Raw genomic sequence first — 115,343 nt, 5'->3', positions numbered from 1 at the left:
ACTTTTTGGTCGTTAGTCGGCTCGGTGAATTGAGTACCGTAACGATAACCAATAAAAGTATCGCTCCAGGTAGCGGCTTGTGCCAGTGATGCTGATGCGCTCAGGGCAATAGCAGAACTTAGCGCCATCATTTTGACGGAACGCAGTTTCATGTCTTCTCCTAGTTTGTCGACGTGGGCTCGTCTTATAGTTTTATTTGCAACTTTAGGGTTGCTGTTATCGCTGTAGCGGTGCCCAACACTACAGCTTTATAAGGAGTCTGCAAGTCAAACACCTTATAAAGCGCTGTGGTGAATCCTGTCGGCCAAGCAGTAGCCGGGTCGACAGGATGCTACCTTTAATGCTGTGAAGTAGCCAATTGCCCGCGCTTGCCCTCTAACTCATCAGTGGCGTTGGCCTGGGAGGTAGTATTTGCGGCGGTGGGTTTCGTTTTGGCCGCATAGCTCATTCCGTTAAAGAACAGGTTAAGCGCTATGGATGAGACCGCTGCCAACAGGATTCCGCTGTGTAGCAAAGGTGCCAGTGCTTCAGGCATCTGATGAAATAACTGTTCAGCCACCAAGGGGATCATGCCAAAACCCAGGCTGATGGCAACGATGTACGGGTTAGAGCGGTTTGAGTGCAGGTCGGCTGACAATAAAATCTTAATGCCGGTGGCCGCAACCATACCGAACATAACGATCCCGGCACCTCCTAGAACGTATAAAGGAATCGAGGCGACCACGAATGCCATTTTTGGGAACAGGCCCAAAGCAATCAAAAACAGACCGCCCATCACGCACACCCAGCGGCTGCGTACACCCGTCACGCTGACTAGCCCCACGTTTTGTGAGAATGAGCTATGTGGAAAGGTGTTTAAGATGCCTCCTACCAGAGTACCCAGGCCGTCGGTGCGCAATCCACGAACCAGATCTTTACGTGACGGTGGGCGTTCGCAGATTTCGCCCAGGGCAATAAACATGCCTAATGATTCGACCATGATGACAATCATGATGAGCGATATCACTGCTGCAGCCCCGAAGTTAAAGGTAGGCAGGCCGAAGTGAAAGGGAGTTACTACCGCCACCCAGGATGCTTCGCTGATACCCTCGAAACTGATACGTCCCATTACCAGCGAAATCAGGAATCCCGCTGCCAGACCGATCAGGACCGCTACGTTCGACAAGAAGCCACGTGCATATTTGGTAATAAGTAAAATAATGACAAGCACGGTTAAGGCAATGCCCAGGTTTTCCATTGATCCATAGGCGGGATTGACTATCATCTGACCAGCTTCGTCCGGGATCATGGGTTTACCACCACCTACCCAACCTAAACCGACACGCATCAAGGTGATACCGATCACAGTGATGATAGTGCCGGTGACTACAGGGGAAACAGACCCATGAGCCGACTGAAAACTGGCGAAATCAGGATGCTGAACAGTCCGGCAAGAATACATGCCCCGAAAATGCCGGTTAATCCAAGTTCAGGGTTGCTGCCAATGGCGATCATGGGGGTTACAGCGGCAAACGACACGCCCATCATGACAGGCAGGCGGATTCCAAAAATACCTACGCCCCACGCCTGGATTAGAGTAATTAATCCACAGCACAGCAAATCAGCGTTAATAAGAATTGTGATTTGTTCTTTTGTCAGGCCAAGCGCATCACCAATAATGAGGGGAACTGCTACGGCGCCTGCATACATCACCATTACATGCTGCAAGCCCAGGGTGGACAAGCGGCCTATAGGCAAAACTTCATCGACTCCACCGCAAGGTGGCGTTGAACTTGCCGTTGTTGCTTCTGACATCATGAGTCTCCTTAGTAATACGGTGCCGATTCTCAGACAAGTTACCTAACTGATCTCAGTCCGTAGCGCCACTGCGGTATTTGGCAGCGTACGGGCATTAAGGTATCGGATGGGCTTTATTACTGAAAGCGCCTAAGCATGGATAAGTGACATAAGAAAATGCGTATAGCCCAGTGGCGGCAAACGCGTCACAGCTTGAAGTCACGCCATTCGGCGGCTGCGCTGTCATAGCATTGTTATGTGCTTAACGGTGTTTGGCGTTCTTAAAGGAGTCTTGGGTAATAACCTAGTAGTATTCGATTCTTCTGTATGTTAGGTGGCTTAGATAAAAATGCCCCCGTCATCACTTGAGTGATAGCGGGGGCAAGGCCGAGAGGGCCGTGTTCTGGAGCTGACTTGCTATTTATCAGACCACAGCACGCCTGCAGTGGCCCAGTCTTCGCGTTTAACATCAACGAAAACGATGTCAACGGCATCGGGTTTACAGCCCAGCACGCGACAGGATTCAGCGGTAAGAGCGTGTGCCAGTTCACGTTTCTTTTCTACAGTACGGCCTTCAAATAACTTCACAGTAATGGATGGCATAGAGATTCCTTGAGTTTGAAACGCCTAAGAGGCGAAATCTGGTTCTTCACGCAAGAGTTTGCGCAGCAAAGCTGACCATTCTAATTCGCCATCAGGCGTAGGGCCAGGTGCCAGCCGTGGTTGAGTAGCACTCAGGACTTCTTCGGCAGGCAGAACCAACTCACGTGAGGCCGCCATGGCCACAAGCTGGGTTCTGCACGATTTATCAAGATCGAACATTATGACGTAGGCCTCTGCCACTGTGCGTCCGCAGACCAGCGACCCGTGGTTGCGCAGTATCATGGCCGAGCTTTTGCCTAGGGATTTAAGCAAGCCTTCTTGTTCAGCCGCACTGAAGGCAACGCCCTCATAATCGTGATAGGCAATATTATTCCAGAACCGTATGGCATGTTGCGACATGGGCAGCAGACCTTCTGCTAAGGCCGACACGGAAATCACGGCATCATTGTGCAAGTGCATCACACAGTGCGCATCGCTACGGGCGTTATGGACTGCGCCGTGTATAGCAAAGCCAGTAGGGTTGCCCCGACGCCCGGTACCGTCAATGACGGCTCCGCGGGTGTTCACCAGTAACAGGTTGGAAGCCGTGATTTCTTCAAAGCTCAGCCCATAGGGGTTCATCAAATAAGCGTCGTCACGACCAGGGACTCGCACTGAAATGTGAGTGTATATTTGATCGTCCCAGCCGTGTCTGACGGCAAGGCGATAGCAGGCGGCGAGATCAACCCGGGCTTGCCACTCCTCCTGACTCACCTCTGAAGGGCGGGCGGCATAAAGCGTGCTGCCTGGGTCCAGGCGTGGATCAGTGGGATGGCTCATGCTGTGGCTTGCTCCAGCTCGGCGATAATGGCTTTTTGGCTCAGGTTGATGACGTCACAGTTGTCGCCCGGACCTTTACGGTCAATGACAATAAAATCTACAACTTGTTCCAGTCCAAGCAGGGGATGATGCCATACTCCAGGAGCATAATTTACACCCTGATCACCCCGGGCCAGGAACAGTCGAAGGTCGGTGGCTTCAGGGGTATTTCCGGCAAGCGCTACAACGACAAGATAGGGGCGGCCGGACATGGGAATAAAGGCCTGGCTGGCTTTAGGGTGACGTTCCATCATGGAGACTTCAAATGGCAGGTCACGGGGCTGGCCACGAAAGATAGAGACAATGGCTTTGCCATCCGTCCCCGGTTCAATATTGGCAAGATCGTGGTAACGCTCGGTATTGCCTTCGTTGATGGAGAAATGATGGGCTTCGTCCGAAGCTTCGATTACGTCGCCAAAGGGCGCAAAGGCTTCGCGAGTCAAGTTTTCAAGTTTTAGTGTGATGGTCATCTACTTATCCTTTGTAATTATGAATCAGGAGCTTGAAAGTAGCTCGTGGCTTAAGGTGTTATGGGCACGCACAATGCCAGGCAGATCGCTTTGTTTAAATCGGCCCTCTTGAATCACGATTTTTCCGTTAATGATACTGTATGCCACCGAAGCGCTTGCGCAAAACAGAGTGGCGGCAATGGGGTCATGCAGGGCGCCTGCATAATTAAGCTGGTTTAAATCAAAAGCAATCAGGTCAGCCGCGTAATTTGGACTAAGTTGGCCTATATCGTTGCGATTCAATACGTCTGCTCCCCCACGAGTAGCTACCCATAAGGCTTCGCGTGCCGAAAACTGGCGAGGATCCTGATGGGCGACGCGTTGCAGCAACATGGCTTGCCTGGCTTCATTGAGCATATTGCTGCCATCGTTCGATGCGCTGCCGTCTACGCCCAGTCCAACCGGAACCTGGTGATCCATCATCTTACGGATGGGAGCAATTCCCGATCCCAGACGCATGTTTGAGCAAGGGCAGTGAGCTACCCCGGTTTTGGTGCGTGAAAACAGCTGAATGCCGGCATCGTCTAAATGTACGCAGTGGGCGTGCCATACATCGGGCCCTGTCCAACCGAGCTCTTCTACGTATTCAGCAGGTGTGCGGTTGAATTTTTCGCGTGAGTAGGCGATGTCGTTCTGGTTTTCTGCCAAATGGGTATGCAAGGAAACCTTCAGGCTGCGGGCAAGCTTGGCACTTTCCCTCATTAGGTCTTGTGAAACCGAAAATGGAGAGCAGGGCGCCAGGGCAATTCGTAACATCGAAGCATGGCTGGCGTCGTGGTGTTGCTCGACCAGACGCTGCATGTCGCGCAAAATATGATCTTCATTTTCGACCAGTGAGTCAGGGGGCAGGCCGCCCTTGCTTTCGCCTACACTCATCGCGCCCCGGCTGGCATGGAAACGCATGCCCATTTCCTGGGCGGCCTCTATGGTGTGCTCAAGCGTGCACCCATTCGGAAACAGGTAAAGGTGATCCGAACTGGTTGTGCATCCGCTTTGCAGAAGTTCCGCCATGGCTGTGCGCGTGGATGCGTACAGCATATCAGGGGTGATGCGCTCCCAGATGGGGTAGAGCGTTTTTAGCCAGCCGAACAGTTCAGCATTCTGTGCTTTTGGAACTGCGCGGGTCAGGGTCTGATACATGTGGTGATGCGTATTGATCAGCCCGGGCAGCACCACGTGGTTGCTGAGGTCTATGACCTGATCGACTGCTATGTGGGCGGCACCTTCATTGCTTCCTACATAGTCAATAACCTTTCCGTTGATAACGATGGCCGCGTCGTTCAGTTCGTCGCGGTTATCGTTCATCGTAGCTAAGGTGTGGATGTTTTTAAGTAAAATTTTTGCCATGGCGAGTCCTCGTGCAGAACAAGCCGATGCCTGAGCAAGTTGGGGTATCAGTCATCGGCTGTAGAGTGTAAAAAACCAATGGACTGATACGCGTACCGGCGTTTGAGAAAGGGGTAGCTACGTAGCGAACACCCTTTCTCTAGTATTGCAATGGCCAAACTTTTTGACCATAGGAGAAATCATATGCCGCTTATTCAGCGTCCTTCTGTGCGGGAGCTTCAATGGTGACTTCACCGACGCCATTAAAGTAAACGTTCAATATCACCGCCGACACAGAAGCCAGCAAAATGCCACTGTGCAAGATAGGCTCAAAGGCAGAAGGCAATTGACTGAAAAAGTCCGGGGCCACGGTAGGAATCAAGGCCATGCCTAAACTAATCGCCACAATAAAGGTGTTATGGCGCTGACGCTCGTAATCCACCTGAGACAAGATTTTAATCCCAGTGGCCAGTACCATCCCGAACATTACAATACCAGCGCCACCAAGCACAAAAGTCGGAATCGAGGCGACCAGCAGCGACATTTTTGGCACCAAGCCCAGGACAAGCAGGATCACGCCCGCCATGACACCGACCCAGCGGCTACGTACACCTGTTACGCCGACCAGCCCTACATTCTGCGAAAAAGAGGTGTGTGGAAAGGTATTGAATAAACCACCAATGACGGTGCCAAGCGCATCAACATTCAGGCCTTTTTCAAGCGTTTTCCTGCCCACAGGACGACCAACAATTTCACCCAGAGCCAGGAACATGCCCATGGATTCAATAAAGGTGATGAGCATCACGATTGTAAGGGTCAGAATGGACCAAAGCTCGAACTTTGGGGGCCAAAGTGGAAGGGCAGGATTAACGCAAACCAGGCCGCCTCGTTCATGCCGCTCAGACTGACTTCCCCCATGAATATGGCAATGATAAAGCCAAAGCCCATGCCCAGAAGCACGGCAATGTTGGCAATAAAGCCTTTAATGTAGCGAGTGATCAACAGAATGAAGATCAGCACGATCAACGAGGTCAGCAGGTACTTGGGTGAGCCATAGTTCGGATTGCCTACACCTCCAGCGGCCCAGTTAATGCCCACGCCGATAATAGAGAGACCAATAGAAGTAATGACGATGCCGGTAACGATAGGCGGGAAAAACCGCATGATTTTTCCGATCAGGGGGACGAGCAGCAATGATATGGCCCCGGCGGCGATAGTGGCGCCAAAGATGCCTTGCAGCCCCAGTTCGGGGTTCATCCCTATGCTGACCATTGGGCCCACAGCTGTGAAGGTAACCGCCATGACGACCGGAAGCCGTATTCCAAAACGGCCAAAGCCGAGACACTGAATGAGTGTGACAACGCCGCAGCAAAACAGGTCAGCACTGATCAAAAAAGCAACCGTGGCTTTGTCAAGGCTTAAGGCGCCGCCGATAATCAGTGGCACGGCAACAGCACCAGCGTACATAACGAGCACGTGCTGTAAGCCTAGGGTGAAAAGCTGGCCCATCGGGGGTCGGGCATCTACTGGATGCAGCTGCGTGGACGCAGACCTTGCTTGCATATTGTCTCCCTTCTTTCTGAGGAAAATTGAATTATGAATTTCCGGCCTATTCTGGCAAACGGTTTTTTGTCTGGCATGCGCTGGTGCGGATAACAACCTCTAGCAGGAGTCTGTCCCGACGCGTGGTAATCCAGAGGCCAGCTCGCAAGAGACGGCCGGTTTACGGGTGTATGACGATGGAGCCGCCCCGCGAGAGAGCAGTAGCGGCAGGCTTGCCTGAGCCACCGCTGGAGAGAGTGCCGGAAGTATCGAAATGTCGGATGGTTCAGGCGCCGAATTGTGCATCAAGACGAAAACGGGCAATTTTGCCGATTTCATGCAGGCAGGTATGAAATTCAACTTCTGCGTCGTTCTTTAATCGTGCGTCAACGGTGTCCATGATTTGGTGGCGAGTCAAGCCTTTCACCGCAATCACAAAGGGAAAGCCGAATTTTTTAAGATAGCTGGCATTAAGACTGCGCAGGCGTATTAGCTCGTCGGCGGTACATTGGTCCAGACCTGCACCTTTTTGCTCGCCGGTGGATTCTTTTGTTAAGGTACCGGCAGCAGCTTCTTTACCCGCAAGTTCAGGGTGAGCACAGATCAGGTCAAGCTGCTCTTGGTGACTGGCTTGTTCAACCGCTGCCACCATGGCAGTGTGTAAGGTCTCAACAGAATCAAAGGGACGGTTTGCCCATGCGCGCTCTGCAACCCATGGTGAGTGTTCGAAAATGCCGTCCATGCTGGCAACGAACTGTTCTTGAGACTGCTGGGACAATGCGGCAATTGCGGTCTCCGGGTTCAGTGATTGTGTCATGATGATCGTATTCCGGTTTGATTTGTGAAGGTTTTTTAATCGATGACTGCGCTGCATTTCTCTACGCTTTAGACGAAAGACAACGCCGGCCCGCCGTAATTAGGGCGGTGTGGCTCATGCAGATTCTTAGCTGTTATCGCTTGATAGGTAGCCAGTTTAAGTATTCTGATCATAAATAAAATAGAATTAGCCTTATAACTGATATATGCCATAGCGTATTACGCGTATTACCCGGATTTTTAATAACTCAGCAGCATCTATGGCTTTTTGGAGGACGACGGATGGCGGCAAGACGTGGAGATAATCCGCTAGATACTTATTTGTTGAGGGTGTTCTGCTTGTTAGTGAGCGAACGCAGCGTGTCGCGCACGGCTTTTAAAATGAATCAATCGCAGCCGGCGATCAGTGCTGCCTTGCGGCGGCTGCGCGATATTATCGGTGACCCATTACTGGTCCGTGAGAAAGGCGGAATGGTGCCTACCGAACGGGCTATTGCACTATTGGCGCATGCCAAGGGGGCGTTGGCTGAGATTGATTGCATGGTCAATACCCAGGAAAATTTCGACCCTTTGGTCAGTCGTAGTGAATTTAATATTGGTTCACCTGACTATCTGGCTCCTGTATTCGTGGGTAGCATGGTCGAGCGATTACGGCGTGAAGCGCCGGAGGCAACCCTGAATTTGCATTCTCTGGATGCAAGTTTTGATTTCGAGCGGTCACTCGCCGAGGGTGAACTGGATCTTGTCATTGGAAATTGGCCTGAACCGCCTGATCGTATGCACTTGTCGATTTTGCTCGAAGATCAAATTGTGTGTCTGGTCTCGGCTAATCATCCTTTAGTGCGCAAGGGGGAAATTAATGTCGACGACTATGTCAAAGCCCGTCATGTGGTGCCCATGCCTTATTCGTTGAATCAACGGGGTGTGATTGATATGGCTTTGGCCGGGTTGCGCATACGCCGGGAAGAGACCGTTTCGGTGCAGTCATTTGCGTTGGCACCGTATTTGTTACAGAACACAGATTTGATTTTTACCACTGCCCGCCATTTTGCCGAGTATTACGCCAAGCTTTTGCCTTTAGCTATTCTTGAGGCACCCGTTGAGTTTCCGCCTATGCGTTTCTATCAGTTATGGCACGAGCGAAACCGCCATTCGCCCAGTCACAGATGGCTGCGACGGCTGCTCAGCGAGTGTGGCGCGGCATTAACACCCGTTCAGCCTGAGGCCGATACGCTGTCTAGATAAACATAGTTGCATTAACGTGGCCGGCCTTCTCTATACTTGAAGCATTCCTGTTTGCAATAACGATACGGCCTTCTGTGAAGACAGTGGCTTTTTGTTGCATGTGTATCGGGGTTATAGTCCAGCTTGTTACATGTTAGTCCGATAATAACTACTGCTTCACCGTTAAAGAGTATTTAGTGCAATCGCCTCAAATGTGGGACCCTCTCACGCTACTTTCCATCTGTGCAGTCGCCTTTTTTGTAGGCGGCTTAATTGTTGTGTCCGAACGCTGGCATGGCAAGCTTACTGGCGACAGCGACATGTCCAAACCCCAGGCCACTCATTTACGGCCTACGCCGAGGGTGGGGGCTGGCAATTCTGGCCGGTACCTTGGCAGGGCTGCTGGTTTTAGGGCCCAGCAATATGACCTTAACCTGGCTGTGGCCGGTGCTCTTCGTGGCGGCGCTTCCGGTTTTTGTTGCTGGCCTGGTTGAAGATATTACTAAAGATGTGGGTTCAATGAAGCGCCTTCTTGCTGCCTTTGCATCGGCTGCCATCGCCTGGTGGCTACTGGGCGGGGTGTCGAGGGTGGGGGTTGAATGGGCCGACTGGATTCTCGCTTATTGGCCTATCTCGCTATTATTTACCATGATTGCTGTTGGTGGCTGTACTCACGCCCTGAATATCATTGATGGCATCAATGGTCTTGCGGGAATGATAGCCACGTTAATGGCGATTTCACTGGCCTTGGTGGCGTGGCAGGTTCAGGATTATCCTATTTTTCTTATCGCAGCAGCCTTGGCCTCCGCCACGTTGGGCTTTCTTGCATGGAATTTCCCTTTTGGCAGGGTGTTCCTTGGCGATGGGGGAGCCTATTTTCTGGGCTTTATGCTGGCAGAACTGGCCGTACAACTGGTTGTGCGTAATCCCAGCGTATCGCCTTTTTATGCTTTGGCGGTACTGTTTTATCCGGTTTTCGAAACGATGTTTTCGATCTGGCGGCGTAAATTCAAGCGTGGGGTCCCCGTTGATCAACCCGACGCCTTGCATTTGCATCAGCTGATTTTCAGAAGAATGGTGCGGGTCAGCGTCGTAGCATCGGGCAAACGTTATGTGCCGCCTATGTCAAATGCAATGGCCTCGCCTTATTTATGGGGTCTCGCGTTAGTGGGGCTTATTCCAGCCACCATTTGGTGGGACAATGCTTGGGTTCTGTGTGCAAGCCTGGTGGTCTTCGGCCTGTGCTACGTGTGGTTATACACACGCTTGGTTCGCTGGCGTCGCCCTGCTTGGCTGTTATTGCCGTCGGTACGGCGCGCTCGCCGCAAACGGTAATTTTTTTATTTCTCATCCTCGTCGATGCAAGGGAGACTTACGTTGCAAGTTAAAGATATTAAACTCGCGGTTATTGGGTTAGGTTATGTAGGCCTGCCTTTGGCAGTCGAGTTTGGAAAAAACGCTCTGTAATCGGTTTCGATATTAACAGTCGCCGTATCAGTGAACTTAATCAGGGCGAGGACCACACTCTTGAGGTCGAGCCTGAAGAGCTCAAGCAGGCTGTGCACCTTCGTTATACCCACGATTCGGCAGCACTGGCGGAGGCAAACGTGTTTATTGTGACGGTGCCCACGCCTATTGACGAATATAAGCAGCCTGATCTGACTCCTCTGATCCGTGCCAGCGAGACCATCGCCAAAGTGCTCAAGCGCGGCGATGTGGTTATTTACGAATCCACGGTGTATCCGGGCGCTACCGAGGAAGACTGTGTTCCTGTGCTCGAGCAGGTTTCCGGCCTGCGCTATAACGAAGACTTCTTTGCCGGATATAGCCCAGAGCGCATTAATCCTGGCGATAAGACGCATCGCTTGCCCAATATCCGTAAAGTGACGTCTGGTTCGACTCCTGAGATCGCCGACTTGGTGACTGATCTCTACAACGAAATCATTACGGCTGGCACGCATAAAGCCGCTTCTATTCGTGTCGCGGAAGCGGCCAAAGTTATTGAAAACACTCAGCGCGACGTGAATATTGCCCTGATTAACGAGCTGACCCTTATTTTCAATAAACTGGGTATTGATACTTTAGATGTGCTCGAAGCAGCCGGTACCAAGTGGAATTTCCTGCCTTTCCGTCCGGGTCTGGTCGGGGGACACTGCATTGGGGTCGATCCTTATTACCTTACGCATAAGGCGCAGTCTATTGGCTATCATCCTGAAATCATTCTTGCCGGCCGTCGCTTAAACGACTCGATGGGGGGTATGTTGCCTCTCAGCTCGTCAAGTCCATGACTAAAAGCCGCATTCAGGTTCAGGGCGCCAAAGTGCTGGTAATGGGCCTGACCTTTAAAGAAAACTGTCCCGACCTGCGTAATACCCGCATCGTGGATATTATCAGCGAGCTTGCAGAGTACGACGTAAACGTTGATGTCTACGATCCCTGGGTTGATGCAGACGAGGCCAAGCGCGAATACGGCGTCGAGGTCATTACAGAGCTCAAGGAAAACACCTATGACGCTATGGTGCTGGCGGTTGCCCACCAGCAGTTCGCCGATATGGGGGCCGAAGATATCCGTAAGCTTGGAAAAGCGCAGCACGTGCTCTATGACTTGAAATATGTATTTTCACGTGACGAGTCTGATCTACGGCTATAAAGCAAAGGCTAACCATGAGTAACGCATTTAACCAGGCCCTGACGCAGCTTCGTAGCGACCCAAAGACGTGGTTGATTACGGGTTGCGCAGGCTTCATTGGCTCTAATTTACTTGAGGCGTTGCTGAGCAACGGCCAGAGGGTTGTGGGCCTGGACAACTTTGCAACGGGTCATCAGCATAATCTTGACGAGGTATCCAGGCTGGTTGGCCCAGAGAACTGGGCAAATTTTCGCTTTATCGAAGGTGATATTCGGGATCTCGCCATCTGCCAGCAAGCTTGCACTGATGTAAATTACGTCCTGCATCAGGCGGCACTGGGTTCGGTGCCCCGTTCATTGAACGACCCCTTGACCACTAACGACGTGAACATCAGCGGCGCCTTGAATATGATGGTCGCTGCCCGCGATGCGAAAGTCAGCGGGTACGTGTATGCGGCCTCAAGTTCTACTTATGGCGACCATCCGGGACTGCCTAAGGTCGAAGACCTGATTGGTAAGCCTTTGTCGCCTTATGCAGTCACTAAATACGTCAACGAGCTATATGCCGATGTCTTTAAGCGGGCATACGATTTCAATAGTGTAGGTTTGCGCTACTTTAATGTGTTTGGGCGACGTCAGGATCCAAATGGTGCTTATGCCGCCGTAATTCCCAAGTGGATTTCAACGATGGTTGCGGGAGAGCCGGTCACCATTAACGGCGATGGCGAAACCAGCCGCGACTTTTGTTATATCGACAACGTAATCCAGGCTAATATTTTGGCCGCATTGGCTCAGGGTGAGGCTGCTGCCCAGGTATATAACGTCGCGGTCAATGCGCGTACCAGCTTGAACCAGCTTTTTGATTACCTGCAAGCCGAACTTAAGGTTTGCGGTGTCAATTACGATGTGGCGCCGGTACATGGCGACTTTAGGGCAGGTGACGTACGTCACTCTCAGGCCGATGTCTCCAAGGCGCAGACGTTGCTGGGCTATCAGGCCAACTATACTATCCAGCAGGGCCTGGCCGAAGCCATGCCTTGGTATTTGCGATTTCTGGCTTGAATCTGAAAAGTCTGACTAAGCGCCTGGGGTCGGTACATTCCGATCACCAACGCATTGCCAGAGGGGCGATGCGCGTGGCTTTTTCTTGCTGTTGGGCAAGGCGGCGGGGGCATTTAAAGAGATGGCCGTCGCCTATCGCTACGGCATTAGCGATGTTGTGGATGCCTATCAGTTTACGATGGTAATGGCTAATTGGCTGCCCGTTACTTTGGTAGGTGTGCTGTCCGTGGTGCTGATCCCGGTATTGGTTCAGACCCGCTATCAAGATGCTGCTTCACGACATCGTTTTCTCAATGAGCTCGTAGGAGCGACCCTGATGCTGGGCGCGGCTCTGGTTGTGCTTATTTGGGTATGCTGGCCATGGGTCGTTCGAGTCATGGGGGCCGGTTTAAGTCCCGAGGCTCAGTCCATGAGTGTGCAGTTGATCGCTGCCTTTGCCCCGGCTGCCTTGCTGACCTTGCTAACGGGTATTAGTGCAGCTCGCCTGCGCGCTCACGAACGCCATATCAATACGCTGCTCGATAGCGTGCCTGCCTTTTCTATATTGATCTGGGTGCTGCTCGCTGCTCCGGACGCACAGGCAGGTCCGCTGCTCTGGGGAACACTGGTAGGATACCTGGTGCAATGCGTCTGGCTCTACATTTTGGCCCAGCGGGCAGATCAGGCGGTGGTGATCCCCAAGCCAGGCTTTCAGTCAGAGCAATGGCCCGGTCTATTGACCGCCGCCAGTATTATGCTCATTGGGCAGGTTGCCATGAGCTTTGTGGGACCAATCGATCAGTACTCGGCTGCGAATCTGGGCGGGAATGCCAACTCTACCTTAGGCTACGCCAGCCGGTTTATATCCTTGATGCTTGGGGTTGGTGCAGCCTCTGTAGGCCGGGCTGCCTTGCCGGTGCTTGCCGATGTCAACAGCCGGGGAGACCGTCACCGAGCGCGTGAAATAGCCTTGCGCTGGTCGCTCATGATGATCGGCATAGGCCTGATCATTTCGCTGGTGGCCTTATGGCTGGCTCCCTGGGGCGTCTCCTTGCTGTACGAGCGCGGGGCTTTTGGGTCAGCAGATACTGCGCGTGTGGCCAGTGCCTTGCGATGGGGATTATTCCAGCTGCCATTTTATTTCGGTGTTCTGATTCTCGTTCAGCTATTGGCGAGTCAGCGCCGATATCGCTTGATGGCGACGATTGCCGTATTAAATTTTGCAGTAAAAGCAGGGATGAACGTATGGCTGGCGCCCAAAATGGGTGTGCAGGGGATTATGCTTGCCACTAGCCTGATGTATGCCTCCTCATTTATTTGTTATTTTTTAGCGGCGCTGCGTAGCCCGCCAGCGCTGGAAGAGGCTTCTGCCAACTCCGGTGCCGAAAACCATAAACACTAACCATGCATATTATGATTGTGATCCACTCCCTTGCAGGGGGTGGTGCAGAACGAGTAGCTGTTGATCTGGCGGCTTATTGGTTGAAGCTGGGCCATCGTGTTTCCCTGGTGACTCAAAAAACCAGTGATACTGACGCTTATCAGCCGCCTGCCGGCGTACACCGCTTTGAATTGGCCACGGCTGGCGACTCGGGGGCGGCTGGCGTGGCGCTATTGCCAATCTTCGCCGTGTGTATAGGTTGCGTCGTGTGTTTAAACGGCAAAAGCCAGACTGTATCCTGGGCATGATGACAACGGCGTCTATATTAAGCGTCGTGGCAGCAAAGAATCTAAACTGTAAAGTCATTGTTTCTGAGCACACGCATCCTCCTGCACAAAGGCTTCCCCCATTTGGGTTAAATTACGCAGATGGGCCTATCCGCGTGCGGATGCTGTGGTCGCCCTGACATCAGGAACAGCTACCTGGTTAAGTGCCCATGTGCCGGGCTCCAGGCCAACCGTTATTCCTAATTCTGTCAGGTGGCCGCTGACAGCTGGCGAGCCGCGGATTGCCCCCCAGTTCGTGAAGGGCGTCTGCGCTTGCTGGCTGTGGGACGCCTTCATCCGGTCAAGGGTTTTGATATTTTGATTCAGGCCTTCGCGTTGCTCGCGAAATACTTTCCGGCGTGGGATTTAACCATTGTGGGGGAAGGCCCAGAGCGAGCGTCTCTGCAAGCGCAAATAGATGAACTGTCCTTGGGTTCGCAAATCGAGCTGGTGGGGCGTGTTGGAAATATTCGTGACTGGTACGAAGCCTCTGATCTTTATGTGCTGAGTTCTCGTACTGAGGGCTTATCCAACACCTTGCTTGAAGCCATGGCGTGTGGCTTGCCAGTGGTGGCATTCGACTGCGAAACCGGTCCCCGCGAGATCGTAAGAACCGGAATTGACGGTGTGCTGGTGTCTCCTGCCGAAGACCCGGAGGCCCTGGCTGCCCATCTTTCTGACCTGATGGCGCACCCGTCAAAGCGGAGTGCCCTCGCTAAACGGGCAATTGATGTGCGTGACCGCTTTTCTGCGACTCGCATCATGGCGCAATGGGAGCAGTTGTTACATAAGCCAGGATCGCCTTCTAAACGCTGATGCACTTAACTGACCAGAGGTCGTAGCATATGAAAATAGTCTTTTTCGTAGGCTCCATGAATGCCGGAGGTGCCGAGCGAGTGGCGGCAACGCTGGCCAACGCCTGGGCCGAGCGGGGTGAAGAAGTGGTGCTCGTGCCTACTCATTTGGCTTCGGCTTCCAGTTTCTATCCTATTGATGAGCAGGTAAGGGTGCGCTGGCTGCATACAGTGCTGCCGGCCTTGCCATGGCCCAAGCCTCTGCGCAAGTGGCTGGCGATACGGCAGATGGTCAGGAAAGAGCAGCCCGATGTAGTGGTTTCGTTTTTGACGAATGTGAATGTCATGGTTTTAATTGCGCTTCGAGGGATTGAGATCCCTATTGTTGTGTGTGAGCGTACGAATCCTATGTATAGCAAAAGCGCAGGTCGGGTCTTGCGATGGCTGCGCAGCAAGACCTATGGCTGGGCCGCAAAGGTGGCCTTGCAAACTGAGGACAGCGCCAAGGGCTTTGCTCTTCAGGAGCCGTCATTGGGGCCATTGGCGGTATTAGCCAATCCTTTGCCAGGTCAGTTGCTGCAAGTCGAGCGTACAGTGTCGGTAGAGCACGAGACTGAGCCACGGGTTGTTGCAATGGGCAGGCTGGTTCCGGCCAAGGGGTTCAGTGAACTGATATCTGCTTTTGCCGAGGTCGCCTTAACGCGGCTGCAGTGGCAGCTATATATTTATGGTGAAGGTCCGTTGCGGGCTGAACTTGAGAAGAAAGCCGAGCTGGTAGGCTTAAAAGACCGTATCCATCTGGTAGGACGTACCGAAGAGCCTTGGCGAGAACTCAACCAGGCCCAATTATTTGTGCTCAGCTCTCATTACGAGGGGTTTCCAAACGCCTTGCTTGAAGCCATGGCGTTGGGCCTGGCTTGTGTGGCCGTGGATTGTCCTAGCGGGCCGGCTGAAATCACGCAGCAAGGACGGGATGCAAAGCTTATCCCTCCCCGTGATCCTGTGGCGATGACGAATGCGCTGGCCGAGCTGATGGACGATGCGCGCTTGCGTGGGGCCATGGGGCAGCGGGCAGCCTTGTCAGTACGATCGCGCTATGCGGTACCTGCCGTTTTAGCTCAGTGGGACCATGTATTCAAAGAAGTGGGTGTGGAGTCATCGTCACCCTTGCAGGAGCCATAATGCACGAGAATGACTTACCACCATTAACGGTTGTACATATTATTTCCGGCTTAGGGCAGGGCGGTGCCGAAACGGTGTTGTACCGACTGGTGACGGCGCCGACTCAGCATAATAGAAATATTGTTATTTCATTGGGTGATGCTGACGTGTTCGGGCCTAAGCTTGAGCTTGCCGGTGTGCCCTTGCACTGCTTGAAGATGAAAGGCCCTTTGGCTTTTGTGAGCGGTTTGTTCAGGCTTAGACGCCTGCTCAAGCAGCTTAGTCCGGATGTAGTGCAAACATGGATGTATCACTCTGATTTGGTCGGAGGGATCATGGCTCGCCTCGCTGGTGTGAAAAATGTGGTGTGGTGCATCAGAAATTCTGGCGAAAATTTGCACCGCAGCAGTTTAAAGTCTCGAGTAGTGGCGTGGACTTGTGCCCGATTATCGCGCTGGGTTCCAAGAAAAATTGTCTCTTGTGCTGAAAACGCAGCGCGCCGGCATAAGCAATGGGGTTATGACGCCAGTAAATTCAAGGTCATACCCAATGGTTACGACTTTAGTCACTGGCATGCGGATGCAGAGATAAGAGCCAGCGTACGCGAAGAACTCGGAGTCTCTGAACACACCATGCTGATCGGCGCTATCGCCCGGTGGAATCCCTTAAAGGACCACACCAACCTACTCGGAGCCTTGGCTCAGGTTGTTAAACGCTACCCCGAGGTGCAATGCGTATTGGTAGGGCAGGGGCTCGATCACACGAATACGGCGCTCATGGAGATAATCGAGCGCTTCGGCCTGGGCCGAAACGTGATTTTGCTGGGCCGTCGCGATGACGTGCCACGCATCATGACGGCACTTGATGTGCATGTGCTGTCGAGCAATGCCGAGGGCTTTCCTAATGTGGTCTGTGAAGCCATGGCCACCGAGGTGGCTTGTGTTGTGACCGACGTGGGTGACGCGGCCCTGATTGTCGGAGAGCAAGGGGTTGTGGTTCCTCCGCGTAATGCGGGAGCGTTAGCGCAAGGCGTGTTGTCGGTTCTTGACGAGCTGCATGGCCCGGCTGACGTCGAACGTAGGCGTAAAGGGCGTGAGCGGGTGGTGCGCCTGTTTAGCTTATCGTCAATGGTGTCTAACTACGAACGCTTTTGGCGTTTTGAAGAAAAAGCCGATGTAGTGCCTATTGCGGCGCTCTCGAGTCGGGACAGGCGCCTGATGATAGTGGTCAACAATCCGGCCTTCTTCTTATCGCATCGAGTCGGTATTGCGCTTGAGGCCAAGCAGCAGGGCTATGAGGTGCATGTGGCAACCATGGCGGGCGAGACTGTCAGGCAAATTCGGGATCTGGGGCTGATACATCATGTCATACCCATGACACGCAGCGGAAAAAATCCTGCACAAGAGCTTAAGACCTTGTGGGCGCTTTACCGGTTATTCAAAGCGGTATCGCCTTCTATAGTCCATGCCGTCACCATCAAGCCGGTGCTTTATGGCGGGATTGCGGCCCGCCTGGCAAAAGTGCCGGGCTTTCTGGCGGCGATATCTGGTCTGGGGTATATCTTTACCAGCGAAAATTCGGGGTTTATGCGCACTGCGGCGATACGCTTATATCGTTTGGCCCTGGGCCATAAGAACAGCCGCGTCATTTTTCAGAACACCAGCGATCGTGATGTACTGATTGCCGCCAAAGTTGTCAGGCCGGATCAAGCTGTTGTGATTCGGGGGTCGGGGGTAGTCCTGGAGCAATTCTCTGGGGAAATACCGCGCCTGCGCCACCGGTCGTAGCGCTGATGGTGTCCAGGTTGCTGGTCGACAAAGGGGTGCGTGAGTTTGTGCAGGCCGCCCGCTTAAGTTCGGGGCACCTGAGCGGTATTGTGTGGCGTATTGCAGGTAGCCCGGATCCGGGTAACCCTGCAAGCATCAGTACTGAGCAAATTCAAAGCTGGCATGATCAGGGCTTCGTCGAGTGGCTGGGTGAGGTTGACGATGTGGCTGGTTTGTACGCGCAGTCTCATATCGCCGTATTGCCTTCGTATCGTGAGGGGCTGCCTAAGTCTTTAGTCGAGGCAGCAGCGGCAGGTGTGGCTGTAGTTACTACCGATGTGCCGGGTTGCCGCGATGCCATTGATCCCAATCGTTCTGGCTTGCTCGTGCCGGCTAAAGACGCCACCGCCTTGGCTGAGGCGGTGCAGCGGCTCGCTGATGATCAGACACTGCGGGCTGAGTTCGGTGCTGCAGGCCGGCTATTGGCCGAACAGGCCTTTGATATTAAAAAAATTGTCCGGCAACACATTGAACTCTATGAGCTGTTAGCCCGCCAGGCCTGATTTAAAAAGGAAGGGCCATCTCAGGTCTTAACTGATGGATGGCGTCGCGGAACTCACTTTGAATACGATGTAAGGCCGCTTCGGTTTGTGCTTCAAAACGAAGCACTACAACCGGCGTGGTGTTTGATGCGCGCGCCAGTCCGAAGCCATCCTCGTATTCGGCCCGAATGCCGTCTATAGTAATTCGGCTGCTTGCCGTGGCGAATGCGTCCAGTTTTTGAAGCTGAGCGACAAACGCATGGGGTTCGCCTTCGTTCATCTCTAGCTTAAGTTCGGGTGTAGACAGGTCCTGGGGCAAGGCGTCCAATATTGACGAAGGGTCAGAGTGCCTTGAGAGTATCTCGAGCAAGCGCACCCCTGTATATAAGCCGTCATCAAAGCCATACCAGCGTTCTTTGAAAAAATATGACCGCTCATTTCGCCGGCCAGCGGGGCTCCGGTCTCGGCCAGCTTGGCCTTGATCAATGAGTGGCCAGTTTGCCACATCAGGGGTACGCCTCCGGCCTTTCTTACTTCAAGTCCTACATGGCGGCTGCATTTCACATCGTAGATGATGGTGGCACCGGGATCACGTTCAAGCACGTCTTGCGCATATAGCACCAGTTGCCGGTCTGGCCAGATAATATTACCCGTGCGTGTCACGACACCCAGGCGGTCAGCATCGCCGTCGAAAGCGAGGCCTAATTCGCAATCGCTTGTCTGCACATGCGCGATTAAGTCCGCCAGGTTGGCCGGAACCGCAGGGTCGGGGTGATGATTGGGGAAGTCGCCATCGACATCACCAAACAGCATGTCGACATCGCAGCCCAGCTGTGTGTAAAGCTCGTTGGCCAGCACGGCACCTGCGCCATTACCACAGTCGATGGCAATTTTCATGGGGCGCGCCAGGTGGATGCTTTCGCAGATTTCCTGAATGTATTGCGGTACTAGCTCTTGCTTTTGACATTTGCCCGGCGTAGCTACTGCGGTGAGGCTGCCTTGCATGGTTTTCTTGATGTGCTGGATGTCGTCGCCATGCAAGGTTTTGCCGTCGATCATCATTTTGAAACCGTTGTATTGTGGCGGGTTGTGGCTACCCGTAATGGCTACGCCTGTTCCGGTTTTTAATATATTTGCAGCGTAATAAACCAGTGGTGTAGGAACCAGCCCCAGGTCAATGCTGTTAACACCCACGCTGTTGATGCCTTCGTGCATGGACTTGGCCAGCTGTGGGCTGCTGTGTCTGCCATCGTAACCCACCACTACCGTTTCAATGCCTAATCGGGCAGACTCTATCCCTATGGCTTGGCCCAGGGAGTAAGAAAAACGAGGGTTAAGCTGTTCAGGCACGATACCGCGTATGTCGTACGCTTTAAACACGGCCTCGGGCAAAGTCGGGGTTGGCATAGCAGAAAATTCCTTATAAGGTGGAATGTTAAGCTCTCCATTATCGCCTATAGGCGTATGCTTAAGCTAAAGTTCGCATGCAGGCGACAGGTTAATTTTGTTTTTAAGGGTTCTTATGGTGGAAGTTGCTGACTTGGTTGAAATTATTGGTGCAGAGAATGTATTGACAGGTCAGGCGATGGAGCCCTATCTGACTGATTGGCGTGGGCGATACCAAGGCTCGGCTCGGGCGGTTGTGCGTCCGGCGGATACCCAGGAAGTCGCCCGGGTGGTGCAATGGTGCAGCGCGAACAGTGTGTCCATTGTGCCGCAAGGGGGAAATACAGGCTTATGTGGCGGTGCCACCCCAGACCAGTCTGGAAACAGCATCGTTCTGTCGCTGGCACGGCTTAATCGAATTCGCACTATTGATACCGATAACGACACCATGGTCGTCGAAGCCGGTTGTATCCTGCAGTCTATTCAAGAGGCGGCCAGCAAGGCCGACCGCCTGTTTCCCTTAAGTCTTGCCGCAGAGGGCAGTTGCACGATAGGCGGTAACCTGGCCACCAACGCAGGGGGGACACAGGTGCTGCGCTACGGAAACACTCGCGATTTATGCCTGGGTATAGAAGTGGTTTGTGCCGATGGCCAAATATGGCATGGGCTGAGGGGTTTGCGCAAAGATAACACGGGCTACGATTTGCGGAATCTGTTTATTGGAAGCGAAGGCTCCCTGGGTATTATTACGGCTGCTACCCTCAAGCTCTACCCCCTGCCTGTTGCCCAATGCACGGCTCTGCTGGCGCTTAGCTCCATGGAGGATGCCGTTGGCGTGCTGTCTATGGCGCGTAAGGGGTTCGGTGCTGCGCTTACTGGTTTCGAGGTAATTGCCCGAAACTGTCTTGAAGGCGTGGTAAGTTGCTACCCAGAGCAGCGCCTTCCTTTTGAAGGTGAAAGCGCGGAGCTGCCTTGGTTTGCCTTGCTGGAGCTCTCAGATAGCGAAAGTGAATCTCATGCACGTGAGCGTTTCGAAACGGTTTTGGGCGAGGCAATCGAGCAGGGGCTGGTTGCAGATGCGGTCATCGCCGAGAGCGTGGCTCAAAGCTTTGCGTTGTGGCATTTGCGTGAAAGTATCCCCCTGGCTGAAAAAGCCTTTGGCAAAAGCATCAAGCATGATGTGTCTATACCGGTATCGCTTATTCCCGAGTTCGTGGCCACTACCAACACATTGCTGCAAGCCAGGTTTTCTGGCATTGAGCACGTGATTTTTGGACATCTGGGTGATGGAAACCTGCACTACAACGTAGCGCGTGGCAGTGCGTTCGACGAAGACGAGCTTTTGGCCCGGCAAGATGAAATCTACAGGCTGGTACATGACAGTGTGCATCGCTTTCAGGGGTCAATCAGTGCTGAGCACGGGGTTGGACAGCTAAAACGGGATCTGTTGATTGATTACAAGGACCCCGTTGAGCTTTCTCTGATGCACAGCATCAAGCATGCCCTGGACCCTCAAAACTTGTTTAACCCAGGAAAAGTTCTCAACGTCTAAGTCGGCATAACAGTGGCTCTACACTTACCAAAGCCGATGCGAGGGTAGTGGTCTTTTTGGCAGCTTGCCTTGAAGATCACTTCATCTCCATCCTCAAGAAAGCGTCGTTCTTCGCCCCACGGCAAGTGTAGTGCCTGATTTCCACCCTTCGTCATTTCCAGCAATGACCCCTCCTGTCCGCTTTCGGGACCAGATAGCGTGCCGGTTCCCAGCAAATCGCCCGCCCGCAAATTGCAGCCGTTAATCGTGTGATGGGAAATCAGCTGAGCAATATTCCAGTAGGCATCTTTAAAATTGGAGCTGGCCAGGTAGGCAGGCTCCAGCCCCCGGGCGCGAGATTGCTCAGTGCTTAACCAGACCTCCAGTTTGATATCCAGGGCGCTGGCCGTTTCACTGCTGAGATAAGGAAGGGGCTGAGGATCGGAAGGCGAGCGCTCGTATGGAATTCGAAACGGCAGCAAGGCTTCATAGCTGATCACCCAGGGCGAGATGGTAGAAGCAAAATTCTTTGCCAGGAAAGGGCCTAGAGGCTGATACTCCCAGGCTTGTATATCGCGCGCTGACCAATCATTAAGTAAACATAGACCAAATATATGACTCTCGGCATCTTCAATGGGAATGCGTCTGCCTTGTGGGTTGCCATTACCAATAAAGATGCCAAGTTCGAGCTCATAGTCGAGGCGTTCGCAGGGGCCGACTCTGGGTTCCGCCCCCTCAGCCTCCGGGCGCATTTGTCCCATTGGCCGTGTGAAGCTGTGCCCGCTTACATTGATGCTTGAGGCACGACCATGATAGCCAATAGGAACCCATTTGTAGTTGGGCAGCAGAGGGTTGTCCGGGCGAAATTGCTTTCCTACTGCGCTGGCATGGTGCAAGGAAATATAAAAGTCGGTGTAATCGCCGATCTGGGCAGGCAGTCCGTATATGGCGTCAGACTGTGGCAGTAATAATTGCTGCAGCAGCTCTTTACGGCTGGAGCCCCGGGCCAGGGACTGTGACAACTCTGATCGCAAGGCGCTCCATAAGCTCGTATTCAAAGCCATCAGGGCATTCAGATTGTTGTATTTGCAGGCACTGAGCGCCTGAGCCGCTTCGCCTTTGAATGGCGCCAGCGAGGCCAGGGCTCTCAGATCCAGAATCTGGTCTCCAATCCCCACCCCTACACGAAAGTCATGGGCGGCATCTTTAGACGCAAACACGGCATAAGGAAGGTTTTGTATAGGAAAATCGGTATCGGGCTGGTTGGCACTGACTACCCAGCTTTTAAGGGCGGGATCATGCGTAGCATTTAACTGATTCATCACATCACCTAGAGGTCATTAACGAAGTTTTTCTGCAAACCAGACCAGGCATCGTCGTAGTGTCTTTGCAAGGAGTCGGATTGCATGGCCAAACTGGTAGGACGGATAGCGCGGCGACTTTCAAACATAAAAGCCATGGTGCTACGTACGTAGTCAACCTGGCTTAAGTCGGCATTGCTGGCTTTGCTGAAGGTGGCCGAATCAGGACCATGGGGGCTCATGGGGTTATGCAGACTAGAGCCACCAGGGATAAAGCCGTCTGCCTTGGCGTCATAAAGGCCATGGATCAATCCCATGAACTCGCCTGCTACATTTCGGTGGAACCAGGGAGGTCTGAATGTGTTTTCCATTGCCAGGACGCGAGGTGGAAAAATAGCAAAGTCTATATTGGCTGCCCCAGTGATCTCAGAAGGAGCAGTCAGCACGGTAAAAATGCAAGGGTCTGGATGATCATAGCTAATCGAGCCAATGGCGTTAAAGTTTCGCAGATCATATTTGTAGGGGGCATGCGTACCATGCCAGGCCACCACGTCCAGTGGGGAATGACCCAGGGTGGTGGTCCAGAAGCCTCCGGTAAATTTTGCAATCAGTTCGTGCGTTTCTTCTTTTTCTTCAAACCAGGCCACAGGGGTCTTGAAGTCGCGCGCATTGGCCAGCCCATTTGAGCCTATGGGGCCTAACTCGGGCAGGCGCAACGAACGTCCATAGTTTTCGAGCAGGTATCCCCGGGCTCCTGAGTCCATCAGCTCGACTTTAAAGCGTATGCCCCTGGGCATGACGATGATTTCCTGTGGTTCTACTTCCAGGATTCCAAGTTCTGTGAGAAAACGCAGACGGCCCTCCTGCGGGACGATCAGCATTTCCGCATCAGCGTTATAGAAGACACGCCGGTCCATGGAAACATTTGCCGCGTAGAGATTGATACTGATGCCGCTGTGATCATCGCAATGCCCGTTGCCCGCCCAGGTTTGCATGCCTTGAATAAAATCGATGCTGGCGAATTCAGGAATAGGCAAAGGGTTCCATCTAAAGCGGTTCGGCGACACAGGTCCCCGGCCGAACTCATGAGTCCAGAGTGGAGCGACGTTGGATGGAGTAAAGGCGGGCTGAAGCGCTGCGGGACGAATTCTGTATAACCAGCTGCGTTTGTTTTCGTCGCGGCTCAGGGTAAAAGCGGTGCCCGACAGCTGTTCGGCATAGAGGCCGTAAGGACATTTTTGGGGTGAGTTCCGGGCTTGGGGCAATGCTCCGGCCAAGGCTTCGGTAGAGAAGCTGTTGCCGAATCCTGATTGATAGGTCAAAGCCGTCATGATTTACCTCGTCAGCTCAGGGGGTGACTGGAGATGCTTCAGGGTGACGTTGCGTGCAGCCACGACGGCTTGCCGGAACACAGAGCAATCGCCAATATGATTGCTTAACAATAATACGAGGGCTGCGTTGAGAGCATGGCTCTGTTCCGTACTGAGATCGCGATGCGCATCAATCAATAACTCATAAAAGTCGTCAGGATGCTCAAAGCGTGATTGAGTATCTAGCATAGCCATGATGTGTCTCTCAATGTAGGTAAGCGCATGCGCGGTCTAAGGCATCAGCAACTTTTTTGGCATCAAATGTACGCCAGCGAGCGCAAAGGTGGTGATCCGGACGAAGTAAATAACAACTGTCCGCTGTAGCATCAAAACGATCTTTAAAGTGGCCTTTATAGTCACCATACACGTCAGGATTGCTGTCGTCGCTACTGATAATCACTACCTGTAAAGGGCAGTTAATACTATTCACCAAAGCGGCATGATAATGAGTGGGGTGTGAGGGTTCGTAGATCAGCAGGCTGAAATCATTGCCCAGGGTGCTGAGCAGCCAGGTGTCTTGTTGTGCGTGGAGCAAGGGGGCGTCGACCGCACAGCCGCCTAGCTGAAGCTCGCCCTTAAAGACATCGCTGTCAGGGGTGTTGAGTGGACTTTCTGCATAGGTCGAAGGATTGGATAGGCGCCCGCTATTAACCAGAGCCCGGGCAAAAGAATGCTCTTTCGCCAACTCCAGTACGAGGTTTCTGAACAGCAAGCTGATTTCACTTTTAGGCGTGATGAAATCAGTGGATCTCGTGGAGTGGCGCAGGTTCTCATCGGCAGCCAAGCTGCGTTCATCGTGATAGGTGTCCAGCAGGGCGTCAGAGGCCTGTCCGCGTAACACCTTATCTAGTTTCCACGCCAGATTGTCGGCGTCCTGTATCCCGCTGTTTGCTCCCCTGGCACCGAAAGGTGAAACCCGATGCGCAGCATCACCAGCGAAAAATACAGCCTTGTCGCGAAATTTTTCCATGCGCTCGCAAGCAAAGGTATAGACGCTGGCCCATTCTATTTCGAACTCGATATCATTGCCTAGCAAAGCCTGGACCCTGGTGCGAACCTTGTCGGCTTTTACTTCTTCTTTAGGGTCAGCGTCCCATCCCAGCTGAAAATCAATGCGCCACACATTGTCAGGCTGGCTGTGCAAGAGTACGGACTGCTGCGGATGAAATGGCGGGTCAAACCAAAACCAGCGTTCACACGGAAAGGAGGCGGCCATTCGAACGTCGGCAATAAGGAACCTGTCTTTAAAGGTTTGCCCTTTGCTTTCATGGCCTCGAATCTGCCTTAAGGTGGAGCGTGAGCCGTCGCACGCTACGACCCAGTCCGCGTAAAGGCGATAGGAGTCCTCGGGTGTATGCACCTGCAGTTCCACCGTTCCATCGTCCAGGTCTTCGGCATGTGTCACCTTATGCAAAAAACGCAATTCAATATTGGGGTGGGCCTGGGCTGCTTCGTAGAGGAATCCCTCGCAGTAATACTGCTGCAAATTAATAAAAGCCGGTCGCCGGTGGTCCGGAGCAGGAAGTAAGTCGAAGCTCCATACCTCCTCGTTTCTATAGAAGACCTTGCCCCGATTCCACGAGATACCTTTGTCGACCATTCGCTGTCCTACGCCCAGTCGATCCCAAATATCCAGTGTGCGTTTGGCAAAGCAGATGGCTCGGGAGCCGGTGGATAAGGCATTGTCATCGTCTAAAAGAAGGACTTTCTGACCACGCTGGCCCAGATCCAGGGCAAGGCTAAGGCCCACGGGCCCAGCCCCGACAACCACGACAGGGTGACGGACAGTTTGTGCTGGTACATCGCTCGTGGCGATGGTCAGGTGCTGATAGTCTATTTCTCGCATGACGGCCTCCGGCAGATACGAGTCGTAGCTTAGGAGTTCTCCAGGGCTTTCCACATATCTATATCCCGCTGAGCTGTCCAGACAATGGGGTCAGCAATGCCTTTGGCTTCGTCGTAGGCGCGCGCAACATCGAAAGGCATGCAATGATCAAATATGACCCAGTCGCTGTAGCGAGGTTTCATGAAGGCGTAGGCTTCCTTATAGATATCGCGTAGCTCTTTTCCGTCCGCTACACCCTGATTGACACAGGCATAGAGGTCCGTCAGGAAAGCCCGGGTTCCAGCCAAGGCTTTTTTAACCTCAGCGGCATTCTTCAGGGCAGGGCCCCGCCCTGGAACCATTTGCTCAGCTTCAAATTCGGCCAGGTTATCCAGTGTCTGGGGCCACTCCTTAAAGTAGCAGTCGCCCGCATAAGGCGTTGATTGATACTCGACCAGATCACCAGCAAACAGTATTTTTTGTTCAGGCAGCCAGGCAATTGTGTCGCCCTTCGTATGTCCGCGGCCAACCTGCATCAGATGCACTTCCAAATTGCCAAGGTCTACAGTCATGTAGCCATCGAAGGTTATGGTGGGCCAGGTCAAGCCATCCGGAACCGACTCTACTGCTTGAAATAAACGCGGAAAGCGGCCAATTTCACTGGCTTTGTCTTCTTCTCCGCGCTCGACAATCAAGTCATAGGTGTCTCGGCTTGCGATAATTTCCTGTGCCCCGTAGGCCGAGGCACCTAATACACGGACAGCGTGGTAATGAGACAGCAAAATATAATTAATGGGCTTGTCGCTGACTTCTCGTATGCGGCGGATCACATCTTGAGCCATTACCGGTGTTGCCTGGGTATCAATAACCATCACCGCATTCTCGCCAATGATTACACCGGTATTGGGATCCCCTTCGGCGGTATAGGCATAGGCATTGTCAGAGAGCTTTTCAAACGAAACCACTTTGTCTTCCATATCGCCATGCGAGGCAAACTGCTTGCTCATGGTGAACTCCTGGGGGTGGGATTAACAAGGGTGATGTTTATAAGGTTAGTTTAAGGTGAACTCATTAAATATAGGTGAATCCCTTAGGCCTGAAAAAATCCTGCTTCCGATGGAGCAGGGCAGGCTTCAGCTGTCAGCTTGAGGGACGCAGGGAGAATTTAAGGTGTGCTTAGCGTCTCTGACAAGCCGAGCAAAAGTAGGTGGCCCTTTGGCTCTGCACAATGCGCTTGATGGAGCGTCCGCATTTGGGGCAGGGAAGCCCCAGCTTGTCATAGACCCGGGCGTGAAGCTCAAAGTAGGCTCCGGGCTCGCCGGTAGCATTCACATAGTCGCGCAGTGTGCTGCCTCCGGAATCCAGCGCTTCTTGCAAGGTGAGCACGATATGCTGGTGAAGTCGCTTAACACGTGCAAATGAAAGCGAACTGGCGGGGGCTTCCGGATGAATGCCTGCCCGAAACAGGGCTTCAGAGGCATAAATGTTTCCTACTCCGACGACAATGTCGCCGCCCATCAGGGTGGGCTTAACGGCCAGCTTGCGCTTTTGCAGTCCTTCGTAAAGGTGTTGTGGTGTAAAAGCCTCGCTGAATGGCTCAACCCCAAGGCGTGAAAGCAATGGATGATCGAGCAACTCCCCACTGCTTGCAGAGTGCCAAAGCACCGACCCAAAACGGCGAGGGTCATGTAATAAAAAACGAGCCTCTTCAAACACCCATTCTGCATGGTCGTGTTTGATGCGTGGGGCATCAAGGGGAACGCGTCTTAGCGACCCTGACATTCCGAGGTGTATTAATTGCGTACCATGTGCAAAGCGAAGAAGCAAGTATTTGCCTCGTCGCTCGCAAGCCAGTACGGTTTGTTTATTAATAAGTTCGGGTAAATCGGCGGGGATGGGCCAACGCATTCGAGATTCGTGTACGATAAATTCTTTCAGCGTCTGGCCATTCATTACCGTAGCAATTCCGCGACGTGTCGTTTCAACTTCTGGTAGTTCTGGCATAGTGGGGTGATAACATCAATGAATCATGCGGTCTTATATTGCCATCTGACGCTTAATCTTACGCGCCGTTGCGCCGGTTTTCTTGGATGAATCTTTACTCCTTATTGTTTAGCACGTTATTAATAGCGCCGCTTTATTCCGGTTTGACACTGGCCGCCGCAGAACGACTTCCCGCTGAGCAGCCCGTAGAGCGTATTCATTTGCGCAGTGGTGAGCTACCCGAGGTAAGTTTAAGCGCCGATATCCTCTATCGTATATTGGTCGCTGAGGTCGCCGTGCAGCAGGGCGATTACGAAGCAGCAAGCCAAACGTTCCTGAGCTTGTCGCGCGACACTCTGGATCCGCGTTTTGCGCAGCGGGCTTTTCAGTTCTCAATGGCTGATCGTAACTTATCTCGCGGCTTGCGTGCGGCTAAAGAGTGGTCGGTGCTGGCGCCCAACGATCCTGAAGCTAAAGCAACAGCTCTTGCTCTTGAGGCTTCTACCGGAAATACGGCGGGCTTGGCGCAGGCGCTGTATCAGCGCATTGAAAGTGCGCGCGATAAAGAGCAAGCCGTGGTTCAGGCTCTGGGCATTGTCAGTAAAATGGTAGATCCACGCCTGGCCTTTGATGTGCTGGACCAGGCCATGCCTGAAGATGTCCGTACGCTGGCGATTTCGCATTTGGCGCTTGCCGATGCGGCATGGGCAGCACAACGTTCCGAGCGTGCCCTGCTTGAAGCCAGGCAAGCCTTGCTGCGTGCACCCGGATCCGAGGCGGCTGCCCAACGGGTGCTTGAGTATGGCTTGCAAGTTAATGCCGACGAAGCCCTGAATGAGGCACAAGAGTTTGCACGCCAGTATCCCGAGTCGCGTAATTTGCACTTGCTGCTTATTAACCGGCTCGTTGACAACAAGCGGTATAACGATGCGTTGGCTGTTGTACGTTCAATGCAAAGGCGAAATCCTGAAGACTTTGATCTGCTCTACACTGAAGCTGAAATCAATACCCGCGCTGAACGCTTCACTGAAGCCAAGGCCTTGCTCGTTGAGTTCATTAGTGTGCAAAGCCAGCGGCGCCGAAGTGTACGGGACCAGGCCAGTAATGCGCTGGCTAATATTTCTGATGCCCGTTTGGCTCTCGTTCAAATAGCGGAGCAGCAAAACGATTACGCTGAAGCCATTCAGCAACTTAATCTTATTGAAGAGCCTTCTTTGCGTTTTCAGGCTACGGTGCATCGTGCTGTATTAGAGGCTCGCGCGGGCGACATGCGTCGAGCACAACGTACGCTGGACATGATAGGTACGCAAGATAAGCAAGAGCAGGCCGTCGTGGCTCTTACACGCGCCACTGTCTACAGGCAGGCGGGGCGTACAGACAGCGCTGTCGAAGTGTTGGAGCGGGCTGACCGGGAACTTCCTGATACGCCTGAGCTAAAGTACGACCTGGCAATGCTCTATGAGCGTCAGGGACGTATTGATGACTTTGAGCGTCTCATGAAACAGGTGATCGATCTTCAGCCTGCTGACGCCAATGCCTATAATGCGCTGGGCTACACTTATGCAGACCAGAACCGCAAGCTTGATGAAGCACAAGACCTGTTAGAGCAGGCTCTTGAGCTTGAGCCCGACAACCCGTACATCCTCGATAGCGTGGGCTGGTACTTATATCGCGTTGGCGATAACCAGGCGGCGCTGGAATACCTGAAACGTTCGTACGAGCAACTTCCGGAAGCGGATGTTGCTGCGCATCTGGGCGAGGTGTTCTGGAGCAAAGGCCTAAAAGACGAGGCTTTGCGAATTTGGTCCGAGGCTTTCTCGCTGGATCCCGACAACTCCACTTTGCTTGAAACGCTCAAGCGTTTCGATGTGCAGCTACCATGAGCTTTATGCGTTATTTTTTCGTTAGCCCCTTTCAGTGGCTGAAAAAAGTCAGTGTGATTGTTTTTGCTGTGATTTTGTCAGCATGCTCCACAACTCCTACTATGCAGGGCACGGGTGCTGGCTCTGACGGTATCGATTTCTTCCGTAATGGACGTTTTGCGGTCAGCGTTCAATACCCTTATGGGCAGCGTGACGCTGTACAAGGAGGTTTCTCCTGGGCCGAGCACGATAATCAGCTAAGGCTCGACCTGCGTAATCCAATGGGCAGTGTGCTGGCCAGGGTAGAAGTCAATCAAAGCGGGGCAAGCCTGTATCGTACCGACGGCAGTGCCGAACATGCACCAGGTCCAGATGCTTTGGTAGAGCAGGTTTTGGGCACACCCATACCGGTATCCAAGTTGCGTCACTGGTTGCGAGGAGCGTCGGCAAGCACGGCGCTTGATGTCGAGCTTGAGACATCCAGGCCGGTGAGCTTCTCCGAAGATGGCTGGCGTGTACGTCTGCAGCGTTACGATGAGCACGGGCCGCGTTTATTGCAAATGAATCGTAATGATGCCGACGGTGATATCAGCGTTCGGCTGGTCATTGATAATTAAAGTCATATGTCAGTACGGCTATACGATGTTCCCGCTCCGGCTAAATTGAATTTATTTTTACATGTGGTTGGCAGACGAGCGGATGGTTATCATTTGCTGCAAACTGTCTTTCGTTTTATAGACTTGCAAGATAGCCTGAGCTTTGAGCGTCGATCTGACGGTAAAATAGTACGCGAGCACGAAAGTCTGGCAGGCCTGGCACCAGCTGATGATCTCATCGTAAAGGCCGCCGCGTTACTGCAACGGGCTACTGGTACGTCCTACGGCGCTCAGCTTGAGTGTATAAAGCGCATTCCTGCAGGTGGCGGGCTAGGGGCGGCTCCAGCGATGCGGCCAGCACGCTTATCGCCTTGAATCGTTTATGGAAAACCGGTTTGAGCCGGATAGAGCTGATGCGTCTGGCCATACAGCTTGGCGCCGATGTGCCGGTTTTTGTCTTCGGCCAAAATGCCTTTGCAGACGGAGTCGGCGACCAATTGCAGGCGATCAGCCTTCCTCAAACCTATTACAATGTTCTGCAGCCTAATGCTTTTGTGCCTACCGCAGATATTTTTAATGCCGAAGGCTTGACAAGAAATACGCCATTAATCATAATGACCGACTTTGCTGATTGGCAAACAGCTCGCGCTAAGCTAGCTTGTAGGCAAAAAAATAACGTGCTAGAATCACTGCCGTTGTTTGGTAATAATGACCTTGAGGCTATTGCTTGCGAAAAGCACAAGCCAATAGCAAATGTAATTACTGGCTTGCATGATTTAAAATTGCATGCTAGAATGACTGGCTCAGGTTCTTGTGTTTTTGTAGAGCATTGCAATTACGACATGGCCGCTAGACAACGTGAGCAAATTAGCGGTAAAATGCTGCACCATGCACATAATGTGCAGCAGTTGGTTGTAGGGCACTGGTTGGTATCAGGCCTTAACGATCACCCGTTACGTTCTTGGTTGAACTGAATTTTGGGGAATAGCCAAGCTGGTTAAGGCACCGGATTTTGATTCCGGCATGCGAAGGTTCGACTCCTTCTTCCCCAGCCACTTTCCAGACCTAACCGGTCTGCGGTAATGTAAAGCTGTTGAGTCGTACCCTGTAGGGCTGCGGTCAACAGCTTTGCTTTTTCACTGCATTATCTACATCCGCACTCCTCATGGCACACGACCGCTTCATGATTTTCACAGGCACAGCTAACCCACGTTTGGCTGTCGATGTCGTCAATCACCTAGATATGTCCCTGGGAAAAATGACGGTAGGCCGCTTCTCCGACGGAGAAGCCATGGTCGAAATCAACGAAAACGTTCGCGGTCGCGATGTCTTTGTACTCCAGCCCACATGCGCACCCACCAACGATAACCTGATGGAAGTCATGGTTATGGTTGATGCCTTGCGCCGTGCCTCAGCTGGACGCATCACTGCTGCAATCCCTTATTTTGGTTATGCTCGTCAAGATCGTCGTCCGCGTTCTGCGCGCGTGTCGATCTCAGCAAAAGTCGTCGCCAATATGCTGCAAGTTGCAGGTGTAGACCGCGTCATGACAATGGACTTGCACGCTGACCAGATCCAGGGCTTTTTCGATATTCCTGTTGATAATATTTACGCCTCACCTATTTTGCTCGGTGATATCTGGCGCTGTAACTACGAAGACCTCGTGGTTGTATCTCCTGATATCGGCGGCGTGGTGCGAGCCCGGGCCCTGGCGAAGCAGCTAGAGGCTGATCTGGCCATTATCGATAAGCGCCGTCCTCGTGCCAATGTTTCAGAAGTCATGAATATTATTGGCGACGTTAATGGCCGCACCTGCATCATCATGGATGACATGGTCGATACAGCAGGAACTCTCTGCAAAGCAGCTGAAGCTCTTAAAGAGCGCGGTGCGGGTGCAGTTTATGCGTATTGCACGCATCCTGTGTTGTCAGGCGAGGCTATTGAACGCATTTCAAATTCACAGCTTAACGAACTTGTAGTCACGGACACGATTCCGCTGTCGGCAGAGGCACGCGAATGCAGTAAGATTCGTCAGTTGTCCTGTGCGGCATTGCTGGGTGAAACCATGTTGCGCATTTCAAATGCCGAATCGGTCAGTTCGTTATTCGTAGATTAAGTTTTTAGGCTTACTGGTCGCGGTAAGCCTTAGTTGTATGCAAGCCAGCTTGCATATGTAAACCGGCCATTGAGCCAATTTGGAGTTAATCTCATGAAATTCTCAGCCTCCACGCGTAGCGTACAGGGTTCGGGTGCGAGCCGCCGCCTGCGTCGCGCTGGTCAGGTACCTGCCATTGTTTACGGTGGCACAGCCGAACCACAAAACATCGCCTTAGATCACAATCAGATCTATCACGATTTGCGTAAAGATGTATTTCACGCTTCTATTCTGACAATGGAACTCGACGGCAAGCCTGTACAGGTTTTGCTGCGTTCAGTGCAGTGGCATCCTTACAAGCAGCAAGTGCTGCACGTTGATTTCCAGCGTGTATCTGCTAAAGAAGCCATCACTACACGTGTACCATTGGCATTTATTAACGGTGACGAATCACCAGCCGTTAAGCTGCATAGCCAGGTTATCAGTCAGGTATTGGTTGAGCTCGAAATCACATGTTTGCCAGCCGACCTGCCAACTTCCATCGAAGTCGATTTGGGCCAAATGGAACCCGGTACAACGATCTCACTATCGTCCATCAAACTGCCTGAGGGTGTTGAGTACGCCGGTACAAGCACAGATGCCGATCCAGTTCTGGCTGCCGCATTGGCAACAGGTGGTGGTCAGGCCGCTGCTGACGAAGATGACGAAGGCGCAACTGGCGAAGAAAACGCTAGCGAGTAATAACTGCATAGTGTCGTTATTCGGCGCGTAGGTTTTACGCTAGCCTTGCTTCCTGACCCCTGCCGGCCTACGCTGGCAGGGGTTTGTTTTTGAATGGCGTATTTCGCCAAAGGATGTTTTGGGTGTATGTCCGATCCTGTACGCTTAATCATAGGCCTGGGGAATCCCGGTCCCGAGTATCAGTTAACCCGGCATAACGCGGGTTTTTGGTTAGCAGACCAGATTGCCGAGCAGCTGAATGCAGGCTTCACCCTTGAGAAAAACTTTTCAGCCTGGGTGGCCAAGGGGCGTTTTGATGGCGAGGCCGTGATTATTGCAAAGCCCACTACCTACATGAATCGTTCTGGTCAGGCTGCAGGCGCCTTGGCGCGTTTTTACAAGTTCGAACCCAAGCAGGTTTTAGTGTTGCACGACGAACTCGATTTGCTGCCGGGCCAGGCCAAGATTAAGTTTGGCGGCGGCCATGCGGGTCATAATGGATTGCGCGACATCCATCAGGTTTTTGGCAGCGCTGATTACTGGCGTTTGAGGCTGGGTATTGGCCATCCGCGTACGCTGGGTTTGGCTCAGCAAGTGGCTGCCTTTGTGTTAAATGCGCCTCGTAAACAAGAACTTGATGATATTACTCAGGTGCTGGAGCGTTGCTATCACGTTTTGCCCTATCTTCTGCGTGGCGATATGGAGGCGGTAGCCCGAGAGCTCCATGGTAACAATCGTGCGTAAAGCAGAGCCTGTACCTTCAAGATTTCGTGACGAGCTTCACGATTTTTTCAGATTCTTGCGGGCTCCTACCCTGAGCCGCCATCCTGTTCAGCGTGGCTCCGGCAACTCAACGTACGTCGATTGGTTCGGCGGCCTGACGACTTCCCGAATTATCCTGTGGGCCCTGTTCTTGTGGGGCATTAATCTTCTGGTGTTTGGTCCGCTGGCAGCCATGGCTGCAGGGGCGGGCGGGGCGCAGCATCGTCTGAATCTGGATAATATTCCGTGGCTACAAGCCTTGATTTGGGCGCCTATAGTAGAAGAGTTAGTATTCAGATTCGGATTGCGCCGGCCCGCTTTATTTCTGTGGCTGGCCCCTGTTGCTGCCGTGTGCATGATAAGCGGACCAGTCTGGTACAGCGCTGCCCTGGTAGTCGTGATTTTGTTTTTATTGATACAGCCGGGCTTCCAGACAACTGAGCCTTTCTCCAGACTCAAGGCCAGGCGCGTTAATGAAATGCCTCAAGGTCTCATAGCTCGCTACATACCAATGATGCTGGGTAAACTGTTTATTGATTTTTCAGTATTAAAAAGTTATAGGCAGCACTTTATTTGGGTGCTGTATGCTTCTACCTTAGCGTTTGCAGCACTTCATTTATATAATTTTCATTTTACTGAAATGCCATTGTGGCTGATGCCGCTACTGGTGCTTCCACAGTTTTGCACGGGCCTGGTTCTGGCCTGGATACGGGTTCGAAGGGGCATTGGTGCAGCGATGTTTTTACATGCGGTTTTCAATGGTGGTCCCTTGTTGCTTGTGTGGCTTATTATTCGATCTGTGCCCGACATAACGATGTAAGCCGGCCTCATCTGGTTTCCCCTGTCGTTGATAATGGGGCCAAGGCTACAATAACGTTTTTTTAATCTCATTGTTTTCAGGAAAGTCATGTCCCTTCAATGCGGCATTGTTGGTCTGCCCAACGTTGGTAAATCCACCTTGTTTAACGCGCTGACCAAGGCCGGAATCGCAGCAGAAAACTACCCTTTCTGCACGATTGAGCCAAACGTTGGCGTGGTCGAAGTACCCGATGAGCGACTGGATCGCTTATCAGAAATTGTTAAGCCCGAGCGTGTGGTGCCGGCAGTGGTCGAGTTCGTGGATATCGCAGGCCTGGTGGCTGGCGCTTCGGAAGGCGAAGGGCTGGGTAACCAGTTTCTGGCAAATATACGTGAAACCCATGCCATCGTTCACGTCGTGCGTTGCTTCGAAGACGATAATGTAGTGCACGTGGCGGGCAAGGTTGATCCACTCTCTGATATCGAGGTCATTCATACCGAACTTGCTCTGGCAGATTTGGCTAGTGCCGAACGCGCCTTGCAGCGCAATGGCCGTACAGCTCGTTCGGGTGACAAAGATGCGCTGCGCTTAAGCAAAGCACTTGAGCGCATTATTGCTGCCCTTGATGAAGGCACGCCGGTGCGAGCCCTTAGCTTTGACGAAACTGAACTTGAAGATATTCAACAGTTCCACTTCATTACCGCTAAACCGGCCATGTATGTTGCCAACGTTAAAGAAGATGGTTTTGAGAATAATCCCTATCTTGACCAGGTAACTGAGTACGCCAATAAAGAAGGGTCTCCGGTTGTGGCCGTCTGTGCAGCAGTAGAAGCAGAAATCGCTCAGCTTGATGACGAAGACAAAGCAGTATTCCTGGAAGATATGGGTATGCAAGAGCCGGGCTTGAACAGGGTGATTCGCGCTGGCTATAAGCTACTGGGTTTGCAAACCTACTTCACCGCCGGGGTTAAGGAAGTGAGGGCCTGGACGGTACGAGTAGGTGCCACAGCGCCTCAGGCTGCCGGCGTTATTCACACCGACTTCGAGCGTGGCTTTATTCGCGCGCAAACCATTGCTTTCGGCGACTTTATTGAGTTCAAGGGTGAGCAGGGCGCAAAAGAAGCTGGAAAAATGCGTGCTGAAGGTAAAGAATATGTGGTTAAGGATGGTGATGTGTTGAACTTTTTGTTTAATGTATAACCGCTTCAAGACTGTCTGTTCACGAGACTAAGGAATTCATTATGTTTGATCACATTGCGGCTTACGGCGGCGATCCCATATTCCGTTTGGGCGAAGCTTTTCACGCCGACCCCCGAGACAAAAAAGTTAATCTGACTGTCGGCCTGTATTATGACGACGCCGGAAAAATCCCTTTGCTCAACACCATAGAAGTGGCTGAGAAAGCGTGGGCAGATCAGCGTAAGCCGCGTCCTTATCTTCCTATCGAGGGTTTGGCCGCTTACCGGGCAGCGGTGCAGAAGCTGGTGTTCGGCGCAGACTCTGCGGCCTTGGCCGAAGGTCGCGTAGCGACGATCCAGACCTTGGGCGGAACGGGGGCCTTAAAGGTAGGAGGCGACTTTTTGCATGCGGCCTATCCGGATGCGGAAATGTGGATCAGCGACCCTGCGTGGGATAATCACCATGCAATCTTTCAAGGGGCTGGTGTGCCTACACACTCGTATCGCTATTACGATACACAGACCCAGGGTCTGGATTTTGACGGCATGCTTGAGGACATCAGCCAGCTGGCACCTCATAGCATTGTACTTTTGCATCCCTGCTGCCATAACCCTACAGGCGTTGACCTAAGCCCCGAGCAGTGGTTGAAACTGATCCCTGTGCTAGCTGAAAAACAGCTGATCGCTTTTGTAGATATGGCTTATCAGGGTTTTGGAAAAGGCCTGGACGAAGATGCTTTTGCCATCCGCGCCATGGTTGAGGCGGGCCTCACCTTTTTTGTCGCCAACTCCTTTTCTAAAAACTTTTCTTATTACGCAGAACGCTGTGGTGCGCTGTCGGTGGTGTGCAGCACACCGGACGAGGCCAGCCGTGTTCTGGGGCAGTTAAAAGCCGTAGTGCGCCGAATTTATTCGAATCCGCCTTTACATGGTGGCGAAGCTGTTTCAGGTGTGTTAAATAGCCCGTCTCTGTTCACAGAGTGGGTAGCCGAGGTCACCAGCATGCGAGAGCGTATCGCAGCCATGAGGCAGGCTGCTCATCAGAAGCTACGTGTCAAAGCGCCTGATTACGACTCCAGCTATTTTGTGAAGCAGCAAGGCATGTTCTGCTATACCGGCTTGTCACAAGCCCAGTTGCAGCGGCTACGAGATGAGTTTGGTGTGTATATTATTGATTCTGGCCGTATTAGCGTGCCGGGACTTAATACAGAAAATATTGATTATTTTGTAGAGGCGATGGCCGCGGTGGTGACCTCTTCGGTAGCTGAGTCAGCGTAACTGCACGATACAGTCATAGCCATCTATGGCTGCTGAGCAAATATAGAAGATCAAGTGTCGCACTCGGAGATGCGACACTTTTTTATGTATTATCGGATGTAGATCCAATTAAAAATTAAAACAGTGCGCCTGGCGTAAGGAGCTGACAAATGCGTGGTTTAGTAATGATGGTAGTGGCGGCGTGTCTATTGCCGTCTGCGGTTTTGGCCAAACCTATCAAGGTAGGTATTGCCAACGATATTTCGGGGCCTTTTTCGGCCATAGGCGCAGAAACACGAGATGGTTTTAATTTGGCCATCAAGCAGCTGGATGGCAAGTTAGGCGGGTTCCCGGCCGAGTTTTTACAAAGCGATATGGGCGGTAATCCGGATCAGGCCCGTCAATTAGTGAATCGTTATATTCAACGAGAAAAAATCGACTTTTTTACGGGCCCCGTAGGGTCTAATGTGGCGTTGGCGGTTGGCCCCACCTTGTTTAACGCCAAAGTTCCATTTGTTTCCAGTAATCCAGGTCCAAGTCAGTTTGCGGGCAAGCAATGCAATGCCTACTGGTTCGGAGCAGCCTATCAAAACGACGCGTTCCACGAAGCAGCGGGCAAGATGGCCGCCAGTCGAGGCTACAAAAACATGGTCGTGCTGGCCCCGGACTACCCGGGCGGTAAAGATGGCCTCGCCGGTTTTAAACGTGGTTATGGTGAATCCGTCACCCAAGAGATCTATACCCGCCTGGGGCAGATCGATTATGGTGCAGAGCTTGCCCAGGTGCGCGCTGCCAAGCCTGATGCCGTTTATATTTTCTTGCCCAGTACCATGGGCATTAACTTCATCAAGCAATACGTAGCTGCGGGGTTGTCGCCTGATGTCCCCCTGATTGGTCCGGGTTTCTCGGGCGATGAAGATATTATTCAGGCAGTGGGTGAGCCCATGCTTGGTATGTACAACACAGCACAGTGGGCTCAAGATCTTGATAACCCTGCCAACAAAGCGTTTGTAGAAGCGTTCAGGGAAGAATACAAGGGACGGTACCCATCGGTCTATGCAGCACAGGCTTATGACGTGATTCTGGCTTTAGATGCTGCTGTGCAGCAGGTTGATGGCAACGTTGAAGATAAAGAAGCTGTCTTGAAAGCGTTGAAGGCTGCAGATTACGATTCCGTACGGGGTGACTACGTATATGGTGTCAACAACTATCCCATTCAATCCTATTACTTGCGGGTGGTAGATAAAGATGCAGAGGGCCGATTGATTAACCGTCTGGTAGAGCAGGTTTTTGATCAATACCAAGACGTGTACGTTGACGAGTGCAAGCTCTAATTATTGTTTATAAACGCCAGCACACGTTATGACCTCGATCCTGGTTTTCGAACAACTGCTTAACGGCTTGCAGTTTGGCTTAATGCTGTTCTTAATCGCTGCAGGGCTCACCCTGGTATTCGGCATTATGGACATCATGAACTTGGCCCATGGTTCGCTTTATATGGCCGGAGCGTATGTTGCTGCCGAAACCATGCAGCGTACGGGCTCATTTTTATTCGCAATTCTCGTGGCAGTGGTGGTAACAGCAATAGTAGCCATTGTGCTCGAACTGCTTGTCATGCGTCGCTTGGTGCTTCGTGACCACTTGGCTCAGGTGCTGGGTAGCTACGCAATTATTCTCATTGCTAATGACGCGGTAAAAATGATCTGGGGTTCGGCGCCACAAATGCTGAATATGCCCGCGGCGCTTTCGGGCCCTGTGCGGCTGCTTCCCGACTTGCTTTATTCATCCTACAGGTTAATGATGATTGGGGTCGGCTTGGCTATTGCGCTGGGACTTTATTACTTTGTCAGCCGCACCCGGGCGGGGAGCCTCGTCAGGGCTGGGGCCTCGAATCGTCAAATGGCAACCCTCATGGGGGTGCGCGTTCCTCTTCTGTTCTTGGGCGTCTTTACCATGGGAGCAGTGCTGGCGGCTGTGGCGGGCGCTCTGATGGGGCCTATCAGCGCTGTACAAATAGGCATGGGCGAAGAAATCCTGATCCTTGTGCTGGTATGCATTGTTATTGGCGGCATTGGCTCCGTACGGGGAGCCTTTGTGGGTGCGCTGATTGTAGGTATGGTCGATACCGCCGGGCGGGCATTCTTGCCTTCGCTGTTACGCCAGGTTCTGCCGCTGGACATGGCGGCAAGCGTGGGGCCCCCTTGGCTGCCATATCCATTTACGTGCTGATGGCTGTGGTGCTGGTCTTTAAACCTGCTGGCTTGTTTCCCGCAAGAGGCTGATGATGCAACGTTATTTTTGGCCTCTGATGCTGGGTCTTTTGCTTTGTGTCTTCCCTTTTGTAGCGGAAGCCTTGGGTTTGGGCTTTTATATTTCTTTTGTTCGACGTATTCTTATTTTTGCCTTGGCAGCCACCAGCTTAAGCTTGATTCTAGGCTTTGGAGGAATGGTGGCCCTGGGCCACGCTGCATTCTTGGGGCTGGGGGCCTATACGGTGGTGATTATGGCCGAGTTCGGCTATAGCAGCGCTTTTGTGGTCTGGCCTGCAGCAATGATGGCTGCGGCGGTTTTTGCTGCCATTACGGGAGCCATTTCGTTGCGGACCCGAGGCGTGTATTTCATTATGATTACTCTCGCCTTCGCCCAGATGGCCTACTACGTCTTCATTTCATTGCGTCAGTTTGGCGGTGAAGACGGAATGAGCCTCTATCAGCTGTCGTCCCTGGGCGGCGTTGATTTGTATAGCGATGTCAGTTTCTATTACGTGGTTCTGGCTATTTTTGTGGCTTTTTTCCTTGTGTTCAGCTTGGTTATATCGTCTCGTTTTGGCGTGGCCTTGCAAGGGATTCGGGAGAACGAAACGCGGATGTCCGCCCTGGGTTACCCGGTTTACCAGATCAAATTAATCGCTTATGTACTGAGCGGCACTGCCCTGGGTCTGGCGGGAGCCTTGCTGGCTAACCACAATCAGTTTGTATCACCGTCACTCCTGCATTGGACGCAGTCTGCCAATTTGCTCATTATGGTGCTGGTGGGAGGGTTGGGCATGCGATGGGCGGGATTTCTCGGCGCATCCTTAATGCTGATACTCGAAGAGTTCTTGCGCATGTGGACTGATTTCTGGCATCTGCCTTTAGGCGTACTCCTGCTGTGCGTGGTTTTTTCGCTCCCAGGGGGTTAGCGGCGCTCCGTTGGGGCGGCAGCAAGGCTCGACGTACGGAGTCTGTCAATGTCTGAGCTTGCGTTATCATTGCAGGGGCTGCATAAACGGTTTGGTGCTTTGCATGCTACCAATGAGGTGTCGCTTGAATTGCTAAAGGGCGAGATTCATGCACTTATTGGACCAAATGGGGCGGGTAAATCCACCCTGATCCATCTGGTGTCCGGCGCGCTCAAGCCCGACAAAGGCCGCATTCAATTATTGGGCAAGGACATCAGCAATGCGCCGGTGCATCAACGAGTTCGAGCAGGCTTAACACGTTCGTTTCAAATCACCAGCATTTTTAATCAGCTGAGTGTTCGACAGAATTTGTTGTTGGCCACACAGGGAGCCGAGGCGAGATACTTTTCTTTTTTCGAAAAGCGCGATGCGAGTGTGCACTTGAATCAATGCGCGCTGGCTCTGGCGACTCGTTGTGGCATTGCACACGATTTGCTGGATCATCAGGCGGGTAATTTGCCCCATGGTGAACAGCGTAAACTTGAGTTTGCGCTGACTTTGGCAGCCGCCCCCAGCGTGGTTTTGCTTGACGAGCCTATGGCGGGTATGGGGCCGGACGAAAGCAAGAAGCTGGCTGCTTTGGTAGCCAGTCTGCGCGGCGAGTTGACAGTGCTATTGGTCGAGCATGATATGCAAGCGGTATTCAGTTTGGCTGACCGCATTACCGTACTGGTGGCTGGCAAGGTGCTGGCAAGCGGGACGCCAGAGCAAATACGGAAAAACCCGCAGGTTCAGCAGGCCTACTTGGGATCGGAGCTTGATGACGACCATGCTTAACATAAGCCGATTGTATGCCGGCTACGATGCCAGCAGTGTGCTTTTTGATGTTGATTTAGAACTGCAGACCGGGCAGGTACTTAGTTTGCTTGGCCGGAATGGCATGGGTAAAAGTACACTGATACGGTGTGTGCTGGGCTTGATCAGCCCCAGGCAAGGATCTATTTATATAGATGGCGTCTGCACCAACGGTTGGCAACCTGATCGTATCGCACGTGCAGGAGTATCGATTGTGCCCGAAGGGCGTCAATGCTTTCCTAACTTAACCGTGCACGAGCACCTGTCAGCATTCTCTGCAAATCGTAACCCAGCTTCGACACAGCTTTGGAATGCCGAACGGGTATATCACATGTTTCCGCGTTTGGCTGAACGTAAAAACAATCTGGGGAACCAGCTATCCGGTGGTGAGCAGCAGATGCTGGCCATTGGGAGAGCATTGGTCACTAATCCTAAGCTTTTGATTCTGGATGAGGCCACAGAGGGTCTGGCTCCTAAAATTCGAGACGAGATCTGGGCGTGTTTGTCCAGACTGAAGCACGAGGGGCAGACTGTGCTGGTGGTAGACAAGTATGTGAATCGCCTGATGCAAATTGCTGATCATCATGTAGTGATTGAAAAAGGCAGATGTGTCTGGGAAGGTGATTCTGATGCTTTATCGAAGGCAAGCGCGGTTTGGGAGCGCTATTTAGGCATCTAAAAATCTCTCTGTACGGCTTTGTTGTTTTAAGCCAATGATAATTCGGAATGTATCGTTGAGTGACTGAAGTTTGAGTTATCTCAACGCAGCGACGCTTGAAGATGATTAAAGTAAAGATGACCTCAGCAACGTTATCGCCGCTTCACAGCGCAGCGTTACTGGCTGGTGTCATTGCGTACCCATCACTTCAAGGAAGTCATTATGAACCCGATAAAAGTCTCATTATTTGCGGTGGCTATTAGTCTGGGCTTTTCGGGCGTTGCGCATGCGCAGAGAACCGAACCCGTACAACCCGTTCCTTATGCCAAGATTACCGAACCTGCCAAGGTAGATCTAGGTAAAAAATTGTTTTTCGAGCCCCGTCTTTCGAAATCTGGCTTTATTTCCTGTAATTCCTGTCACAACATGAGCCGTGGTGGTTCTGACAACATTGCCACCTCGATCGGAGACCGCTGGCAGCAGGGGCCGATAAACTCTCCTACTGTATTGAACTCCAGCCTGAATCTGACTCAATTCTGGGACGGACGAGCCAGCACATTGCAGGAACAAGCGGGTGGCCCTATAGAGAACCCTATGGAAATGGGGTTTACGCACGAACTGGCACTCGATGTGCTGCTGTCTATACCGGGGTACGTAAGCGAATTTAAAGAAGTTTACGGAGATAAAGAAATCACTATCGATGAAGTCACCGATGCTATCGCTGCCTTTGAAGAAACCTTGGTCACTCCCGACTCACCTTTTGACCTTTGGCTAAAAGGCGATGACGATGCACTCAGCGAGCAGGCACTTGCAGGCTACCAGCTATTTAAAGGCAGTGGCTGTGTGGCCTGTCATAATGGGGTCAATCTGGGTGGTAGCTCATTTCAGAAAATGGGCCTCATAGAACCCTATCAAACCACTAACCCTGCCGAAGGCCGCGCAGCGGTAACGGGTGTGGATGCAGATCGCTTCAGCTTTAAAGTGCCAACCCTGCGTAACGTAGAAATGACCTACCCCTATTTTCACGACGGTGCGGTCGATACTTTGACCGAAGCGGTAGACATCATGGGACGTTTGCAGCTCGGCCGTCACTTCACTGAAGACGAGAACGCCAATATTGTTGAATTTTTAAAGTCATTAACAGGAAAACAGCCGGAAATTGTACTGCCGATACTGCCTCCGTCGCATGATAGTACACCCCGCCCCATCCCTTTTGACTCCTAATCTTCAAGGCCTGGCGTATTCGTAGCGCTGCTTGTTGTATACATGGGCTCTATTGAGCCCATTTTTGTTTTTGCTATTGCAGCATCACAGACTAGGGTTTACGATTAAATAGTACCGATTAGATACTGTATGATTTTTGGAAACCACATGAAGCGTATTGTCCTGTTTGAAAACATCCACCCTAGCGCTCGCGAAGTATTCGAGGCAGCAGGTTTCACCGATATCGTTACCCATAAGTCTGCCCTGACCGGAGAAGCTCTTGTAGCAGCCATGGAAGGTGCAAGTGCTGTTGGCATACGTTCTCGAACGCAGTTTGATCAAGCTGTACTATCGGCGGCGTCATCGGTGAAAGTGGTAGGGTGTTTTTGTATAGGCACAAATCAGGTTGATCTGAACTTTGCGGCAGAGACCGGTGTGCCGGTATTTAACGCTCCCTTTTCCAATACCCGTTCGGTGGCCGAGCTGGTGCTGGGCGAGGCCATTTTGCTGCTGCGTCGAATTCCTGAAAAAAATGCCCGGGTCCACCAGGGTTTCTGGGACAAGTCTGCCGAGGGCGCTTACGAAATCCGGGGTAAAACTCTGGGCATCGTGGGTTACGGAAATATCGGCTCCCAGGTTGGTACGCTTGCTGAAGCATTAGGCATGCGGGTGTTATTCCATGATGTCGAATCCAAGCTGCCCTTAAGTAACGCCAAGTCTTGTCCATCACTCAAGCGTCTGCTTGAACAGTCCGACGTGGTGACGCTGCACGTACCAGGTGGTGCAACGACCGAAGACATCATGAACAGCACGACGCTGGCGCAGATGAAGCCCGGCGCGGTCCTGATCAATGCTTCCCGAGGCTCAGTCGTTGACATTGACGCCTTGCACGAGTCGCTCAGTTCCGGGCATTTGGCAGGTGCCGCCCTGGATGTGTTCCCGTCTGAACCCAAAGGGGTCAACGAGCCGTTGGCAAGTCCTCTGATTGGTATGACGAATGTACTACTGACCCCGCATATTGGTGGAAGTACACAAGAATCACAAGAGAATATTGGCCGTGAAGTGGCCGAGAAGCTGGTGCTGTTTTTGCGCAGCGGTGCGACTAAAGGGGCCGTCAATTTCCCCGAGGTGCCTTATTTGCAACCATCCGGCGAGACACGTATTTTGCATGTACATAAAAACGTGCCTGGCACGATGGCGGCATTAAGCAATATCATTGCTGAAAGTGGCCTGAATATCGTGGGCCAACAGCTTCAAACACGCGGTCAGTTTGGTTACGCCATCACGGATGTTGATGGCGAGGTCAGCGGGGTGCTGCTCGATAAATTGCGTAATCACCCCGGCACGGTGCGTTGCGATCGCGTTTAATATTCGGATTGAAACAACACCCTGGCGGTAGCAGGTGTTACCAGATCGGCCAGGGTATATTGTCGTAAGTGCTGAATAAAAGACTGCATGGCCCCGTGCAAGACACCTTTAAGTCTGCACGAGCCATCCAGCATGCACGTGCTGGCATTCCCCATGCATTCCACCAGCTGGAAATCAGCCTCGCAGTCCAAGATTACCGAAGCTATGCAGATCTTATTGGCGGCTTTTGCCAGCTTCATGCCGCCGTTTTTTCCACGTACCGTCAAGATCCAGCCATGTTGGGCCAGGCCATTGGTCAGTTTCATAAGATGGGTACGAGATATTGCGTAATGCTCTGCCACTTCGCTGATTGTGCATAGACGCTCGGGATTACTGGCGAGATACATCAGTAGGCGCAGGGCATAGTCACTGCTTAAATTTAGACGCATTGCATATCGCTTTTAATTGAGAGTGCCGGAGGGACGGGGGCTGAGCAGTCTAAAACTGAAGTGAAAAATATAAATACCCAGACTGAGTATCCAGAACAGAGTAGACAGATGCATGAGGCTGACCGAAAACGATGAAGGCCATAAGGCAGAGACCCGTAGGGCTGCACAAAGAATCATGCTGTAAAAGCTTAAACGTAGCCACGGGCTGGCGGCCAGCGCTAAGCCTAAATGTCCCTGGGACGTGCGTACCAACATGCCAATAATCAAAATTCCGAAACCAGCCACGCCAATGGTGTGTATGGGAATGGCTAGACGCAGCTGCAGGCCAAGGACATCCTGGCAAAAGTACAGACCTGAGCTGAACAGGCCCATACCTATGCAGGCATAACCAATGTGGAGAACCCAAAGTAGGCTTTCTTGCCACATGGCGGCTCTATACCAGCGACTGAGCTGGTAGAAGACAATCAAGGCGGCTGCGCTTAACGCCACGCCTGTAAGCCATGTAAGTCGAATGCTCAGTCCGGTGACTGCCACAGCGCCAAGTACCAATAAGACGCGCTGTAAGGGGGCCAGCAAGGGCACGGTGGGGTCTGATAGCCCGCGTCCGGTGAAAAACGGAATGACGCGACTGCCAATTAGAAGGCTGATCAAGGCCATGACTACCCAGGCGATGTTAAAGCTCTGCCACATCAGCTTGGTATTAAAGGTGGAAGCACTGTATAGGTAGACAAACTGTGAAGCTGCCAGAAAACACAGCAGGAATGGCATCACAAGGTTGCGCCAGTTTTTGCTGAGCACTACGCTGCGTCCAATGGCAACGGCGGCGAACAAAAAGAAAAGGCTATCAAGTGCAGCTGCCGAGAGAAGGGCGGATGTACCGCCAACCAGCAACAATACCCGGCCGCCTATCCATATTAAGCACAATAGGGCCAGCGGACGTCCGTACAGGGGATTAATACCTGTCCAGGTGGCGCTTGCCGTTAATAAGAAGCCCACTGCAATGGTACATACAAAGCCCCACAACATTTCATGAGCATGCCAATACATTCCGGCGAGCGGCGGTTTGACGAGCTCCGGGGCAAATACCCATAAACTAACGCTGACAATGGCCCACAGAGAGGCGAGCAAGTAGAGGGGCCTGAACCCCATCGACAGGCTGGCTTGAAGCTGAAGGGTGCTCAGAGAGACTTTAGTTGGTGCCATGGTGTAACTCAAGTGGTGTAACGCTGGGGTTATTAGTAATTTGATGCCCCATCCATAGGCTGCGAGCAATACGCTGCGCATAGGATCGCGCTTGGGCCGCTAGCACCTGGTTGGGGTGCCTTGCCGTTGTTTGATCAAATAGGCTTAGCCATGTTTCAAACAAATCGGCGCTAAGCTCAGGTATGCGGCCGTGCTTTATCATTGGCGATCCGGTATAGCGTGCTGTTTTTAACAGCAACGATGACCAAAAATCAACCATGGTATTCAGATGCGTATCCCAATCGTTGATATGGGCGTTAAACACTGGTCCCAATTTTTCGTGTTGACGTACTTGTGCATAGAAGTCGTGTACTAAACGATGGATATCGGCTTCACTGTGCTCAGAGATAATCATAGAAATTCCTTAACCCGTCCAATGGTGTGTCGATTTTCTTAAACATATATTTAATATGTATCTTATTGTCCGACATTGAGATGGATCAGGCAATGCCTTTTTTAGCTGTCATCAGGGAGCCTTGCCACCACCTTCATCAAGCTTCAGCATTCGTTTTTCCGTAGTGCAGCAAACCGTAGAAGCGAAAACCCTGCTAGCAAATAAATTGAATTTATCAGCTTCAGTTTATGGGGGTTTCTTGAAGTGCTTTTGTTGTCTTGTAATGAAAAGCGGGAGGATGATGCATAGTACTTGGTGCCTTTGGGCATAGGGTAAGAGAAAATAAATTTAATCGAACCATCTTCGTTGTGTATCGTTAGCGTTCCCTCGAGAACCAGCATATAGCAATGCCCAAAATTCAAAACTAAGCGACGAGAGACAGAATTGAAATAGTCTCCGGGCTCTTCTTCCTTGGTAAGCTTCCATAATCCGTCTTCTTTTAAAAGATGAAATTTGTGCATCTTAATCTCTTTGTATAGTAATTTTATAATAGAAATCTTGATTGCTGAAAATGGATGTGTAAATATAAATAAAATTCTTTTATAAAATTATCGAAATTAAAATTAATTAATAAAATTAGATAATATAAAAGAATTTTATTTTTATATGGTTTTTATTAGATAAATGTTTTAGTTGGTGGGGTTTTAATAAAAATAATATGGAAGGATCGAGGAGAGCTTATGCTAGTTCTAAAGAAAACAAATTGCAATAGGCTGTTTGTCTTTATATTTATTATTGTTTAAGGAAGGTTTTTTCTGCGAACTCTTGATTATTCTAGGATCGTTGGTTTTACAACTATATGATTATTAATGTGTTTTTGTTTCAAAACTATACCGATTGTTTTCGATAGAATTCAGCCGTTTTAAGTTAAATAAAAGATGAAGCAGAAAGCTGACTAGTGGCTGAATGAAGTTAGGTGTCTCGATCTAATGTAATTAAAAGTAATAAATATAATAATGGTTACGGAGCTTTGGTTTTTTAATTAATAGAAATAATTTTCAAGAGCATCGATTACATTCTGTAAATCATAAAAATATACAGAATTAAAGGTTTTTAATATTAAAAGACGTTTGATTCGTCTCTTATCGCTTCAAGTAGTCAGCGTCTTCGAGGAAGTTGCCATAATTAAAATCCCGTAGAAAGATTTCATGAACTTAATTTCTAACAGTATTGGCGTTGCGATTCTTTCTGCTGCAGCAAATAATGAACCATAACAAAATCGTCTCCGCCTAATAAAGGCAATTCTGCCGGGGGACGGTAGTCTGCCAAGAAAGCAACAAGAAAACACATCTAAGGCGACAAAATTCCGACTGTATAAACTGGAGCAGAAGCATGCAAAGAATTGCTATGGTCAGTGAGCACGCGTCCCCGCTAGCGGCCTTGGGCGGAGTGGACAGTGGAGGACAAAACCTTTATGTAGCCAATGTTGCGCGCGAACTGGCGCGTCTGGGGCACCATATTGATATTTTTACCAGGCTGGATAGTCCCACACTGCCACCTCAGATGGATTGGCATGAAAATGTGCGTATTATCCATGTTCCTGCAGGACCGGCTCTTCGCTTGCCCAAAGAGAGCCTGCTACCTTATATGGAGCAGTTTGGCGATTACATGCAAAAGTACGTAGGTGAGCACGCGATTCAATATGACGTGATTCACGCTAACTTCTTTATGTCCGCGTTGGCAGCAATGCCTTTGGCCCAACAGTCAAATACGCCTCTTGCAGTCACTTTCCATGCACTTGGAAAGGTTCGACGTATTCATCAGTCTCATCACGACCGTTTCTCTGATCGCCGCTTCTCTATCGAAGAGGATATTGTTCGTAATGCCGATTGCATCATTGCAGAGTGTCCCCAAGATAGACAGGATTTAATAGAGCTTTATGACGCTGACCCCGAGCGTATAAAGATGGTTCCGTGTGGCTACGATCCCTCTGAGCTAACACCCATTGAGCAACGGTTAGCACGTACGCATCTTGGATGGGATCAAGAGGGGTTTTATATTCTCCAGCTTGGACGGATGGTTCCCCGCAAAGGCATCGACAATGTCATAAAGGCGGTAGCGAGGCTACGTCGAATACACAAGATTGACGCTCGATTATGTGTTGTTGGCGGAAGTTTATCGAACTCCGGCTTTGGTGACATGGACGAGTATGTCCGCCTTCGCTCGATTGCTTGTGAAGAAAACATTGAAGAGTTTGTGGATTTTACTGGAAGCCAGGCACGTAACAGGCTCAGCAGCTATTACAGTGCCAGCGATGTTTTTGTTACTACGCCATGGTATGAGCCATTCGGTATTACGCCTCTGGAAGCCATGGCATGTGGGCGTCCAGTGATAGGTTCTGATACCGGCGGCATTAAGTACACCGTCGAGCATGAAAAGACTGGCTTCCTTGTTCCGCCAAAGAATTCTGCCGCTCTGGAAGAAAAGCTAGCGATTCTTGCAAAGAACCCTTCTCTTTCCAAAAAATGGGGCAGGCCGGAGCAGTCCGTGCTCGTCGAATGTTTACATGGGAGCAAGTTAGCCTGGAGCTGGCTGAGATATTCCAAAATCTGGACTACCTGAATGCGTCGCCGTATGCGCCTTCACCCTCCATGAATCTATCGTTAATTTCTTGAGTTCATAGCGGTAATTTTATAGGAACGACAATGGACGCTTACGATTATGAGAGTCTTTCGGGCCGTGTGATTCTGGTAACCGGCGGAGGTCGTGGCCTTGGTGCTGCGATTTGCGAGGCCTTGGCCAGAGAGGGCGCACAGGTAGCCGTTGCAGATATTAATGAGGTTTCTGCTACCCAGGCCGCTGATGAAATCAGATCTGGTGGAGGCACTGCAGAGGCATACAGGATGGATGTAGCCGATGAGCAATCCATAATCAAGACTTTCGATAGCATTGCAAATCGATTCGGACACGTGGATGCCATTATCAATAATGCGGGTATTGATGTGACCGTCGGCATTAGAGAAATGGAAGTATCAGATTGGCATCGGGTAATCGCCACCAATCTTAGCGGACCGTTTTTGGTCTCCAAGTACGCCTTGCCGCATTTACGCCCAGGTGGACATATTATTAATGTGGCCTCTACGGCATCCCGCCGGGCGTGGCCAAACGCGAGTGCTTACCATGCCAGTAAATGGGGGCTTCTAGGGATGACTCACGCCCTTCATTCGGAACTAAGAGGCGAGGGAATCAAAGTGTCCGCCGTTATCGCAGGCGGCATGCGAACTCCATTTTTAATGGATCGATTTCCTGACCTTGACGTGCAGTTATTGCAAGATCCCAAAAACGTTGCCCGGGCAATAAGCTTTGTTTTGAAGCAGCCACCCGAAACCGTAATACCTGAAATTATGGTTCTGCCCATGAAGGAAGCATCATGGCCTTAACGCCTGCTATTTTCCTGGATAAAGACGGAACGGTATTACAGGATATTCCGTATAACGTTAATCCGCAAAGAATGATATTTGCGCCTGGTGCCCAAGAAGGCCTCGCGATGCTTGCGCGGTTGTCCCTGCCGCTTTTTATCATCACCAATCAGCCCGGCATTGCGCTAGGAAAGTTTTGCTTTGACGAGATGCATGAAATGCAGCAAAAGTTAAAGCAGATGTTTGAAGAGGCCGGCGCCACACTTGAAGGCTTTTATTTCTGTCCTCATCACCCTTGCGGTTCATTAGAACAGTTTGCGTTCGAGTGCAAATGCCGTAAGCCTGAACCCGGCTTACTGCACGAGGCCGCTGGGCAACACCATATTGATCTAAGCCGTTCATGGTTTGTCGGAGATATTCTGAATGATATCGAGGCCGGTCGACGTGCCGGATGCCAAACGATACTTATCGATAATGGCAACGAGACAGAATGGATATTAAACGATCAGCGTACTCCTCATTACCGCGTGACAGATCTGGCCGAGGCTAGCCGCCTGCTGTTGGCTATGTGTTTTCATCTTGACGGAGTCCATCAATGAAAGCGATAGCCGGCTGGGAGCGCGCCAAAAAATACTCTGCATCCGGTTGGACAACATGGGCGATGTGCTCATGAGCACTCCTGCGATGATGGCATTGAAAACAGCAGGAATCGCCAGGCGCCTTACGCTCTTAGCCTCTCCATCCGGAGCGGTTCTCGCGCCATTTCTCCCATTCATCGAAAAGACCCTGACCTACGATGCGCCATGGGTCAAAAATGACACAAACGATCCAGACGCTGACAAAGACATCATCAATACTTTGCGTGAGGAAAAGTTTGATGCCGCTGTTATTTTCACGGTGTATAGCCAGAGTCCTTTACCTGCTGCCCTGATGTGTCGGATGGCAGGCATCCCGCTGACGCTTGCTCATTGCCGTGAAAATCCATACTTGCTGCTATCGCAATGGGTAGCGGATCCAGAGCCTGAACTGCTTGGGCGACATGAAACGCAACGTCAACTGGATCTGGTTGAACACATCAACGCTGTTTCGCCCGATCCCAGACTGATTTTTGTGACAAGAAACATTGACCGTATCCGGCTACACGAAAAGCTGGATGCCAGAAAAATACGAAAAAATGGCAACTGGATAATTGCCCACTGTGGCGCCACGGCACCGTCTCGACGTTATCCGGTGGCGCATTATGTTAAAGCCCTGCAGCAGCTCGGTGCACAGGCCGGGCAAGTGTTTTTAACGGGTAGTGATGCCGAGCGGGCGCTGACGCAGCAGGTAATGAAAGAGTGTGGAACCAAGGTTCCTATCTTTGATCTGGCCGGAACACTGTCCTTAGGCGAGTTTGCCTGTCTGATTGAGGACGCTTCGCTGCTGCTCTCCAATAACACCGGACCTGTCCATATAGCTGCAGCCTTGGGCACTCCGGTTGTGGACCTTTACGCCTTGACGAATCCTCAGCATACCCCCTGGATGGTTCCGCACCGGGTTCTGTTTCATGACGTTCCGTGCAAATACTGTTATCGCAGCGTATGCCCCCAAAGACATCACAATTGCCTCCGTCTGGTTCCGCCAGAAAGGGTGTGCGAGGCGGTGACTGATTTGCTGGCCGAGACCAGGCAAGGCTTCAGTGCGCAAGCTGTAGTCTGAATTAAACGAAAAGCAAGGAGTTCGAATGTTAACTTTAGGTATTAATGCGACATTCCACGATTGCTCTGCCTCAATTGTGCGCGATGGCATAGTATTGGCTGCCGTGGAAGAAGAGCGCTTCACACGAGTCAAGCACGGTAAGCGTCCGGTTCCTTTCTCCACATGGCAACTTCCTTATTACGCCATTGATTACTGTCTGGAAAAAGCAGGCTGCGATCTGGCTGCTGTAGACCATATCGGATATGGGTTTGACCCCGCCTTAATTACGGATGAGATCGCACCCCAGGGCCGTATTGAGCTGCCTCTTGAGCCTTCATCTGAATGGGACGGGCCTGGCTCCCCGTGGGATGGCCTTTTCCTTTCTTATATTCTGAACGCACCGCGCCAGCTTATAGATGGCGTGCCTCTGCATTTGCAGCAGCGTTTTCGGTCTGATACCTTGCAGCATGTTCTGGATCGGTGGCAATTTCTTGAGCATCATCTATGCCATGAAGCCAGTGCTTTTTTGGCGTCGCCCTTTGAGGAGACGGCTGTTCTCACAATGGATGGCCGTGGTGAGCGCACGACGACAAGTTATGGGCACTATGCTGACGGCAATTACAAACGTTTAAAACAAATACTCCTTCCCCATTCACTGGGCTTGCTCTACGAAGAAGTGACGAGTTATCTGGGGTTCCTGCATTCCTCTGACGAGTATAAGGTTATGGCGCTCGCATCCTATGGTGAGTCCGCCTATCTAGATGAGTTCCGCGAGATTCTGAAATACGATGGGGAAGGGGGATACACGCTGCGGCCATGCGAGCTGGAAAGCAGGTTTGGACCAGCCAGAGTGCGTGGGGATACGTTTCTAGCCAAACATAAAAATATTGCACATTCGCTGCAAAAAGTTCTTGAAGAGACTGTGCTGAACATGGCCAATTGGCTCTACCAGCAGACAGGAACTAAGAACCTTTGCATGGCTGGCGGTGTTGCGCTTAATTGCGTATTGAACTCCCATCTGGCCGTACACGGTCCTTTTGAGAATGTATGGGTACAGCCTGCGGCAGGCGATGCGGGTACGGCGTTGGGCGCGGCGTTACTGATGAATACCCGGTTGAGTGGAAAAAATCGCCAACGGTGGGTGATGAATCACGCGTATCTTGGTCCAGAGTATGGTGATGACGAAATAGGCCGGTTTCTTGTGCGCTCTGGTGTCAAGCACCGGAAGCTTTCCAACGTTGCCCAGACTGCCGCCGAATGGCTTGCGGATGAGAAGGTCATCGGCTGGTTCCAGGGACCAATGGAGTTTGGTCCCCGGGCACTGGGTGCGCGCTCAATCCTGGCATCGCCGCGGCTAAGTGCCATGCAAGGACGCCTCAATGAGCTCAAGGACCGCGAGGATTTCAGGCCTGTAGCGCCAGTTGTTCTTGCAGAGCGGGCGCATGAATGGTTCGATAGCCGCGGGAAAGGACAAATTGAGGCACCTTTCATGTTGTTTGTTTTCGATGTGCTGCCAAGTAAAGCGGATCTTATCCCGGCTGTTCGGCATACGGACGGTACGGCTCGAGTGCAGACGGTCAGGGCGGGGCAGAATCCTTTATTACACGAGTTGCTGTCTGAGTTTGAGAAAAAGACAGATGTGCCCGTACTGGTGAATACCTCGTTTAACACTCGTGGTGAGCCCGTGGTATGCAGTCCACGAGACGCCCTTGAATCATTCTGGACTTCCCCGCTTGATGCGCTGTTCATAGGGGGCTATCTCGTAGAGAAAACATCATGAATACCGATGCTCGCCTGCAGCTAAGCGTGATTGTGCCCACGTATCGTCGGCCGGATCTGCTGGAGCGATGTCTTCAGGCTCTCCAGCGTCAGACGCTATTAGCTGTGCATTACGAAGTTATTGTTTGTGATGATGGACCTAGCGAAGGAGCACAGGCTGCGGTATGTAATGCCATGACTGCGATGCCCCACGGGCCCATGATCCATTATGTTGAAATCACTGATACGCAGGGCCCCGCAGCCGCCAGAAACCGGGGATGGCAATATTCGCAATCACCTATCGTAGCATTTACTGATGATGATACTGTGCCCGATCCGGGCTGGCTTGAAGCGGGCCTTAACGCCATGGCAGACGGAGCAGATGTGGTTACAGGGCAGATATCGATGCCTTTGCCCGAGAAGCCTTCAGACCTGGAACTGGATGCTGCTGGGCTGGTAAGGGCAGAGTTCGTCACTGCCAACTGTTTTATACGTCGCGATATTCTGCAGGAAGTAGGAGGGTTTGACGAACGTTTCGGAATGGCCTGGCGCGAGGACTCTGACTTGCATTTTACCCTGCTCAAGGCAGGCTATTCGATCGTAAAGGAGCCGGCTGCCCTGGTCGTTCATCCATTAAGACAGATGCCGTTTGCCGCCGGTATTGGCATGCAAAAGAAAGTGCTTTTTGATGTGCTTTTATATGGCAAGCACCCACGGCTTTATCGGGAAAGAATTAGACGAGGCCCTCCATGGCTATATCTTTTTATTTCTTTTCTGATGCTTCTAACCGTATTCACTTGGTTGTTTGGGTTTGACGGCCTCGCACTAACATCACTTTCCCTCTGGGTACTGCTAACGCTGTACTTCTTCCTGCGGCGCCTCAGGCATAGTGCCCTGACAGCACGCAACGTGACTGAATTATTGCTGACATCCATCGTGATTCCTCCCCTGTCCATTTTTTGGCGGATAGTCGGTGTCAGCCGCTATGGAGCAAGGTTCCCATGAAATACACTGCTATCGATTGGAACGCCTCGATAAAGAGCGTAGCTGTCTTCAGGGCCTTGAACCTTGGAGACATGCTATGCGCGATGCCTGCGCTACGTGCTTTGCGCAGACGTCTGCCGGAGGCGCGTATTTCACTCATAGGGCTTAAAAGCGCCATACCTGTAGTACAGCGATTTCCTGATTATCTGGATGAGCTGATTGAGTTTCCAGGAGATGCCGCATTTCCGGAGCAGGCTGTTCAAAAAAATGAACTGTCCGATTTTTATCGCAATATGCGGGATCGTTCTTTCGACTTGGCTTTGCAAGTGCATGGAAGCGGACAACGATCTAATGAGATTGTAAAAACAATGGCACCAGTGCAATGGGCAGGCTTTGTTCCTGATCACAGCCAGCAAGTAAAAGGCCAGCTTCTGGCGTGGCCGGATCATCTGCATGAAGTTCATCGCTATCTGGCTCTGCTGCGGTATATAGGTCTTGATGCGTATGACGATACGCTGGAGTTTCCGGTTAGTTCCTCCGATAAAGTTCTGGCCGATGATATTGCCTCGCAAATGGGGCTGCGGCTGGATAAAACGGTGTTTATCCACCCGGGCGCCAGGCTGGCGTCCCGGCGCTGGCCGCTCGAACGATTCGCCAAAGTTGCAAGAGCCATTGCCGATAGGGGCTGGCAAACCGCGATTACGGGAAGCCCAAGCGAAATAGAGATGGCACTACAGCTAAGGGCGAGCTCGGGGCATGCCTTAGTGAATCTTTGTGGGGCTACCTCCTTAGGTAGCCTGGCTAGTTTGCTGCAGCGCGGAAAACTACTGGTCTGTAATGATACCGGGATTTCGCATGTGGCGGCTGGCGTGCGTTTGCACAGTGTAGTGATTGCCTCAGGCAGCGATGTGCTTAGGTGGGCTCCCCTGGATTCCAGCCGGCATACTGTTTTATATGCACCTACCGGATGTCGGCCATGTGCCTACGAGGAATGTCCCATTGGCCATCCTTGCGCTCTCGGGGTAGAAGTCAGACATGTTATGGCTGAAGTGAATAGACACCTGAGTGAGGAGGCAGTGCAATGACTACCCTGCGCATTCTTAGCTGGCACGTCCATGGAAATTACCTCTACTCTTTAGCTCAGCTGCCTCATGAGTTCGTTATTCCGGTTTTCGCCGATAACCGTCCCGGTTACTCCGCTCTTGGCCATAAAATTCCTTGGGGACGTAATATTCGTATGGTTCCCGCCGAGCAGCTTTGTCGGGAAGAATTTGATTGCGTCATATATCAGTCCAGAGACACATACGAGAATGACCGTCTGCAGTTGCTGAGCGCCGTTCAGCAGAAGCTGCCCAGCGTTTATATTGAGCATAACCCTCCAGAGCCTCATCCCACCGATACGCTTCATTTTTTCCGGCATGAACACGGCGTGCTCGTCCATGTGACTGAGTACAACGCATTAATGTGGGACTCCGGCAGCATGCCGGTGGCGGTGATTGAGCACGGGATACCCGAAGCTCCCGGTATTCACTATAGCGGTGAGCTAGAGCGGGGAATTGTGGTGATCAATAATCTTTCCAGCCGAGGCAGGCGAGTGGGCGCGGATATTTATGAGTGGGCTCAGCGATCAATGCCGATTGATCTGATAGGAATGGACTCCGAAAGCATAAAAGGGGGCGCGGTGAAGTCGACAATATGGACGTGCCCGCCTATGTAGCGCGTTACCGGTTCTTTTTTACACCCATCAGGTATGCAAGCCTGGGACTATCTCTTGTCGAGGCCATGATGGCCGGTGTTCCGGTGGTAGGAATTGCGGCAACCGAATTGCCGAATGTTATTCAGAATGGCGTCAATGGCTATGTCGATAATCGTCCATCAAAGCTGCTTGAGGTCTGTAACACACTTCTGAGGGACGCAGATCTGGCCCGGCAATGGGGGCAGGCTGCGCAACGTACCGCCCGTGAACGTTTTAATATTACGCGTTTTGTGAGCGACTGGGAGCGTCTACTCTTTGACTTAACAAGGATGAACCATGTCTGACATTACTACCGAAGCCGAGGTGATTCTTGTGACCGGAGGAGCGGGTTTTTTGGGCGCTCATTTGTGCAGAAAACTATTGACTCAAGGGCATCAGGTGATTTGCGTTGATAGCTTTCTGACAGGGTCCGAAGAAAACCTGGATTCGCTGCAGGCACACCCAAACTTCAGCGTGATAGAACACGATATTATCAACCCCTTACCCAATAATCTTTATCCCACGCAAATCTATAATCTTGCCTGCGCCGCCTCGCCACGTCGCTACCAGGCTGACCCCATACACACAATAAGAACATGCGTTCAAGGTGTGTTTAATTTGCTAGAACTGGCTGTGGAGCAGAATGCACGCATCCTGCAGGCCTCAACCAGTGAAGTCTATGGCGGCCCCAAAGAACATCCTCAGCATGAAAGCTATCACGGAAATGTAAATCCCGTGGGCATTCGCTCCTGCTACGACGAAGGTAAGCGTTGCGCTGAAACCCTGATGTCGGATTATGCAAGAACGCGTGACGTTAAGGCCAAGATTGCCCGTATTTTCAATACCTATGGACCAGGCATGGCACCGGATGACGGTCGTGTGGTCTCAACCTTTATTTGCCAGGCTCTGCAGGGAAAGGCGCTGACAGTTTATGGAGATGGCAGCCAGACTCGATCATTATGTTACGTAGACGACATGATCGAGGGATTGATTCTTCTGATGAACAGTGTTGAAACCTTCAGAGGGCCCGTCAACCTGGGCAATACAGAAGAAATTTCGATATTGGATATCGCACGCCGTGTTTGCGGGCTTGCCCGACAAAAGACGAATGTCGAGTTCAGGCCTTTACCTGCCGATGATCCCGGGCTGCGCTGCCCGGACATTACTCTTGCGCGACACCATTTGCACTGGAAACCGAAGGTGCTGTTTGACGATGGATTAAAGAAAACCTACGAGCATTTTTCGCAAAGAATGGAAAAGGGAACGCTGGCCAGTTCGCCAATGTAATCCGATAGCCCCGGCTGTCCGTAAAAATTAGAGGCTTTATTATGAACGTAGTCGTCATTGGATCAGGCTATGTGGGCCTGGTTACAGGGTGCTGCCTTGCAGAGGCGGGAAATACAGTTGTCTGCGTGGATCATGACGCCCAGAAAGTCGCTGCACTTTCCGCTTATCGTGTGCCTTTTCACGAACCCCAGTTGGCAGGCATTCTTGAAGCTCAACTGAAGACGGGCCGGCTTACATTTGAACGTTCGATAAAAGAAGCCATGACAAAGGCCGACGTGGTGTTTCTCGCCGTAGGTACGCCGTCAAACACTGACGGTAGCGCCAATCTTGACAATCTTCTGGGCTGCGCGAATGAGTTGGCGAAGACGATCTGCGGTGATTGCATTATCGTCATAAAATCAACGGTTCCTGTCGGAACTGGAGATCGTATTGAGCAAATATTTAATAAATCCGGTCATCTGCGCGCTGCTCAATTTAAGATAGGTGTTGTGTCAAACCCTGAGTTTCTGGCAGAAGGGCGGGCAGTACAGGATTTTCGTCATCCAGATCGCATTGTCATTGGTTCCAATGATTCCTATTCATTCTCCATATTGGCCCGGCTATATGCTCCCTTCGATAGTGATGGACTACGATTAGTCCTTATGGATAGACGTAGTGCCGAATTCGCAAAATATGCCTGCAATTCGATGCTTGCGGCACGAATTTCAATGATTAATGAGCTGTCCATCCTGGCAGGGGCGTTGGGGGCTGATATTTCATCCATCTGTCAGGTTCTGAAGGGCGATCCCCGCATCGGCGGCAGTTATCTACATCCAGGAATAGGGTATGGCGGTTCGTGCCTGCCTAAGGATCTAAGCGCTCTTATCGATTTAGCGCAAAATGTGGGTGAGCCTGCCTATATGCTGCGCAGTATACAAATGGTAAATACGTGCCAGAAGCAACGGCTTTTACAAGCTGTTCGTAACCATTTTAACGGTCACCTGAGCGCTAAAAATATTGCTATATGGGGCCTGTCCTTCAAGCCAGACACAGATGATGTGCGTGCGGCACCGAGTCTGTCGCTTATCCGAAGCCTTCTTGATGAAGGGGCAGTTGTAAAAGCCTATGATCCTGTAGCCCAGTCCTCGGCACAAGTAGAGCTCGGCCGGCTTGAAGTGGAGTTTGGGGAATCGGCTCTGGCTGTTTGCGAGGAGGCTGATGCACTGGTAGTGATGACCGAATGGGAAGAGTTCAAAGCTCCCGACTGGAATGCGCTCGCGCAAACGATGCGCGGGAAAATAGTATTCGATGCACGCGCGCTATACACAACTGCTACATTACAACAGTATGGCCTGCAGCATTACAGGCTTGGGCAGATTAAACTGCCTAAAGGCCGCATTGATGATGGCTTGAGTTCTGTGGGGGAAGTCAGTGAGGTATCGGCAAAAACCGAAAAAATGCAGCGTTGCAATCGGGATAAACAGTTTGCCTTTCCCGGACTTTTCATCGGTATTAATGATGTTGCTGCTGCCATACTTGTTTGAACAGCTTGCAGGTATCATCACTTAGAACTCGACGTTTAGAAAGTATTTTTGCTGCTCCCAAGAGTGCCTCGTTACGGACATGTCGGCGTAAATTGCGGTCAGGGATTTGTTTCAACAACAGCTCGCTCTGCTGCCACGCCAGGCCCCAGGGCAATCGTAGCCAGAATGTCCATATTGCATTACGGACAATTAGCCTTTGGCGTAAATCATTATTACGCACTTGCGATGGCCAATGGTGCAGCACTAGTGCTGGTGCGTAGGCAATGCGTCCTCCAGCTTCGATGATATCCATAGCAAGCAATGTTTCTTCCCCCCGATAAAAAATGCTTTCCAGTACCCACCAGCCTCTTTATAGGCACGCGTGCGCATCACGTTGGCGCCAGCCATAAAACCAATCAACATAGGCCCCACCCCGACCACGGACTCCAAGGGACTATTTTGCATTGCCATGCAGGTGGAATCTAACTCCTGACGAGGCCCTACTACGATACGGGCATTCAAAACAGAGACATCGGGATGCGTGTCAAGAAGGCTGGCTGCAGTGCTTAGTGCCCCAGACGCCCACCAGGTATCATCGTCGCAAAAAGCAACATACGGTGTTTTTACCAGCTTAACACCCAGGTTACGGCCGGCAGCGCCCAAGTTTTGCGCTGTCTGGACCAGCGTTGCCTGTGGAAATCTGGCTTTTATCTGCTGGGCTGTATGGTCTGTGCTGCCATTATCTACCACGATAATCGGTGGATCTTCAGGCAGTGCCTGCAAATGCATGAGCGTACGGCACACTTCCTCACAGCGGTTGTGTGTCAGCACGACCACCGTGATTTTCGCACTTACTGCGCTATGTTCATTCGTCATTGCATCTCCGGTTTACTGTGTAGACGCCAATATTTCTCTTGTTGTTGCAGAATAGGCAGCCCATCTTTATAGCCTAGCCCCCGGAACTGACTTTGATAGGCATCCACTGCCTTAGCCTTATACATGGCCGGAAGCTCCACTGGAAACGGTTCTACTGCCCAGCCTCGTCCGATGAGTTCTGAAAGCCGCCGACGTGCCCGTTGTGGTTCATTCCTGTACGGAATGTCTTCGTACAGGAACCAATGAATAGCAGGAAAACGATTGCGGATCGTCATAAATACTTCTGACACATAGATGTGATCTTCATGGAACAGGCCTAGCGGAAAAAAACGGCAGACGGTTTTAAGCGTTCGATGTTCGCGGTGACTGTATCGGCGAACAGTCCGGTAGCCTCTCTGGGCTCTTTTATATACTGGCTATCCAAAAAGCCGAGATCAATGCCATTGAGGCGTAAGGCGGATAATGCGTGCTCATTTTCAATCAGCCGGGCTTGCATCGCTTCACCTGCACTGGAGAAACCGCAGCGCTGATCCCAATCGGTCAGCACGTCTTTGTCTTGGGGAAGGCCTGTGTAGACAGTCATCACGGTACACGAAGGAAGAATGGACAGTAAGCTGCCGCAACTGAATACGGCATCATCGTAATGAGGCGACACGACAAGAGCAGATGTCACTTCTGAAAGCTGAAGATAGTTCCTATCCAAAGATGATCGAGACGGCAACATGGTTTTCAGCCTTTTAAGTCGTCGGGCAGCGTGTCAATGGCTGCGCGCATTAGATGGTGGTTTGCTTTCCTATCAATTTACCTAGGATGGGCTTTGGCTCCGTGTCAGATTTTATAAGATCTGTTTTTTTAAGTTTGTTTCCTGATGAGCACCCTTAATATTATTATCACTTGGTATTTTATAAAAATTAAATACCTTGTTTTAAAATAGGTGACAAAAGGTCGCTCTCTTCAGTTTCATAAGCATCGTTAAACGGTCTTTCGATACAAGTGATTTCAAACTGTAGAGACTGCCCCCGCATTCTATGAAATTATAGTCAAGTGAATCATTGGACGCAGCTCTTCACTGCCCTATATACGTTGATTTATTTTCGTTTCGCATACCGTGCTTAGAGCATGGTCAACATTCCTACGGGTGATGAGTGAGGCCAGAAAATGAGACCCCCTTGAATTTTGTCCTGCTGGCATTAGCGTTAATCTCGCTGTTTTTTCTCTTTGTGTTTGTGGAAATTGATTTTTCCAGCAAAACCAGTCTGCTGATTGCGGCGGGCACATTTACGGCAGCGGTTATTTCTCTTTATATAGCCAATAGTAATTGGGAAAGGGAGAGTAGAAGAGAAAGAGTTACCGAAGAGAAAAAAGAATATTATTTTTAAGCTTATGCGAAGTTACAATGAATCATTATAAGGAAGCAGTGTGGAGTTTAAATAAGGTTAAAGAGTACAGTGTGAAATTACAAAAGTCGAGTGTTGTTAAAGAGCAAAATAAATCTGATCTTCAGCTTGAATTGTGTGATTTGATTTATCGCGAAGTTGAATTTAATAAAATAAAGTTTGATTATGTTAATTTTAACCTTATTATAAAAAACCTTGACTCTTTGATCTACCTTAGAAATGAAGCAACCCCGATACTTGTTAATTTAATTACTTTTGTAGAGGTGATTTACCAACAGCTTGATCTTATTTTAAGTTCTTCAAATAAAAGAGAAAGTGTTGAAGTATGCAAGCAGTGTGACTATTTAATGAAAGTGTTAAATGAAGTCGATAAAGAAATAAAAAATTTTCAAGAACTGAGTAAATAGAAATTATTACAACTTTTTAATCGAAATAACAACCGCCCTAGCGATCATCAGGGGGCGTATTACTACCATCACCCAAGGCACGCTGCATGAACACGACATCCAGCCATTGTTTGAATTTATATCCTGTGGCTGTTTGGGTGCCAACATACTGGAAGCCAAGGCTACGATGCAAAGCAACTGAACTTTGGTTGGCGTGGCCCGAGATGACAGCGATCATCTGGCGCCAAGGGCCTTTTTCACAGCGCAGTATCAGTTCGCTGAGCAAGGCTTTACCTGTACCTTTGCCCGTGCAGTCGGCACGCAGATAAATTGTGTTTTCGACGGTAAAGCGATACGCTGCCCTGGGCCGATATGGGCCGGCATAGCAATAGCCGATAATTTGCTTATCAAGAATGGCTACCAGCCAAGGCAAGCCCTGTGATGTAATAGACGTGTAGCGACGTTGCAGCTCTTGCTCTGAAGGGGCCAGCTCTTCAAATGAAGCGGTACCGTGAAGCACATGAAAAGCGTATATTTCCTGTATGGCTTTCAGATCTTTTTTGGTAGCATCACGAATAGTTATCTTGTTGCTATAGTCAGCATTGCCGATCGCAGATACAGATTGCATGTTGTGTGCCATATTATTTTCCTTAGCTTGCTAGCTAAGTATATCGAGTCGGAGCAAACCATGACATTGGAATACCATAATTTAAACGATAATTTTGCCGTCGCCCCACAAATTAATCTTGAGGACGTACAGACGGCAGCCAATGTAGGCTTTAAAAGCATTATTATTAATCGTCCCGATTTTGAAGGCGGGGCAGAGCAGCCTACATCGGCAGACGTCATCGCGGCTGCCAAATCGGCAGGTCTGGACATCGCGTACCAACCAGTGATCAGTGGACAGATCAGCGCAGAAGATGTGCAAGAGTTTGCAGCGTTAATTACGCGTTTGCCTAAGCCCATACTTGCTTATTGCCGCTCAGGCTCTCGTTGCGCTAATCTGTATCATGAGGCAACCGCAGACTGAGGGCTTTCGGTCAAATGCAATTTAGCATTTGCTTGACGCGATATCATCGAGTTACTTAGCCCAACGGCTTTAACCCAGGGGAAACGCCATGTTCAAAAAAATACTCATTCCAACCGACGGTTCGGCACTATCGGCTCAGGCAGCAAACAAAGGTGTCAGCTTCGCTAAACAAATCGGGGCTGAAGTTGTGGCTCTGCATGTTACCCAGCCTTTTGCCGCAACGGTAGGCTTTGATGGAATGGCAGCCGCCTATGCCATTACCGACGAAGACTACGAGAAAACCGCTGCCGAGCAAGCTAATAAATACTTGAGGGCAGTGCTGGATCGCGCTGAAACGGCTGGTGTCTCGGCCACTTCACGTTCGGTGTCCAACTTTAATGTGGCCGACGGGGTGGTTAAAGCCGCTGAAGAAGAAGGCTGCGATATGATTTTTATCGGTTCACACGGCCGTACCGGCTTGTCCCGTTTACTATTGGGCAGCGTCACCATCAAAGTGTTGAACATGGCGCGTTGCGCTGTATTGGTCTATCGCGTGAAAGAAAGCGATTAATCTTTCACAAGGCATCGCCATCAGGGCCAGCCAGCGCATGTTAAATTAACATTTCGCTGGGCTGCTGCTTTGCCACTGATCTTCCTTGTGCCGGATAGCAGCGAAACTTCTAGGCAAGGCAGCGGCGGCGCAGCTCTGTTGTGCAGCGTCATCAGCTTCAGGACGGTCTAAGCTGTTCGCGATGCTGTTTCACTGCATCCAGTACGATTTCCGACAGGGCGCCATCTGAGCTTTGGCCATCCGGGTGCTGGTCAAGAAACTCGTATAACGATCGGCGCATGCGTGGATCCCAGAACAGACGAATGTGATTTGCTATGCCATTCACTCCTTCTTCACGATTGGGCTGGGATTCGAAAAACTGGCCAATACGATTGACCATGGGAATCAGGCTTTTAATATTCATAGTCAGAAACGTTAAATTAAGTTGTAGATAGTCGGTGGGGATGGCTATAGGCGCTAAATTGATGCGCGCGGCCAAATCCGACCAATAGAAGATTTAACTCAGTGGCCAGGTTGATCGCAAATGAGGTAGGGGCAGATACGGCAACAAGGGTAGGAACTTTTGCCGCCGCTGTTTTCTGCACCATTTCGAAACTGGCCCTGCTGGAGACAACGATCATCTGTTCCTGAGCGTGCTGAAGTCCGTCAGTACGCATAAGGTGCCCGATGAGCTTATCCAGGGCATTATGGCGGCCTACATCTTCTCGAACTACCTTGATGGTGCCATCAGCTTGAGCTAAACCTGCAGCATGCGTAGCACCGGTCTGCTGATGCAGCGGTTGCAATCCGCGTAGCTGTTCAAGAGCTATGAAGACAGCGTCCGCACGAGCCTGTGCTGTGGGCGTAGCCACAGGGGGCAGGTCACGGCGTACTTCCTCCAGACTCTCCAGGCCGCATAGACCACATCCGGTGCGGCCTGCCAACTGCCGACGCCGTTGCTTAAGACGTTGCAGGCAAGCGCTGGCAATTTCGATATCCACAATGTGTCCTTGTTCGCTTTCGTGAACCTGAACATCGTAAATGTCGCTGGCGTCCCGTACGATGCCTTCAGTAAAAGCAAAGCCCACCGCCAGATCCTCAAGGTCTTGCGGTGTCGCCAGCAATACAGCGTGGCTAATGCCATTGAATTGCAATGCAATGGGGGCTTCGACTGCAATCAGGTCTAGCTCAGCTACCCCCGTTTTCAGAGGTTCATGCCGCCAGACCTCGCGCTTCGCAAGCCCCCGCATTGTGTTTCCATAGCGGGAGGGACTGTACTTATTGCCATTGCTCTTACCCTACCTCAGATTAGTCCTGTTCACTTAGCTCTGGTTTCTGATGATCTTCTGTTGCATGGGCTACTGCTACCTCCGGCTGGGGCGTAGCAGCCACCACGGCTGAATCAGTAGCGTACTCCAGATGGCGATCGTTGAGCAGGCCTTGCTGCACCTCGTTGAAACGTGACCACTTGGACTGCCATTCAGAGTGACTCTGAGTCACTTTACTGACCTGGACTGCAGTCACTTTGTATTCGGGGCAGTTCGTCGCCCAATCAGAGCTGTCGGTTGTAATGACGTTGGCCCCCGATTCGGGGAAATGGAAAGTGGTGTAGACCACCCCCGGCTGCATAGACGTCGTTACCGTCGCGCGAAGAACCGTTTCGCCCGCACGGCTCTTGATAGAGACAAAGTCGCCGGTACGAATACCCCGATCTTCAGCATCTTGCGGATGCAGCTCAAGCAAGTCTTCCTTGTGCCAGGCCACGTTATCGGTACGACGTGTTTGTGCTCCTACGTTGTATTGAGTCAGGATACGTCCCGTTGTCAGCAGTAAGGGAAAGCGGCGCGTACTGCGCTCGTCGCTCGGAATGTACTGTGTCAGGATAAAGTTGCCTTTGCCGCGTACGAACTCGTCAATGTGCATGGTCGGGGTACCTTCAGGCGCATCGTCATTACAAGGCCATTGTACGCTGCCGCCCAGTTCGTCCATGCGATCGAAGGAGACGCCGCTGAATGTCGGCGTCAGACGAGCAATTTCATCCATGATCTCTTTAGGATGCGTGTAATTCATGGGATAGCCCAAGGCGTTGGAGAGCGCGCAGGTGATTTCCCAGTCAGCCATGCCGCTTTGGGGCTCCATGACTTTACGTACGCGAGATATACGTCGCTCGGCGTTGGTGAAAGTACCGTCTTTCTCTAAAAATGATGATCCTGGCAAGAAGACGTGTGCATATTTGGCGGTTTCGTTCAGGAACAAGTCTTGAACAATAATGCACTCCATTGATGAAAGAGCCGCTGTGACGTGTTGAGTGTCGGGATCGGACTGAACAATATCTTCGCCCTGGCAATACAGCCCCATAAAGGTGCCGCTCATAGCCGCATCGAACATATTTGGAATACGCAGGCCGGGTTCTGATTGAATGGTTACACCCCATTCAGCTTCAAACTGGGCTCGAACCGCATTATTAGAGACGTGGCGGTAGCCAGGAAGCTCGTGGGGAAAGGAGCCCATGTCGCAAGAACCCTGCACGTTATTTTGTCCGCGCAGGGGGTTCACTCCGACGCCTTCGCGACCCAGGTTGCCTGTCGCCATGGCAAGGTTGGCAATGGCCATGACAGTGGTTGAACCCTGACTGTGCTCGGTCACGCCCAAGCCATAGTAAATAGCTCCGTTGCCGCCTAAGGCATACAAACGAGCTGCGCCGCGTACGTCAGCGGCAGATACTCCGGTGATGGTCTCGGTGGCTTCCGGAGAGTGTTCAGGCTGGCTGACAAAGTTACGCCATTCGTCGAAGGCCTTAAGGTCGCAGCGCTCGCGTACGTATTCTTCGTCGACCAGCCCTTCGGTAACGATCACGTGGGCCAAAGCGGTGAGAAGCGCAGTGTTTGTACCTGGCAGCAGTGGCAGATGGAAGTCGGCCTTGACGTGTGGCGAGCTGACAAGGTCTGTTGCACGCGGGTCGATAACGATTAGCTTTGCGCCTTCGCGTATGCGACGTTTGAGTCGTGAGGCAAAGACGGGGTGAGCGTCACTGGGGTTGGCACCGATGACCACAGCAACGTCGGTATGCATGACGGAGTCAAAGGTTTGCGTGCCCGCGGATTCGCCTAGTGTCTGCTTCAGCCCATAGCCTGTAGGCGAATGGCAAACACGGGCGCAGGTATCGACGTTGTTGGTACCAAAGGCCGCTCGCACCAGTTTTTGTACCAGATAGGTTTCTTCATTGGTACAGCGTGAAGAAGTGATACCACCAATCGAGTCCTGTCCATACTTGGCCTGAATGCGCTTCATTTCAGAAGCTGCATATGACAGGGCTTCATCCCACGATACTTCTTTCCAGGGATCCTGAATGCTGGAACGAATCATGGGCTTAAGAATTCGATCCTCGTGGGTCGCATAGCCAAAGGCGAAACGGCCTTTTACACAAGAGTGGCCGCGGTTTGCCTTGCCGTCTTTCCAGGGCACCATGCGCACGACCTGCTCGCCTTTCATTTCGGCTTTGAAACCGCAGCCAACACCACAGTAGGCGCACGTAGTAATGACGGCGTGTTCAGGCTGGCCCATATCGATAACGGATTTTTCCATTAACGATGAAGTGGGGCAGGCCTGTACACAGGCTCCGCAGGAAACGCAATCGCTATCTAGGAAGCTGTTACTCTGGCCGGCAGCGATTCTGGAATCAAAGCCGCGCCCTTCAACTGTTAGTGCGAACGTGCCTTGAACTTCTTCACAGGCGCGTACGCATCGACTGCAGACAATGCACAGCGAAGGGTCATAGGTGAAGTAGGGGTTGCTTTCGTCTTTCTCGCTATTGCAGTGGTTTGCGCCATCGAAACCATAGCGAACATTCCGTAAGCCCACTACACCCACAGTGTCTTGCAGTTCGCAATTGCCGTTGGCAGGGCAGGTCAGGCAGTCGAGCGGATGATCAGAAATGTAGAGTTCAACAACATTCTTACGCAAGGTGTTGAGGCGTGCATTTTCAGTGGTCACCACCATGCCTGCCTCTGCAGGGGTGGTGCACGATGCCGGTTGGCCCCGCCGGCCTTCAATCTCTACCAGACAGACACGGCAGGAGCCGAAAGACTCAAGGGAGTCGGTGGCACAAAGCTTAGGAATATTAATGCCCGCTAACGCAGCAGCACGCATAACGGAGGTGCCCTCGGGCACGGTTATGCTATGGCCGTCGATAGTAAGCTCGATGGTGTTGGTGCTTAGCGAGGGAAGGGTACCGAAATCACGGTCGCGTATGGCTACAGTCTCTAGCATGACGGACTCCTTTAAGCGGGTTGCTGATTTGCAGAGGAAACATCGCTGTCGCTGGCCTCAAGGCCAAAGTCCGTCGCGAAGTGTTCCATTGCAGAAAGCACGGGATAAGGGGCCATGCCGCCCAGAGCGCAAAGCGATCCGGCCATCATGGTGTCACAGAGCTCACGCAGAAGTATGGTATTGGATTCGCGCTGCTCGTTGCGGCGAATTTTCTGTATGACCTCGACTCCGCGAACAGAGCCGATCCTACAGGGAGTACATTTTCCACATGATTCGATAGCACAGAACTCCATGGCATATTGAGCCATATGTCCCATGTCTACCGTTTCGTCGAAGGCAACGATGCCACCATGCCCGACCATTGCGGAAATGGCCATATAGGCTTCGTAATCCATGGGGACATCCCACTGATGTTCTGGAAGGTAGGCGCCCAAAGGCCCGCCGACTTGCACGGCACGCAGGGGACGGCCGGATGCCGAACCGCCACCAAAGTCGTAAAGCAGTTCGCGCAGGGTGACACCGAAGGCCTTTTCGACCAGCCCGCCTTGCTTGACGTTCCCGGTTACCTGAAAGGCGAGCGTGCCTCGTGAGCGTCCCATCCCGTAGTCGCGGTAATAGTCGCTGCCTTTAGCCAGAATGATGGGTACAGAACCCAGAGAGATCACGTTGTTGACGACGGTGGGCTTGCCCATGAAGCCCTCAAGAGCAGGCAGCGGCGGTTTAAACCGTACAGTACCTCGCTTGCCTTCCAAACTTTCTAATAATGATGTTTCTTCGCCGCAGATATAGGCACCGGCGGCTTTGCGGATTTCCAGATCGAAATGATGGGTCGAACCGGCAATATTCTTGCCCAGCCAGCCAGCTGCATAGGCTCGCTCAACGGCTGAGTTGAGCATGGCGATGGCCAAGGGGTACTCGGACCGTACGTAGATATATCCGGAGGTGGCGCCCACAGCGAGGCCAGCGATGGTCATCCCCTCAATCAGGGTGTAGGGGTCCCCTTCCATAAGCAAACGGTCAGAGAAGGTGCCGGAGTCGCCCTCATCGGCATTACAGACGATGAATTTCTGATCCGCCTGGGCCTGTAGTACGGTGTTCCATTTGATGCCGGTAGGAAAGGCGGCACCACCCCGGCCGCGCAGTCCGGAATCCGTCACGCACTTCACAATGTCAGCAGGCGACATCGTCAAGGCCTGGCGCAAGCCCGCGAAACCGTCGTGGGCCTGATAGTCGTCCAGGTCGAGCGGATCGACAATGCCTACACGGGCGAAAGTCAGGCGCTCTTGTTTTTTTAGATAGGGGATTTCTGCAGTCAGACCGTGACACAAGGGGTGTGGCTTGGCGGCGAGCCAGCCGGCTTCAAATAAAGAATCTAAAGCCTCGGTGGTGACAGGGCCATAAGCTACCCGACCCTCCGGGCCCTCGACTTCTACCATGGGCTCTAGCCAGAGCAGGCCACGGGAGCCATTACGAACGATATCAATGTCGAGCTGTTGCTCTGAGGCACGCGTCTGAATGGCCGTTGCCACCTCGTCGGCTCCCATGGCTACAGCGGCCGTGTCGCCGGGTACGAAAACACGAATACGAGTGTTCATTATTTGGCTCCTTCTGAAGCGAGCAACGTATCTAAACGCTCAGGACTCATTTTTGCATAGGGCTTACCGTTAAGCATGACCGCAGGAGACTGTGCACAAAGGCCCAGGCAATAAACGGGCTCAAGGGTGACGGAACCATCTGCAGAGGTTTCGTGAAAATCACAGGAGAGCTTTTGTCTTGCGTATTGGGCGAGTTCGTTGCTACGCATGGATTGACAAGCCTCAGCCATGCAGACTTCAAGCACATGTGTGCCTGCCGGCTTTTGTCTGAAGTGTGCGTAAAAGGTGATGACTCCGTGGATTTCGGCACGAGAGAGATTTAAGGCTTTGGCGAGCAAGGGCACAACCGCTTCGGGCAGATAGCCTATCTCATCTTGAATGCTATGTAAGATAGGCAGTAAATTACCGCGCTTTTCTGCGTGTTGTTCCAGAGCGGCGTTGACGGTTTTTTCGTAGTCATTATTTGCCCGCCCGAACTGTTCGGCGTTTGAGGGGATGTGCATAAAAAGTCCTTAACCACCTGAGTTGGCAGTGAGTTGCCGTTGCTTATATGTATATGTTTGCATATTATGTTTTATGTATTTTATGTAATCTACAAAGTTATCCGCTATAGATCAATAGGTTTGAAAGTGCATAAAACAATGTTATATATGTTATGTAAAACATATTGAAGGTTTTCAGCACGGAGCAGGGGTGTCAATGGGCCAACAATTTAAGGCCAGAATTCGATCTGAATGGGTACTCGAAAGTGCCGATGGCACTACCCTTCAACTGGGAGAAGTGTTGCGGTTATTGGCTGCGATCGAAACTATGGGCAACATTACCGGGGCGGCTAAAGCCTGCTCGTTGTCGTACCGTCATGCGTGGGGGTTGCTCAGAAATGCCGAGAAGCAGTTCGAGGCTCCATTGATGGAGACATCACGCAGACAAGGGACAACCCTTACAGAGTTTTCGAGACGGCTGTTGTGGGCCAACCGCCGTGTTGACGCCCGGTTGACGCCGACTCTCGAAAGCATGGCTTCCGAACTGCAAGAAGAATTGCATCGCTTATATAGTGAGCAGCCGCAGCATTTACGGTTGCATGCCAGTCATGGTTTCGCCGTGGAGGGATTAATGCGCTTGGCAAATGACAAGGCATACTCTCCTCTCGAGCTGCGTTACCGGTCTGCCATTGAGGCTCTGGGGTCGTTGATCAGGCGCGAATGCGACTTGGCTGGCTTTCAGGTGCCCATTGGCAAGTACCAAGAGCAGGCTGTGGCGCGTTATCGTGAATGGTTAAAACCCGAACAGCATCGGTTGATTTATTTAAGCGACAGAAGCACAGGGCTGTTCATACAGCAGGGAAATCCTCGTGGTGTACGCTCCGTGGCCGATTTGTTACGGCCTGACGTACGTTTTGTTAACCGCGAGGTAGGTTCCAGTACCCGATTTCTTCTGAATTTAATCATTCAAGACTACAAACTGGATGCCGCCAATATTCAAGGGTTTGACAGTACGGAGCTGACCCATCTGGCGGTTGCCGCTCACGTGGCAAGTGATATGGCCGATGTGGGGTTTGGGGTAGAGACGGCCGCGTTGCGATGCGGGCTGGATTTTATCCCTTTGGCTCAAGAACGATACTTTTTTGCAATCCACAAAGACTTAGTGGACTCAGCCCTCGTGCAGCGCTTTTTAGAGTTAATCACGGGTGATGAGTATCAGGCGTATATGGGGCAGCTAGTGGGTTATGCTGCAAGGAAAAACGGCGCCATAATGACTCTTGAAGAGGCATTTGGCCCAGTGCTTTAAAATTCGGGTATATGATGGGTGGTTAGATAAAATAAATTTATCTCCGTCGCACTCACGGAGGGACTATGAGCAAAAGTCTTTTTGATAATGTAGTACAAGCGCACTCCAAGGGCAAAAATAGCTTAGAAAAAGCACGCCCCAGAGTCATTTCCATATTAAAACAAGGGGTCGGCGATCTGCACAATCGACCGCTTCGAGATCTACGAATTTCGGTGACTGATAAGTGCAATTTTCGTTGCACTTACTGTATGCCACGAGAGGTATTTGGTCCGGATTACGAATTCCTGGCTCAGCAGCAGCTGTTGAGTTTCGAGGAAATTACGCGTGTGGCTAAGCTATGCGTGAATTTAGGCGTGCAGAAAATTCGCTTGACGGGGGCGAGCCCTTGTTGCGTCGGCATGTGGAAGACCTTGTCGCCATGCTGGCTGAACTCCGCACCCCTGAAGGAGGGCGGGTCGAGCTGGCCATGACCACTAACGGGACCCTGCTGGCGTCTAAAGCCAAAGCGTTGAAAAGTGCAGGACTGGATCGTGTAACCGTTAGTCTGGATGCCTTGGAAGATGCACGTTTTGCTCATCTTAGCGATAGTAAAGTGTCGGTCAAGAGAGTGTTGCAGGGTATTGAGGTGGCACACGCCGAGGGGCTCAGCCCTGTTAAGGTCAATATGGTGGTGCGCAAGGGGCTTAACGACGACCAGATAGTGCCGATGGCCCGGTATTTCCGCGAAACGCCACATATATTGCGCTTTATTGAATATATGGATGTGGGCAACACCAATGGCTGGAATTTAAATGAAGTAATGACCGGTGCCGAGATCTGTGCGGCCATTCATCCGCATTTTCCACTTGAGCCTCTTGCTTCCAATTATCGGGGCGAAGTGGCGGGGCGTTATCAGTATGTAGACGGAAGTGGCGAAGTCGGTGTGATCACCAGTGTGTCCCAACCCTTCTGTGGTGACTGTACCCGTATGCGACTTTCGCCCGAGGGCCGGCTGTTCTTATGTCTCTTCGGCTCCAAGGGGTACGATTTGCGCGACCTGCTGCGGTCAGGTGCAACTGACGATGAGCTTGCTGGTTTTGTGTCGCGTACCTGGCGGCAGCGCGGTGATCGTTATTCTGAGGTCCGCGGAGAACAGACGGTAGAGCGTCATAAAGTTGAAATGAGCCACATAGGAGGATGATTTCTCCTAAGCACCTAAGCGGAGCTGTTTTGGCAGGCGGCCAATCCAGACGCCTGCGTGAACTGGGGGCCATCAACAAAGGGTTGCTTAAGCTGGGGGAAAGCCCCTTGTGGCGCACGCGCTGACCAAACTTTCCCCTATGTATCGCAGGTGGTTATCAGCGCAAACGAACAAACAGACGAGTATGCGCGCTATGCAACGGTTTTAAGTGATGATCCCTCGGTATCGGGTTGGCAGGGGCCCTTGGCGGGCGTGCTCACAGCACTTGAGCATATCCAGACACCGTGGCTGCTATGTTTACCTGTAGATTGCCCATTTCTGCCTGAGTTGCTAGTTCCCGAACTGCTTAAAGCGAGTGCAGGACAGCAAAGTGTGCAGGCGTTTTATGCGCGAGCAGAGCGCGCTCATCCTCTGTGCTTATTGTTGCATCAAGACTTGGCGGCGAATTTGCGCCTGTTCTTGAATAGTGGAGAACGACGAGTACAGGGTTGGCTGCAGCAAGCCGGAGCCCAGGCGGTTGAGTTTGGTGTGCACACAGAGCCGCTTTTTTCCAATATCAATACGCCCGAACAGTGGCGCGAAGCCCAAGCCCTATTTGTGAAAACGCCCTGAGGCTGGTGGCAGCGATTCAAGGCGTTTTTATTAAGGTGCGGCTAAGGCCTTAGTATCCCCAGAGATTAAAATCATAATAAGCTACCGTGCTGCCACCGGCTATTTTGGTGTCGGCTGGGATGCGCGCCAAACCAGAAGCCCATGCCAGCGAACTGATGATGCTGGATCCCTGCTGTGCATGAGGCGTCAAGCCAAGCACGCCGTCAGGCATGCTCTTGGCTTTCACACGAAGGAACTCTTCGCGATCTCCCTGATAGTCTTGCTGACTGTCAAGGCGGCCATACGACAGCGGTGGCAAGACTTCAGTACGGCCTTGCATGGTACGTATCAAAGGGGAGACCATCAGTGTGAATACGGCATAAGCTGACACCGGATTACCTGGCAGGCCTACGATGGGAGTGCCTTTCAGCCGTGCCAGTGCAACAGGCTTGCCCGGTTTCATGCGCACCCGCCACATTTCCATATCGCCGCCCGAGGCCTCAATGGCGGGTTTAACCAAGTCTTTATCACCCACCGAAACGCCACCTACCGTCAGCACCAAATCGCACTCTTCAGCCAGACTGCTGATGGCGTCCTGGATTTCCTCGAGCGTGTCAGCCGCATGAACAATGCGGACTACATTCGAGCCCAGCTGTTTGACGAGTGAGGCCAGCATTGATGCATTCGAGTTGTATATTTGCCCTGCATGCAAGGGCTGCCCTGGTTCTGCCAGCTCATTGCCGGTGGTTAGAATACCAATTTTGGGTACAGGAAAGACATCGATTTCGGTAACGCCTTGCGAAGCCAGGATGGCAATTTGCCCACTGCCTATTACCGTACCTTTGAGCAGGATAGCTTTGCCTGCAGGCATGTCTTCGCCTGTAAAGCGCACATGCTGGCCCTGTACAGGAGCAACGTTGATATGCAATTTGCCGTCGGTCTCTGTGCAGTCTTCCTGGATCACAATGGTGTCTGCGCCTTCAGGTATTAAGCTACCCGTAAAAAGGCGTATAGCCTGGCCTGGCTGTATGGCCTGAGGCAGGTCACCCGCATAGACACGTTGCTGTATGGGATAGCTTATCCCCTCTTGAAAGTCGGCAAAGCGAATGGCATAGCCATCCATGGCGCTGTTATCGGCAGGCGGAATATTAATGGCAGCGCTTACGTTATTGGCCAGAATGCGGCCACGAGCCTGATCAACAGTGACACGCTCGGCTATTTCTGGCCGTGTTCCGGCTTGTACGAGTCTGTTTTGAGCGGTGTCGAAATCTAGCATGGTCATAGACGTTACGATGGAGATAATTTGAAGAGAGGGTCAGGCGCAGTTTTCAGCGAAATTGCACGGCTTGTGTCGGCTATCCAGCTGAGCTTCGAGAATTTTCTCCCACGCCAGTTTGCAGGCGCCGGATGATCCAGGGAGGCAGAATATGTGATGCTGATTCGCGACGCCTGCCACGGCATCCGACTGCAAGCTCGAACTTCCGATATCGGCATACGACAAACTTCTGAAAAGTTCGCCAAAGCCAGGGATTTCGATGTCCAGCAGTGGACGTACTGCTGATATGGTAGATTTTGTTCTGGCAAAGCCAGTGCCGCCATTGCTGATAATGACGTGTATGTGCGGATCGGCAATCCATTGACTGAACTGATGCCGCAGTTTATAGATATCGTTGGCAACAATAGCCGATGCCACGCAGTTATGACCTGCCAGAGCCAGGCGTTCACGCAAGTAATCGCCTGAGGTGTCGGTGTCAGAGCTACGGCTATCAGAGACGGTTAGCACAGCGCAGTTCAAGACTTTTTTTGCTGGAGTTTTATTCATGGGTTCTGCTTGTCTGTATTCGCTTCCCAATGGGCGGTTTTCAGTGCGTCTTCTTCACTTTGCTGCACCCAGAACTGCTTGCCGTCGGCAAGTACTTCCCGCTTCCAGAACGGTGCTCGGGTCTTTAAGGCGTCGATAATGTATTCCGCTGCGTTAAAGGCTTCTCCGCGATGCGCGCTGCTGACACCCACAAATACAATTTGCTCGTTGCGGTTTAATGCACCTACCCGGTGCACGACACGATAGTTCAGAATATCCCATCGTTCTAAGGCATGATCACAAATTTCCTGGATTTCTCGCTCACACATTCCCGGGTAGTGTTCCAGCACCAGGGTCTGCGTGGGGGTATTCGTGTCGTAGTCGCGTACATAGCCAATAAAGCTAAGCAGTGCGCCGGTGTGGCCCGCATTTACCGCATGCAGCTCTGCAATGAGTTGAGCAACATCGAAATCGTTTTCTTGCACAGTAATCATATTTAGCCCCCTGTAACCGGTTCGAATAACGCGACTTCGTCGCCGGGATTAATGGTGGCGCTGTGGTTTACGTAATATTGGTTAATGGCAACTTTCAGGCGTTTTCTTAAAGGTTCTATAGCCGGATGCTTGTCTACCACCGTTGTAAGCCAGTCGCTCACGCGGACGGGCTGGCTAAGTTGCCAAAGTTCGCTGCGGGTACCGGCAATTTCAGCGACTTGAGCGAAGTACAAGACTTTAATATGTGTTTGCATTGTTGTCTCCTAGCAGGCTGAAGGGCTGGCGTGCCATTCGCCGCTCTTGCCCCCGCTTTATATTCCAGGCGTATTTGTTCAATGATGATGCCCTTGTCGGCTGCCTTGCACATGTCGTAAATAGTGAGCGCTGCCACGCTGCATGCCGTCATGGCCTCCATTTCCACGCCTGTGCTGTGAGTGGTTTTGCAAGTGGCGCGAATGGTGATGCAACGAGAGTTGACGTCGCTTTCAAAATCAATGCCTACGAAGTCTAGTGGCAGGCTATGGCAAAGAGGGATGAGATCAGCGCAGCGTTTGGCAGCCAGCACACCCGCAATACGCGCAGTGTTCAGTACTTCGCCCTTGGCGTTGTCTTGGGCTGATAACAATTTAAATGCCTGTTCACCCAGGCGTACGCGAGACACGGCAATAGCGGTGCGGGGGCTCAGGTGTTTATGACTCACGTCGACCATGCGGACCTGACCATGTTCATCAAGGTGGCTCAGATGCGCATCGCTACCTTCAACAGTGTAGCCATCAGAAATCGTATTTTGCTTCACAGTGTTCCTCTATTACAGTCCTGGAGCCGTCGGGCGAGGGCGGCTCAAGTGGAATTCATATGGCTATTATAGGCTTGTCCCGCGGCAGACAGTCGGCTACGGTTTCACACCTTATTTATTTAAGATCAGTGCGGACATGCGTTATGGGCTGTCAGTGGATAGCAAGTGGTCATCCCTGAAAAGACGCGCCAGTTCCACCAGATTCCTTGCGCCGGTTTTTCCAGGGCACGGGCACGGTGCACCTCGACCGTACGCATCGTGATATCAAGGTCGTTTGCAATTTGCTTGTTCAGCTTTCCTTTCAGAGCTAATTCCAGTACTTGTTTTTCACGGTTCGACAACGAGGATATTTTATCTGCCCACTTGAGATGGCGTTCACGCTCTTCTTGCAAGTGTGCGTACTGATGCAGGACCTCAAGCACACGATCTACGAGATCATTGTCGTTAAAGGGCTTCTCAATAAAGTCAGCGGCACCTTGCTTAAGTGAAGCGACTGCCATAGGCAGATCGCCATGGCCGCTTAAAAAATGACAGGTTGGGTTGAGCCTTTTTTACGCAGCAGATCGAAGACCTCCAAGCCCGAGAGCCCGTGCATCCGAACATCCAGTAACAAGCATCCTTCCAGTTCAGGTGTCCAGCTCTGTAGAAAAGCCTCGCCGGATTCCCATAGAACAGCCCTTACGTTTCGGGTTTTGAAGAGCCAGGCCAGTGAGTCGCGTATGGCCTGATCGTCATCGATGATGTGCACAAGAGGTTGCAAAGATAAAGAGTTCATTGTTCTGTTAGCGGTAAGGTGAAGACAAATGCAGCGCCAGGCGTACTGGTGGCTTCATACCATAGAGTGCCGCGGTGCAATTCCACAATAGAGCGGCAAATGTTCAAACCTATGCCCATTCCTTGAGTCTTCGTTGAGGCAAAAGGCTGAAATAATAACGACACCATGCTCTCGTCTACTCCAGGCCCGTTGTCACTAATAATTATTAAGGCGTGCTGATCATGCCATTCGAAGGCAACGTCAATGACGCGACGGGCGCTTTCCAAGTGTCGCACAGCTTCAATAGCGTTACGAAGTAAATTTAAAATAACCTGTTCAATCATGGTTTTATCTGCCATGACATATACCGGTTCATCAGGCAGGTCTGAACGCAATTTCACATTGTGTTTGCGAAGCTCAGCTTGCATGAAGAAAATGCTGTCCTGCACGATCGTGTTCAGCTTTTCGTTGAGCAGTAAGGGTTCGCGTTTACGGACGAAGTCATGGGTGCGTCGGATAATTTCGCCTGCCCGACGATTCTGGGTGGCAACGTGCTCCAAGCCAGCATGAAGCTCTGCTTTGTTGAGATTGTCATTCTTCAGTAGATTCATGCAGCCGGCAGCGTAGCTGGCTACGGCAGCCAGGGGTTGGTTCAGTTCATGGGCCAAGGTGGTGGTCATCTCGACCATACTCATTAAATGGGCAGTCTGCTGAAGCTGTTCTGCTTGTTGGATAGCGTGTGCTTCCTGAGCTTTCCGGCTAGAAATATCGACCATCGAGCCCATCCAGCCTACATGCTTTCCACGGTCGTTTATCAGCGGGGCCTCGTGCACCTGCACGTCTAGCAGCGTACCGTCCGGATGTTGAAAGCGCGTTTCGAAGCTTTGCGCTCTTGGCATTTGGTTTTGCTGATAATGGCGTTCGAGGGTTTCGCCCAATACTTCCGGTGCCCACCATGGCATAGGAGGGGCCAGGCCAGTGATCTCACTTTCCTTGCGGCCCACCAGCCTACAGAAAGCCGGGTTGACATAAAGAATACGGCCTTGCAAATCGCGCGCTCGCAGCCCGGTGGTAATAGAGTTCTCCATAGCCCGTCTAAAGGCCTGTTCGTTGCGTAGCGCCTGCTCAGCCTGTAGCCGCTTGCGGGCATAATAATGCTGAATCAAAAGGTTGATAATTGCCAAAACTGCTAAGCCTACAATGACAGTAAGCAGCAGCGTAAGAATTGGGGGATGGGGGCTAAGATTCGGAGTTAGCCGCAGGCGTACACCATGCAGGGGCGGATCTACCGACATACTGTGGCTAAGCTGTTCTGAGGTAGAGACGGTTTTGACCCGGCGAGCAATGACTTTGTCGCTGTTATCAACCAGCACAACCTCGTAATTTTCTGCCACCCACCATGGCACTTGATTTGTCAGCAGCTGGCTTAGAGAAATCGAAGCCAGCAGTGCGCCGCTTACTTCATTTTTTTCATCAAAGGTAGGAAAGATCAGATCTACCAGCGTATCGTTTTGCTGTGCGGAAAAATAGGCTGGAATCCAGGCTTTCATCCGGGGGATAGGAGCAGGCAAAGTTGCGTCAGGGCTATAACCCTGAGGCAGAGTCATCAGCTCTTCGCCGGCTGCACCGAGCCAAACAATAGAGAGCAGTTCGGGATGTATGGCCTTCATGTGAGCTAATCTTGCATACAGCTCTGGCTGTTGAGCTGTGGCATTGATTTCCGCGGCAATGCGTTCCAGGTTGGACTCATGAGTGCGCAGGTGAAACGACAGGTTTTGCTCTACCCATAAGGCGTCTTCGATCAGTTTGCTGCGCTGCTCGTCCATTCTGTCTTTTTGAACAACGATGATAAAAAGGGCGATCAGGATCACGAGAATGGCGATGGCCAGGATCGGCACATAGCTCATGACCGACGAGGCAAACGAAGGTGCCGTTTTTGTGTTTTCGCTGTCGTCACTAAGGGTAATCATGAGGGCCTATTTCGGATTTCCACAATGGTTAAATATCCTAATGCTTCTTAAGCTATGACCTAAGCTATTTTTAATAATTACATCGCGCTTAGACTTCAGTTCAAGGCTCGGAGGAAACAATGAAAAAAATTCTTGCTGCTACGCTGGTTGCATCGGCGTTTTTTGCATCCAACGCCATGGCAAACTCGCCTCTGGTGATCAAGTTCAGTCACGTGGTGTCGCCAGATACCCCCAAAGGTAAAGGCGCGGAACGCTTCAAAGAGCTTGCCGAAAAATACAGTGAAGGTAAGGTTGTAGTAGAAGTCTACCCAAACTCGCAACTTTATAAAGATAAAGAAGAGCTTGAGGCCTTGCAACTGGGTGCAGTTCAAATGCTGGCCCCGTCCTTGGCCAAGTTTGGTCCCCTGGGTGTGCGCGAGTTCGAGGTATTCGACCTGCCTTATATTTTTCAAAATAAGGATCAGCTGCGCAAGGTTACCAACGGCGAGGTGGGTAAAGACCTGCTCGCCAGGCTTGAACCTAAAGGCATCAAAGGCCTGGCATACTGGGACAACGGCTTCAAGATCATGAGTGCGAACTCGCCGATACATACTGTTGATGACTTCCTTGGCCTGAAAATGCGTATTCAGTCCTCCAAGGTGCTTGAGTCACAGATGCAGGCACTTGATGCTGTCCCCCAGGTAATGGCTTTCTCTGAAGTCTATCAGGCGCTGCAAACCGGCGTCGTTGACGGCACCGAAAACCCGCCTTCCAATATGTATACCCAAAAAATGCACGAGGTGCAAAAGCACGCCACCTTGTCTGACCATGGCTACCTGGGTTATGCCGTTATTGTGAATAAAAAATTCTGGGATGGCCTGGACGAGGCCGTACGCGCACCTCTTGAAAAAGCATTGGATGAGGCCACCGAGTACGCCAACGACATTGCCCAGCAAGAAAACGATGAGTCCCTAGCCGCCATGAAGGAGTCCGGCCGTACAACTTTTTATGAGCTCACTCCTGAAGAGCGCAATGAGTGGATCGAGCAATTGCGTCCTGTGCATAAAGCCATGGAGTCACGTATAGGTGCTGAGGTCATTGACGCTGTCTATAAAGCTGTTGAATAAATCGTAGTGTAGTGATCCCGATGTGCTTTGCCACATCGGGACTATTCGGTACAGAGCCACCTCAGCGCTCATTTGATTTCAGGCTCGGCACACTGACCGGCGTACACGCGTAGTGTTACAGGTCAACGCCATGGAGAAGCCATGCTGTTACGTTTTTAAATAAATTTGAAGAGATCTTTATCTCTTTGCTGATGGTCGCGGCAGTGCTCATTATCTTTGTGGCAGTTTGCCAGCGCTACTCAATCACTTTGCTTGCCGACATCGTCTCATGGTCTCGTTCTAACGGCCATGACCAAGTGTATGCGTATGCCAGGGCGACTTATCGCAGCGTGGTCGGGCTAAACATGTTGTGGGCGCAAGAGCTGTGCATCTATTTGTTCGTCTGGATGGCCAAATTCGGTGCCGCCTATGGTGTGCGTCTGGGTATACACGTTGGGGTAGACGTATTGGCTAATGCCGTTTCACCTGGCAAGCAAAAAGCGCTGGTCGTTATATCGATGTTGGGAGGTGTGCTTTTCACTTTCCTGGTGGCCTGGATCGGCGGCAGTTTCGTTTATGACATCAGTCAAACCTCGCAGGTGACGGCCGATTTGGAGGTCCCTGTCTGGCTGGTTTATTTAGCCGTACCTGCAGGGTCGGCATTGATGTGTTTCCGCTTTCTCGAGGCACTCTACCATTATCTCAAAACCGGAGAGCAGCCCCATTTCACGCATGGTAGTGTCATGCAAGACGAGAAAGCCCAAGGAGACGCAGCATGATTAGTTTTATTATTTTCGCGCTGCTTGGCGTGTTGTTGCTTACCGGTATGCCCGTGTCTATTGCGCTGGGCCTGACCGTCATGACCTTTTTGTTCACCATGACAAATGTGCCCATGGACAGCATCGCGTTGAAGCTGTTTACCGGGATTGAAAAATTCGAAATCATGGCGATCCCGTTTTTTATCTTGGCAGGTGGCTTTCTGACCCATGGTGGAGTAGCGCAACGCATGATTCGCTTTGCCTCCGCGATGGTCGGACACTTTCCGGGTGGAATGGGATTGGCAGCGGTTTTGGCGTGCGCGCTGTTTGCGTCGATTAGCGGCTCTTCACCTGCTACCGTCGCTGCCATTGGTTCAATTATGATCCCCGCCATGGTGAAGCAGGGCTATCCTGCGCAGTTCGGGACTGGGATTGTGGCGACCTCCGGAGGCTTGGGCATTTTGCTGCCGCCATCCATTGTGATGGTGATGTATGCCGTAGCAACGAGTGGCATGATGGTTGAAGGGCCTGATGGGGCTCGTGTGGGCACTGCCTCGATTGGCCAATTGTTTATCGCGGGGGTAGTACCCGGCCTGATTCTTGCTTTTATGCTGGGCTTAACAACGATGTATAGAGCCTGGAAGCTTGATTACCCTCGTATGCCCAAGGCTTCGGCCCGTGAGCGCTGGTCTGCATTTAAAGACTCGATCTGGGGGCTGATGCTGATCGTGATTGTGATGGGCGGCATCTACTCGGGTATCTTTACGCCCACAGAAGCCGCTGCAATCAGTGCAGTATATGCGTTTGTGATTGCAGTCTGGGTTTACAAAGATATCAAGATCCGTCATGTGCGTCGCATCGTGCTCGAGTCGGCGGCAATGAGTGCGATGTTGCTTTACATCATCACCAATGCGGTCATGTTCGCCTTTATCCTGACCTCAGAACAAATTCCACAAAGTATTGCCGCGTGGATTGTTGACCAGGGGATGGGGCTGATTGCCTTTTTGTTGTTCGTCAATGTGCTCTTGCTGATCATTGGCATGGTCATGGAACCTTCAGGCCTTATTTTGATAATGGCGCCCATACTGTTTCCCGTAGCCATGAAATTGGGTATGGACCCTGTGCACTTTGGCATTATGCTGATCGTTAATATGGAGATTGGGTTGGCGACGCCGCCTGTAGGCTTGAACTTATATGTGGCTTCGAGTATTTCCAGGCTGGGGTTGACTGAAGTCACTAAATCAACCTTGCCCTGGTTGCTGACAGGTTTGGTTTTCTTGATGCTGATTACCTTCATTCCTGAAATTACCTTGTGGTTGCCACGTATTTCTGGTTGGCTGTAATAACGCCATAAAAAAGCGCTCTCGGGCGCTTTTTTTATTGATGTATGCAGCAAGAGAAGCTGCTCTGATTTCTGGGTGTACGGGATGCTAAAATAGCAGACTTCGGTTTCTTTAGAGATGCGGCTTGCAGATAGGCTCTATTACTACTTTAAGCCGGGTTTTTCGCTTAGTATGATGATGGCTTTATGTTGCGATGGATTTGTCGCAATATCACCTTACACCGGAGTTATTATGTCCATTAAAATTGGCGATAAAGTGCCTGATGCAACGTTGGCACAATACATTGAAACCGCTACCGACACATGTGCAGTAGGGCCCAATTCTTTTCAGGTTGCAGATCTGGTCGCAGGCAAGAAAATAGCAGTGTTTGCGGTACCGGGTGCTTTTACTCCTACATGTTCCGAGCGCCATCTGCCCGGTTTTATTACTAAAGCAGACGAGTTCAAGGCCAAAGGCGTTGACGAGATCTGGTGCGTAGCGGTCAATGACCCCTTTGTCATGGGCGCGTGGGCAAAAGATCAGAACGCTGGCGATAAAGTACGCTTATTAGCCGATGGCAGCGGCGAGTGGGTTCGCAAGCTGGGCTTGGAGTTCGATTTAAGTGCTAAAGGCCTGGGTGTGCGTTCAAAGCGATTTTCCGCCTTGCTCGATGATGGCGTTGTTAAGCAGTTGAACATCGACGAAAGTGGTGGTCTTGAAAAAAGCGATGCTGATACACTGCTAAAGCAGATCTAAGCTTCAGGCCTGCAACGCTCGGGCTCACCAAACAGTAGCACGCAAAAACATGCCGGCCTCGCGCCGGCTACTTCTATTTTTATTCAGGCAAACCATGATTGGTGCTATAGGCGCATTCTTTTCGTTGTATTTGGCAACGCTGATGTTGTTGATGGGCTCAGGCCTGTTCAACACATTTATTGGTTTGCGATTATCCGAACTCGGTATCTCCGAGATTTGGATTGGTGGCCTTATTGCTGCCTATTATTTAGGTCTTGTGTTTGGCGCCAGGGTGGGGCACCGCTTAATTATGGGGGTGGGCCATATTCGGGCCTATGCCGCCAGTGCCGCTGTCGTTACCGTCTGTGTGCTTGTGCAAATCATGGTCGACAGCATGTGGGTATGGGTAGCCTTGCGCTTTGTGGCCGGTGCCGGCATGGTTACGCAGTTCATGGGCATAGAAAGCTGGCTGAATGAACAGACGGAAAACAATAAGCGCGGGACGGTCTTTGCGTTTTATATGTTGGTCTCCAGTTTGGGAACCGTGCTGGGGCAACTGGTGCTGACCCTATTCCCCAGTATGGACTACCAGCCGCTGGTGTTTGTGGCGATCTGTTCGGTCATGAGCCTGATTCCTATTGCGCTGACGGGGCGTATGCACCCGGCGTTGCAGGTTCCGGCTCCCATTAATGCCCGCTATTACGTCGAACGTGTCCCCTTGTCCATGACAGTGCTGTTCGTAGCAGGCATGATCACAGGCGCCTTTTACGGATTAGCGCCTGTGTATGGTATACGAGTCAACCTTAGTAGCGAGCAGGTTGCTGTGTTTGTCGCATCGTCGGTCGCAGCCGGAGTGCTAGCCCAATGGCCTGTGGGGTGGCTCGCAGACCGCTTTGATCGGGTCAATATGATCCGCATTAATGCGGTATTGATCGCCTTGTTCGCAATACCGCTGTGGGGCTGGTTTGACGTAACATTCGCGATGCTACTGGTGTTTTCCGCGGTATTCGGTGTTTTGCAGTTTACCTTGTACCCCTTAGGCGCCGCCTTCGCAAATGACAACATAGACCCGGAACGGCGGGTGGGCCTAAGTGCTATCTTATACATGGTATATGGCTTGGGTGCCTGTCTGGGCCCCCTGGCAGTTGGCACGCTTATGAATCAGTTCGGTAGCCAGTTCTACTACATCTTCGTTGCGGCCTGCGGCGGATCGCTAGTGTTGCTGGTTCGTCCGCAAAAGGTATCCGGTGATCACCTGAGCGTGGATGCCCCCACCGAGTTTGTTCCTATGCCTGACAGCCTTCAGGTTTCTGCGGCATCGTCGTCTCTAGACCCCCGTATCGACATCAGCAGTGATATCTCCCATGACCCGATTACCGACGAAGACTACCTGGGAGACATTGACATCGAAGGCGGGACAGAAGCAGCTCCACCTTCGAGTGTTGAGCAAAACAGCGCCAGCGAGCTTAACAAGCCTTAACGGGGTATCAGTGCCATGATGGCACTGATTGCCAGTCCAATTCCCAGCATATTCACTTTAGAGAGTTTCTCTTTAAAGAACCCGGCTCCAACCAGGGTTCCAGCGGTAATGACGCCGATATTCATTGCTGAAAACACGAGTGTAGGGTTCTCTGGAAAATGCTGGTGAGCTTTTATGTAGTAAAAAATATTGCCGAAGTTCAGTAGCCCAAGGCCAATGCCTGAGAGCAAACTGTGGGCTGACCACTGAGTGCGCCTGGCTATAAGAAAACTCAGCATGACCAGGCCGGCTACTACGAAGGTAATTACCAGGCTGCCTGCGAATTGCGCGCCCCCTTTAGACAATTGTTTAAACAAAATATCGATTACGCCGAAGCCTAGCCATACGGCCAGCAGGAACAGAGTAGCTTGCTTGCCGTGTGAGGAGTTGTCCGAGCTGCTGCTTTTTACAGTCAGGCAAATCAGGGCCAGGATCGCCAGCGAGACGCCTATTAACTTGGTGCCACCAATGCTTTCCCCAAAAATGAGCGCTGCTGCCAATAAAGGTATGACTAAAGAGAGGCGCTGAGCTGCGTCGGCCAGTACGATGCCGGCATGTTCTACCGCGCGTGCCATGGCAATGAAAATGGTGGGTAATAAAAAACCTAGCAATATCAATAGCCAGAGTGGAGTGCCGGACTCCATCACACTCATGGGGTCGGGCCGCAGCAGCACTACACAAAGGCTGACAGCAGTGAGATAGTTCACGACAATAGCCTGGCCCACGTCAATGTGGTGTCGGCGAGCAAGCTTCAGAAAAATCGAAACGGCAACACTGCAAAAAATGCTGGCAATTAATAGATGCATGATGGAATTTATAAAGTTTCAAGTACGGCGACTGGGCCGGAGAGGAGTTGTTCCGTACGGGCGTCGAAGACAGGGGTATGTTTGGCTTTGCTGCTTTGTATACCCATTCGCTTAAACAACTGTTGATCAGCCTGAAATTGCGGATTTCCTGTTGTCAGTAATTGTTCGCCATAGAAAATGGAGTTCGCACCAGCAAGAAAGCACATGGCTTGCATGGTGTCGCTCATTGAGGAGCGGCCGGCTGAGAGCCGGACAGTAGTTTTAGGCATAGTAATACGAGCCACGGCAATGGTGCGCACGAACTCGAACTCATCCAGGGGGCATTGTCAGCCAAGGGAGTTCCTGGCACCCGAACCAGCTGATTGATAGGAACGGAGTGGGGATAGGGGCTGCGATTAGCTAATTGTGCTATCAGGGCCGCACGCTGTTCGCGTGATTCGCCTAACCCGACAATCCCTCCGCTACAGGTGCTCAAACCTGCTGCCTGGACGCGATCCAGGGTGTCAAGGCGATCCTGGTAGCTACGGGTGGTGATGATTTCACTGTAATAGTCTTCGGAAGTATCCAGATTATGATTGTAGTAATCCAGACCAGCCTGTTTTAATCGTTCGGCCTGCCCGTTTTTCAGCATACCAAGGGTGACACAGGTTTCCAGACCCAAGGCTTTTACTTCCTGCACCATGGCTATGACTTCATCAAGCTGGGCTTCGGTCGGAGAGCGCCAGGCTGCTCCCATGCAAAACCGGGTAGCACCCCCGGCCCGGGCGGCCCGGGCGGCTTCAATAACCCGTTCAAGCTCCAGCACGCGTTCTTTTTCTATACCCGTGTCGTATCTGGATGACTGGGGGCAATAGCTGCAATCTTCAGGACAACCACCCGTTTTAATAGAAAGCAGGCTAGAGAGCTGAACCTCGTTGGCAGTCTGGTGTTGTCGATGGACTTGCTGGGCCTGCCAAAGCAAGTCCATCAAGGGCTGTTGATATAAAGCGATAACCTCGGGGAGGGTCCAACGCAGTGATTGATTTGTCATAGCAGCTTCCTGTACCAGCAAAGCATTTACTATAGTGACAGGCGCTGACAGAAAAAGCGGAGATATTCCGAACGAGGCGACTGTTTTGGCGTAATTAGCATAGTTTTGGCAGAAGTTAATGGATTTCTGTCGGAATTCATGGCATTTTCAGTTAAGTTTAGTTTCAACTCCTAATTGAAACTAAAAGTTACTTAAGTGGGTTTCTCCATGGTAGAGCTTGACTCTTAATACTTTTTAGTAATAAAAATATTCATATTAAGTATTTGTAGAGGCTATGCTTCATACGTAAGAATGCAATAACTGCATACTTAATATTTTCATGGAAATTCGTCAACTTCAAGCGTTTGCTGCTGTGATGTCGACAGGCAGCATTACTGCTGCAGGCCAGGCACTAGGCCGATCGCAGCCTACCATCACGCGCCTCATACAAGAGTTTGAGGCGCAGCTTGGTTATGCCTTATTTATACGCCAGGGTCCTAAGGTGTTGCCTACCGAGCAGGGCTTTTGATTTATGACGACGTGATCAGCGCCTTAAACGGAGTGAAACGCGTCGAGCAAAAGGCGGCAGCTATTGCTGGCGACGACATTGAGCCACTCCGTATTACAGCAACCAGCGCCTTCATTTGCGGTATTGTGGCACGAAGCCTCGCGGCGCTGCCCTCGCGCAGCGACCGTACATTGTTGCGCAGCGCCGCTCCTGAGCAGGTAGTGCATGAGGTCATCAGCGGAGCCGCACATTTGGGAATCAGCAGTCTGCCTTTAGATCACAGCGGAGTAAAGCTTCACTGGATCGCCAGTGCTCCATGTGTGGTGGCCGTTCCCAGTGATTCGCCTTTGGCAGAGCAGGTATTGGTCAGTGAGCGTGACTTGAATGCTTACTTACCTATTACAATGGCAAATCCCTATCGTTTGCGACAGCGTTTGCAGGCTAGCTTGCCGGCGTGGTTTGATAGCTCTGCCCTTATTGAAACAAACTCCTCCGTGAATGCGTTGTGCGCTGTGAAAGCCGGATTGGGCGTTGCAATTCTCGAGCCGTTCACCTGCCGGGGGCTTGAGCTCAAAGGAGTGAGCATAAGGCCGCTGGATATACACATTCCATTTCATTTTGGGGTAATCACGCTTCAGGACAGACAGCTGTCCCCGATGGTGAAAACCGTTATAGAGTCTTTAAAAAAGAGGCATCGCAGGTCGCCGGCTTTCAGTGCCACAAGGTTTCTCAATATCGAGAAATTTTGCATGAGCTGCACGGCGATGCGATACCCAACAAGGTGTCACAATGAATACAGTAGTAGAAGTAGCTGCAGAAGCGGGCTTGCGTGAGCTCGAAGCTACATTACAGCGCGAGTTGCGTTACCTGGATTTGCCCGCAAAGGCCTGGATGCCTGCCCTCTGCAAGACAGAAAAGCATCATGATGTGGTAATTATAGGGGGCGGAATGGCGGGTCTTACCTTGCACGCCGCACTGGGCTTTCTGGGGGTTGGTGCTACGATTTTTGATGCCTCGCCTGCCGATCTGGAAGGGCCTTGGGGCACCACCGCCCGCATGGAGACGTTGCGTTCGCCCAAGCAGCTTACCGGGCCGGCGCTTGGCGTGCCGTCTTTAACCTTTCAGGCTTGGTATATCGCCCAGTTTGGCGATTCCGCATGGCAAGAGCTTGATAAGATCCCGCGCCTGCAATGGCTGGAGTACCTGAACTGGTACAAAAGGGCACTTGGCATAAAGGTTAGAAATCAGCACGCAGTGACCTCCATTGACGCCTCCAATGCTGACTGGGTGGCTTTGCAAATCCAGACACCGCAGGGAGACACGGAAACGCACTATGCACGTCGTGTCGTGCTTGCTACTGGCAGAGACGGTTTGGGCGGGCCCAGCGTTCCGGCGGTCGCTGATCAACTGCCTAGGAAAGTTTGGGCACATTCGTCTGACAACAACGATTACAGCCAGCTGAAGGATAAGCGGGTGGGTGTGATCGGCGGAGGCGCCTCTGCAATGGATTCAGCAGCTACCGCACTTGAAGCCGGTGCACAGCATGTGAGTCTGTTGATACGTCGGCCTGATTTCCCTCGGGTAAACAAGGGTAAAGGGGCTGGCAGCGCCGGAATGGTGCACGGTTTTTCTGCTTTGGACGATGCGTGGCGCTGGAAAATACGTCACTACATCAATACCCAGCAGGTGCCACCTCCACGCAATAGTGTGCTGCGGGTGTCCAAACATGAAAATGCAGATTTTTATCTGGGCTGCCCTTTTAGCGACATGAGCATGCGAGGCAGCGAAATTCTTGTCACTACGCCTAAAGGCGATTTTGTTTTTGATTTTGTTATTTTCTCGACCGGATTCCAGGTTGACTGGCAGGCCAGACCTGAGTTTGCGAACATTGCTCCCTATATTCGCGTCTGGGGAGATCGCTACAGGCCGTCCGATGACGAGGCTGATGCCGAACTGAAACGCCTGCCCGATCTGGGCGAGCACTTTGAGTTTCTGGAAAAAGTTCCTGGTCAGCTTCCTGGCCTGGCGAATATTCATTGCTTTGCCTATCCTGCGGTACTGTCTCACGGTACGGTCTCGGGTGATATTCCTGCGATTAGCGAGGGTGCACGTAAGTTGGCGCAAGGCATTGCCAGCCAGTTTTTTGTTTCCGATATCGATACGCACTACCAGACCTTGCTCGCTTACGCCGAGCCAGAGGTTTATGGTGATGAGTGGGTTGATGCCGGTCTGCAGAAGGAAGCGCAGTGACTTTTTGGCTAGTACGCCGTTTTTCGCAGGCGCTGGTGGTGGTATTGATGATGAGCCTGATTGTGTTCATCGGGCTACACGCCATCGGGAACCCTATTGATACCTTAATTGGGCCAGACGTCGATCAGATACAGCGAGCCCGTATCATTGAGCAACTGGGCCTGGATCAGCCTCTGTGGAAGCAATATATCGCTTTCTTGAACGGTGCCTTGCACGGTAATTTAGGCAATAGCTTCGTTTATAACATCCCTGCTGTCAGTTTAATCATTCAGCGCTTGCCAGCTACCCTCGAACTGGCTATTACCGCCTTGGTGCTGGCAGTGGTGCTGGGAGTGCCCCTGGGCCTGTGGGCGGGGCTGAAACCCGAGCACATCAGTTCCCGCCTGATAATGACGGGTAGTGTCCTGGGCTTTTCCCTTCCGACTTTTTGGGTCGGACTGATGCTTATCATGGCGTTTAGCGTGGGGCTGGGCTGGCTGCCCGCCAGTGGCCGCGGGCAAACGGTAACCGTCTTTGGCCTGCAGTGGTCGTGGCTGACCCTCGACGGCTGGCGACATCTGATATTGCCTGCCCTTAACCTGTCCTTATTCAAGATTTCACTGGTGATACGTTTGACCCGGGCGGGGGTGCGTGAAGTCTTGCCTCAAGACTTCGTCAAGTTTGCGCGGGCAAAGGGCTTGTCACCTGTACGAGTTATTGGCGTTCACGTTTTGCGTAACACGCTGATCCCGCTGGTGACTGTATTGGGCCTTGAATTAGGCTCCACCATCGCCTTTGCCGTGGTCACCGAAAGTATTTTCTCGTGGCCAGGAGCAGGGAAACTTATTCTGGATAGTATTAATGCCCTGGATCGTCCCGTCATTGTGGCCTATCTGATTGTGGTGGTCTGTATGTTTGTCACGCTCAATCTGCTGGTCGATATTGCCTATCGCATCCTGGATCCTCGTGTGCGTCTCCAGGGAGAGCAGTAATGACTGAGCAACGATACGAGCTTGCTGTCAGCCGTTCACCCTGGGCTGTTGCAGCGTCGCAGTTCATGCGCTCCCGCAGTGCGGTGTTTGGTCTGGCCCTAAGCTTGATACTGGTGTGTGTGGCTCTTTTTGCCCCGTGGCTCACCCCCAGAATCCTTACGACCTTATGCAGCTTGATGTCATGGATTCCCGCTTGCCGCCGGGTACTGAGAATGGGTTGGGATCCTTTCATTACTTGTTGGGCACCGATGGACAAGGCCGAGATATCTACTCTGGTATTTTTTATGGCTTGCGCATCAGTCTCATGGTTGGCCTGGGTTCTGCCGCGATTGCCGCTGTGCTGGGAACAAGTCTTGGCTTGCTGGCTGCCTATGCAGGTGGCCGTACCGACGCCTTCGTGATGCGCGTGGTCGATCTTATACTGTCTTTTCCCTCTATTTTGGTGGCCATGATGATTTTGGCCTATCTTGGTAAAGGGATTTCTAACGTTATTCTCACGCTGGTAATCCTGGAGTGGGCCTATTACGCGCGTACCGTGCGTGGGCAAGCTCTGGTCGAAACTCAGCGTGAATATGTGGAAGCGGCTCGCTGTCTGGGGATACCGCATTGGCGCATTATGCTGAGCCAGATTTTGCCTAACTGCATGCCACCCCTGATTGTGATTGCCACCTTGCAGGTTGCACGGGCGATTACACTCGAGGCGACCTTGAGCTTTCTTGGTTTGGGTGTGCCTATTACCGAGCCTTCCCTGGGTTTGCTTATCGCTAACGGCTTTCAGTACATGCTTTCAGGCGATTACTGGATCAGCTTCTTCCCAGGCGTGGCTTTATTGCTGACTATCGTTGCCTTGAATCTGGTGGGCGATCGACTGCGTGATGTCCTGAATCCACGAGGCCAGCTATGAGTCAGCCACCCGTACTTGAGTTAAAGAACTTACGCACCAGTTTTACCGGTGAAGATGGTAAGTCGTACCCGGCGGTCAATGACGTATCGCTTCGTCTTGAGCGTGGCCGTATATTGGGCCTGGTAGGCGAGTCCGGCTCTGGAAAGTCAGTAACCGGTTTTTCGATCATGGGTCTGATTGATCCACCCGGGCAGGTCGAAAAAGGCGAAATACGTTTCATGGGCGATGACCTGCGTACCTACACAGCCAAGCAGATGCGCGCTTTGCAGGGCAATCGCCTGGCCATGATTTTTCAAGATCCCATGATGACCTTGAACCCGGTGTTGCGCATTGATCTGCAAATGATAGAAGCCATTCGCGCTCATGAAAGCATTAGCAAGGCCAAAGCGCGGGATCGCGCCGTCACCACCCTGGGGTTAATGGGTATTCCCAGTCCCGAAGAGCGGATCAGGCAGTATCCCCATCAAATGTCAGGAGGAATGAGGCAGCGGGTTGCGATTGCAATTGCCATGCTGCACCAGCCTGACCTGATCATCGCAGACGAGCCTACAACGGCCCTGGATGTCACCATTCAGGCGCAGATTCTATCAGAAGTGCAGAAACGCGTGCGTGAGCAGGGTACGAGCTTAATCTGGATTACCCATGATCTATCTGTGGTTGCAGGGCTTGCCGACGATATTGCCGTGATGTATGCGGGCCGCATTGTTGAATTTGGCGCGGTAGACGCGGTGTTGGATCACCCAGCCCATCCTTATACTGAGGGCTTGATTGCGAGTCTGCCGGCAAACAACCAGCGTGGAGAGCGGCTCTACCAAATTCCAGGGATGACTCCCAGTTTGAAAGATATACCTGAAGGATGCGCCTTTAAGGCCCGATGCCCGTTTGCACAAGAACTCTGTGATACGCCGCCGCCCATGAGGCCATGGCGGCGGGGCGTGCAAGTGCGCTGTCATTTTCCCAGAAATGCCGAGGTGAGCGATGTCTGACTCTAAATCTCATACGCTGCTTGAGCTTAAGGCGGTGACCAAGCATTTTGGCCAAGAGCAGCGTGGTGAGCTCACTCAACGTCTAGTACGCCGCGGATTGCTGGCCGCGAAGCCGGTGGTTCGGGCTGTGGATCACGTCGATTTGCAGGTGGCCCAGGGCGAGGTGGTAGGTCTGGTCGGAGAGTCAGGCTGTGGGAAGTCGACTCTTGGGCGGATGGCGACGTTCTTGCTTGAGCCAACTCAGGGTGACGTATATTTCGAAGGCGAATCTCTGGCTGAAATGGACGCCGATACGCGCTATAAAACGCGATTGGCCGTACAGATGATTTTTCAGAATCCGCATGCAAGCTTGAATCCGCGATTACGGGTAGATCGCATCGTGGGCGATGCACTGCGTATACATAAGCTGGTTCCGGCCGCTCAGCTTGACGATAAAGTTAGCGAACTGATGCTCAAGGCAGGTTTGGATCCGTCGTTACGCAAACGTTATCCACATGAGTTCAGCGGCGGCCAGCGCCAGCGAATCGGAATCGCCCGGGCACTAGCGGTGAACCCGCGCCTTATCGTCTGTGATGAGGCCGTGGCCGCGCTTGATGTGTCAATCCAAGCGCAAATCCTGAATCTGTTCATGGATTTACGGACGGAACTCGACCTTAGTTATTTGTTTATAAGTCATGACCTTAGCGTGGTTGAGCACATTTCGGATAGAGTTGTCATCATGTATCTGGGACGGGTCATTGAATCTGCCTCGGTGCAGGACATATTCGAGCGGCCTCAGCACCCTTATACACAGGCTTTACTGGCTGAAATTCCAAGCTTGCGTATACGAAAACGTAGCTATTCTGTTATTAAGGGGGAAATGCCCAGCCCCTTGAATCCACCGTCAGGCTGTCATTTTCATCCACGTTGCCCTTTTGCGATGCCTAAATGTAGTCAAGAGTCTCCTGCACTAACTGAAGTTGCTCCGCAACATCGTAGTGCCTGTTTTTTAAATTCCAGCCACTCACATAATTAAAGCAATGCCTTGAAGCATTGTTAAGGAGTTGAGGTATGAAAAAATTTGTAGCTTCTTCGGTTGCGGCACTGATGACGTCCGTGGCCTTAGCGGCAAGCGCGCAGACGCTGACCATCGGTTTTGCCGACCCTCTATCATCATTGGACCCTCAGTTGAACAATCATGCCGGAGACCGTTCTGCCTCCCTGCATTTTTGGAATCTGCTGACCGAGAATCTTCACAATGAGCTGCAGCCAAGTCTGGCAACCAGCTGGAAGGCCATTGACGACCACACCTGGGAATTTACGCTCCGTGATGACGTCAAGTGGCAAGATGGCGAACCTTTTACGGCCGAGGATCTGGTTTTTTCGTATGAACGTGCCAAGAATGTTCCAGGCAGCGTAGCAACCTTTGCGGGTTATCTACGTACCATCGAAAGTGTCTCTGCGGCGGATGCGCACACCCTGGTGGTGAAGACGAATGTGCCTAATCCGGATCTGCCCTTAGATTTGGCCTCGGTTCATGTGGTGAGTAAGCACATCGGAGAAAAGTCTACGACCGAAGACTACAACTCAGGCGTTGCGGTGGTGGGTACAGGGGCTTACAAGCTAGTCTCTTATACACCTGGTGATCGCATTCTCATGGAGCGCAGTGACACCTATTGGGGCGAGCCGGAACCTTGGGAAAAAGTTAATTATCGCTACATAAACAATGCAGCGGCACGTACTGCCGCTTTGTTGGCGGGTGATGTCGATGTCATTGACAAAGTGTCTGTGTCTGACCTCGACCGGCTGAAGAAAGCACCTAACGTCAACGTGTTTCCCTACGATGGTCTGCGTGTGATGCTGTTGCAGCCTAGCTTTAACCCGGCTCCAAACCCCTTCATTACCGATAATAATGGAAAGGTTCTGGAAGAAAACCCCTTGCTGGACCAGCGGGTACGTAAAGCGTTGTCGATAGCGATTAACCGTGAAGCCATTGTGAGCCGTATGTTGCAAGGAGCTGCCACGGTTGCCAATCAGTGGATGCCCAAGGACACTTTCGGCTTCAATGAAAAAATTGAAGATATTCCCTACGACGTGAACGAAGCCAAGGCCTTGTTGGCGGAAGCGGGTTTTCCAGAGGGTTTTAAGCTGACCTTGCATGTTCCCAATGACCGTTATCCACAAGGGCCAGAGGTCGCCCAGGCGGTGGCGCAGTTCTGGACACGCGCTGGTGTGCAAACGAATATAGAAGTGGTGCCATGGGCGGTCTATTCCAGTCAGGCACGTAAAAATGAGTATGCCGTGACAATGCTGGCCTGGGGGAATGGTACAGGCGAGGCACGTTATGCCTTGGTAAATGTATTTGCAACTACCAATCCCAGCGAGGGGCTAGGGTCATCAAACTGGGGACGTTACAGTAACGCTCAGGTGGATGCTGCACTGGAACAGGCGACCACCGAGTTCGATTCAGAAAAACGTAGACAGATTCTCAGTGACTCGGCTACCGTTGTGATGGACGACGCTGCTGTATTCCCACTCTTTCATTACCAGAACATTTGGGCGGCCAAAAAAGGCCTGAAAGTCGGCCCATGGACTAGCGACCGTACTATTGCACAAATGGTGAAGCCAGAATAAGCCCTGGTAAGCTCGGCATGAAATCATGCTGAAAATGGCGGGTGTCTCTCAGGAACACTCGCCATTTTTTTGTCCCGGCCTAAAATAGCGATGACACCCCCATATCGATTTTATGCATACTGATGACTATGAAGCAGAGGAATTTAAATGTTAAGGCTTAATGCAGAACCGGCAGACGCGCTGATTGACGTCGAGCGTCAGATAACTGTATTTGGTGCGCAGCCTGGTGCGCAGGTTGAAATCAGTGCTACGACCGTGCGGCAAGGCGTTCGATGGGCAAGCTATGCAATTTTTGAGGCCAACGACGAGGGTGAGGTTCATGTTGGCCAGCAGGTGCCGCTTGAAGGGAGCACCTATGAAAGCGCAGATGCGATGGGGCTGATCTGGTCGCAGGTTCCGCAGGTTGATGGTGCACGTCAACTATTTAACCTATCGGTTTTTGATCCTATTGTTACGAACGTATCGGTAAGCTCTCTGGGCCAGGGGACGACCACTACCTTAACGCAGCGGCTGGCAGCGCCAGCTGTCAAGCGGCTCGATGTAGACGAGGACGGTCTGGCGGGCACCTTGTTCCTGCCTGAGGGTGAAGGTCCGCATCCGGCCATCATGGTGCTGAATGGCTCTGGGGGCGGAATCAATGAAGCTCGGGCGGCTTTATACGCTTCCCGCGGGTATGCGGCTTTGGCACTGGGCTATTTCAAAACGCCAGGGCGCCCCGACTACATCTCCAACACACATCTCGAATATTTTCAGCAAGGCCTGCAGTGGCTGCGTAAACATGTGCAACCCAGAAATGACTTTGTGGCGGTAAGCGGCCAGTCTCGTGGGGGAGAGCTGGCATTGCTCTTGGGAGCCACCTTTACACGTGAGGTCTCGGCAGTCATTGCCTATGTGCCAAGTGCCTTTGTGCATAGCGCCCAAAATGCTGCGGATCCGGCAGTAGGCCGCGAAGGCCCTACATGGCTTCTTGATGGCAAGCCGCTCGCGCATATATGGGAAAACAACCGTCATGCGTCATGGCTGCCTTTTGACGAAGGCGAGGCTCCACATCGACACGAACTGGCGATGCTGACTGCATTGGAAGACAAGGAAGCAATCGAACCTGCCCGCATACGTGTAGAAAACATCAATGGGCCGATCATCTTGCTCTCGGCAACCGACGATGGTTCATGGCCATCCAGTCTGTACTGCAAAATGATCGTAGAAAGGCTGGAAGAACACGGGTTTAAACACAATGTCGAATGGATAGACGTGCAAGACGCTGGTCATGCGGTACTGTTCCCCTATGTGCCTACGACCCAAATCGTCTATAGCCATCCGGTATCCAAAAAAGTCAGTACAGGTGGTGGAGAGGCCACCGCCAATGCCAAAGCCGATTTGCTTTCATGGCAAGGGGTATTGAGGTTTTTGGAATCCCAGAGCCTATGAGTGGGTTACGGGTTACGGGTGGTAGGGTTAAGCGTGAGGACTTGGAATTCCTTAGCCCGGAAGAGGACTCTGACATGCTGCATGAAGCATGGGGTCATCGGCTTTCATGGTTTGCCAATGGCCATTCTCCAGCTTGCCGGTGGACGTCAGGTGGGTATCGCCGAGCAGGTCGGCTCGCCTGGCCTGGTGGCAATCGAAGGCCACAGGTACCCGGCGAGTGCGCTGCCAGCGTTCGACCAGCAGCAGTTCAGTGAGGACCAGGCCGGCTTGAAGCTCGGATTGCACCCGGGTACGGGTGTCTAGTGCAATGAAACGGATGGTGACCGGGCGCAGATAAGTCCAGGGAGCCCAGGGAGAACTCCGTTCACCTTGGGCCACGACGGCCACGGCAGAGGGCAGACTGGATGTAATACGGTCAAACCACGTGTATTCGTTCCAGACGCTATAGCTGATCATGCTTGCGCCAATCGTGACGGGCAAGATCCATCGAGGTGCGGTGCGATCCCTTTTGGTGAGGCTGCGGCGAATGATGAAAACCATGCATGCCACAAGGATCCCGACCGCAGCCATTGAAAGAAGATCGATCCACATGCTTAAGTGTCCTGTCCCGGTTCTGGTTTGAAAAATCAGCGCAAGGCGCTGTAGTTATTGCTTAGGGCCGACTGCATGGTTCGCACCACGATGAAGGCATCGCGCAGATGATTGCGTTCGAAACCGGAAAGATCGCCAGGAGCCAGATAGTTGGAGGGTTCTAGCCCGTTTTTGATCATATTGGCCTGGTTCTGAAGACGCATCATGGCGATGACATCGTAGGCCTCAATCAAGTCACTGGCCCCTGACGTGGAAATTATGCCGGCTTCCTGAGCGGCTTGTAGCCGTGCTCTTGTATTGACATCAGGGATACGGCCTTGCAGGGCATGGATGCGAGCGAGGTCGGTAATAGGGGCGACGCCATTGAGCTTCATGTCAAGATGACCGCGGTGAGGGCCGGTACGCAGCGGTGAAAAACCACGGACCATACCCAAGGGCGGGGTATGCAGCAGGCTGTTGGCGATCATATGCGCCACAAATATGGAGTTCTTCGAGGCCATTTCCAGTGTTTCTGCCTGCAGGTCGCGGTGCAGGCTGCTGGTGCCGCTTATGGGGCGCAGATCAAACATGACGGAGGCCAGCATTTGAGAGGCTGGCTCGTGTGTGACGGACCAGTTATGGAAGTATTCACGCCATACGCGCACGGGTTGGCACCAGTACGGATTGGTGGCCATCATATCGCCAGGGCAGTAGATATATCCGCAGGCGTTAAGACCATCAGAAACGATGTGGGCCATTTGGGAAAAGTACAGCATGTCGTCGGAGGAAACGCTGTTGTCCAGGAACAGGCAGTTATCCTGGTCGGACACGCCGGATTGTTCCTGCCGTCCTTGGCTACCGCAGGCTAGCCACAGGTAGGGGGCGGGCGGAGCTCCTAACTGGGCCTCCGCTATTTTCAGCAGCTGACGGGTAATGGTGTCAGCAATATCGCTAATCAGCCGCGTGATGACTTCATGAGTGTGGTTGGCTCCCACCAGTTGTACAAGCAGGCTGGGAATGTGTTTGCTGATGCTGGCCATGTCGGCCACATTATCTGTCTTGGCAAGGTCGGTGAGTAGAACTGCGGCGCTGACGGCATGAAAGCGCATGATATCTGTTTGGGTGATCATGCCGACAAAGTGGCCGTGATCAACAATAGGGAGATGGCCCACCTTATTTTTCAGCATGTAATGCAAAATATCGGAGCCCAGAGCATTCGTGGGTAAAGAGGCCGGATCGGCGGTCATGACCTCATGAACCTTGGTGGAATGATCTCGCCCTTCGGCCAATACACGATGGGTCAGGTCGCGAACGGTCAGTATGCCCAGCAGTGTGCCGGTGCCTGCCTGAGTGATGGCCAGCGACGAAACCTGGTGGTCGCGCATAATACGGGCAGCCTCGGCCACCGACGTTGAGGGCGGGCAAGACAACGGCTCACGCGCAATCAGTTCAGAGACTTTCTGAGTGGAAATGTCGGCGTGGCGTGAATACGGCTGCTGGCTGTTCATAGGGCTCTTTTAACAGACGGGTGCATGAAGCACCCATCTGTGTGGTTGTTGCCGGGAAAAATACCCGACGCTGAGCTTGCCTCAATGCTGCGTGGCAGCGCCGGCTCCCCTGGGAATACGGATCGATTCAACCATATCCTGAATTTCCTGGGGTGGTTTTTCAGTGAAGGAAGAAACCACGAAGGCTACGATGAAATTTGCCAACGCTCCAATCGCGCCAATCGATAGCGGTGAAATGCCAAACATGTAATTCTCGGCAGTATCGGGCAGACTGTTAGTGCCCGGAATGAAGAACCAGCCTTTATAGATAAAGATGTACACGGCTGTAAATATCAGTCCCACCAGCATGCCGGCAATGGCGCCCTGTTTATTCACGTGTTTAAAGAAGATACCCATCATGAGTGCAGGGAAAATCGTTGCCGCAGCCAGCCCGAAGGCCAGAGCCACCACCTGGGCAGCAAAGCCTGGTGGGTTCAGGCCTAGCCAGGTAGACACGATAATGGCGAAGGTCATGGCAATACGTGCAACCATGAGCTCGTCTTTCTCGGAGATGTCAGGTTTGATGGACCCTTTGATGAGATCGTGCGAAATGGCTGATGAAATTGCCAGCAACAAGCCCGCAGCAGTCGATAGAGCAGCGGCCAGCGCCCCGGCAGCTACCAATGCAATGACCCATCCTGGTAAGCCAGCGATCTCGGGGTTGGCCAGCACCATAATATCGTTGTCGGCTTTTACCAGCTCATTGCCCATCCAGCCCTCTTCAGCAGCCAGCTTTGAAATGGGATGGTCGGCGGGAGCATTGTCGTTGTAATACTGGATCAAGCCATCACCATTTTTGTCTTCGATATCGAGCAGGCCGGTTGCTTCCCAGGTACGTATCCAGGAAAGCTCGGGCTTGCTGTCAATGTCAGCGCGCGAAATAGCGGGGCCATCGACGGCATTAGCCGTAATGGCTGAAGGCCACATGGTAGTGGTGAGGTTCAGGCGAGCCATGGAGCCGACTGCCGGTGCGACCGTATAGAGCAGAGCAATAAAGACCAGCGCCCAGCCTGCCGACGAACGCGCATCTGCCACCTTGGGTACGGTGAAAAAGCGAATGATGACGTGAGGCAGACCAGCGGTACCGATCATCAGCGATAGAGTGAACAGGAACATGTTCAGGCGATTGGTGGTGTCGGACGTATATTCCCTGAAGCCCAGTTCGGTTACGACCTGATTTAATTTTGCCAGGAAGCTAATATCGCCGCCGCTGGGCGCGTAGTTACCGATAAGGCCTAACTGGGGTAGTACGTTGCCGGTCAGGCTTAGCGAAATGAACAGGGCGGGGATCGTGTAGGCGATGATCAGGATGATGTATTGTGCGACCTGGGTGTAGGTAATCCCTTTCATGCCGCCAAACACCGCGTAAATGAACACGATAGCTGCACCGATATACAAGCCGGTGTCGGTAGATACTTCGAGAAAGCGCGAAAAGGTCACGCCCACACCGCGCATCTGCCCGATCACATAGGTGATTGAGATGACAATAAGACAGATGACGGCCAGAAGACGAGCGCCGGTGGAGTAGAAACGGTCACCGATGAACTGGGGAACCGTGAACTTGCCAAACTTGCGCAAGTAGGGCGCCAGCAACATGGCCAGCAGCACATAGCCTCCTGTCCAGCCCATTAGGTAGGCGGATTGTTCATAACCGCCGGTAGGGGCTAACGCAATAATGCCGGCCATGGAAATAAAGGAGGCTGCAGACATCCAGTCTGCAGCCGTGGCCATACCGTTTGCAATCGGGTGCACTCCCCGGCCCGCTGCATAGAATTCCGCCGTGGTGCCGGCTCGAGCCCACACCGCAATGCCAATGTATATGGCAAATGTGATGCCGACAAAAATAAGGTTCAGAGTAAATTGTTCCATGCTCTCTTCCCCTTATTCTTCAACGCCGTGTTCACGGTCGAGTTTATTCATCATCTTGGTGTAGACAAAGATGAGAATAATGAAAATGTAGATCGCCCCGTTCTGTGCCATCCAGAAGCCGAGATCGGCACCTCCTACCATGATGCCGGACAGCGCCGGGCGCAGAATAATGCCCATGCCGAAGGAGCAGATAAACCAGATCACCAGGCTGATGCCGATGACTCTCAGATTGGCTTTCCAGTAGGCACTTGAAGATGGGTTTTCCGCCATGTAGATCTCCTGATTTTAAAGTTGTTGGCGGGTGAGAGCCCGCTAAGGCACTGCCTTCTTCTTTTGCTGCAGGATGCGGTATTCATTGTGAGTAGGGAGTACTGCTGATGGGTAGAGACTGGCTCCGTTTTTTGATGGCAGGGGTGTTCTGCGCAGTGGTGCCTTCTCGTGACCGGAAAGTACCTTATTTATTTTTCAGCTTTGATGCTAAATCCACAGACTCTGGTTTGTAAAGAAGTTTGTCAGTTTCGCTAAAAATATTCTGCTTTGGCATCAGAGCAATGCGCTTTAATGACGAGCGAGTTTGCGTTTGATCATGAATGTGGATATACGGCGGCTTAAGAGAGAGGGCAGCCTGGAGGCTTATAATACAAGCGCTTGCGTAATCAGCAGACGTAAAAAAGCCCCGTAAACGGGGCTTTTTTACCGAATTCTTGGCGGAGCGGACGGGACTCGAACCCGCGACCCCCGGCGTGACAGGCCGGTATTCTAACCAACTGAACTACCGCTCCAGCAGTAGATTTTAAATCTTGCCAAAGCTAAGCTTTGGCGTCCCCACGGGGATTCGAACCCCGGTTGCCGCCGTGAAAGGGCAGTGTCCTAGGCCTCTAGACGATGGGGACAGGACTTAAACCAGTAAGCTAATAATTATAACAGTCAGTTTTTTTGATGTCAACTAATTTTTAGCATCTTTGTTTTGGTGGAGGTAAGCGGGATCGAACCGCTGACCTCTTGCATGCCATGCAAGCGCTCTCCCAGCTGAGCTATACCCCCGTTTCGATGTGCTGCTTTAAGCCGCTCATCAACAAAGAAAAGAGATTATGCACTGTATTTTGAAACTATGCAAGTCTTTTTGTGAAAACTCATCAAAAAGAGAAAAAAGGGCTGAGGCATGGGGCGGTTTTAGTATTAGCGCTATCTTAATCGCCAAGGGCGTCAGCGCCGATTTTCGTTTTGATCTACTGCAACGGACAGAATGCGATCACGCTTGAGGTTTCCTGAAACGTAGCCAAGCCCAGCCACACAAAAGCAAAGACAGCACAATAATAGGCAAATTGCCCCAACGTACATACGCGGTAAGCCCTGTAGCGCCTTGAACTTCGACATCAAGTACCCCCAACTGGTTGGCGGGCAGAACGCCCAGCACTTTACCTCTGTGGTCAATGGCTGCGGTCATGCCAGTATTCGTGGCCCTAAGCATGGGTCTTGCTGTCTCGATAGCGCGAAAACGTGATATTTGCAGATGCTGTCGCAAGGCCCAGGAGTCACCGAACCAAGCTAAATTGCTGACATTGATGAGCATCGTTGCACCAGGTCCTTGTGTGCTGTTGGGCAACACGGCACGTACGATTTCTTCGCCAAAAACATCTTCGTAGCATACATTCGGAGCAATATACTGACCGGCTAAATCAAAGTTCTGCTGACGATGTTCGCCGCGATGAAAGTCTCCGAGGGGAATTTGCATGGCATCAACAAACCATTTAAAACCATATGGAACAAATTCGCCAAAGGGAACCAGGTGAGACTTGTCGTAGCGGTGTTCTAGCTGCAGATTAATAATCTGCTCAGGAGTGGATTTGCCGTCGATGGCAATGACACTATTTGTATATTGGGGGCTTGCGGTGCCGCTTTCCAGCGGAGCGCCAAGCAATAGTTGGGCATTTTGATTTTTTGCGATGTCTATCCACTGCTGCCAGACTTCCGGAGCGATGCGGTTTTGCAGTAATGGCACTACGGTTTCAGGCAACACAATCAGACTCGGCTCAGAGCCTGCCTCTTTGGCAGGAAGAGCGCTAAGTTCCTGATAGATTTGGATGCCTGCGCTAAGATGCTCTGGATCAAATTTCAGCGATTGGCTGACATTTCCCTGCACCAGGCGGACAATAATGGGGTCTCCGTGCGCATCAGCCCATTTGATATTACTAAAGGCAATGCCAGCAATGCCAAGCACTACAGCACAGCCCATGGCAGCGGCGCTAAGTCCATTTTCGCGTTGCTCGGTATTGATCGCAAACAGGCTTATTGAGCCCACGCTAAATGCGGCGCACCAGGCCACGGCATAGGCGCCGAACAAGGGCGCCCATCCTGCGAACATGCCGTCAACGTGCGCATATGCAATATTTAACCACGGAAAGCCTGTGAACAGGGTACCGCGTAGCCATTCGCTGAGAGTCCATACTGAAGCAATAACGGCAGCCCCCAGTATTTGTTCCTGCCAGTTAAGGTATTTGGCGCGAGGCAGCAAATAACGAATCAGCAGGACCGCAGCAATAATAAAAGCGGATAAAGCCATGGCCATGAGAACCACGGCAGAGGCGGCAAGCACTGATGGCATCAGACCATACACATGCATGCTGATGTAAAGCCAATACACGCCCACCGTAAAATTGCCAATACCAAAGCAAAATGCCGTCAGGCTGGCCTGCTTTTGGGATGATGCTGTAAGCGCGCTACCGATAAAAATCGCCAGCGCCACCAATTGTAAAAATGGCAGTGCAAAGGCGGGCAGGGGGCCGGGCGCAAAACTTAGTGCGTGGACGGCTCCCACAAAAACCAGCAGAAAGTTAAGAGTCCCGCGCGGTAGCGTATTGCTGACTGATTCGGTAGCGGCCATCAGTTATTGTGGGAAGACAGTTCAGGGGTGTCGCGCTGTACATGCAGCCATAATGCGCGTTTTGCATCGGCACGAACCACGGTCACTACCATGCCCTGACGGGTAACCGTGTCGCCGCGACGTGGAATGTGGCCCAGTTCATAGGCTAGCCATCCCCCGATCGTGTCATATTCGTCGTCGGGAAGCGCTGTACCAAAGGCCTCGTTGAAGTCGGCTATTTCGGTGACTGCCATGACGCGCCAGCCATTATTGCCGGCCTGGAAAATGGTTTGCTCTTCATCCTCGTCGTATTCATCTTCGATATCACCTACGATCTGCTCGAGTACGTCTTCCATGGTGATTAGCCCGGCTGTTCCACCGTGCTCGTCAATGACAATAGCAATGTGGTTGCGGCTGCTGCGGAATTCGTGCAGCAGAACATTCAAGCGCTTGGTTTCGGGAATAAAAACAGCGGGACGGACGAGAGGCCGGAGATCGATGGTGGGATTGGCAATGGATAACAGCAGATCTTTGGCCAATAAAATGCCGACGATATTGTCGCGGTCGTCTTCATAAACCGGAAAGCGGGAGCGGCCGGTTTCTACAATGGTAGGCAGGAGTTCGGCCAAAGGCCTGGTGATATCGAGAATATCGATTTTGGAACGCGGCACCATGATGTCAGCAACCGTTTTGCTGGCGACATCAAGAGCGCCGAAAACCATGCTGTAGGCTTCGGTATCAATTACACCGCGTTCGTGTGCCCCTTGCAGGATGGCTTTAATATCTTCGCGATCTTCGGGCTCAGGGCGTCGTTTGAAAATTTCGCCTAAGCGTGAAAATCGTTTCTTTCGAGGCTCGGGTTCTATAGAGTTGGAATCTGACATGTCCAGTGGACGAAGAGTAGAAACATTTAGCATAACCGAAAACACGGATGCTTAATGCTCTATTTCGTGAGGTAAGGGTTAGGGATATTCATTAACTGAAGAATTTCTGTTTCAAGTTCTTCCATGTCTTCAGCATCATCAGGATCGATGTGGTCATAGCCTAAGGCATGCAGCACGCCATGGATGGTGAGGTGCGCAGCATGGTGCAGAAATGGTTTTTCCTGTTCCAGCGCTTCATGCTCAAGTACGGCGCAGCACACGATGATATCTGCACTAATGACACTGTTCTCGTCGATGCCATACTCGAAGGTCAGTACGTTGGTTGGTGCATCTTTATGGCGATATTGCTTATTGAGCGCCTGAACTTCATCGGTATCTGCAAAGCGCACGGTGAGTTCGAGCTGCTGATAAGGCAGGTCTTGATCTGCTTCCGAATAAACCTTGGCAACACCATCTATGGCGTGCTGCACCCACGACTGTACTTTTCCCCGAGGTAGCTGTGCTTCGCAGTCAGCGGCATACTGAATGGTTAAATGCAGTTCAGGATTCATTTTGGTGTTTCTCGTACGCGTCGATAATACGCCCCACCAAGGGGTGGCGTACCACATCCTTGCTGGTCAGACGGCTAATGCCGATGCCTGGAATGTTATCGAGTACCGACAGGGAATGTTCAAGACCGCTGCGTTGCCCCTTTGGCAGGTCGACTTGGGTCGGGTCGCCTGTAATAACTGCCTTGCTGCCGAAACCAATGCGCGTGAGCAGCATTTTCATTTGCTCGACCGTAGTGTTCTGGGCTTCGTCCAGAATAACAAAGCTATGATTTAATGTGCGTCCCCGCATGTAGGCAAGAGGAGCTATTTCGATGGTCTGCTTTTCGAACAGTCGCTGAACCTTCTCGTAACCCATTAAATCGTAAAGAGCATCATATAGAGGACGAAGATATGGATCGATTTTTGGGCCAGGTCGCCAGGCAGGAAGCCCAGCCGTTCGCCTGCCTCCACAGCAGGCCGTGTCAGCACGATGCGTTGTACTGCTTCGCGCTCAAGAGCATCAATTGCACACGCCACTGCCAGAAAGGTTTTTCCGGTGCCCGCCGGGCCCACTCCGAAGCTGATGTCGTGGCTTAATATTTGGCTCATATAGTCGCGCTGATGCGGTGTGCGCGGACGTAAGTCACGCCGGCCTGTACGCAGCGTAAGCTCGCCCTCGTTAAGCACTGGCGCCACCGGGACAACAGCCTGCTTTGATGGCTTAGAAGGTTTAGCAGATTGCCTCTGTCTATGGGTGTGAGCTTCGCTTCTGGCCTTGAGTTCAACCAGTCCAAGCTGCACATCGTCGATGCTCAAGGCTATATGTACAGCGCGGTCGTGAAACCACTGCACAGCGGTAGCGGCGAGGTCGGCTTCGGGGCCCTCAAGAGTGACATGATTGCCTCGCCTTTTTAGCTCTACCTCAAAGGCGTTCTCAATCTGGCGCAAGTTTTCATCAAGGGGGCCGCAGAGGTTGGCAAGGTTGGTATTGTCGCCCTCAAGGTGAACGGTTCGAATTTGGGTAGACTCGGCACTGGTCATAGGGAAGGTGCAGTCGTACTTTCAGCGGTAACTATTTCGCCGCGCAAGGTGTTGGTGAGAGCCTGGGTAATGCGCACAGTGACCATTTGCCCGATTAGCCTGGAGTTGGCCGGGAAGTTCACGATCCGATTGTTCTCGGTACGGCCCATTAGCTCGCTGTCATCGCGTCGGGACAGACGTTCAATAAGTACCTGTTGTTCAGTTCCAACCATTGACTCGCTGATGGCATTGGCCTGTTCGTTTATCAGCGCCTGTAAACGGTGCAGGCGCTCGAACTTGGTTTCTTTGCTGGTGTCATCGTGCAAGTCTGCTGCAGGCGTGCCAGGGCGACGCGAGTACACAAAGGAGAATGAGGTATCGAAACCCACATCACGGATGAGTTGCATGGTTTTTTCGAATTCAGCTTCAGTTTCGCCCGGAAAGCCCACAATAAAGTCTGAAGAGAGTGTCATGCCGGGGCGAGCTGCCCGCAGACGTCTGACAATTGATTTGAACTCTAGCGACGTGTAGCCCCGTTTCATGGCATTCAGAACGTTGTCGCTGCCCGCTTGTACAGGCAAGTGCAGGAAAGGAACCAGCTTTGGCAGCTTGCCGTGCGCTTCAATGAGACGAGTGGTCATCTCTTTGGGATGCGAGGTGGTATAACGAATTCGCTCTATGCCTGGTATTTCATGTACATATTCGAGCAACATGGCAAAATCGGCAATTTCGCTGCTATCGCTCATGGGGCCCCGGTAGGCGTTTACATTTTGGCCCAGAAGCGTGATTTCTTTGACGCCCTGATCCGCGAGGTCGGCAACTTCAATCAGTACATCGTCGAAAGGACGGGAGATCTCTATGCCGCGGGTGTAGGGCACCACACAGAAACTGCAGTATTTGCTGCAGCCTTCCATGATTGATACATAGGCGGTGGGCCCATCGACACGGGCGGGAGGGAGGTTGTCGAATTTTTCGATCTCTGGAAAGCTGATGTCAACCTGGGCTTTTCCGCTATCGCGACGTTTGGATATCAAGTCGGGCAGGCGATGCAGCGTTTGCGGGCCAAACACTATGTCCACAAAAGGTGCACGCTCAACAATGGCTTTACCTTCCTGGCTAGCCACGCAGCCACCTACCCCGATGACCAGATTGGGATTTAACTGTTTTAAATGCCGGACTCGTCCCAGATCGGAAAATACTTTTTCCTGTGCTTTTTCGCGCACTGAACAGGTATTGAACAGAATGATATCGGCGTCGTCCGGTGTAGCCGTCAATTCGATAGGGCCGCCTTCGTTGAGCACATCGGCCATTTTGTCCGAATCATATTCGTTCATTTGGCAGCCAAAAGTACGAATAAATAATTTGCGAACCGGGCGTTCGTCGCTGGGAGTACGGGAGATTGAAGTTTCTTGCATAGGACCGCCGTTACGGGTGTAGACCCCGCGGGCTAAAAATTGAAAGGATTGATTATAACGTTTCTATCGGGCTTGACTGGTTTTAGCGTACAAAACAACGTCGCAGGCGTTATATACTAGGGTTATAGCTTCTGGTTATATAGGGTTCTCCTCAGTATCATTTAATGTCTATATATTTTAAGTGTTAAGAGATAAGGAGATCCTATGGAGCACGTTAATCTATCCCGAAGAACTTGGTTGCAAAGCACCGGAGGTATAGTCGGGATGGCCAGTATTGGCACACTGACTCCGTTGAGTGCGGCGCTGGCTGCGACAGACAAGCCAGCTGCTGCGAAGTCTCTTCCTGATTATGCAAGCTGGAAAAATGCTGACAGCTTGATTGTACATAGTGCCAATACGATTGAGACCAAGCGGTCTGCTTTTGGAAACGGGCTCATTACCCCCTTGGACCGTTTGTTTGTACGTAATAACATCAGTCCGCCTGCCCTTTCGATTACTGAAGAGCCTGACGCTTGGGAGTTGGCAGTAGAGGGCGTGAAAAATCCTCGCAGCTATACGGTAGCGGAACTCAAAACCATGGGTGTACAGGCACTGCCTATGGTGCTGCAGTGCTCAGGTAATGGCCGGGCCTATTTCCCCGAGAAGCCAAGTGGCACACAATGGACAGTAGGGGCTGCCGGTTGCATTGTGTTTACCGGCGTCCCGGTTAAAGACCTTATCGAAGCATCGGGAGGCCTAGCCGAGAATGTCGACTATATGACGGGTACTGGCGGAGAAGAAATCCCCGAAGGCATTGATCCCAACACTATTATGCTCGAACGCTCTGTACCCATAGCGGCAATCGAAGATGCCATATTGGCATGGGAAATCAACGGCGAACCCTTGCCTTTAGCTCACGGTGGGCCTTTGCGGTTGATCATTCCAGGCTATACCGGCGTGAACAATGTCAAATACATTAAGCAATTGGCATTCACCAAAGATCAGTCACCGGCGAATATTCAGCAAAATAGCTATCGCTTGTCTCCCGTGGGCGAACAGGGGGGCCTAATCAGCCTTCGGTTTGGGAAATGCCTGTTAAGTCATGGATTACCTATCCGGGTGATGAAAACAATCAGGTAAAAGCGGGCCGTATTCAGGTCACGGGTTTAGCCTTTGGAGGAATGTCTGCGGCAACCGAAGTAGAAGTTTCGGTTGACGGCGGTAAGAACTGGGAGCAGGCTCGCTTTATAGGTCCCGATTTAGGTCCATATGCTTGGCGCCAGTTTGCGTTGTCAACTGAGTTAAAGTCGGGTGATTACGAAGTCGCCAGTCGAGCGACGAACCACAAGGGCGATGTTCAACCCGAAGAGCGCGATACAAATAACCGTGGTTATTTAAACAATAGCTGGCGTGACCATATGTTGAAAGTTACCGTCGTTTAACGATACAAATTTTAGTAGTTAAAGCAGGCGGGCATTTGCCTTGCCTGTTTTTGTGTTCAGGAGTCATGATGTTTGTAAAAAATACCCTGCGGCTGCTTTCAGCTGCGTTTGTAGTCGCTGCTGCCGGCTCCGTCCATGCTGCAGATCAGGCAGTGTTAGACGAAGGTAAAACCTTATTTAATACGGATGCCAAGCCTATGGCCTGTGCGCTTTGCCACACTTTGCAGGATGCGGGGGCAACGGGCGGTATTGGTCCCGATCTGGACGAGCTCAAGCCAACTCGGGAGCAGGTGCAGAAAGTAATGATTGAGGGTATGGGTGCAATGCCGTCGTTTGCAGCCACTTTGGATGAAGATGCTCGCAATGCCATTGCTGATTATGTGGTTAGCGCGGTGAATTAAGCTTTACGGTGGAAAGTCTTTGGACTGTGTATTGATGGGCTGCCAGCCCTGCGCGGTCTGAATATTAGCCGTATTTGCCGATAAAACAAAGGCCAGCATTTGCTGGCCTTTGCTTTGCATCGTGATTTCAGGACTGTGCTATTCGACTAGCTCGCCACTTTCCTCTTCATCTTTCTTGATGGGTTTGATAAGGTCTTCGCGTTGAACGCCCAGCCACATGGATATGGCGGCTGCTACGAATACTGAAGAATAAATACCAAACCAGATACCGATGGTAAGTGCCAGCGAAAAGTAATGTAGTGTCGGTCCGCCAAAGAAAAACATCGACAGCACCATCATCTGCGTAGAACCGTGAGTAATCACAGTACGGGAAATAATTTGTGTGATCGAGAGATCAATAATCTGGTCGGTAGGCATACGGCGCTGTTTGCGGAAGTTTTCACGGATACGATCCATGACCACCACCGACTCGTTTACCGAATAGCCCAGTACAGCTAGAACCCCTGCCAACACTGCAAGCGAGAATTCCCACTGAAAAAAGGCGAAAAAGCCCAAAATAATAACTACGTCATGCAAGTTTGCCAGGGCGCAGGATACGGCTAGTTTCCACTCGAAGCGGAAGGCCAAGTACACCATGATACCGACGACTACGAACAACAGTGCCATCAGGCCGTTTTGTACTAGTTCCTGCCCTACCTGAGGTCCTACGAACTCGACACGACGAAGCTCTACGTTGCTGCCGGCATGGGTTTCTTGCAAGGCGCTAAGTACGGCCTGGCTTTGTGTTGCAGTTTCCGAGCCTTCGTGGGAAGGCAGACGGATCATGACATCACGGGAGGTGCCGAAGTTCTGTACCTGGAAATCGGAGTAACCTAAACCGCCAATCGCCTCACGTACTGTATCTAAGGGGGCCGGCTCGTCATAATTGACTTCAATAACCGTGCCACCGGTGAACTCGATCGACAGGTTAAAGCCTTTGGTACCGATAAAAAATATCGCTGCCAAAAAGAAAAGCGCACTGATCAAATTCAGCACCAATGCATGGCGCATAAAAGGGATGGTGCGTGTAATTCTAAAAAATTCCATGTTGCTACGCCTGTAATGGATAAGAGAGGCGCCCAAGGCGCCTCTGCAAAGGCTTACTTCTTATCTTGAGGTTTCCAAACCTGCCCAATGGAGATGCTTTGCAAACGTCGTTTTCCGCCATACCAAAGGTTTACTAACGCGCGCACGCCCACAACCGAAGAGAACATCGAAGTAAGGATACCGATGCAATGCACTACGGCGAAGCCACGTATTGGGCCTGTGCCAAATGCTAACAGTGCTATCCCTACAATCAGGCTGGTCAGGTTCGAGTCAAAGATGGTGGCCCATGCCCTGTCGAAACCTAATTGAATGGCTTGCTGAGGTGATGCGCCGCCCCGTAGCTCTTCGCGTATTCGTTCATTGATGAGCACGTTGGCATCAATGGCCATCCCCAGGGTGAGGGCGATAGCAGCAATACCAGGCAGTGTCAGAGTGGCTTGCAGCATCGACAGGATGGCAAGCAAAAGCAGCACGTTAAAGCTAAGGCCCAGCGTTGAGAACAGACCGAACAGCCGGTAGTAAAGAACGATGAAAATGGCAATAGCAATAAAGCCATATAGCGTAGAGTCAAAGCCCTGCTTGATGTTGTCTGCCCCAAGACTTGGTCCGATGGTGCGTTCTTCGATAATGCTCATGGGTGCAGCCAGGGAGCCAGCGCGCAATAATAAAGAAATATCGGCTGCTTCCTGAGGACCCATGCTGCCGGTGATCTGAACCTGACCATTCGGTATCTCGCTGCGAATGACAGGGGCAGTGACCACCTCGCCTTTACCTTTCTCGAACAACACAATAGCCATCCGCTTATTGATGTTGTTGCGTGTTACATCGCGGAAGATTCGTGAGCCCTTGTTATCAAGAGTGAGGTTCACTGATGCCTGTTGGGTTTGCGAATCGCGCCCAGGCTGTGCATCTTGCAGGTTCTCACCAGTCAGGACGACCTGGCGTCTAAGCAGCAGGTCGCGGCCATCACGGTCTGTGTAGCGCTCTAAGCCAAATGGGACTGTGCCTGCGTTCAGTGCGGCAATAGCGGTGGGAGAGTCATCAACCAGGCGGATTTCCAGGGTGGCAGTGCGGCCCAGGATTTCCTTAGCCTTGGCGACGTCCTGAACTCCGGGTAGCTGTACTACGATTCGGTCGGCACCTTGTTGCTGGATGATAGGCTGCGCCACGCCCAGCTCGTTGATACGGTTATACAAGGTAGTGATATTCTGGCGCAGGGCATTGCTTTGCGTCTGAATGATGGCAGCTTCTGCCAGCGTGCCATGAAGCTCAAAGCCTTCAGTATTTGAAGGGGTGAAGGTCAGATCGGGAATTTGCCGGCGTAAAGCGGTTATCGCGCTGTCGCGTTCTGCTGCGGAATCAAAGCGGGCCACTACCGTGAGGCTCTGGCGCTCGATACCGGCGTTGTTGATGCGCTCCTCACGCAGCACGGTGCGAACTTCCGATGCCAAGGATTCATAGCGGCTGCTAAGCGCGCCTTGCATATCGACTTGGAGCAGGAAATGCACGCCACCACGCAGGTCTAAGCCCAGGTGCATAGGCCTGGCACTGATAGCTGTCAGCCATGCTGGTGAAGCAGGCATCAGATTCAAGGCAATGGTGTAATCGGGATCGTCGGCATCTGTGACGAGCTCATGCTCAATGATGTCTTTAGCTCGTAGCTGTTCATCTGTAGAGCCGAAGCGGACTCTGACGGTGCCGGCGGGTCCGTTCTGTTCGAAGAAGGAGCCTGTGGACTCAAGGTTGTTACGCTGAAGAATATCTTCAACGCGCGATATCATGTCGACATCCACCTTGACCGTAGACTTAGCACCTGCGACTTGTACCGCAGGCGACTCACCAAAAAAGTTAGGCAGGGTATACACAATGCCTATAACTAATGCTGCTAAGACGGTGAGGTATTTCCAAATGGGATAACGGTTCATGGGCGCTTTACGGCAAGAGCGGTATAAATAAACCCGGACGGGTGTCCGGGTTGAGAATTGGCTTACAGGGTTTTGATCGTACCTTTAGGTAGAACAGAGCCTACTGCCTGGCGTTGTAGAAGAATCTCTACGGGCTTCTCACCAAGGTTGGCAACTTCAACGGTAACGTAGTTGTCGTTAACTTTAGTAATTTTTCCTAGCAAGCCACCAGTAGTGATGACTTCATCGCCTTTGCTTAGACCGGCAACGAGGTTACGGTGTGCTTTTTGACGTTTCATCTGGGGACGAATCATCAAAAAGTACAAAATAACGAACATCAGGATAATAGGCAGCATGCCTATTAAGGCGTTATCGCCGCCTGCCGCTTGGGCCGGTATTAATGTCAAGATGTCAGCAACGGACATGAGGTGCTCCTGTTTGGTGTAGGGTAATTTTTAAGATTTGAAAAAACTCAACGTGCTATTGTAGCGGCATATAAAAAGCCATGAGCGATGCATAGCTTATTCGATACCTCGAGAACGGTCACGCGCAAAAGTGTCTTTCCACTCTTGAAAGCGATTTTCTTCAATAGCTTCGCGTATTTCCTTCATGATTTGTAAATAAAAGTGCAAATTATGATAGGTGTTTAATCTGGCACCGGTAATTTCATTAGAGCGGTGCAGGTGGTGCAAGTACGAGCGCGAGAAGTTTTCGCACGTGTGGCAGCTGCAACTCGGATCTACAGGGCGAGTATCGTCTTTATAGCGGGCATTGCGCAATTTTAAATCGCCAAAACGCGTAAATAACCACCCATTTCTGGCGTTTCGGGTAGGCATCACGCAATCGAACATATCAATTCCTCGGCTAACACCCTCTACCAGGTCTTCAGGCGTGCCTACACCCATCAGGTAGCGGGGGCGTTCGCAGGCAGTTGCGGAGTGGTATGAGCCAGAATACGAAACATATCATCTTTAGGTTCACCTACCGATAGCCCTCCGATGGCATAACCTTCAAATCCTATATCGACAAGGCCAGCCAGGGATTCGTCGCGAAGGTCTTCGTACATGCCGCCCTGAACAATACCGAATAAGGCGTTGGGGTTATCCAGCGCTTTAAACTCATCACGGGAACGGCGTGCCCAGCGTAACGACATACGCATGGATTGTGCTGCTTCAGCATGCGTGGCCGCTCTGCCGTCTATTAGATAGGGCGTGCACTCGTCGAACACCATCGAAATATCGGAGTTTAACGAGCGTTGTATGCGCATGGATTCCTCAGGAGTGAGAAACATGCGGTCGCCGTTGATCGGCGAGGCGAAGGTGACCCCTTCTTCAGTGATCTTTCGCATGCCTTTGAGGCTAAAGACCTGGAATCCGCCGGAGTCGGTCAGTATGGGGCCTTTCCATTGCATAAACTCATGCAGGCCTCCATGGACATCCATGACGCTGGTGCCGGGCCTGAGCCAAAGATGAAAGGTATTCCCTAAAATAATCTGTGCTTCTATCTCGGTGAGCTCGTGAGGCAGCATCCCTTTGACACTGCCGTATGTTCCCACTGGCATAAAAATAGGTGTTTGGACTTTACCGTGATTCAGCGTGATTTCGCCGCGGCGGGCATCGCCCTCGGTTTTTAACAACGTAAACTGTAATCCACTCATAGTTCTCTGGCGGCTTCAATAAACATGGCATCGCCATAACTAAAAAAGCGATATTTTTGATTGATGGCATGCGCATACGCATGTTGGATGTTTTCTACGCTTGAAAGGGCAGAAACTAGCATTAACAAGGTGGATTGAGGCAAATGGAAGTTCGTGACCAGTGCGTCTATCCAGCTAAAAGTGTAGCCTGGCGTAATAAACAGGGTCGTGTCACCCTCTACACTGCCGTCCGCATTGGTATGACCGTTGCTGAGTTCGGGATGCGCTGCAGACTCAAGGGCTCGTACGCTGGTCGTGCCCACGGCGATGATACGTTTCCCGGCAGCCCGGGTTGCTGCCATTTTTCTCAGGGTTTCGGCCGGTACGTGATAGCGTTCAGCATGCATCTCGTGTTCGCTGATTTTTTGAACTCGTACAGGTTGAAAGGTTCCCGCGCCTACATGCAGCGTAACAAATGCAGTATGCACCCCCATGTCGGCGAGTGTGGCCAGACTGCTTTCATCGAAATGCAAGCCAGCGGTTGGGGCCGCAACTGCGCCCGGCTCTTTGGCATAGACTGTTTGATAGCGGGCATCATCGGCAGCGCTGGGTTGCAGATTAATGTAGGGAGGCAAGGGTGTTGCTCCGTGCTTCTCCAGCGTTTCAAATACGGGTTCAGCGAAGCTGAGCTCGAACAGGGCATCGTGTCGGCCAGTTACCGTTGCCTGTACAAGGCCTTCGGCAAGCAGCAAGAGCATGCCGGCTTTAGGCGACTTGCTAGCCCGGATATGGGCCCATGCGGTGTGTGGGCCGGTGACGCGCTCGATTAGCACTTCAACTTTGCCGCCCGTGCTTTTATGTCCCAGCAGGCGTGCCTTGATAACCTTTGTGTTGTTGAAAACAAGAAGGTCGCCAGCGTTGAGTAAGCTGGGGAGCAGGTTGAATTGCAGGTCGCTGCGTTGGCCGAGTGCGTTCACATGCAGCAATCGGCTTGCATTTCGGGTGACGGCGGGGACTTGGGCAATGAGCTCGGGAGGTAATACGTAGTCAAATTGACTGATGTCTAGTCGGGGGTCTACAGGCATAAATATAAAAACAAGTAAGGGGCTGCCCCATGATAAGCGATCATTTTACGCGCTTGTACAATTTAGGCCTAAATTTGCCGTGATAGACCGTAAATTTCGGTATGCTCATGGCATTACAACTTTTATTTCGCCTAAAGGTAAATTATGTTTGGCGTGATTCGAAATCGCTGGGCCCGTCATGCAGCGCGCCTGGTTACGTCCGGCTTTGTCGCCTGGAGCAGTGTAGGTGTGGCGCAGATTTCGGGCTTGCCGGCCGAACTGCAGCCTGCCTGGAAAGCAACCGGATTACCCGATTCAGCATTATCAATGATTGTGCAGGAGGTCGATGGTACTACCCTTGTTAATCATAATGCCTCGGTGCCCCGCAACCCGGCTTCGGTAATGAAGCTGGTCAGCACCTGGGTCGGACTTTCCACCCTGGGGCCTGAATATACCTGGCGCACAAGCCTGATGGCGCAGGGGGAGTTGTAGATGGACAGGGATCGTTGCAGGGGCCTTTGTACATCAAGGCCAGCGGAGATCCCTTCCTGACCGTACCCGACCTTTGGGCACTCTTGCGTGAATTACGTATGCGAGGCGTAAAGAATCTGGGCGATGTGGTGATTGATCGCTCGGTATTTGGCAATGTAGGCATTAATCCAGATTCATTTGATGGGGCTGGCGACAGACCGTATAACGCCAGTCCGGATGCGGCGGTCGTCGGATTGGGAGCCTCGCGTATCGTGCTTCAGCCCGATGCGAGAAATCGGAAATGGGTCGCATTTATCGATCCTCCCGTTCCTGGGATCAGGCTCGAAGGTGAAATAGAATGGACCAATAACAGGTGCCCGGGTTCGCCCAATATCAGCACGAGGGTGCGTACTGAAGGCAGGGGGCGATAGTCCAGCTAAGCGGAAAGGCGGCGGGCTCCTGTGGCGAGTTTAGTGTGTATAGGCTTACACAGAGTCAGCCCGAGTTCTTTAGAGCGGTTTTTAAATCGCTATGGAAAGAACTGGGCGGTACCTTGGCTCGCGATGTAGCGTCAGGTACGGTAGCTCCTAATGCATCTGCCATCGTTTGGCACGATTCCCGTCCTCTGGCCGAGCAGATTCGCACCATTAACAAGCAAAGCAATAACTTGATGGCAACCTTGGTACTGCTTGCTGTTGGCGCAGAAACCAATGGAAAAGGAGCGACGGTGGCTACGGCTGAAAGTGCCGCCACTCAAATATTGATTCGCCAAGGGGTCAATACCCAAGGCTGGCGTATCGATAACGGCTCTGGGCTATCCAGAGATGCCCGCGTAACGGCAGAGGGGCTGGCGTCGATGCTGCAGGTGATCTGGCGGTCGAATTATATGCCTGAGTTTATTTCGTCTTTAGCTATTTCCGGTGTTGATGGTACGGTCCGCCGTCGCTTGCGTGACGACGAAGTTCAGGGCAGGGCACATCTGAAAACAGGAACCCTCCGAGACGCACGGGCATTGTCAGGCTATGTATTGGGGGCATCTGGCAAGCGTTACATATTGGTTAGCATGGTCAACGACAGCCGTTCAGCGGCGGTGCGCCCTTTTGACGACGCTGTTGTTAAGTGGCTGGCTACCCGCTAGAGGTCCCCGTTTAGTTTAGAATTGATTAAAGCTCAGCTGATGTCGCTTAGACACAGCTGTATATCGGTCTCAAGGATGCTTCATGCCTATACACGAAATACGTCACCCGCTCATCCGCCATAAGCTCGGATTGATGCGCCGCGCAGATTTAAGTACCAAGAATTTTCGCGAAATGTCACAGGAAATTGCCGCTTTATTAACTTATGAGGCTTCCAAGGATCTGCCGCTCGAGCCGGCAAGCATCGAGGGGTGGTGCGGCGAAGTCTGCGTAGAGAAGCTGGCCGGCAAAAAAGTTACTGTCGTGCCTATTTTGCGCGCAGGCATTGGCATGCTGGATGGCGTGCTCAGCCTGATCCCCGGAGCAAAGGTTTCTGTTATTGGCATCGCCCGAAATGAAGAAACCTTCGAAGCACAAACTTATCTTGAGCGTCTGGTGGGTGAACTGGACCAACGCCTGGCTCTAATTATCGATCCCATGCTGGCTACGGGCGGTTCAATGGTTGCCACAATAGACCTGCTGAAAAAAGCCGGCTGCAAAACCATACGTGCTTTAGTTCTGGTAGCTGCACCTGAAGGCATTAAAGCGGTTCATGATGCACACCCGGA

Annotated in this window: 92 protein-coding genes, 4 tRNA genes and 21 pseudogenes (2 of these 117 cut by a window edge); 63 read left to right on the top strand and 54 right to left on the bottom strand. The window is 51.8% G+C overall.

The window, feature by feature from the left end:
* From L1889_RS11485 to uraD, 8 genes and pseudogenes are all read right to left on the bottom strand, one after another.
* Nucleotides 1–152, bottom strand: the beginning of a protein-coding gene (locus L1889_RS11485; RefSeq protein WP_238665229.1) for a hypothetical protein. Its footprint begins 727 nt before the window's first position; the window shows 152 of its 879 coding nt (coding positions 1–152); it begins with the start codon at nt 150–152; the stop codon falls past the left edge of the window.
* 185 nt (nt 153–337) lie between these two features.
* Nucleotides 338–1,794: pseudogene (locus L1889_RS11480) on the bottom strand (nucleobase:cation symporter-2 family protein).
* Between the two features lie 399 nt (nt 1,795–2,193).
* A complete protein-coding gene (locus L1889_RS11475; protein WP_238665228.1) occupies nt 2,194–2,379 on the bottom strand; it encodes a 4-oxalocrotonate tautomerase in 186 nt (61 codons plus the stop codon).
* A 24-nt stretch (nt 2,380–2,403) separates the two neighbouring features.
* Nucleotides 2,404–3,198 (bottom strand): class II aldolase/adducin family protein, encoded by a 795-nt coding sequence (locus L1889_RS11470; RefSeq protein ID WP_238665227.1) that lies wholly within the window; start codon nt 3,196–3,198, stop codon nt 2,404–2,406.
* On the bottom strand, nt 3,195–3,707 hold the full coding sequence (locus tag L1889_RS11465) for an ureidoglycolate lyase (RefSeq protein ID WP_238665226.1): 513 nt from the start codon (nt 3,705–3,707) through the stop codon (nt 3,195–3,197). The genes L1889_RS11470 and L1889_RS11465 overlap by 4 nt, the downstream gene beginning before the upstream one ends.
* Nucleotides 3,708–3,731: 24 nt before the next feature.
* Nucleotides 3,732–5,093 (bottom strand): 8-oxoguanine deaminase, encoded by a 1,362-nt coding sequence (locus tag L1889_RS11460; RefSeq protein WP_238665225.1) that lies wholly within the window; start codon nt 5,091–5,093, stop codon nt 3,732–3,734.
* A gap of 190 nt (nt 5,094–5,283) precedes the next feature.
* Nucleotides 5,284–6,635 (bottom strand): annotated as a pseudogene (locus L1889_RS11455) (nucleobase:cation symporter-2 family protein).
* A 265-nt stretch (nt 6,636–6,900) separates the two neighbouring features.
* On the bottom strand, nt 6,901–7,431 hold the full coding sequence (gene uraD / locus L1889_RS11450) for a 2-oxo-4-hydroxy-4-carboxy-5-ureidoimidazoline decarboxylase (RefSeq protein WP_238665224.1): 531 nt from the start codon (nt 7,429–7,431) through the stop codon (nt 6,901–6,903).
* A gap of 281 nt (nt 7,432–7,712) precedes the next feature.
* Between uraD and L1889_RS11445 the strand changes: the two genes are divergently transcribed.
* The 9 genes and pseudogenes from L1889_RS11445 to L1889_RS11405 all read left to right on the top strand — a co-directional run bounded on the left by L1889_RS11445 (nt 7,713) and on the right by L1889_RS11405 (nt 18,314).
* Nucleotides 7,713–8,675, top strand: coding sequence for a LysR family transcriptional regulator (locus tag L1889_RS11445; RefSeq protein WP_238665223.1), 963 nt, complete (start codon nt 7,713–7,715; stop codon nt 8,673–8,675).
* 191 nt (nt 8,676–8,866) lie between these two features.
* Nucleotides 8,867–9,989, top strand: a pseudogene (locus tag L1889_RS11440) (MraY family glycosyltransferase).
* A gap of 42 nt (nt 9,990–10,031) precedes the next feature.
* Nucleotides 10,032–11,304 (top strand): annotated as a pseudogene (tviB, locus tag L1889_RS11435) (Vi polysaccharide biosynthesis UDP-N-acetylglucosamine C-6 dehydrogenase TviB).
* A gap of 14 nt (nt 11,305–11,318) precedes the next feature.
* Nucleotides 11,319–12,344, top strand: a complete 1,026-nt coding sequence (locus tag L1889_RS11430) for an SDR family oxidoreductase (RefSeq protein ID WP_238665222.1) — start codon at nt 11,319–11,321, stop codon at nt 12,342–12,344.
* 2 nt (nt 12,345–12,346) lie between these two features.
* Nucleotides 12,347–13,725: pseudogene (gene murJ / locus L1889_RS11425) on the top strand (murein biosynthesis integral membrane protein MurJ).
* Nucleotides 13,726–13,727: 2 nt separating this feature from the next.
* Nucleotides 13,728–14,846: pseudogene (locus L1889_RS11420) on the top strand (glycosyltransferase family 4 protein).
* A 29-nt stretch (nt 14,847–14,875) separates the two neighbouring features.
* Entirely contained in the window at nt 14,876–16,006 is a 1,131-nt protein-coding gene (locus tag L1889_RS11415; protein WP_238665221.1) for a glycosyltransferase family 4 protein, read from the top strand.
* Nucleotides 16,006–16,977 (top strand): annotated as a pseudogene (locus L1889_RS11410) (glycosyltransferase); the annotation flags it as partial. The gene L1889_RS11415 and the pseudogene L1889_RS11410, both read left to right, overlap by 1 nt.
* Nucleotides 16,978–17,202: 225 nt before the next feature.
* A pseudogene (locus L1889_RS11405) lies at nt 17,203–18,314 on the top strand (glycosyltransferase family 4 protein).
* Between the two features lies 1 nt (nt 18,315).
* On the opposite strand, the pseudogene L1889_RS11400 reads toward L1889_RS11405, so the two are convergent.
* Nucleotides 18,316–19,700, bottom strand: a pseudogene (locus tag L1889_RS11400) (phosphomannomutase/phosphoglucomutase).
* Between the two features lie 115 nt (nt 19,701–19,815).
* On the opposite strand from L1889_RS11400, the gene L1889_RS11395 reads away from it, so the two are divergent.
* The gene (locus L1889_RS11395) at nt 19,816–21,231 is read left to right on the top strand and encodes an FAD-binding oxidoreductase (RefSeq protein ID WP_238665220.1); all 1,416 of its coding nucleotides are present in this window, start codon (nt 19,816–19,818) and stop codon (nt 21,229–21,231) included.
* On the opposite strand, the gene fahA is transcribed toward L1889_RS11395, so the two are convergent.
* The 6 genes from fahA to mutM form a co-directional block, all read right to left on the bottom strand.
* Complete coding sequence (gene fahA / locus L1889_RS11390; protein ID WP_238665219.1) at nt 21,228–22,532, bottom strand: fumarylacetoacetase; 1,305 nt, start codon at nt 22,530–22,532, stop codon at nt 21,228–21,230. The genes L1889_RS11395 and fahA overlap by 4 nt on opposite strands.
* A gap of 8 nt (nt 22,533–22,540) precedes the next feature.
* The gene (gene hmgA, locus L1889_RS11385; protein ID WP_238665218.1) at nt 22,541–23,842 is read right to left on the bottom strand and encodes a homogentisate 1,2-dioxygenase; all 1,302 of its coding nucleotides are present in this window, start codon (nt 23,840–23,842) and stop codon (nt 22,541–22,543) included.
* A 3-nt stretch (nt 23,843–23,845) separates the two neighbouring features.
* Entirely contained in the window at nt 23,846–24,076 is a 231-nt protein-coding gene (locus L1889_RS11380; RefSeq protein ID WP_238665217.1) for a DUF2783 domain-containing protein, read from the bottom strand.
* A gap of 10 nt (nt 24,077–24,086) precedes the next feature.
* On the bottom strand, nt 24,087–25,727 hold the full coding sequence (locus L1889_RS11375) for an FAD-dependent oxidoreductase (RefSeq protein ID WP_238665216.1): 1,641 nt from the start codon (nt 25,725–25,727) through the stop codon (nt 24,087–24,089).
* A 29-nt stretch (nt 25,728–25,756) separates the two neighbouring features.
* Entirely contained in the window at nt 25,757–26,713 is a 957-nt protein-coding gene (locus tag L1889_RS11370; RefSeq protein ID WP_238665215.1) for an MBL fold metallo-hydrolase, read from the bottom strand.
* A gap of 169 nt (nt 26,714–26,882) precedes the next feature.
* Complete coding sequence (mutM, locus tag L1889_RS11365) at nt 26,883–27,710, bottom strand: bifunctional DNA-formamidopyrimidine glycosylase/DNA-(apurinic or apyrimidinic site) lyase (RefSeq protein ID WP_238665214.1); 828 nt, start codon at nt 27,708–27,710, stop codon at nt 26,883–26,885.
* Between the two features lie 86 nt (nt 27,711–27,796).
* Here mutM and L1889_RS11360 point away from each other — a divergent pair, with 86 nt between their 5' ends.
* The 17 genes and pseudogenes from L1889_RS11360 to serA all read left to right on the top strand — a co-directional run bounded on the left by L1889_RS11360 (nt 27,797) and on the right by serA (nt 44,202).
* Entirely contained in the window at nt 27,797–29,572 is a 1,776-nt protein-coding gene (locus tag L1889_RS11360) for a tetratricopeptide repeat protein (protein WP_238665213.1), read from the top strand.
* Nucleotides 29,569–30,168 carry a lipoprotein insertase outer membrane protein LolB gene (gene lolB / locus L1889_RS11355; protein WP_238665212.1) on the top strand — a complete coding sequence of 200 codons (600 nt, stop codon included), beginning with the start codon at nt 29,569–29,571 and terminating at the stop codon, nt 30,166–30,168. Before L1889_RS11360 ends, lolB begins: the two co-directional genes overlap by 4 nt.
* A 6-nt stretch (nt 30,169–30,174) precedes the next feature.
* Nucleotides 30,175–31,121: pseudogene (ispE, locus tag L1889_RS11350) on the top strand (4-(cytidine 5'-diphospho)-2-C-methyl-D-erythritol kinase).
* 4 nt (nt 31,122–31,125) lie between these two features.
* Nucleotides 31,126–31,202: transfer RNA gene (locus L1889_RS11345), tRNA-Gln, on the top strand.
* Between the two features lie 110 nt (nt 31,203–31,312).
* The gene (locus L1889_RS11340; protein WP_238665211.1) at nt 31,313–32,263 is read left to right on the top strand and encodes a ribose-phosphate pyrophosphokinase; all 951 of its coding nucleotides are present in this window, start codon (nt 31,313–31,315) and stop codon (nt 32,261–32,263) included.
* A gap of 93 nt (nt 32,264–32,356) precedes the next feature.
* Complete coding sequence (locus L1889_RS11335) at nt 32,357–32,983, top strand: 50S ribosomal protein L25/general stress protein Ctc (protein WP_238665210.1); 627 nt, start codon at nt 32,357–32,359, stop codon at nt 32,981–32,983.
* Between the two features lie 126 nt (nt 32,984–33,109).
* Nucleotides 33,110–33,706, top strand: coding sequence for an aminoacyl-tRNA hydrolase (gene pth / locus L1889_RS11330; protein ID WP_238665209.1), 597 nt, complete (start codon nt 33,110–33,112; stop codon nt 33,704–33,706).
* The gene (locus tag L1889_RS11325; protein ID WP_238665208.1) at nt 33,687–34,544 is read left to right on the top strand and encodes a CPBP family intramembrane glutamic endopeptidase; all 858 of its coding nucleotides are present in this window, start codon (nt 33,687–33,689) and stop codon (nt 34,542–34,544) included. Before pth ends, L1889_RS11325 begins: the two co-directional genes overlap by 20 nt.
* A gap of 87 nt (nt 34,545–34,631) precedes the next feature.
* A complete protein-coding gene (gene ychF / locus L1889_RS11320; RefSeq protein WP_238665207.1) occupies nt 34,632–35,723 on the top strand; it encodes a redox-regulated ATPase YchF in 1,092 nt (363 codons plus the stop codon).
* Between the two features lie 41 nt (nt 35,724–35,764).
* Nucleotides 35,765–36,979 carry an amino acid aminotransferase gene (locus tag L1889_RS11315; RefSeq protein ID WP_238665206.1) on the top strand — a complete coding sequence of 405 codons (1,215 nt, stop codon included), beginning with the start codon at nt 35,765–35,767 and terminating at the stop codon, nt 36,977–36,979.
* A gap of 149 nt (nt 36,980–37,128) precedes the next feature.
* Nucleotides 37,129–38,292 (top strand): ABC transporter substrate-binding protein, encoded by a 1,164-nt coding sequence (locus tag L1889_RS11310; RefSeq protein WP_238665205.1) that lies wholly within the window; start codon nt 37,129–37,131, stop codon nt 38,290–38,292.
* A gap of 28 nt (nt 38,293–38,320) precedes the next feature.
* Nucleotides 38,321–39,240 (top strand): annotated as a pseudogene (locus tag L1889_RS11305) (branched-chain amino acid ABC transporter permease).
* A complete protein-coding gene (locus L1889_RS11300; protein WP_372871499.1) occupies nt 39,240–40,139 on the top strand; it encodes a branched-chain amino acid ABC transporter permease in 900 nt (299 codons plus the stop codon). Before L1889_RS11305 ends, L1889_RS11300 begins: the two are co-directional and overlap by 1 nt.
* A 48-nt stretch (nt 40,140–40,187) precedes the next feature.
* Nucleotides 40,188–40,955, top strand: coding sequence for an ABC transporter ATP-binding protein (locus L1889_RS11295; RefSeq protein ID WP_238665203.1), 768 nt, complete (start codon nt 40,188–40,190; stop codon nt 40,953–40,955).
* On the top strand, nt 40,948–41,652 hold the full coding sequence (locus L1889_RS11290) for an ABC transporter ATP-binding protein (protein ID WP_238665921.1): 705 nt from the start codon (nt 40,948–40,950) through the stop codon (nt 41,650–41,652). The genes L1889_RS11295 and L1889_RS11290 overlap by 8 nt, the downstream gene beginning before the upstream one ends.
* Before the next feature lie 201 nt (nt 41,653–41,853).
* Nucleotides 41,854–42,855: a cytochrome-c peroxidase gene (locus tag L1889_RS11285; protein WP_238665202.1), complete on the top strand. Its 1,002-nt coding sequence runs from the start codon at nt 41,854–41,856 to the stop codon at nt 42,853–42,855.
* A 147-nt stretch (nt 42,856–43,002) separates the two neighbouring features.
* Nucleotides 43,003–44,202 (top strand): phosphoglycerate dehydrogenase, encoded by a 1,200-nt coding sequence (serA, locus tag L1889_RS11280; protein ID WP_372871496.1) that lies wholly within the window; start codon nt 43,003–43,005, stop codon nt 44,200–44,202.
* Here serA and L1889_RS11275 read toward each other — a convergent pair.
* Genes L1889_RS11275 through L1889_RS11265 form a run of 3 tightly spaced genes read right to left on the bottom strand, consistent with a single transcriptional unit; the run spans nt 44,199 to nt 46,227 of the window.
* Complete coding sequence (locus L1889_RS11275; protein ID WP_238665200.1) at nt 44,199–44,630, bottom strand: Rrf2 family transcriptional regulator; 432 nt, start codon at nt 44,628–44,630, stop codon at nt 44,199–44,201. The genes serA and L1889_RS11275 overlap by 4 nt on opposite strands.
* A gap of 12 nt (nt 44,631–44,642) precedes the next feature.
* Nucleotides 44,643–45,833: an NnrS family protein gene (locus L1889_RS11270; protein WP_238665199.1), complete on the bottom strand. Its 1,191-nt coding sequence runs from the start codon at nt 45,831–45,833 to the stop codon at nt 44,643–44,645.
* Nucleotides 45,820–46,227: a group III truncated hemoglobin gene (locus L1889_RS11265; RefSeq protein WP_238665198.1), complete on the bottom strand. Its 408-nt coding sequence runs from the start codon at nt 46,225–46,227 to the stop codon at nt 45,820–45,822. The genes L1889_RS11270 and L1889_RS11265 overlap by 14 nt, the downstream gene beginning before the upstream one ends.
* Nucleotides 46,228–47,598: 1,371 nt before the next feature.
* Here L1889_RS11265 and L1889_RS11260 point away from each other — a divergent pair.
* The 10 genes and pseudogenes from L1889_RS11260 to L1889_RS11215 all read left to right on the top strand — a co-directional run bounded on the left by L1889_RS11260 (nt 47,599) and on the right by L1889_RS11215 (nt 58,589).
* A complete protein-coding gene (locus L1889_RS11260; protein ID WP_238665197.1) occupies nt 47,599–48,828 on the top strand; it encodes a glycosyltransferase in 1,230 nt (409 codons plus the stop codon).
* An 83-nt stretch (nt 48,829–48,911) separates the two neighbouring features.
* Complete coding sequence (locus L1889_RS11255; RefSeq protein WP_238665196.1) at nt 48,912–49,646, top strand: SDR family oxidoreductase; 735 nt, start codon at nt 48,912–48,914, stop codon at nt 49,644–49,646.
* Nucleotides 49,637–50,224, top strand: coding sequence for a D-glycero-alpha-D-manno-heptose-1,7-bisphosphate 7-phosphatase (locus L1889_RS11250; RefSeq protein WP_238665195.1), 588 nt, complete (start codon nt 49,637–49,639; stop codon nt 50,222–50,224). Before L1889_RS11255 ends, L1889_RS11250 begins: the two co-directional genes overlap by 10 nt.
* Nucleotides 50,205–51,323: a glycosyltransferase family 9 protein gene (locus L1889_RS11245; protein WP_238665194.1), complete on the top strand. Its 1,119-nt coding sequence runs from the start codon at nt 50,205–50,207 to the stop codon at nt 51,321–51,323. The genes L1889_RS11250 and L1889_RS11245 overlap by 20 nt, the downstream gene beginning before the upstream one ends.
* Before the next feature lie 25 nt (nt 51,324–51,348).
* A complete protein-coding gene (locus tag L1889_RS11240) occupies nt 51,349–53,082 on the top strand; it encodes a carbamoyltransferase family protein (protein ID WP_238665193.1) in 1,734 nt (577 codons plus the stop codon).
* Nucleotides 53,079–54,065: a glycosyltransferase family 2 protein gene (locus tag L1889_RS11235; RefSeq protein ID WP_238665192.1), complete on the top strand. Its 987-nt coding sequence runs from the start codon at nt 53,079–53,081 to the stop codon at nt 54,063–54,065. The genes L1889_RS11240 and L1889_RS11235 overlap by 4 nt, the downstream gene beginning before the upstream one ends.
* Nucleotides 54,062–55,129: a glycosyltransferase family 9 protein gene (locus L1889_RS11230; RefSeq protein WP_238665191.1), complete on the top strand. Its 1,068-nt coding sequence runs from the start codon at nt 54,062–54,064 to the stop codon at nt 55,127–55,129. Before L1889_RS11235 ends, L1889_RS11230 begins: the two co-directional genes overlap by 4 nt.
* Nucleotides 55,126–56,084 (top strand): annotated as a pseudogene (locus tag L1889_RS11225) (glycosyltransferase). The gene L1889_RS11230 and the pseudogene L1889_RS11225 overlap by 4 nt, the downstream one beginning before the upstream one ends.
* Nucleotides 56,077–57,066, top strand: a complete 990-nt coding sequence (locus tag L1889_RS11220; protein ID WP_238665190.1) for a UDP-glucuronic acid decarboxylase family protein — start codon at nt 56,077–56,079, stop codon at nt 57,064–57,066. Before L1889_RS11225 ends, L1889_RS11220 begins: the two are co-directional and overlap by 8 nt.
* 41 nt (nt 57,067–57,107) lie before the next feature.
* Entirely contained in the window at nt 57,108–58,589 is a 1,482-nt protein-coding gene (locus tag L1889_RS11215) for a UDP-glucose dehydrogenase family protein (protein WP_238665189.1), read from the top strand.
* A gap of 243 nt (nt 58,590–58,832) precedes the next feature.
* On the opposite strand, the gene L1889_RS11210 is transcribed toward L1889_RS11215, so the two are convergent.
* The 3 genes from L1889_RS11210 to L1889_RS11200 are packed head-to-tail and all read right to left on the bottom strand — an operon-like array spanning nt 58,833 to nt 60,117.
* Nucleotides 58,833–59,444, bottom strand: coding sequence for a glycosyltransferase family 2 protein (locus L1889_RS11210; RefSeq protein ID WP_238665188.1), 612 nt, complete (start codon nt 59,442–59,444; stop codon nt 58,833–58,835).
* The gene (locus L1889_RS11205; protein ID WP_238665187.1) at nt 59,441–59,719 is read right to left on the bottom strand and encodes a hypothetical protein; all 279 of its coding nucleotides are present in this window, start codon (nt 59,717–59,719) and stop codon (nt 59,441–59,443) included. The genes L1889_RS11210 and L1889_RS11205 overlap by 4 nt, the downstream gene beginning before the upstream one ends.
* A 41-nt stretch (nt 59,720–59,760) precedes the next feature.
* A complete protein-coding gene (locus L1889_RS11200; protein ID WP_238665186.1) occupies nt 59,761–60,117 on the bottom strand; it encodes a PIG-L family deacetylase in 357 nt (118 codons plus the stop codon).
* A 496-nt stretch (nt 60,118–60,613) separates the two neighbouring features.
* Here L1889_RS11200 and L1889_RS11195 point away from each other — a divergent pair, with 496 nt between their 5' ends.
* Both L1889_RS11195 and L1889_RS11190 read left to right on the top strand, forming a co-directional pair.
* Entirely contained in the window at nt 60,614–60,823 is a 210-nt protein-coding gene (locus tag L1889_RS11195) for a hypothetical protein (protein WP_238665185.1), read from the top strand.
* 17 nt (nt 60,824–60,840) lie between these two features.
* Entirely contained in the window at nt 60,841–61,248 is a 408-nt protein-coding gene (locus L1889_RS11190) for a hypothetical protein (protein WP_238665184.1), read from the top strand.
* Nucleotides 61,249–61,285: 37 nt separating this feature from the next.
* Here the strand turns inward: L1889_RS11190 and L1889_RS11185 are convergent, their stop codons facing one another.
* The gene (locus L1889_RS11185; RefSeq protein WP_238665183.1) at nt 61,286–61,855 is read right to left on the bottom strand and encodes a GNAT family N-acetyltransferase; all 570 of its coding nucleotides are present in this window, start codon (nt 61,853–61,855) and stop codon (nt 61,286–61,288) included.
* Nucleotides 61,856–61,915: 60 nt separating this feature from the next.
* Here L1889_RS11185 and L1889_RS11180 point away from each other — a divergent pair, with 60 nt between their 5' ends.
* Nucleotides 61,916–62,257 (top strand): protein tyrosine phosphatase family protein, encoded by a 342-nt coding sequence (locus L1889_RS11180; RefSeq protein WP_238665182.1) that lies wholly within the window; start codon nt 61,916–61,918, stop codon nt 62,255–62,257.
* 88 nt (nt 62,258–62,345) lie between these two features.
* Entirely contained in the window at nt 62,346–62,807 is a 462-nt protein-coding gene (locus tag L1889_RS11175) for a universal stress protein (RefSeq protein WP_238665181.1), read from the top strand.
* 157 nt (nt 62,808–62,964) lie between these two features.
* On the opposite strand, the gene L1889_RS11170 is transcribed toward L1889_RS11175, so the two are convergent.
* Genes L1889_RS11170 through L1889_RS11150 form a run of 5 tightly spaced genes read right to left on the bottom strand, consistent with a single transcriptional unit; the run spans nt 62,965 to nt 69,153 of the window.
* A complete protein-coding gene (locus tag L1889_RS11170) occupies nt 62,965–63,210 on the bottom strand; it encodes a formate dehydrogenase subunit delta (RefSeq protein WP_238665180.1) in 246 nt (81 codons plus the stop codon).
* A 16-nt stretch (nt 63,211–63,226) separates the two neighbouring features.
* Nucleotides 63,227–64,036, bottom strand: coding sequence for a formate dehydrogenase accessory sulfurtransferase FdhD (gene fdhD / locus L1889_RS11165; protein ID WP_238665179.1), 810 nt, complete (start codon nt 64,034–64,036; stop codon nt 63,227–63,229).
* Nucleotides 64,037–64,094: 58 nt separating this feature from the next.
* Nucleotides 64,095–67,055 carry a formate dehydrogenase subunit alpha gene (gene fdhF, locus L1889_RS11160; RefSeq protein ID WP_238665178.1) on the bottom strand — a complete coding sequence of 987 codons (2,961 nt, stop codon included), beginning with the start codon at nt 67,053–67,055 and terminating at the stop codon, nt 64,095–64,097.
* Nucleotides 67,056–67,066: 11 nt separating this feature from the next.
* Nucleotides 67,067–68,650 carry a formate dehydrogenase beta subunit gene (locus L1889_RS11155; RefSeq protein ID WP_238665177.1) on the bottom strand — a complete coding sequence of 528 codons (1,584 nt, stop codon included), beginning with the start codon at nt 68,648–68,650 and terminating at the stop codon, nt 67,067–67,069.
* A complete protein-coding gene (locus L1889_RS11150) occupies nt 68,650–69,153 on the bottom strand; it encodes a formate dehydrogenase subunit gamma (protein WP_238665176.1) in 504 nt (167 codons plus the stop codon). The genes L1889_RS11155 and L1889_RS11150 overlap by 1 nt, the downstream gene beginning before the upstream one ends.
* A gap of 196 nt (nt 69,154–69,349) precedes the next feature.
* Here L1889_RS11150 and L1889_RS11145 point away from each other — a divergent pair, with 196 nt between their 5' ends.
* The 4 genes and pseudogenes from L1889_RS11145 to L1889_RS11135 form a co-directional block, all read left to right on the top strand.
* Entirely contained in the window at nt 69,350–70,438 is a 1,089-nt protein-coding gene (locus tag L1889_RS11145; protein ID WP_238665175.1) for a substrate-binding domain-containing protein, read from the top strand.
* Between the two features lie 65 nt (nt 70,439–70,503).
* Nucleotides 70,504–71,618, top strand: a pseudogene (gene moaA, locus L1889_RS11140) (GTP 3',8-cyclase MoaA).
* Nucleotides 71,615–71,743, top strand: a complete 129-nt coding sequence (locus L1889_RS18460) for a hypothetical protein (protein ID WP_257794015.1) — start codon at nt 71,615–71,617, stop codon at nt 71,741–71,743. The pseudogene moaA and the gene L1889_RS18460 overlap by 4 nt, the downstream one beginning before the upstream one ends.
* Before the next feature lie 10 nt (nt 71,744–71,753).
* Nucleotides 71,754–72,230: pseudogene (locus L1889_RS11135) on the top strand (NTP transferase domain-containing protein); the annotation flags it as partial.
* Between the two features lie 49 nt (nt 72,231–72,279).
* Here the strand turns inward: L1889_RS11135 and L1889_RS11130 are convergent.
* The 8 genes and pseudogenes from L1889_RS11130 to L1889_RS11100 form a co-directional block, all read right to left on the bottom strand.
* Nucleotides 72,280–73,485 (bottom strand): molybdopterin molybdotransferase MoeA, encoded by a 1,206-nt coding sequence (locus L1889_RS11130; RefSeq protein ID WP_238665920.1) that lies wholly within the window; start codon nt 73,483–73,485, stop codon nt 72,280–72,282.
* Between the two features lie 39 nt (nt 73,486–73,524).
* Complete coding sequence (gene moaB / locus L1889_RS11125; protein ID WP_238665174.1) at nt 73,525–74,031, bottom strand: molybdenum cofactor biosynthesis protein B; 507 nt, start codon at nt 74,029–74,031, stop codon at nt 73,525–73,527.
* Nucleotides 74,028–74,504 (bottom strand): molybdenum cofactor biosynthesis protein MoaE, encoded by a 477-nt coding sequence (locus tag L1889_RS11120; protein ID WP_238665173.1) that lies wholly within the window; start codon nt 74,502–74,504, stop codon nt 74,028–74,030. The genes moaB and L1889_RS11120 overlap by 4 nt, the downstream gene beginning before the upstream one ends.
* A gap of 2 nt (nt 74,505–74,506) precedes the next feature.
* The gene (gene moaD / locus L1889_RS11115) at nt 74,507–74,758 is read right to left on the bottom strand and encodes a molybdopterin converting factor subunit 1 (RefSeq protein ID WP_238665172.1); all 252 of its coding nucleotides are present in this window, start codon (nt 74,756–74,758) and stop codon (nt 74,507–74,509) included.
* 9 nt (nt 74,759–74,767) lie between these two features.
* Nucleotides 74,768–75,213: pseudogene (gene moaC, locus L1889_RS11110) on the bottom strand (cyclic pyranopterin monophosphate synthase MoaC).
* A 212-nt stretch (nt 75,214–75,425) separates the two neighbouring features.
* Nucleotides 75,426–75,800, bottom strand: coding sequence for a response regulator transcription factor (locus L1889_RS18820; RefSeq protein WP_308217627.1), 375 nt, complete (start codon nt 75,798–75,800; stop codon nt 75,426–75,428).
* Nucleotides 75,801–75,820: 20 nt separating this feature from the next.
* Nucleotides 75,821–76,075 carry a response regulator transcription factor gene (locus L1889_RS18815; protein WP_308217626.1) on the bottom strand — a complete coding sequence of 85 codons (255 nt, stop codon included), beginning with the start codon at nt 76,073–76,075 and terminating at the stop codon, nt 75,821–75,823.
* Complete coding sequence (locus L1889_RS11100; protein ID WP_238665171.1) at nt 76,072–78,024, bottom strand: sensor histidine kinase; 1,953 nt, start codon at nt 78,022–78,024, stop codon at nt 76,072–76,074. Before L1889_RS11100 ends, L1889_RS18815 begins: the two co-directional genes overlap by 4 nt.
* Nucleotides 78,025–78,143: 119 nt before the next feature.
* On the opposite strand from L1889_RS11100, the gene L1889_RS11095 reads away from it, so the two are divergent.
* The 5 genes from L1889_RS11095 to L1889_RS11075 all read left to right on the top strand — a co-directional run bounded on the left by L1889_RS11095 (nt 78,144) and on the right by L1889_RS11075 (nt 83,404).
* Complete coding sequence (locus L1889_RS11095) at nt 78,144–79,130, top strand: TRAP transporter substrate-binding protein (protein ID WP_238665170.1); 987 nt, start codon at nt 78,144–78,146, stop codon at nt 79,128–79,130.
* Between the two features lie 191 nt (nt 79,131–79,321).
* On the top strand, nt 79,322–79,888 hold the full coding sequence (locus L1889_RS11090) for a TRAP transporter small permease (RefSeq protein WP_257793981.1): 567 nt from the start codon (nt 79,322–79,324) through the stop codon (nt 79,886–79,888).
* Complete coding sequence (locus L1889_RS11085) at nt 79,885–81,210, top strand: TRAP transporter large permease (protein ID WP_238665168.1); 1,326 nt, start codon at nt 79,885–79,887, stop codon at nt 81,208–81,210. The genes L1889_RS11090 and L1889_RS11085 overlap by 4 nt, the downstream gene beginning before the upstream one ends.
* A 231-nt stretch (nt 81,211–81,441) precedes the next feature.
* On the top strand, nt 81,442–81,945 hold the full coding sequence (locus L1889_RS11080) for a peroxiredoxin (protein ID WP_238665167.1): 504 nt from the start codon (nt 81,442–81,444) through the stop codon (nt 81,943–81,945).
* Nucleotides 81,946–81,994: 49 nt separating this feature from the next.
* On the top strand, nt 81,995–83,404 hold the full coding sequence (locus L1889_RS11075) for an MFS transporter (protein WP_238665166.1): 1,410 nt from the start codon (nt 81,995–81,997) through the stop codon (nt 83,402–83,404).
* On the opposite strand, the gene L1889_RS11070 is transcribed toward L1889_RS11075, so the two are convergent.
* Nucleotides 83,401–84,261 carry an EamA family transporter gene (locus tag L1889_RS11070; RefSeq protein ID WP_372871754.1) on the bottom strand — a complete coding sequence of 287 codons (861 nt, stop codon included), beginning with the start codon at nt 84,259–84,261 and terminating at the stop codon, nt 83,401–83,403. The genes L1889_RS11075 and L1889_RS11070 overlap by 4 nt on opposite strands.
* Nucleotides 84,258–85,279, bottom strand: a pseudogene (gene bioB / locus L1889_RS11065) (biotin synthase BioB). Before bioB ends, L1889_RS11070 begins: the two are co-directional and overlap by 4 nt.
* 319 nt (nt 85,280–85,598) lie before the next feature.
* On the opposite strand from bioB, the gene L1889_RS11060 reads away from it, so the two are divergent.
* The 9 genes and pseudogenes from L1889_RS11060 to L1889_RS11020 all read left to right on the top strand — a co-directional run bounded on the left by L1889_RS11060 (nt 85,599) and on the right by L1889_RS11020 (nt 94,918).
* Complete coding sequence (locus L1889_RS11060; protein ID WP_238665164.1) at nt 85,599–85,787, top strand: LysR family transcriptional regulator; 189 nt, start codon at nt 85,599–85,601, stop codon at nt 85,785–85,787.
* Nucleotides 85,784–86,599: a LysR substrate-binding domain-containing protein gene (locus tag L1889_RS11055; protein WP_238665163.1), complete on the top strand. Its 816-nt coding sequence runs from the start codon at nt 85,784–85,786 to the stop codon at nt 86,597–86,599. Before L1889_RS11060 ends, L1889_RS11055 begins: the two co-directional genes overlap by 4 nt.
* Nucleotides 86,556–88,016: a SidA/IucD/PvdA family monooxygenase gene (locus L1889_RS11050; RefSeq protein WP_238665162.1), complete on the top strand. Its 1,461-nt coding sequence runs from the start codon at nt 86,556–86,558 to the stop codon at nt 88,014–88,016. Before L1889_RS11055 ends, L1889_RS11050 begins: the two co-directional genes overlap by 44 nt.
* Nucleotides 88,013–88,987, top strand: coding sequence for an ABC transporter permease (locus tag L1889_RS11045; RefSeq protein ID WP_238665161.1), 975 nt, complete (start codon nt 88,013–88,015; stop codon nt 88,985–88,987). Before L1889_RS11050 ends, L1889_RS11045 begins: the two co-directional genes overlap by 4 nt.
* A 65-nt stretch (nt 88,988–89,052) precedes the next feature.
* Nucleotides 89,053–89,891: pseudogene (locus tag L1889_RS11040) on the top strand (ABC transporter permease).
* Nucleotides 89,888–90,877 (top strand): ABC transporter ATP-binding protein, encoded by a 990-nt coding sequence (locus L1889_RS11035; RefSeq protein ID WP_238665160.1) that lies wholly within the window; start codon nt 89,888–89,890, stop codon nt 90,875–90,877. The pseudogene L1889_RS11040 and the gene L1889_RS11035 overlap by 4 nt, the downstream one beginning before the upstream one ends.
* Nucleotides 90,870–91,892, top strand: coding sequence for an ABC transporter ATP-binding protein (locus tag L1889_RS11030; protein ID WP_238665159.1), 1,023 nt, complete (start codon nt 90,870–90,872; stop codon nt 91,890–91,892). Before L1889_RS11035 ends, L1889_RS11030 begins: the two co-directional genes overlap by 8 nt.
* Nucleotides 91,893–91,927: 35 nt before the next feature.
* A complete protein-coding gene (locus tag L1889_RS11025; protein ID WP_238665158.1) occupies nt 91,928–93,490 on the top strand; it encodes an ABC transporter substrate-binding protein in 1,563 nt (520 codons plus the stop codon).
* A 147-nt stretch (nt 93,491–93,637) separates the two neighbouring features.
* Nucleotides 93,638–94,918 carry an acyl-CoA thioesterase/bile acid-CoA:amino acid N-acyltransferase family protein gene (locus L1889_RS11020; RefSeq protein WP_238665157.1) on the top strand — a complete coding sequence of 427 codons (1,281 nt, stop codon included), beginning with the start codon at nt 93,638–93,640 and terminating at the stop codon, nt 94,916–94,918.
* 51 nt (nt 94,919–94,969) lie between these two features.
* Here the strand turns inward: L1889_RS11020 and L1889_RS11015 are convergent, their stop codons facing one another.
* The 12 genes and pseudogenes from L1889_RS11015 to miaB all read right to left on the bottom strand — a co-directional run bounded on the left by L1889_RS11015 (nt 94,970) and on the right by miaB (nt 105,616).
* On the bottom strand, nt 94,970–95,509 hold the full coding sequence (locus tag L1889_RS11015; protein WP_238665156.1) for a hypothetical protein: 540 nt from the start codon (nt 95,507–95,509) through the stop codon (nt 94,970–94,972).
* A 35-nt stretch (nt 95,510–95,544) separates the two neighbouring features.
* Nucleotides 95,545–96,996 (bottom strand): putative nucleotidyltransferase substrate binding domain-containing protein, encoded by a 1,452-nt coding sequence (locus L1889_RS11010; protein WP_238665155.1) that lies wholly within the window; start codon nt 96,994–96,996, stop codon nt 95,545–95,547.
* Nucleotides 96,997–97,077: 81 nt separating this feature from the next.
* A complete protein-coding gene (locus tag L1889_RS11005; RefSeq protein WP_238665154.1) occupies nt 97,078–98,904 on the bottom strand; it encodes a sodium:solute symporter family protein in 1,827 nt (608 codons plus the stop codon).
* A 12-nt stretch (nt 98,905–98,916) separates the two neighbouring features.
* On the bottom strand, nt 98,917–99,174 hold the full coding sequence (locus L1889_RS11000) for a DUF4212 domain-containing protein (protein WP_238665153.1): 258 nt from the start codon (nt 99,172–99,174) through the stop codon (nt 98,917–98,919).
* A 435-nt stretch (nt 99,175–99,609) separates the two neighbouring features.
* Nucleotides 99,610–99,686: transfer RNA gene (locus tag L1889_RS10995), tRNA-Asp, on the bottom strand.
* Between the two features lie 35 nt (nt 99,687–99,721).
* A tRNA-Glu gene (locus L1889_RS10990) sits at nt 99,722–99,797 on the bottom strand.
* A gap of 75 nt (nt 99,798–99,872) precedes the next feature.
* Nucleotides 99,873–99,948 (bottom strand) — tRNA-Ala (locus L1889_RS10985).
* Nucleotides 99,949–100,156: 208 nt separating this feature from the next.
* Nucleotides 100,157–101,788, bottom strand: coding sequence for an apolipoprotein N-acyltransferase (gene lnt, locus L1889_RS10980; protein WP_238665152.1), 1,632 nt, complete (start codon nt 101,786–101,788; stop codon nt 100,157–100,159).
* Nucleotides 101,788–102,651 (bottom strand): CorC family transporter, encoded by an 864-nt coding sequence (locus L1889_RS10975; protein ID WP_238665151.1) that lies wholly within the window; start codon nt 102,649–102,651, stop codon nt 101,788–101,790. The genes lnt and L1889_RS10975 overlap by 1 nt, the downstream gene beginning before the upstream one ends.
* A 59-nt stretch (nt 102,652–102,710) precedes the next feature.
* Complete coding sequence (gene ybeY / locus L1889_RS10970) at nt 102,711–103,202, bottom strand: rRNA maturation RNase YbeY (RefSeq protein ID WP_238665150.1); 492 nt, start codon at nt 103,200–103,202, stop codon at nt 102,711–102,713.
* Nucleotides 103,192–104,222: pseudogene (locus L1889_RS10965) on the bottom strand (PhoH family protein). The gene ybeY and the pseudogene L1889_RS10965 overlap by 11 nt, the downstream one beginning before the upstream one ends.
* Nucleotides 104,219–105,616: a tRNA (N6-isopentenyl adenosine(37)-C2)-methylthiotransferase MiaB gene (miaB, locus tag L1889_RS10960; RefSeq protein WP_238665149.1), complete on the bottom strand. Its 1,398-nt coding sequence runs from the start codon at nt 105,614–105,616 to the stop codon at nt 104,219–104,221. The pseudogene L1889_RS10965 and the gene miaB overlap by 4 nt, the downstream one beginning before the upstream one ends.
* A gap of 204 nt (nt 105,617–105,820) precedes the next feature.
* Between miaB and sorT the strand changes: the two are divergent.
* Together sorT and sorU are read left to right on the top strand one after the other, a co-directional pair.
* Nucleotides 105,821–107,037, top strand: a pseudogene (gene sorT, locus L1889_RS10955) (SorT family sulfite dehydrogenase catalytic subunit).
* Nucleotides 107,038–107,102: 65 nt separating this feature from the next.
* Nucleotides 107,103–107,438, top strand: coding sequence for a SorU family sulfite dehydrogenase c-type cytochrome subunit (sorU, locus tag L1889_RS10950; protein WP_308217625.1), 336 nt, complete (start codon nt 107,103–107,105; stop codon nt 107,436–107,438).
* 138 nt (nt 107,439–107,576) lie between these two features.
* Here sorU and secF read toward each other — a convergent pair whose 3' ends face one another.
* The 5 genes and pseudogenes from secF to queA all read right to left on the bottom strand — a co-directional run bounded on the left by secF (nt 107,577) and on the right by queA (nt 113,149).
* Nucleotides 107,577–108,524: a protein translocase subunit SecF gene (gene secF, locus L1889_RS10945; RefSeq protein ID WP_238665148.1), complete on the bottom strand. Its 948-nt coding sequence runs from the start codon at nt 108,522–108,524 to the stop codon at nt 107,577–107,579.
* 53 nt (nt 108,525–108,577) lie between these two features.
* Nucleotides 108,578–110,449, bottom strand: coding sequence for a protein translocase subunit SecD (gene secD / locus L1889_RS10940; protein WP_238665147.1), 1,872 nt, complete (start codon nt 110,447–110,449; stop codon nt 108,578–108,580).
* 62 nt (nt 110,450–110,511) lie between these two features.
* Nucleotides 110,512–110,853, bottom strand: a complete 342-nt coding sequence (gene yajC / locus L1889_RS10935) for a preprotein translocase subunit YajC (RefSeq protein ID WP_238665146.1) — start codon at nt 110,851–110,853, stop codon at nt 110,512–110,514.
* 96 nt (nt 110,854–110,949) lie between these two features.
* Nucleotides 110,950–112,085: pseudogene (gene tgt / locus L1889_RS10930) on the bottom strand (tRNA guanosine(34) transglycosylase Tgt).
* Nucleotides 112,082–113,149 (bottom strand): tRNA preQ1(34) S-adenosylmethionine ribosyltransferase-isomerase QueA, encoded by a 1,068-nt coding sequence (gene queA, locus L1889_RS10925; RefSeq protein ID WP_238665145.1) that lies wholly within the window; start codon nt 113,147–113,149, stop codon nt 112,082–112,084. The pseudogene tgt and the gene queA overlap by 4 nt, the downstream one beginning before the upstream one ends.
* A gap of 144 nt (nt 113,150–113,293) precedes the next feature.
* Between queA and dacB the strand changes: the two are divergent.
* Nucleotides 113,294–114,737 (top strand): annotated as a pseudogene (dacB, locus tag L1889_RS19210) (D-alanyl-D-alanine carboxypeptidase/D-alanyl-D-alanine endopeptidase).
* A gap of 82 nt (nt 114,738–114,819) precedes the next feature.
* On the top strand, nt 114,820–115,343 hold the 5' portion of the coding sequence (gene upp, locus L1889_RS10915) for a uracil phosphoribosyltransferase (protein WP_238665144.1). 118 nt of this gene lie beyond the right edge of the window; only the first 524 of its 642 coding nucleotides appear in the window; it begins with the start codon at nt 114,820–114,822; the stop codon falls past the right edge of the window.

Source organism: Paenalcaligenes niemegkensis (genome assembly GCF_022230885.1).
In the GTDB taxonomy this organism is placed as follows: Bacteria; Pseudomonadota; Gammaproteobacteria; order Burkholderiales; family Burkholderiaceae_B; genus Paenalcaligenes; species Paenalcaligenes niemegkensis.
Note: the sequence above shows the minus strand (reverse complement) of the source record. Positions and strands in the feature narration are given on the sequence as shown.

Coding starts and splice junctions, on each gene's coding strand:
- L1889_RS11025 (WP_238665158.1), top strand. CDS start 91,928: ATGAAAAAATTTGTAGCTTCTTCGGTTGCGGCACTGATGACGTCCGTG.
- L1889_RS11430 (WP_238665222.1), top strand. CDS start 11,319: ATGAGTAACGCATTTAACCAGGCCCTGACGCAGCTTCGTAGCGACCCA.
- L1889_RS11300 (WP_372871499.1), top strand. CDS start 39,240: ATGATGCAACGTTATTTTTGGCCTCTGATGCTGGGTCTTTTGCTTTGT.
- mutM (WP_238665214.1), bottom strand. CDS start 27,710: ATGCCAGAACTACCAGAAGTTGAAACGACACGTCGCGGAATTGCTACG.
- uraD (WP_238665224.1), bottom strand. CDS start 7,431: ATGACACAATCACTGAACCCGGAGACCGCAATTGCCGCATTGTCCCAG.
- L1889_RS11380 (WP_238665217.1), bottom strand. CDS start 24,076: ATGGCTATGCTAGATACTCAATCACGCTTTGAGCATCCTGACGACTTT.
- L1889_RS11185 (WP_238665183.1), bottom strand. CDS start 61,855: ATGCAATCTGTATCTGCGATCGGCAATGCTGACTATAGCAACAAGATA.
- L1889_RS11235 (WP_238665192.1), top strand. CDS start 53,079: ATGAATACCGATGCTCGCCTGCAGCTAAGCGTGATTGTGCCCACGTAT.
- L1889_RS11205 (WP_238665187.1), bottom strand. CDS start 59,719: ATGACGATCCGCAATCGTTTTCCTGCTATTCATTGGTTCCTGTACGAA.
- miaB (WP_238665149.1), bottom strand. CDS start 105,616: ATGCAAGAAACTTCAATCTCCCGTACTCCCAGCGACGAACGCCCGGTT.
- L1889_RS11050 (WP_238665162.1), top strand. CDS start 86,556: ATGAATACAGTAGTAGAAGTAGCTGCAGAAGCGGGCTTGCGTGAGCTC.
- L1889_RS11220 (WP_238665190.1), top strand. CDS start 56,077: ATGTCTGACATTACTACCGAAGCCGAGGTGATTCTTGTGACCGGAGGA.
- hmgA (WP_238665218.1), bottom strand. CDS start 23,842: ATGACGGCTTTGACCTATCAATCAGGATTCGGCAACAGCTTCTCTACC.
- L1889_RS11465 (WP_238665226.1), bottom strand. CDS start 3,707: ATGACCATCACACTAAAACTTGAAAACTTGACTCGCGAAGCCTTTGCG.
- L1889_RS11295 (WP_238665203.1), top strand. CDS start 40,188: ATGTCTGAGCTTGCGTTATCATTGCAGGGGCTGCATAAACGGTTTGGT.
- L1889_RS18815 (WP_308217626.1), bottom strand. CDS start 76,075: ATGAACTCTTTATCTTTGCAACCTCTTGTGCACATCATCGATGACGAT.
- fahA (WP_238665219.1), bottom strand. CDS start 22,532: ATGAATCAGTTAAATGCTACGCATGATCCCGCCCTTAAAAGCTGGGTA.
- L1889_RS11100 (WP_238665171.1), bottom strand. CDS start 78,024: ATGATTACCCTTAGTGACGACAGCGAAAACACAAAAACGGCACCTTCG.
- L1889_RS11175 (WP_238665181.1), top strand. CDS start 62,346: ATGTTCAAAAAAATACTCATTCCAACCGACGGTTCGGCACTATCGGCT.
- L1889_RS11210 (WP_238665188.1), bottom strand. CDS start 59,444: ATGACGAATGAACATAGCGCAGTAAGTGCGAAAATCACGGTGGTCGTG.
- L1889_RS11030 (WP_238665159.1), top strand. CDS start 90,870: ATGTCTGACTCTAAATCTCATACGCTGCTTGAGCTTAAGGCGGTGACC.
- lolB (WP_238665212.1), top strand. CDS start 29,569: ATGAGCTTTATGCGTTATTTTTTCGTTAGCCCCTTTCAGTGGCTGAAA.
- fdhF (WP_238665178.1), bottom strand. CDS start 67,055: ATGCTAGAGACTGTAGCCATACGCGACCGTGATTTCGGTACCCTTCCC.
- L1889_RS11315 (WP_238665206.1), top strand. CDS start 35,765: ATGTTTGATCACATTGCGGCTTACGGCGGCGATCCCATATTCCGTTTG.
- L1889_RS11340 (WP_238665211.1), top strand. CDS start 31,313: ATGGCACACGACCGCTTCATGATTTTCACAGGCACAGCTAACCCACGT.
- L1889_RS11310 (WP_238665205.1), top strand. CDS start 37,129: ATGCGTGGTTTAGTAATGATGGTAGTGGCGGCGTGTCTATTGCCGTCT.
- L1889_RS11075 (WP_238665166.1), top strand. CDS start 81,995: ATGCCGGCCTCGCGCCGGCTACTTCTATTTTTATTCAGGCAAACCATG.
- L1889_RS11375 (WP_238665216.1), bottom strand. CDS start 25,727: ATGCGAGAAATAGACTATCAGCACCTGACCATCGCCACGAGCGATGTA.
- L1889_RS18460 (WP_257794015.1), top strand. CDS start 71,615: ATGATTTCTCCTAAGCACCTAAGCGGAGCTGTTTTGGCAGGCGGCCAA.
- L1889_RS11150 (WP_238665176.1), bottom strand. CDS start 69,153: ATGCACATCCCCTCAAACGCCGAACAGTTCGGGCGGGCAAATAATGAC.
- L1889_RS11060 (WP_238665164.1), top strand. CDS start 85,599: ATGGAAATTCGTCAACTTCAAGCGTTTGCTGCTGTGATGTCGACAGGC.
- L1889_RS11180 (WP_238665182.1), top strand. CDS start 61,916: ATGACATTGGAATACCATAATTTAAACGATAATTTTGCCGTCGCCCCA.
- L1889_RS11470 (WP_238665227.1), bottom strand. CDS start 3,198: ATGAGCCATCCCACTGATCCACGCCTGGACCCAGGCAGCACGCTTTAT.
- L1889_RS11230 (WP_238665191.1), top strand. CDS start 54,062: ATGAAATACACTGCTATCGATTGGAACGCCTCGATAAAGAGCGTAGCT.
- L1889_RS11290 (WP_238665921.1), top strand. CDS start 40,948: ATGCTTAACATAAGCCGATTGTATGCCGGCTACGATGCCAGCAGTGTG.
- L1889_RS11250 (WP_238665195.1), top strand. CDS start 49,637: ATGGCCTTAACGCCTGCTATTTTCCTGGATAAAGACGGAACGGTATTA.
- serA (WP_372871496.1), top strand. CDS start 43,003: ATGAAGCGTATTGTCCTGTTTGAAAACATCCACCCTAGCGCTCGCGAA.
- L1889_RS11335 (WP_238665210.1), top strand. CDS start 32,357: ATGAAATTCTCAGCCTCCACGCGTAGCGTACAGGGTTCGGGTGCGAGC.
- secF (WP_238665148.1), bottom strand. CDS start 108,524: ATGGAATTTTTTAGAATTACACGCACCATCCCTTTTATGCGCCATGCA.
- pth (WP_238665209.1), top strand. CDS start 33,110: ATGTCCGATCCTGTACGCTTAATCATAGGCCTGGGGAATCCCGGTCCC.
- L1889_RS11325 (WP_238665208.1), top strand. CDS start 33,687: ATGGTAACAATCGTGCGTAAAGCAGAGCCTGTACCTTCAAGATTTCGT.
- L1889_RS11005 (WP_238665154.1), bottom strand. CDS start 98,904: ATGGAACAATTTACTCTGAACCTTATTTTTGTCGGCATCACATTTGCC.
- yajC (WP_238665146.1), bottom strand. CDS start 110,853: ATGTCCGTTGCTGACATCTTGACATTAATACCGGCCCAAGCGGCAGGC.
- L1889_RS11395 (WP_238665220.1), top strand. CDS start 19,816: ATGGTGGAAGTTGCTGACTTGGTTGAAATTATTGGTGCAGAGAATGTA.
- fdhD (WP_238665179.1), bottom strand. CDS start 64,036: ATGCGGGGGCTTGCGAAGCGCGAGGTCTGGCGGCATGAACCTCTGAAA.
- L1889_RS11475 (WP_238665228.1), bottom strand. CDS start 2,379: ATGCCATCCATTACTGTGAAGTTATTTGAAGGCCGTACTGTAGAAAAG.
- moaD (WP_238665172.1), bottom strand. CDS start 74,758: ATGCAAACACATATTAAAGTCTTGTACTTCGCTCAAGTCGCTGAAATT.
- ybeY (WP_238665150.1), bottom strand. CDS start 103,202: ATGAATCCTGAACTGCATTTAACCATTCAGTATGCCGCTGACTGCGAA.
- L1889_RS11090 (WP_257793981.1), top strand. CDS start 79,322: ATGGTCGCGGCAGTGCTCATTATCTTTGTGGCAGTTTGCCAGCGCTAC.
- L1889_RS11155 (WP_238665177.1), bottom strand. CDS start 68,650: ATGAACACTCGTATTCGTGTTTTCGTACCCGGCGACACGGCCGCTGTA.
- L1889_RS11145 (WP_238665175.1), top strand. CDS start 69,350: ATGGGCCAACAATTTAAGGCCAGAATTCGATCTGAATGGGTACTCGAA.
- L1889_RS11190 (WP_238665184.1), top strand. CDS start 60,841: ATGAATCATTATAAGGAAGCAGTGTGGAGTTTAAATAAGGTTAAAGAG.
- L1889_RS11260 (WP_238665197.1), top strand. CDS start 47,599: ATGCAAAGAATTGCTATGGTCAGTGAGCACGCGTCCCCGCTAGCGGCC.
- L1889_RS18820 (WP_308217627.1), bottom strand. CDS start 75,800: ATGGCAGTCGCTTCACTTAAGCAAGGTGCCGCTGACTTTATTGAGAAG.
- L1889_RS11275 (WP_238665200.1), bottom strand. CDS start 44,630: ATGCGTCTAAATTTAAGCAGTGACTATGCCCTGCGCCTACTGATGTAT.
- secD (WP_238665147.1), bottom strand. CDS start 110,449: ATGAACCGTTATCCCATTTGGAAATACCTCACCGTCTTAGCAGCATTA.
- L1889_RS11240 (WP_238665193.1), top strand. CDS start 51,349: ATGTTAACTTTAGGTATTAATGCGACATTCCACGATTGCTCTGCCTCA.
- L1889_RS11120 (WP_238665173.1), bottom strand. CDS start 74,504: ATGATTACTGTGCAAGAAAACGATTTCGATGTTGCTCAACTCATTGCA.
- L1889_RS11255 (WP_238665196.1), top strand. CDS start 48,912: ATGGACGCTTACGATTATGAGAGTCTTTCGGGCCGTGTGATTCTGGTA.
- L1889_RS11265 (WP_238665198.1), bottom strand. CDS start 46,227: ATGATTATCTCTGAGCACAGTGAAGCCGATATCCATCGTTTAGTACAC.
- L1889_RS11015 (WP_238665156.1), bottom strand. CDS start 95,509: ATGTGGATCGATCTTCTTTCAATGGCTGCGGTCGGGATCCTTGTGGCA.
- L1889_RS11285 (WP_238665202.1), top strand. CDS start 41,854: ATGAACCCGATAAAAGTCTCATTATTTGCGGTGGCTATTAGTCTGGGC.
- L1889_RS11010 (WP_238665155.1), bottom strand. CDS start 96,996: ATGAACAGCCAGCAGCCGTATTCACGCCACGCCGACATTTCCACTCAG.
- L1889_RS11035 (WP_238665160.1), top strand. CDS start 89,888: ATGAGTCAGCCACCCGTACTTGAGTTAAAGAACTTACGCACCAGTTTT.
- L1889_RS11000 (WP_238665153.1), bottom strand. CDS start 99,174: ATGGCGGAAAACCCATCTTCAAGTGCCTACTGGAAAGCCAATCTGAGA.
- L1889_RS11370 (WP_238665215.1), bottom strand. CDS start 26,713: ATGAGCAAGCAGTTTGCCTCGCATGGCGATATGGAAGACAAAGTGGTT.
- L1889_RS11360 (WP_238665213.1), top strand. CDS start 27,797: ATGAATCTTTACTCCTTATTGTTTAGCACGTTATTAATAGCGCCGCTT.
- sorU (WP_308217625.1), top strand. CDS start 107,103: ATGATGTTTGTAAAAAATACCCTGCGGCTGCTTTCAGCTGCGTTTGTA.
- ychF (WP_238665207.1), top strand. CDS start 34,632: ATGTCCCTTCAATGCGGCATTGTTGGTCTGCCCAACGTTGGTAAATCC.
- queA (WP_238665145.1), bottom strand. CDS start 113,149: ATGCCTGTAGACCCCCGACTAGACATCAGTCAATTTGACTACGTATTA.
- L1889_RS11080 (WP_238665167.1), top strand. CDS start 81,442: ATGTCCATTAAAATTGGCGATAAAGTGCCTGATGCAACGTTGGCACAA.
- L1889_RS11445 (WP_238665223.1), top strand. CDS start 7,713: ATGGCGGCAAGACGTGGAGATAATCCGCTAGATACTTATTTGTTGAGG.
- L1889_RS11460 (WP_238665225.1), bottom strand. CDS start 5,093: ATGGCAAAAATTTTACTTAAAAACATCCACACCTTAGCTACGATGAAC.
- L1889_RS10975 (WP_238665151.1), bottom strand. CDS start 102,651: ATGTCAGATTCCAACTCTATAGAACCCGAGCCTCGAAAGAAACGATTT.
- L1889_RS11215 (WP_238665189.1), top strand. CDS start 57,108: ATGAACGTAGTCGTCATTGGATCAGGCTATGTGGGCCTGGTTACAGGG.
- L1889_RS11085 (WP_238665168.1), top strand. CDS start 79,885: ATGATTAGTTTTATTATTTTCGCGCTGCTTGGCGTGTTGTTGCTTACC.
- lnt (WP_238665152.1), bottom strand. CDS start 101,788: ATGGCCGCTACCGAATCAGTCAGCAATACGCTACCGCGCGGGACTCTT.
- L1889_RS11270 (WP_238665199.1), bottom strand. CDS start 45,833: ATGGCACCAACTAAAGTCTCTCTGAGCACCCTTCAGCTTCAAGCCAGC.
- moaB (WP_238665174.1), bottom strand. CDS start 74,031: ATGAATAAAACTCCAGCAAAAAAAGTCTTGAACTGCGCTGTGCTAACC.
- L1889_RS11130 (WP_238665920.1), bottom strand. CDS start 73,485: ATGCTAGATTTCGACACCGCTCAAAACAGACTCGTACAAGCCGGAACA.
- L1889_RS11415 (WP_238665221.1), top strand. CDS start 14,876: ATGAAAATAGTCTTTTTCGTAGGCTCCATGAATGCCGGAGGTGCCGAG.
- L1889_RS11095 (WP_238665170.1), top strand. CDS start 78,144: ATGAAAAAAATTCTTGCTGCTACGCTGGTTGCATCGGCGTTTTTTGCA.
- L1889_RS11020 (WP_238665157.1), top strand. CDS start 93,638: ATGTTAAGGCTTAATGCAGAACCGGCAGACGCGCTGATTGACGTCGAG.
- L1889_RS11170 (WP_238665180.1), bottom strand. CDS start 63,210: ATGAATATTAAAAGCCTGATTCCCATGGTCAATCGTATTGGCCAGTTT.